At 59.2% G+C, this 115,343-nt stretch carries 94 protein-coding genes and 1 pseudogene (2 of these 95 running past the window's edge); 36 read left to right on the top strand and 59 right to left on the bottom strand.

Translation table 11 applies throughout. The annotated features are described in order from the left end of the window. Nucleotides 1-313, bottom strand: the beginning of a protein-coding gene (gene metR, locus LOY56_RS20860) for a transcriptional regulator MetR (protein WP_258616935.1). The gene continues 605 nt to the left of window position 1, outside the view; the window shows 313 of its 918 coding nt (coding positions 1-313); its start codon is at nucleotides 311-313; its stop codon lies beyond the left edge, outside the window. A 120-nt stretch (nucleotides 314-433) separates the two neighbouring features. Here metR and metE point away from each other — a divergent pair, with 120 nt between their 5' ends. Continuing rightward, a complete protein-coding gene (gene metE / locus LOY56_RS20855) occupies nucleotides 434-2,746 on the top strand; it encodes a 5-methyltetrahydropteroyltriglutamate--homocysteine S-methyltransferase (RefSeq protein ID WP_258616934.1) in 2,313 nt (770 codons plus the stop codon). A 45-nt stretch (nucleotides 2,747-2,791) separates the two neighbouring features. On the opposite strand, the gene LOY56_RS20850 is transcribed toward metE, so the two are convergent. Next, nucleotides 2,792-8,362: a dermonecrotic toxin domain-containing protein gene (locus LOY56_RS20850; RefSeq protein ID WP_258616933.1), complete on the bottom strand. Its 5,571-nt coding sequence runs from the start codon at nucleotides 8,360-8,362 to the stop codon at nucleotides 2,792-2,794. A gap of 285 nt (nucleotides 8,363-8,647) precedes the next feature. Here LOY56_RS20850 and LOY56_RS20845 point away from each other — a divergent pair, with 285 nt between their 5' ends. Continuing rightward, nucleotides 8,648-9,682, top strand: a complete 1,035-nt coding sequence (locus tag LOY56_RS20845) for an alpha/beta fold hydrolase (RefSeq protein WP_258616932.1) — start codon at nucleotides 8,648-8,650, stop codon at nucleotides 9,680-9,682. An 89-nt stretch (nucleotides 9,683-9,771) separates the two neighbouring features. On the opposite strand, the gene LOY56_RS20840 is transcribed toward LOY56_RS20845, so the two are convergent. The 17 genes from LOY56_RS20840 to LOY56_RS20760 all read right to left on the bottom strand — a co-directional run bounded on the left by LOY56_RS20840 (nucleotide 9,772) and on the right by LOY56_RS20760 (nucleotide 30,586). After that, nucleotides 9,772-10,128 carry a DUF6124 family protein gene (locus LOY56_RS20840; RefSeq protein WP_258616931.1) on the bottom strand — a complete coding sequence of 119 codons (357 nt, stop codon included), beginning with the start codon at nucleotides 10,126-10,128 and terminating at the stop codon, nucleotides 9,772-9,774. Between the two features lie 522 nt (nucleotides 10,129-10,650). Then, nucleotides 10,651-12,837: a lipase family protein gene (locus tag LOY56_RS20835; RefSeq protein ID WP_258616930.1), complete on the bottom strand. Its 2,187-nt coding sequence runs from the start codon at nucleotides 12,835-12,837 to the stop codon at nucleotides 10,651-10,653. Between the two features lie 12 nt (nucleotides 12,838-12,849). Continuing rightward, nucleotides 12,850-13,623 carry a hypothetical protein gene (locus LOY56_RS20830; RefSeq protein ID WP_408980394.1) on the bottom strand — a complete coding sequence of 258 codons (774 nt, stop codon included), beginning with the start codon at nucleotides 13,621-13,623 and terminating at the stop codon, nucleotides 12,850-12,852. A 34-nt stretch (nucleotides 13,624-13,657) separates the two neighbouring features. Next, a complete protein-coding gene (locus LOY56_RS20825) occupies nucleotides 13,658-14,431 on the bottom strand; it encodes a hypothetical protein (protein WP_258616928.1) in 774 nt (257 codons plus the stop codon). Between the two features lie 34 nt (nucleotides 14,432-14,465). Further along, nucleotides 14,466-15,239: a hypothetical protein gene (locus LOY56_RS20820; RefSeq protein WP_258616927.1), complete on the bottom strand. Its 774-nt coding sequence runs from the start codon at nucleotides 15,237-15,239 to the stop codon at nucleotides 14,466-14,468. After that, a complete protein-coding gene (locus tag LOY56_RS20815) occupies nucleotides 15,236-16,090 on the bottom strand; it encodes a DUF4123 domain-containing protein (RefSeq protein ID WP_258616926.1) in 855 nt (284 codons plus the stop codon). Before LOY56_RS20815 ends, LOY56_RS20820 begins: the two co-directional genes overlap by 4 nt. Next, a complete protein-coding gene (locus tag LOY56_RS20810; protein ID WP_258616925.1) occupies nucleotides 16,087-18,156 on the bottom strand; it encodes a type VI secretion system tip protein VgrG in 2,070 nt (689 codons plus the stop codon). The genes LOY56_RS20815 and LOY56_RS20810 overlap by 4 nt, the downstream gene beginning before the upstream one ends. A gap of 286 nt (nucleotides 18,157-18,442) precedes the next feature. Continuing rightward, entirely contained in the window at nucleotides 18,443-19,771 is a 1,329-nt protein-coding gene (locus LOY56_RS20805) for a sigma-54 dependent transcriptional regulator (protein ID WP_258616924.1), read from the bottom strand. After that, complete coding sequence (locus tag LOY56_RS20800; RefSeq protein ID WP_258616923.1) at nucleotides 19,768-21,669, bottom strand: sensor histidine kinase; 1,902 nt, start codon at nucleotides 21,667-21,669, stop codon at nucleotides 19,768-19,770. The genes LOY56_RS20805 and LOY56_RS20800 overlap by 4 nt, the downstream gene beginning before the upstream one ends. A 222-nt stretch (nucleotides 21,670-21,891) precedes the next feature. Continuing rightward, on the bottom strand, nucleotides 21,892-22,626 hold the full coding sequence (locus LOY56_RS20795) for an amino acid ABC transporter ATP-binding protein (RefSeq protein ID WP_038981857.1): 735 nt from the start codon (nucleotides 22,624-22,626) through the stop codon (nucleotides 21,892-21,894). Beyond that, nucleotides 22,623-23,294: an amino acid ABC transporter permease gene (locus tag LOY56_RS20790; protein ID WP_258622810.1), complete on the bottom strand. Its 672-nt coding sequence runs from the start codon at nucleotides 23,292-23,294 to the stop codon at nucleotides 22,623-22,625. Before LOY56_RS20790 ends, LOY56_RS20795 begins: the two co-directional genes overlap by 4 nt. Next, nucleotides 23,294-24,040, bottom strand: coding sequence for an amino acid ABC transporter permease (locus LOY56_RS20785; RefSeq protein WP_030128211.1), 747 nt, complete (start codon nucleotides 24,038-24,040; stop codon nucleotides 23,294-23,296). Before LOY56_RS20785 ends, LOY56_RS20790 begins: the two co-directional genes overlap by 1 nt. Before the next feature lie 194 nt (nucleotides 24,041-24,234). Further along, complete coding sequence (locus LOY56_RS20780; RefSeq protein WP_123500663.1) at nucleotides 24,235-25,149, bottom strand: glutamate/aspartate ABC transporter substrate-binding protein; 915 nt, start codon at nucleotides 25,147-25,149, stop codon at nucleotides 24,235-24,237. 332 nt (nucleotides 25,150-25,481) lie between these two features. Next, the gene (glpD, locus tag LOY56_RS20775; RefSeq protein ID WP_258616918.1) at nucleotides 25,482-27,020 is read right to left on the bottom strand and encodes a glycerol-3-phosphate dehydrogenase; all 1,539 of its coding nucleotides are present in this window, start codon (nucleotides 27,018-27,020) and stop codon (nucleotides 25,482-25,484) included. 281 nt (nucleotides 27,021-27,301) lie between these two features. Further along, complete coding sequence (locus LOY56_RS20770) at nucleotides 27,302-28,057, bottom strand: DeoR/GlpR family transcriptional regulator (protein ID WP_258616917.1); 756 nt, start codon at nucleotides 28,055-28,057, stop codon at nucleotides 27,302-27,304. Nucleotides 28,058-28,152: 95 nt separating this feature from the next. After that, nucleotides 28,153-29,658, bottom strand: coding sequence for a glycerol kinase GlpK (glpK, locus tag LOY56_RS20765; RefSeq protein WP_258616916.1), 1,506 nt, complete (start codon nucleotides 29,656-29,658; stop codon nucleotides 28,153-28,155). Nucleotides 29,659-29,734: 76 nt separating this feature from the next. Then, nucleotides 29,735-30,586, bottom strand: a complete 852-nt coding sequence (locus LOY56_RS20760; RefSeq protein ID WP_258622808.1) for an MIP/aquaporin family protein — start codon at nucleotides 30,584-30,586, stop codon at nucleotides 29,735-29,737. A 371-nt stretch (nucleotides 30,587-30,957) separates the two neighbouring features. On the opposite strand from LOY56_RS20760, the gene ybaK reads away from it, so the two are divergent. Beyond that, nucleotides 30,958-31,428, top strand: a complete 471-nt coding sequence (ybaK, locus tag LOY56_RS20755; protein ID WP_258616915.1) for a Cys-tRNA(Pro) deacylase — start codon at nucleotides 30,958-30,960, stop codon at nucleotides 31,426-31,428. 115 nt (nucleotides 31,429-31,543) lie between these two features. After that, nucleotides 31,544-32,326 carry a PhzF family phenazine biosynthesis protein gene (locus LOY56_RS20750; protein ID WP_258616913.1) on the top strand — a complete coding sequence of 261 codons (783 nt, stop codon included), beginning with the start codon at nucleotides 31,544-31,546 and terminating at the stop codon, nucleotides 32,324-32,326. A gap of 47 nt (nucleotides 32,327-32,373) precedes the next feature. Here LOY56_RS20750 and LOY56_RS20745 read toward each other — a convergent pair whose 3' ends face one another. Together LOY56_RS20745 and argF are read right to left on the bottom strand one after the other, a co-directional pair. Further along, the gene (locus LOY56_RS20745) at nucleotides 32,374-33,483 is read right to left on the bottom strand and encodes an ABC transporter ATP-binding protein (RefSeq protein ID WP_258616912.1); all 1,110 of its coding nucleotides are present in this window, start codon (nucleotides 33,481-33,483) and stop codon (nucleotides 32,374-32,376) included. Next, nucleotides 33,480-34,400, bottom strand: coding sequence for an ornithine carbamoyltransferase (gene argF / locus LOY56_RS20740; protein WP_258622800.1), 921 nt, complete (start codon nucleotides 34,398-34,400; stop codon nucleotides 33,480-33,482). The genes LOY56_RS20745 and argF overlap by 4 nt, the downstream gene beginning before the upstream one ends. 405 nt (nucleotides 34,401-34,805) lie before the next feature. Between argF and LOY56_RS20735 the strand changes: the two genes are divergently transcribed. The 3 genes from LOY56_RS20735 to grxD all read left to right on the top strand — a co-directional run bounded on the left by LOY56_RS20735 (nucleotide 34,806) and on the right by grxD (nucleotide 37,778). Then, nucleotides 34,806-35,096, top strand: coding sequence for a hypothetical protein (locus tag LOY56_RS20735; protein ID WP_258616910.1), 291 nt, complete (start codon nucleotides 34,806-34,808; stop codon nucleotides 35,094-35,096). A gap of 134 nt (nucleotides 35,097-35,230) precedes the next feature. Next, entirely contained in the window at nucleotides 35,231-37,339 is a 2,109-nt protein-coding gene (locus tag LOY56_RS20730; protein ID WP_258616909.1) for a molybdopterin oxidoreductase family protein, read from the top strand. A gap of 97 nt (nucleotides 37,340-37,436) precedes the next feature. After that, nucleotides 37,437-37,778 (top strand): Grx4 family monothiol glutaredoxin, encoded by a 342-nt coding sequence (gene grxD, locus LOY56_RS20725; RefSeq protein ID WP_007898513.1) that lies wholly within the window; start codon nucleotides 37,437-37,439, stop codon nucleotides 37,776-37,778. A 156-nt stretch (nucleotides 37,779-37,934) separates the two neighbouring features. Here the strand turns inward: grxD and bfr are convergent, their stop codons facing one another. Both bfr and LOY56_RS20715 read right to left on the bottom strand, forming a co-directional pair. After that, nucleotides 37,935-38,408 carry a bacterioferritin gene (gene bfr / locus LOY56_RS20720; protein ID WP_019651359.1) on the bottom strand — a complete coding sequence of 158 codons (474 nt, stop codon included), beginning with the start codon at nucleotides 38,406-38,408 and terminating at the stop codon, nucleotides 37,935-37,937. Between the two features lie 199 nt (nucleotides 38,409-38,607). Continuing rightward, the gene (locus tag LOY56_RS20715; RefSeq protein WP_258616907.1) at nucleotides 38,608-38,826 is read right to left on the bottom strand and encodes a bacterioferritin-associated ferredoxin; all 219 of its coding nucleotides are present in this window, start codon (nucleotides 38,824-38,826) and stop codon (nucleotides 38,608-38,610) included. A gap of 282 nt (nucleotides 38,827-39,108) precedes the next feature. Here LOY56_RS20715 and LOY56_RS20710 point away from each other — a divergent pair, with 282 nt between their 5' ends. Next, a complete protein-coding gene (locus LOY56_RS20710) occupies nucleotides 39,109-39,711 on the top strand; it encodes a peroxiredoxin (RefSeq protein WP_007898510.1) in 603 nt (200 codons plus the stop codon). 119 nt (nucleotides 39,712-39,830) lie between these two features. Here the strand turns inward: LOY56_RS20710 and rnt are convergent, their stop codons facing one another. Then, nucleotides 39,831-40,508, bottom strand: coding sequence for a ribonuclease T (rnt, locus tag LOY56_RS20705; RefSeq protein WP_258616906.1), 678 nt, complete (start codon nucleotides 40,506-40,508; stop codon nucleotides 39,831-39,833). Further along, nucleotides 40,505-41,551, bottom strand: a complete 1,047-nt coding sequence (gene pyrC / locus LOY56_RS20700; protein WP_258616905.1) for a dihydroorotase — start codon at nucleotides 41,549-41,551, stop codon at nucleotides 40,505-40,507. Before pyrC ends, rnt begins: the two co-directional genes overlap by 4 nt. Before the next feature lie 157 nt (nucleotides 41,552-41,708). Between pyrC and LOY56_RS20695 the strand changes: the two genes are divergently transcribed. Then, complete coding sequence (locus tag LOY56_RS20695; RefSeq protein WP_258616903.1) at nucleotides 41,709-42,617, top strand: OmpA family protein; 909 nt, start codon at nucleotides 41,709-41,711, stop codon at nucleotides 42,615-42,617. A gap of 129 nt (nucleotides 42,618-42,746) precedes the next feature. Next, nucleotides 42,747-43,964, top strand: coding sequence for an argininosuccinate synthase (locus tag LOY56_RS20690; RefSeq protein ID WP_008032151.1), 1,218 nt, complete (start codon nucleotides 42,747-42,749; stop codon nucleotides 43,962-43,964). Nucleotides 43,965-44,106: 142 nt separating this feature from the next. Here the strand turns inward: LOY56_RS20690 and LOY56_RS20685 are convergent, their stop codons facing one another. Further along, nucleotides 44,107-44,721, bottom strand: coding sequence for a hypothetical protein (locus LOY56_RS20685; RefSeq protein ID WP_258616902.1), 615 nt, complete (start codon nucleotides 44,719-44,721; stop codon nucleotides 44,107-44,109). 568 nt (nucleotides 44,722-45,289) lie between these two features. On the opposite strand from LOY56_RS20685, the gene LOY56_RS20680 reads away from it, so the two are divergent. Then, complete coding sequence (locus LOY56_RS20680) at nucleotides 45,290-45,916, top strand: response regulator transcription factor (RefSeq protein ID WP_258616901.1); 627 nt, start codon at nucleotides 45,290-45,292, stop codon at nucleotides 45,914-45,916. Between the two features lie 91 nt (nucleotides 45,917-46,007). On the opposite strand, the gene LOY56_RS20675 is transcribed toward LOY56_RS20680, so the two are convergent. From LOY56_RS20675 to metG, 8 genes are all read right to left on the bottom strand, one after another. Continuing rightward, nucleotides 46,008-46,187, bottom strand: a complete 180-nt coding sequence (locus tag LOY56_RS20675) for a PA3496 family putative envelope integrity protein (protein WP_007898493.1) — start codon at nucleotides 46,185-46,187, stop codon at nucleotides 46,008-46,010. Nucleotides 46,188-46,294: 107 nt separating this feature from the next. Continuing rightward, nucleotides 46,295-46,933 (bottom strand): endonuclease III, encoded by a 639-nt coding sequence (nth, locus tag LOY56_RS20670; protein WP_007938911.1) that lies wholly within the window; start codon nucleotides 46,931-46,933, stop codon nucleotides 46,295-46,297. Between the two features lie 24 nt (nucleotides 46,934-46,957). Beyond that, on the bottom strand, nucleotides 46,958-47,548 hold the full coding sequence (locus LOY56_RS20665) for an Rnf-Nqr domain containing protein (RefSeq protein ID WP_258616900.1): 591 nt from the start codon (nucleotides 47,546-47,548) through the stop codon (nucleotides 46,958-46,960). Next, nucleotides 47,541-48,152, bottom strand: coding sequence for an RnfABCDGE type electron transport complex subunit G (locus LOY56_RS20660; protein ID WP_258616898.1), 612 nt, complete (start codon nucleotides 48,150-48,152; stop codon nucleotides 47,541-47,543). Before LOY56_RS20660 ends, LOY56_RS20665 begins: the two co-directional genes overlap by 8 nt. Further along, on the bottom strand, nucleotides 48,149-49,141 hold the full coding sequence (locus tag LOY56_RS20655) for an RnfABCDGE type electron transport complex subunit D (RefSeq protein ID WP_258616897.1): 993 nt from the start codon (nucleotides 49,139-49,141) through the stop codon (nucleotides 48,149-48,151). Before LOY56_RS20655 ends, LOY56_RS20660 begins: the two co-directional genes overlap by 4 nt. Further along, the gene (gene rsxB, locus LOY56_RS20650; protein ID WP_258616896.1) at nucleotides 49,128-50,135 is read right to left on the bottom strand and encodes an electron transport complex subunit RsxB; all 1,008 of its coding nucleotides are present in this window, start codon (nucleotides 50,133-50,135) and stop codon (nucleotides 49,128-49,130) included. The genes LOY56_RS20655 and rsxB overlap by 14 nt, the downstream gene beginning before the upstream one ends. Then, on the bottom strand, nucleotides 50,132-50,701 hold the full coding sequence (locus LOY56_RS20645; RefSeq protein ID WP_258616895.1) for an Rnf-Nqr domain containing protein: 570 nt from the start codon (nucleotides 50,699-50,701) through the stop codon (nucleotides 50,132-50,134). The genes rsxB and LOY56_RS20645 overlap by 4 nt, the downstream gene beginning before the upstream one ends. A 129-nt stretch (nucleotides 50,702-50,830) precedes the next feature. Further along, nucleotides 50,831-52,882: a methionine--tRNA ligase gene (gene metG / locus LOY56_RS20640; RefSeq protein ID WP_258616893.1), complete on the bottom strand. Its 2,052-nt coding sequence runs from the start codon at nucleotides 52,880-52,882 to the stop codon at nucleotides 50,831-50,833. 207 nt (nucleotides 52,883-53,089) lie between these two features. Between metG and apbC the strand changes: the two genes are divergently transcribed. Then, nucleotides 53,090-54,184 carry an iron-sulfur cluster carrier protein ApbC gene (gene apbC / locus LOY56_RS20635; protein WP_019581546.1) on the top strand — a complete coding sequence of 365 codons (1,095 nt, stop codon included), beginning with the start codon at nucleotides 53,090-53,092 and terminating at the stop codon, nucleotides 54,182-54,184. A gap of 198 nt (nucleotides 54,185-54,382) precedes the next feature. On the opposite strand, the gene LOY56_RS20630 is transcribed toward apbC, so the two are convergent. After that, nucleotides 54,383-55,141 carry an SDR family oxidoreductase gene (locus tag LOY56_RS20630; protein ID WP_258616886.1) on the bottom strand — a complete coding sequence of 253 codons (759 nt, stop codon included), beginning with the start codon at nucleotides 55,139-55,141 and terminating at the stop codon, nucleotides 54,383-54,385. 163 nt (nucleotides 55,142-55,304) lie between these two features. On the opposite strand from LOY56_RS20630, the gene LOY56_RS20625 reads away from it, so the two are divergent. From LOY56_RS20625 to groL, 4 genes are all read left to right on the top strand, one after another. Next, nucleotides 55,305-56,036, top strand: a complete 732-nt coding sequence (locus tag LOY56_RS20625) for a HugZ family protein (protein WP_258616884.1) — start codon at nucleotides 55,305-55,307, stop codon at nucleotides 56,034-56,036. Between the two features lie 66 nt (nucleotides 56,037-56,102). Beyond that, nucleotides 56,103-56,579 (top strand): FxsA family protein, encoded by a 477-nt coding sequence (locus LOY56_RS20620; protein WP_258616883.1) that lies wholly within the window; start codon nucleotides 56,103-56,105, stop codon nucleotides 56,577-56,579. Between the two features lie 246 nt (nucleotides 56,580-56,825). Next, nucleotides 56,826-57,119 carry a co-chaperone GroES gene (locus LOY56_RS20615; RefSeq protein WP_030128183.1) on the top strand — a complete coding sequence of 98 codons (294 nt, stop codon included), beginning with the start codon at nucleotides 56,826-56,828 and terminating at the stop codon, nucleotides 57,117-57,119. A 49-nt stretch (nucleotides 57,120-57,168) separates the two neighbouring features. Then, nucleotides 57,169-58,812 (top strand): chaperonin GroEL, encoded by a 1,644-nt coding sequence (gene groL / locus LOY56_RS20610; RefSeq protein ID WP_258616882.1) that lies wholly within the window; start codon nucleotides 57,169-57,171, stop codon nucleotides 58,810-58,812. A gap of 105 nt (nucleotides 58,813-58,917) precedes the next feature. Here the strand turns inward: groL and LOY56_RS20605 are convergent, their stop codons facing one another. Continuing rightward, the gene (locus tag LOY56_RS20605; RefSeq protein WP_258616881.1) at nucleotides 58,918-59,661 is read right to left on the bottom strand and encodes a phosphatase PAP2 family protein; all 744 of its coding nucleotides are present in this window, start codon (nucleotides 59,659-59,661) and stop codon (nucleotides 58,918-58,920) included. 213 nt (nucleotides 59,662-59,874) lie between these two features. On the opposite strand from LOY56_RS20605, the gene colR reads away from it, so the two are divergent. The 5 genes from colR (at nucleotide 59,875) to LOY56_RS20580 (ending at nucleotide 63,624) form a co-directional block, all read left to right on the top strand. Next, nucleotides 59,875-60,558 carry a two-component system response regulator ColR gene (gene colR / locus LOY56_RS20600; protein ID WP_258616880.1) on the top strand — a complete coding sequence of 228 codons (684 nt, stop codon included), beginning with the start codon at nucleotides 59,875-59,877 and terminating at the stop codon, nucleotides 60,556-60,558. Continuing rightward, nucleotides 60,548-61,828, top strand: coding sequence for a HAMP domain-containing sensor histidine kinase (locus LOY56_RS20595; RefSeq protein WP_258616879.1), 1,281 nt, complete (start codon nucleotides 60,548-60,550; stop codon nucleotides 61,826-61,828). The genes colR and LOY56_RS20595 overlap by 11 nt, the downstream gene beginning before the upstream one ends. A gap of 179 nt (nucleotides 61,829-62,007) precedes the next feature. Then, a complete protein-coding gene (locus LOY56_RS20590; protein WP_258616877.1) occupies nucleotides 62,008-62,676 on the top strand; it encodes a class I SAM-dependent methyltransferase in 669 nt (222 codons plus the stop codon). Nucleotides 62,677-62,680: 4 nt separating this feature from the next. Then, nucleotides 62,681-63,394 (top strand): lipopolysaccharide kinase InaA family protein, encoded by a 714-nt coding sequence (locus LOY56_RS20585; RefSeq protein ID WP_258616875.1) that lies wholly within the window; start codon nucleotides 62,681-62,683, stop codon nucleotides 63,392-63,394. A gap of 2 nt (nucleotides 63,395-63,396) precedes the next feature. After that, the gene (locus tag LOY56_RS20580; RefSeq protein WP_258616874.1) at nucleotides 63,397-63,624 is read left to right on the top strand and encodes a hypothetical protein; all 228 of its coding nucleotides are present in this window, start codon (nucleotides 63,397-63,399) and stop codon (nucleotides 63,622-63,624) included. A 114-nt stretch (nucleotides 63,625-63,738) separates the two neighbouring features. Here the strand turns inward: LOY56_RS20580 and LOY56_RS20575 are convergent, their stop codons facing one another. The 9 genes from LOY56_RS20575 to LOY56_RS20535 all read right to left on the bottom strand — a co-directional run bounded on the left by LOY56_RS20575 (nucleotide 63,739) and on the right by LOY56_RS20535 (nucleotide 77,416). After that, a complete protein-coding gene (locus LOY56_RS20575) occupies nucleotides 63,739-66,777 on the bottom strand; it encodes a multidrug efflux RND transporter permease subunit (RefSeq protein ID WP_258616873.1) in 3,039 nt (1,012 codons plus the stop codon). A 13-nt stretch (nucleotides 66,778-66,790) separates the two neighbouring features. Further along, the gene (locus LOY56_RS20570) at nucleotides 66,791-67,939 is read right to left on the bottom strand and encodes an efflux RND transporter periplasmic adaptor subunit (protein ID WP_258616872.1); all 1,149 of its coding nucleotides are present in this window, start codon (nucleotides 67,937-67,939) and stop codon (nucleotides 66,791-66,793) included. A 205-nt stretch (nucleotides 67,940-68,144) separates the two neighbouring features. Beyond that, a complete protein-coding gene (locus LOY56_RS20565) occupies nucleotides 68,145-69,242 on the bottom strand; it encodes a DUF1513 domain-containing protein (RefSeq protein WP_258616871.1) in 1,098 nt (365 codons plus the stop codon). A gap of 14 nt (nucleotides 69,243-69,256) precedes the next feature. Next, nucleotides 69,257-70,321, bottom strand: coding sequence for an imelysin family protein (locus tag LOY56_RS20560; RefSeq protein WP_258616869.1), 1,065 nt, complete (start codon nucleotides 70,319-70,321; stop codon nucleotides 69,257-69,259). A 27-nt stretch (nucleotides 70,322-70,348) separates the two neighbouring features. After that, complete coding sequence (locus tag LOY56_RS20555) at nucleotides 70,349-71,776, bottom strand: di-heme oxidoredictase family protein (RefSeq protein WP_258616868.1); 1,428 nt, start codon at nucleotides 71,774-71,776, stop codon at nucleotides 70,349-70,351. Nucleotides 71,777-72,024: 248 nt separating this feature from the next. Next, nucleotides 72,025-73,368, bottom strand: a complete 1,344-nt coding sequence (locus LOY56_RS20550; RefSeq protein ID WP_258616865.1) for an imelysin family protein — start codon at nucleotides 73,366-73,368, stop codon at nucleotides 72,025-72,027. Nucleotides 73,369-73,591: 223 nt separating this feature from the next. Next, nucleotides 73,592-75,640 (bottom strand): bifunctional diguanylate cyclase/phosphodiesterase, encoded by a 2,049-nt coding sequence (locus LOY56_RS20545; RefSeq protein WP_258616863.1) that lies wholly within the window; start codon nucleotides 75,638-75,640, stop codon nucleotides 73,592-73,594. Between the two features lie 400 nt (nucleotides 75,641-76,040). Continuing rightward, on the bottom strand, nucleotides 76,041-76,637 hold the full coding sequence (locus tag LOY56_RS20540) for a superoxide dismutase (protein WP_007898423.1): 597 nt from the start codon (nucleotides 76,635-76,637) through the stop codon (nucleotides 76,041-76,043). Nucleotides 76,638-76,813: 176 nt separating this feature from the next. Beyond that, nucleotides 76,814-77,416 carry a LysE/ArgO family amino acid transporter gene (locus LOY56_RS20535; RefSeq protein WP_258616861.1) on the bottom strand — a complete coding sequence of 201 codons (603 nt, stop codon included), beginning with the start codon at nucleotides 77,414-77,416 and terminating at the stop codon, nucleotides 76,814-76,816. A gap of 162 nt (nucleotides 77,417-77,578) precedes the next feature. On the opposite strand from LOY56_RS20535, the gene LOY56_RS20530 reads away from it, so the two are divergent. The 3 genes from LOY56_RS20530 to LOY56_RS20520 all read left to right on the top strand — a co-directional run bounded on the left by LOY56_RS20530 (nucleotide 77,579) and on the right by LOY56_RS20520 (nucleotide 80,547). Continuing rightward, a complete protein-coding gene (locus tag LOY56_RS20530; protein ID WP_258616859.1) occupies nucleotides 77,579-78,478 on the top strand; it encodes a LysR family transcriptional regulator ArgP in 900 nt (299 codons plus the stop codon). 96 nt (nucleotides 78,479-78,574) lie between these two features. Then, nucleotides 78,575-79,567 carry an NAD(P)-dependent oxidoreductase gene (locus LOY56_RS20525; RefSeq protein WP_258616858.1) on the top strand — a complete coding sequence of 331 codons (993 nt, stop codon included), beginning with the start codon at nucleotides 78,575-78,577 and terminating at the stop codon, nucleotides 79,565-79,567. A gap of 116 nt (nucleotides 79,568-79,683) precedes the next feature. After that, nucleotides 79,684-80,547 carry an ATPase gene (locus LOY56_RS20520; RefSeq protein ID WP_258616857.1) on the top strand — a complete coding sequence of 288 codons (864 nt, stop codon included), beginning with the start codon at nucleotides 79,684-79,686 and terminating at the stop codon, nucleotides 80,545-80,547. Nucleotides 80,548-80,690: 143 nt separating this feature from the next. On the opposite strand, the gene LOY56_RS20515 is transcribed toward LOY56_RS20520, so the two are convergent. Both LOY56_RS20515 and pobA read right to left on the bottom strand, forming a co-directional pair. Further along, nucleotides 80,691-82,208, bottom strand: a complete 1,518-nt coding sequence (locus LOY56_RS20515; RefSeq protein WP_258616856.1) for an MDR family MFS transporter — start codon at nucleotides 82,206-82,208, stop codon at nucleotides 80,691-80,693. Nucleotides 82,209-82,284: 76 nt separating this feature from the next. Beyond that, nucleotides 82,285-83,478: a 4-hydroxybenzoate 3-monooxygenase gene (gene pobA / locus LOY56_RS20510; RefSeq protein WP_258616855.1), complete on the bottom strand. Its 1,194-nt coding sequence runs from the start codon at nucleotides 83,476-83,478 to the stop codon at nucleotides 82,285-82,287. Nucleotides 83,479-83,657: 179 nt separating this feature from the next. Here pobA and LOY56_RS20505 point away from each other — a divergent pair, with 179 nt between their 5' ends. Continuing rightward, nucleotides 83,658-84,554, top strand: a complete 897-nt coding sequence (locus tag LOY56_RS20505; RefSeq protein ID WP_258616854.1) for a helix-turn-helix domain-containing protein — start codon at nucleotides 83,658-83,660, stop codon at nucleotides 84,552-84,554. 60 nt (nucleotides 84,555-84,614) lie between these two features. On the opposite strand, the gene LOY56_RS20500 is transcribed toward LOY56_RS20505, so the two are convergent. Together LOY56_RS20500 and LOY56_RS20495 are read right to left on the bottom strand one after the other, a co-directional pair. Then, nucleotides 84,615-84,791, bottom strand: a complete 177-nt coding sequence (locus tag LOY56_RS20500) for a hypothetical protein (RefSeq protein ID WP_258616853.1) — start codon at nucleotides 84,789-84,791, stop codon at nucleotides 84,615-84,617. Between the two features lie 100 nt (nucleotides 84,792-84,891). After that, nucleotides 84,892-85,797: a LysR family transcriptional regulator gene (locus LOY56_RS20495; RefSeq protein ID WP_258616852.1), complete on the bottom strand. Its 906-nt coding sequence runs from the start codon at nucleotides 85,795-85,797 to the stop codon at nucleotides 84,892-84,894. 114 nt (nucleotides 85,798-85,911) lie between these two features. On the opposite strand from LOY56_RS20495, the gene LOY56_RS20490 reads away from it, so the two are divergent. After that, nucleotides 85,912-86,793 (top strand): MBL fold metallo-hydrolase, encoded by an 882-nt coding sequence (locus LOY56_RS20490; protein ID WP_258616851.1) that lies wholly within the window; start codon nucleotides 85,912-85,914, stop codon nucleotides 86,791-86,793. Nucleotides 86,794-86,927: 134 nt separating this feature from the next. Here the strand turns inward: LOY56_RS20490 and LOY56_RS20485 are convergent, their stop codons facing one another. Next, a complete protein-coding gene (locus LOY56_RS20485; RefSeq protein ID WP_258616850.1) occupies nucleotides 86,928-87,809 on the bottom strand; it encodes a LysR substrate-binding domain-containing protein in 882 nt (293 codons plus the stop codon). A 159-nt stretch (nucleotides 87,810-87,968) separates the two neighbouring features. Here LOY56_RS20485 and LOY56_RS20480 point away from each other — a divergent pair, with 159 nt between their 5' ends. From LOY56_RS20480 to LOY56_RS20455, 6 genes are all read left to right on the top strand, one after another. After that, a complete protein-coding gene (locus tag LOY56_RS20480) occupies nucleotides 87,969-89,606 on the top strand; it encodes a 5-guanidino-2-oxopentanoate decarboxylase (protein ID WP_258616849.1) in 1,638 nt (545 codons plus the stop codon). Beyond that, entirely contained in the window at nucleotides 89,603-91,051 is a 1,449-nt protein-coding gene (locus LOY56_RS20475) for an aldehyde dehydrogenase family protein (protein ID WP_258616848.1), read from the top strand. The genes LOY56_RS20480 and LOY56_RS20475 overlap by 4 nt, the downstream gene beginning before the upstream one ends. Before the next feature lie 218 nt (nucleotides 91,052-91,269). Beyond that, nucleotides 91,270-92,373 (top strand): ABC transporter substrate-binding protein, encoded by a 1,104-nt coding sequence (locus LOY56_RS20470; protein ID WP_008069577.1) that lies wholly within the window; start codon nucleotides 91,270-91,272, stop codon nucleotides 92,371-92,373. Between the two features lie 103 nt (nucleotides 92,374-92,476). Further along, on the top strand, nucleotides 92,477-93,385 hold the full coding sequence (locus LOY56_RS20465) for an ABC transporter permease (protein WP_052967302.1): 909 nt from the start codon (nucleotides 92,477-92,479) through the stop codon (nucleotides 93,383-93,385). Further along, a complete protein-coding gene (locus LOY56_RS20460; RefSeq protein WP_258616847.1) occupies nucleotides 93,382-94,230 on the top strand; it encodes an ABC transporter permease in 849 nt (282 codons plus the stop codon). Before LOY56_RS20465 ends, LOY56_RS20460 begins: the two co-directional genes overlap by 4 nt. A 13-nt stretch (nucleotides 94,231-94,243) precedes the next feature. Then, the gene (locus tag LOY56_RS20455) at nucleotides 94,244-95,299 is read left to right on the top strand and encodes an ABC transporter ATP-binding protein (protein ID WP_258616846.1); all 1,056 of its coding nucleotides are present in this window, start codon (nucleotides 94,244-94,246) and stop codon (nucleotides 95,297-95,299) included. Nucleotides 95,300-95,412: 113 nt separating this feature from the next. Here LOY56_RS20455 and LOY56_RS20450 read toward each other — a convergent pair whose 3' ends face one another. Further along, nucleotides 95,413-96,342 (bottom strand): AraC family transcriptional regulator, encoded by a 930-nt coding sequence (locus LOY56_RS20450; RefSeq protein ID WP_258616845.1) that lies wholly within the window; start codon nucleotides 96,340-96,342, stop codon nucleotides 95,413-95,415. 335 nt (nucleotides 96,343-96,677) lie between these two features. On the opposite strand from LOY56_RS20450, the gene LOY56_RS20445 reads away from it, so the two are divergent. Both LOY56_RS20445 and LOY56_RS20440 read left to right on the top strand, forming a co-directional pair. Further along, the gene (locus LOY56_RS20445) at nucleotides 96,678-97,031 is read left to right on the top strand and encodes a putative quinol monooxygenase (RefSeq protein ID WP_258616844.1); all 354 of its coding nucleotides are present in this window, start codon (nucleotides 96,678-96,680) and stop codon (nucleotides 97,029-97,031) included. 41 nt (nucleotides 97,032-97,072) lie between these two features. Further along, the gene (locus LOY56_RS20440; protein WP_258616843.1) at nucleotides 97,073-97,303 is read left to right on the top strand and encodes a hypothetical protein; all 231 of its coding nucleotides are present in this window, start codon (nucleotides 97,073-97,075) and stop codon (nucleotides 97,301-97,303) included. Here the strand turns inward: LOY56_RS20440 and LOY56_RS20435 are convergent, their stop codons facing one another. From LOY56_RS20435 to LOY56_RS20405, 7 genes and pseudogenes are all read right to left on the bottom strand, one after another. Beyond that, nucleotides 97,304-97,933 carry a flavin reductase family protein gene (locus tag LOY56_RS20435; protein WP_258616841.1) on the bottom strand — a complete coding sequence of 210 codons (630 nt, stop codon included), beginning with the start codon at nucleotides 97,931-97,933 and terminating at the stop codon, nucleotides 97,304-97,306. A gap of 188 nt (nucleotides 97,934-98,121) precedes the next feature. Beyond that, the gene (locus LOY56_RS20430; RefSeq protein WP_258616840.1) at nucleotides 98,122-99,441 is read right to left on the bottom strand and encodes an MFS transporter; all 1,320 of its coding nucleotides are present in this window, start codon (nucleotides 99,439-99,441) and stop codon (nucleotides 98,122-98,124) included. 301 nt (nucleotides 99,442-99,742) lie between these two features. Next, the gene (locus LOY56_RS20425; RefSeq protein ID WP_258622792.1) at nucleotides 99,743-101,074 is read right to left on the bottom strand and encodes a sigma-54 dependent transcriptional regulator; all 1,332 of its coding nucleotides are present in this window, start codon (nucleotides 101,072-101,074) and stop codon (nucleotides 99,743-99,745) included. Then, the gene (locus tag LOY56_RS20420) at nucleotides 101,074-102,834 is read right to left on the bottom strand and encodes an ATP-binding protein (protein ID WP_258616839.1); all 1,761 of its coding nucleotides are present in this window, start codon (nucleotides 102,832-102,834) and stop codon (nucleotides 101,074-101,076) included. Before LOY56_RS20420 ends, LOY56_RS20425 begins: the two co-directional genes overlap by 1 nt. Before the next feature lie 68 nt (nucleotides 102,835-102,902). Next, entirely contained in the window at nucleotides 102,903-105,668 is a 2,766-nt protein-coding gene (locus LOY56_RS20415) for an RHS repeat domain-containing protein (protein WP_258616838.1), read from the bottom strand. A 1,469-nt stretch (nucleotides 105,669-107,137) separates the two neighbouring features. Further along, a pseudogene (locus LOY56_RS20410) lies at nucleotides 107,138-110,173 on the bottom strand (SpvB/TcaC N-terminal domain-containing protein); the annotation flags it as partial. Nucleotides 110,174-110,389: 216 nt separating this feature from the next. Continuing rightward, complete coding sequence (locus tag LOY56_RS20405; RefSeq protein WP_052964313.1) at nucleotides 110,390-111,913, bottom strand: fumarate hydratase; 1,524 nt, start codon at nucleotides 111,911-111,913, stop codon at nucleotides 110,390-110,392. Nucleotides 111,914-112,248: 335 nt separating this feature from the next. On the opposite strand from LOY56_RS20405, the gene LOY56_RS20400 reads away from it, so the two are divergent. Further along, entirely contained in the window at nucleotides 112,249-113,355 is a 1,107-nt protein-coding gene (locus LOY56_RS20400; RefSeq protein WP_258616835.1) for a diguanylate cyclase, read from the top strand. Continuing rightward, on the top strand, nucleotides 113,348-114,283 hold the full coding sequence (locus LOY56_RS20395) for an iron-sulfur-binding ferredoxin reductase (RefSeq protein WP_258616834.1): 936 nt from the start codon (nucleotides 113,348-113,350) through the stop codon (nucleotides 114,281-114,283). Before LOY56_RS20400 ends, LOY56_RS20395 begins: the two co-directional genes overlap by 8 nt. Before the next feature lie 93 nt (nucleotides 114,284-114,376). On the opposite strand, the gene pyk is transcribed toward LOY56_RS20395, so the two are convergent. Further along, nucleotides 114,377-115,343: the 3' portion of a pyruvate kinase gene (gene pyk, locus LOY56_RS20390; protein ID WP_258616831.1), read on the bottom strand. 485 nt of this gene lie beyond the right edge of the window; only the last 967 of its 1,452 coding nucleotides appear in the window; its start codon lies beyond the right edge, outside the window; the stop codon is at nucleotides 114,377-114,379.

Below are 115,343 nucleotides of genomic sequence, written 5' to 3'. Positions count from 1 at the left end.
GAAAGCAACTGTGGCACTCGATCGCCATGTGCAAACGCCCCGCCGTGCCGCCGGCCAGCCGCGCAATGTCACGCTCGGCGCCGCGCAGCAACGGCAGGGTGGCGTCGGCCAGTTGCAGCAGCCGCAGACCGGCACTGGTGAAACGCACCGGTTTGGTCTTACGCACGAACAGCGGCATGCCCATGCGTTCTTCCAGCTCCTTGAACTGGTGGGACAGCGCCGACTGGGTCAGGTGCAAGCGGTCGGCCGCATCCACCAGGCTATCGGCCTCGCGCAAGGCGTGCAGGGTTTTCAGGTGACGGATTTCAAGCACTGATGACTCCATGAGTAAAATTTGTGATCAACACGAAAAAGTTGAGTTTGTCTCATGTTGGGTGAGCTGTCGACAATAGCACCATGTTTTGTAGCGTCCTTTATAGAGAGAACTCTTACCATGGCCTTGGCCCACACACTTGGTTTCCCGCGCATTGGCGCAGACCGCGAACTGAAAAAAGCCCTCGAATCCTACTGGAAGGGCGACCTCGATCAGGACGCATTGAAAAGCGTCGGCCGCCAATTGCGCGCCACTCACTGGCAATTGCAGAAAGATGCAGGCATCGACCTGCTGCCGGTGGGCGACTTCGCCTGGTACGACCAAGTACTGACTCATTCTCTGACCTTCGGTGTCATCCCCGAGCGTTTCGACAGTGCCAAAGATTCCCGTGGCCTGCCGACACTCGACACCTTGTTCGCCATGGCCCGTGGCGCTACCGCGGCTTGCTGCGGCGGTGAACACACGAAGGCGCAATACGCACAAGAACTGACCAAATGGTTCGACACCAACTACCACTATCTGGTCCCGGAATTCAGCGCGGATCAACAGTTCAAACTGAGCTGGGAACAGCTGTTCGATGAGGTCGAAGAAGCCAAAGCCCTGGGCCACAACGTCAAACCGGTAATCATCGGCCCACTGACTTACCTATGGCTGGGCAAGGCGAAAGGCAACGACTTCGACAGGCTGGATCTGCTGGAGCGCCTGCTGCCGATCTACGGCGAAATCCTCGGTCGCCTCGCGGCCCAAGGCGTGGAGTGGGTGCAGATCGACGAACCGATCCTCACCCTGGACCTGCCACAAGCCTGGAAAAACGCCTTCGAACGCGCCTATCACATCCTTCAATACTCGCCGCTGAAAAAACTTGTGGCGACCTACTTCAGTGGCTTGGAAGACAACCTCGGCCTGGCGGTCGGCCTACCGGTGCAAGGCTTGCACATTGACGCGGTGCGCGCACCGGATCAGCTTGGCCAGATTCTGGATCGTCTGCCGACCTACAAGATTCTTTCGGTGGGCCTGGTTAACGGCCGCAATGTCTGGCGCTGCGAACTGGAGCAAGCGCTCGCGCAGCTGCAACCAGCCCAGGAGCGTTTTGGCGATAACTTGTGGGTCAGCAGCTCCTGCTCGCTGCTGCACAGCCCGGTGGACCTGGCCCGTGAAGACAAACTCGACCCGGAACTAAAAAGCTGGCTGGCGTTTGCCGTGCAGAAGTGCGGTGAAATCGCCGTGCTGCGTGATGCCCTCAACGATCCGCAATCGCCCAAGGTGCAAACCGCACTGGCTGAAAGCCGTGCGATTCAGGCCGGTCGCGCCCAATCGCCGCGTATCCACAAAGCCGAGGTGCAAGCGCGGATAGAAGCGATCAGTGCTAAAGACAGCCAGCGTCACTCGCCGTTTGCCAAACGCATCGAACAACAACAGGCACGGCTGAAACTGCCGGCGTTCCCGACCACCACCATCGGCTCATTCCCGCAGACCGCCTCGATCCGTCTGGCGCGTCAGGCCTTCAAACAAGGCAAGCTGTCGGCCAACGATTACACCGATGCCATGCACAGCGAAATCCGCCACGCCGTGCAAATCCAGGAACGCCTGGGCCTGGACGTGCTGGTGCACGGTGAGGCCGAACGCAACGACATGGTCGAGTACTTCGCCGAACAGCTTGAGGGGTATGCCTTCACCCGGTTTGGCTGGGTCCAGAGCTACGGTTCGCGCTGCGTCAAACCGGCGATCATTTATGGCGACCTGAGCCGTCCGCAGCCGATGACGGTCAACTGGATCAGCTATGCCCAGAGCCTCACCGACAAGGTCATGAAAGGCATGCTCACCGGTCCCGTGACCATGCTGATGTGGTCGTTCCCGCGCGAAGATGTCTCGCGCAAAATTCAGGCGCAGCAACTGGCCCTGGCCTTGCGCGATGAAGTGGTGGACCTGGAAAACGCCGGGATCAAAATTGTGCAGATCGACGAAGCCGCATTCCGCGAAGGGCTGCCGCTACGCCGGGCGCAATGGCAGGAATACCTCGATTGGGCGGTGGAAGCCTTCCGCCTGAGTGCATCGGGCGTGCGCGACGAAACCCAGATTCACACCCATATGTGCTACAGCGAATTCAACGATGTGATCCAGTCCATCGCCGCCATGGACGCCGACGTGATCACCATCGAAACCTCGCGCTCGGACATGGAACTGCTGGAGGCTTTCGAAGCCTTTGACTACCCGAATGATATTGGGCCGGGTGTCTACGACATTCACTCACCACGGGTGCCCGACACCGCCGAGATGGTGAAGTTGATGAGCAAAGCAGTGAAGCGGATTCCGGCCGAGCGATTGTGGGTCAATCCCGATTGCGGGTTGAAGACCCGTGCCTGGCCGGAAACAGAAGCCGCACTGGTGAACATGGTCGCGGCGGCACGCCTGCTGCGTAGTCAACTGGCCTGACATCTGACTGACAACGGAGCGCTTCGGGCGCTCCGTTGTCGTTCTTCACAGCAACGGAAAATGTTTGAGCGCCAGCGGTTTGCCGATGTCGCCCCGCCAGATCGACTCCACCTGAGCGCCGCTGCTGGCTTGGGCCTGTTGCCATTGCAGGCCCAGGTTACGTTGTTCAGGCAATTTCAGATGACCTTTGACGAATTCGTTGAACGGCGACTTCGCCGAGGGGTAATGAAAGTGCGCATACCATAGCGGTTGTGACGGCTGGCGGGTCAAATCGCGAACTTCATATTCCTGCAGAAAATCCCGTCGACCGTCCGGGCGCTTGCCCAGGTCCCGCAATCCGCCTTCCTTGCGAATGTCCACTACCCGTTGCTCCAGCAGGTAGTCCAGATAACCCTCGGTGGGGGTTTTGCTGTTCATGGACTGTTCAATGCGCAAGGTGCGTCCGGCACGCGCCAGATCCCGGGCTTGATCGGACAATTGCAGCACCAGCGGATCATGGGGCGAGAGACGTTCGATGGCTTGGGCGCGTATCGACAATTCGGTGGCCTCGAAGCTCATCATGTGCTCCAGATCCACTGGCAGCATGTCTTGCCGGGCATAACCTTCGACTTTGCTTTTATAGGCGGGCACCGCCGCGAGTCTTTTTCTGGCTTCGGCCAGCAACGGTTGAACATCCGAGGACAGAGGCGGTTGTACCGTCGCGACAGGCTCACTGAGGTGGTATTTGCCGCTGGAGCGCGGTAGCCAGGTTTCCGTGCGACCGTCGATACCGTCGATGGTGAAGCGCTTTTGTCGTGTGGCAGTGTCCGTGTGCTCGACACCGATCAGCAATCGATTGTCTTCGGTCTCAAAAAGTTTCTTGCCGGTTTTTCCCTCCGTTGGTGTGATCGAGGCTCGATGCCTGAGGGCGTTACGCGCGTACTCTTCGATCTTCGCCAGACTGTCCAGAAAGGGTGCGAGTTGCTCCAGATCCAGGTGTTGCGGGTAGGTCAGTGTCCAGGCATTCAGGTTGCGACGGAACTCGGCGTAGGTCGCCAGGCAGTTCTCGAATATACGGTGACGCTGGGTCAGGCTGGCGCGCACTTCCGGCAGGTTGTGTTGGGTGAAGAGTGCACGCCCGACCTCGGTGCGGGCCTGTTTCAATTGCACGTGAAAATAGACCCAGGTGGTGTCATCGACGGCATCGACGCGACTGATGATCTCCAGAAGATGAGCGGCTTTCAGGTAGCGATAGTTGGTCTCGCTTAACGTCTCGTTCACTGTCGCCACGTCAGCCGCCATCCTGGCTTTGTGTTCCCGGTGGGTGATTCGACGATTCCAGAGATTGACCTGCTCCACCGCGGCATGCATTTGATCAAATTCCTGGAGGAAGGCTTTGCGCACGTTCTTACGTTGTTCCATCAGGCGCAAGTGGGTGCCGATATCGCTGCCGGGGGTGGTGTCTGAACGGGCGAGCAGTTCATCGATGCGGTCGAGGTGCTCCAGCAGGCGTTCTTTGCCGAACTGTATCCGGTGCACCGTCCGATCGACTACCACCCAGGCACTGCGGCTTTGCAAATCTTCGATCCGAGTGCGTTTTCTGCCATGGCTCAAGGGCAACAAATCAGCCAGGTTCCGGTAGCTGTTTTGGGCGATATCGATGTCAGTTACACAAGCGCTTTCCAGAGGCGCGCGCAAGGTCTGACGCTGGTTCGGTGCGCTGGCGTAGTAGCGTTCCATGGCAACATTGGTGCTGCGGGTCTGGGTATCGAGGCGCCGGGTGTAGGCGTCGGCGGTATGGGTCAGGGTCAGTTGGCGGCGCACGTTGCGATCAGTCCACCAGCGGGGCAGCCAACGCCTGATGGCGGCTGGCCAGAGCGGCTCCATGCCGTCGGCCAGATGCCCGAGCGCCGCGCCGCCGCCCACGCCGCCGCCCTCCATCAACGTGCCGTATACCGCATAGTGAGTGTTCCAGTTACCGGCCTCATCGAGGGCGATTGGCTGTTTATAGGCGCGAGCCCAGGTGCCGTGCAAGCGCCAGCCACGAGGGGCATCGCTCAGCTCGATCCGGTAGATGCGCCCCTGGCTGATCATGAAATCGCCCTCGGCATGCCGGTAGACATTACGGTAGATGCCGTGTGTGGCGGGTTGCAGTCCCGCCAGAGAAATTTCGTGTTCATATTCGTAGCCGTGGAAGTAATCAAGGACGCGGCGAGCCTGTCGACGCGAGGTCATCTGCAAGGCGCCCGCTTTTCTGGCCATTGTTTGTAACTGACGATGGCGCGTTATCGCACGGGCAGCAGCGGGAGCCGCGTGGGCACCCGGAAGAGTGTCCATGGCTGCGTCGATCAACGACAACAACACCGCCTCCACTTCGGCCAGACCATGACCGGCATCGCCACGCAGGAAAGCAGCGACCGCCAGATTGGCGCTGCCCCAGGCGTCATACAAGGCAATGGCCGTGCCCACGAATGGCACCATGCCCAGGGCCATTTTCAGATAGTTGAACATCGCGCCGGACTTCAGTGCGCAGTGCTCCAGGTACAAGGCGTCATTGGAGCGTGAGGTACTTCGATGGGCTTCCAGCAAACGCCCCATATGTACATTGAGCAGCTGCGCCGCCAGAGACGTGCTGGCCGGCCACGCCATGCCGACCCCGATCAGCGCATTGAAGTTTCGCAGCAAGGCCTGATTGATCCGACTGACGTGAAGGGCGAAGTCGCCATGCAACGCACGTCCGGCCAGATAGTTGACCATGTTGGTGTGCAGGCACAGGTTGAACAGGTTTTGGCGCGCCCGTTCAAGGGTGTCGTACTGGCGCAGATAGATACCGTCCGGGCTGTCCGGTAGATAGAGCAGTGTCAGGCCGCTGATCTGTTCCACGATGAAGGTGACACCGGACAAGGTGCTCGGGCCCTGATGCGGTGTATCCGCACCGCCGACTGTCAGGTGGGCCGGCAGCAGCACGATTCGCTTGCCTTGGGCAGCAAAGGCTTGCGGGGTATTGGCGTCAATGGCGATATCCAGCACTTGCTGTCCAAGGGCATCGATCTGTTGTTGCAACAGGGCAAACTCGCCTTGCAGTTTCAACATAAGGCGCCATGGCTCGGTGAGGCTTTCACGGCGATATTCAAGGTCGAAAGCCGAGGCGGTGGGGGCACCGAGAAAAGCGTGGCGGATCTGTGTCTCATAATGTCCGGCCAGATCAAGCTCGGTGATCAGCCTGCGCAGATAGGGTTGTGTGAGGCCGGTTTTCAGCGTCTTGCGTTCTGTTTCGTCATCTGTAGAGATCTCGACCCGCATGAGCGACAGTCGCCACCACAGCGCCTGATCGATATTGGTTTGGGCCAGTTCGACGAGGGACAGCTGGCTGCGGTTTTTACTGGCTACCAGCACATTCTCCTGGGGCGTTCCCGGTGCCGCGCCATCGGTCACAACCTTCTGCCAGGTGGTTGAATCGGGCAGATCCAGCATGACCTCAAAGCCTTGCTTGAGGGCGAAGTCCTGACGCAGGCGCGTGTCGATGCGTTTTTTGCTGAAATCATCCCGTGGCGGCAGATCCCGTTCGAGTAACTCATGGGAGCGCTTCATGGCCGCAATGTAAGCCTTGAACAGACGCTTGAACTGCACTCGCCGAGCATCGGACAACGTGCCGAGCCACTGCGGCAGCACTTTAGCCAGGGTGCTGCTGTGGTTTTGCTCGAGGCGTTGGGCGAAGGCCAGTTCCCGGGCGGCAGGCATCGGCACGGTCAGACAGGCGAGGGTGTGTTCCCGCAGTTTTTCCAGCGCCACGGTACGTTGCTGGAGCTGGGCTGGCACGGAGTTATCGGCAATCAATCGCGCAGCCTGCTGTTCGCAGCGGTAGAGCTGATTTTGCAGGGCATATTCGAATGGGTCGCCGCCCAGCTCGCTCAGATGCAAGGCCAACACGTCATCGTTGGTACTCAGTTTGAACAGTGCTTGTTCCAGTGTTCGCCGAGAGGCGAAACGCTGCAAACCACCGAACCGGCCGGGCCAGTACAACAATAGACTGTGGGACGCGACACCGCGCAGCACGGAGGGGTGCGTGATCAGCAGTACGCCGTCCAGTGCCTCGGTTTGAGCGCTGCCGTCGCCTTCGGTGGCCGACAGGGTCAGCTGCGCGACCGCAACGTCTGCATTGCGCGGCGCAGCTGGCGTATCGAGAACCGCTAGAACCCAGCGGTGTTCTTCAGGGCTGAGCTGATTCAGGGTCAATTGAATCTCTGCCTCGCTGCGCAACCCCGCTAGCCGTGCCTGATACAGCGCGGTGTATTGCGGGTTCGATGTATGGCGCAGTTCCAGCATCTTCAGCGCGTTGCGGGTGTCCAGCAAGGCGGATGCGGCGGTGTGGCTGGCCTGTTCGGCTATCGCCAGGGCATCGAGGTGTTTTTTCAGGTTCTGCAGGCGCGAGTCATGATCACCCGCGAAGTCTTTGCCAAGCAGGGTTTCGAGGGCTGCGCGGTGATACGCCAGGGCACTCTGGCGGGTGTCCAGCGCAATATCGGGGGTGAGCAAGCCGAACTGCGGAACGCTGTCACCGGTCTCTCCCTCGCTGATGATATCCGCTGGCAATTGGGCAGGCTCGGCAAAAGCAGCTTCCTGGCGGTATTGCCGATCCAGTCGGTCGGCGGCGTCCAGCGCAGTGGCGCCGTGCTCGGCGATATCACTGCCGTTGCCCTGACGGATACTGTTCATCCAGGCCACCGATACACGTGAAATCAGCTGTTCGGCGGCTACCTCCAGCGGCGTGGTTTGGAGGCGGGTGTATTCGAGGCTGACGTCGTCGAGCCGAGACATCCCGATAGCGTTTTGCGGGTGTGCGATCAGCCAGTTTTCCATTTGATGACGGTGCTGGAAGTGCCTCCATGCCGGTTGCTGCTCTGGCAGGTACAGTAACTGTGCGGCCGGTTGTTCGGTGCTGATGAGTAAAACCCCGGGCAACTCGACACGGTAACTGTCAGTCCTGAGCGCCAGTTGCTTGATAGTCATCAGGGGGGCGCCGACAGCCGCGTTAGCGCTGGGGGCATCGATCAGCGTCAGCAGGGACTTCATCTGTTCGGCCGTCAAGGTGCGCTGGGCATGGGCCACTTGGCTGGAGGCTTCGAAGTGCTGGCGATACAGCTGGATAGCCAGTGCTCTGTGCGACACCGCCGTCCCGGGTGCCCGGGCTTTCCACCAACGCTCCCATTCGTGATTGAGCAGGCGCTCCGGGTTCAGGGTTTTCAGCTGTTCGAGCAGTTCGAAAGGGGACTTGCCGTAGAGGCGGTGTTCCCGTGCAAGACCGATCACCACGCAATGCGTGTTGAGTGAAACCTCAATCGTGGGCTGTTGCAGCACAAAGGCGCAGGCATGGGTCAGGCTGACAAAGTGTTCTGGCCGGGTGCTGGTGGTGAAGACTCCCAGACCGACCCGATTTCCGTCCAGATCCCAGTGGTCCTTGAGCAAGCGGGTAATCGAGGCGCGCGCCTGCGGGCTTTGCTCCATGAGTTCGAGCCACTGTCGGCGACAGTCGCGCCAGCGTTCGGAGGCTGTCAGCAACAGGCTCTGATCGGGGTTGGGTGCAAGCGGGTAGGTAAAGCCGAAATCGGCCAGTAGGGGCTTGGTGGCGTCGGGCATGGCGACTGATCTCCAAAGGACAAGAGGGCTGGGTTGTACCGGCGTGGCCATTAGAGGTCAGTTGAGAAGGGGGATGGTGGTACATAGTTATAGGGTTGTGTGGTTTATCAAACGCCAGGTTACGGGCCATTTTTATAGCGATGATCGACGGTCGAACGCGCTCGAACGTGCGGGTTGATGACCGCTCGGCAATCTTCATCAAACTGTCACGTAACTGTGGCAGCGCGCTTGAACAAACTTCATCAGACTCGCGCTCTACTGGAGTTCTGCGTTTCGGTGTTTTTCATGCGTGCTTTATTTTTATCGGCGGCCACTTTTCTGGCCGCTTTATTGTTCAGCCTGTCGTCCCTGGCGGCTACGCGGTGCGATGTCAATGTTCCGACCGAGCGGGTCGATCTGAAGCAGGTGAGCCTGGCGTACCAGAGCATTGGCCGTGCCTCGGACCCTGCGTTGTTGTTGGTGATGGGCCTGGGTGGGCAGCTGATTCACTGGCCGGACGAGGTGGTGGTTGCGCTGTGTCAGCAGGGTTTTCGGGTGATCCGCTATGACAATCGCGATGTGGGCCTCTCCACTTGGCGGCAGACGCCTGTCGACGCCAACCTGACCTTTGAAGTGCTGCGCTACAAACTCGGTTTGCCGGTATCGGCGCCGTACACCCTGACCGACATGGCCGACGATGCCTTTGGACTGATGGATGCCTTGCACGTCGAGCAATTCCACGTACTGGGCGCGAGCATGGGCGGGATGATCGCCCAGCATATGGCGGCCATGGCTCCGCAACGGGTCGAGAGCCTGACGTTGCTGATGACCAGCTCGGGTGCCGAAGGTTTGCCGGCACCGAGTGCGGCGCTGGTGCAGTTACTCGCGCGACGCAGCGCGCCGAATCGCGAGGTGGCGCTGGAGCAACAGGCCGATTTGCTCGCGGCGCTGGGCAGTCCCTCGGTCACTGATGATCGGCAGGCGCTGCTGCATCAAGCGGCGCTGTCTTATGACCGGGCGTTCAACCCTGAAGGCGTCAAGCGCCAGATCATGGCGATCCTCGCCGAGCGCAGTCGTGTGGACCTGCTCAACCAACTGCGGGTGCCGACGCTGGTGGTGCACGGCACTGCCGATCCGCTGTTGCCGGTGATGCACGGCGTGCATCTGGCGGCGCATATCCGTGGCAGTCAGTTGAAGCTGATCCCGGGGTTGGCGCATCGTTTTCAAGAGGCGTTCAAGGCGCCGTTGTTGGCGGCGGTGTTGCCGTACTTGCAGGCCCATCGCGAAGACACTTCACACTGGGCGCAGATCGATCCAGTGGCCGAACACAATCTTCTGTAACCCCCCAATCCAATTGTGAGAGCGGGCTCTTGTGGCGAGGGAGCAAGCTCCCTCGCCACAAGAGCGCCTCAATTACAGTAGAGGCTGTTTTACGTTGGAACGAAGTTATCAAGCATCCGGTTCACCGCCAGTTCACCCAACATGATGGAGTGCTGGATGCCGAGCAGGGTGTTGCGCTGCGGGCCGTTCAGCAGCCCCGCGAAATCACTCAACATCACGCTCGCCGCCGCCAGCGATTCGCAGGCATTGACCAGCAGGGTTTCGTTATCGGCGTCGGGGGCGACGAAGTAAAGGGTGCTGGGTTTGCGTGGGGTGTCTTTGGGAATGATCGGTTTGAGGTAGTAATCGAGGGCGCGGTCGGCGGCTTCGTTGAGCTTTTTGGAGCCTGGGGTTTCGTACGGGGAAACGTCGTCTGTTTCCGGTGGGTTTGGAGTGATTTTGAACATTGAGGGATATACCTTTTAGTAGAGCTACAACCCGTCTCGCTACTAAACGGATGGGTGGCAGCTGTGCGCAAGTTAGTAGACCGGAGTTACCCCTCAAACCCGGCGCACCCGAGGGTGCCATGCGCACAGCCACCATCAAGTACAGGTGAAAACCTGACTAAATGACGCTTGTGCAACCGTCTTGAGGGGTAATCCAGGCTACTAAACCCGATCACTGGGAATCAGTGACACGAACCAAGTTACCGACGGGCCTCCAGGCGCACAAGCCGGCGGATTCTGACGTGGTTGTAGGCGACGGCGCAAGGCGCTGTAGCTTTCAGGAAGTAACGCTAAACAGAACTAAACACACCCTCTCATACACCCCAAAATCCAGTGTGTGCGAGCCTGCTCGCGATAGCGGTCTGTCAGCCACACCAATGCCGATTGTGCCGACATCATCGCGAGCAGGCTCGCTCCCCACACGGGCGGCGCCTTCCGCCCCATATTACTGGGGCTTCTCGGGCAAAGCCCGGTTGTGTTTGTTCAAGTAATCGAATCGATGTCGAGGGTATGCGGCGCCCCTATGGTATGCCCGTAGATCGACGTCAATAGCGCGTCTTCGTTTACGCCCTTCGGCGCCATGGCCCACTGCTCAACGACTTGATTTTCTGCATGGGCAAGCCAGCGTTGCAGGTTTTCTGCCAGCCGCTCAGGCTGAGTCGACAGCGATCCGTAGACCTTTTTTTCGGTGACGCGCTCGTACCGCAATTTTTTCAGTCGATCGAGCGTCACGTGTATTTTGTCGATCTCAAGAATGAAGGCGTTGATTTGCGCTTCGTGAGTTTGTTGATATTTCAGGGTTTGGTTCGATAAATGACCTCGCCTGGCTCGCAACTGAGCGGTAATTCTTTGGAGTGCCTGCTCGACCCATGCAAACTCCAGGTCGGTGACGAGGGAGCGTTTTGCCCCCAGTGCTTCCTGCGAACGCTTGAGTGAGGCCCAACAGGCAGGAATGTAGCTGCCGACCATCGAGTGGTTACCGGCATTAAACAGTTGGGTCAGCAGCGAAGGTCGATCCGGGAGGCCATTTTTTTGCTGGATGGCCACCGAGCAGGCGGCATGCTGGGCAATGGTGTCGCAGCCGGGCTCCCACAGGATCATGGACATTTCCTTGCGGCTGAACTGCACCGGCATCGCGTGATGCAGGGTGCCGTGGTGTTCGTAGGGTTCGCCGTTCCAGTTAGTGATGCCGGCGACAAATACCGAGAGGCCAACGGGTACGTTGACGAAGGTCAGCGCCGCCCCGGTCCCGAAAACGTCAACCTTGGTGTCCATCCAGGTGCCGGGCACGCTCGGCACCGGGTCGTTGTGGGCGACCATGCGGTAATGCACCAGACCCTTGGCACCTTTTACGAAATTGGCATCGCCGGCGCGGGGGGCGCCGTAGGTGTAGAGCTGGATGTTGTAGGCTTCCGGCCTGCGACGCAGCATTTCTGAGAGCAGTAACGCCACTGCGCCCCCCAGGCTGTGGCCGCAGATCAGTAGTTTTTGACCAGCGTAAAATCTGTCGAGGTATTCCACGACGAAGTTATAAGCACTCTGCGCTGCCTGGTAAAAACCACGGTGCACCTTGCTGTCTGTGTCTTCAAACGGCGCTTGAAATGCATCGACGTCGCGCAGGCCATCCGCGACGATTTCATAGGTGCCACGTACCGAAATCAGGATCAGCTCGTCGTGATGGGCGATGAAGGCCTGGGTATCGGTGGATTCCGAGCCAAGTTTCCTGTCGTCTAAGAAGTGAATTTTGGCGGGATGTTCCTGGTCACCTTCGAGCTCTGGCTTGTTTACTGGATAGAGATCTGGGTCGAAGGGCACGATCTCCAGTCGCTTGGAATACGGCACATCCTCGTACAGTGGGTAGTACGCTTTTGTTTGCGCTGCATCGACTTTCCAAAGTTCATCAGATTTGGCCAGTGCATCCCCGAACCAGTTACCGACGCTTGGTTGCAGGGGGAAGCTCACGGTCCTGGTTCTGACGGGTTGATTATCGGGCTGCTGACCAAAGGGGCAATAGCTCAAGGTGGCCATTAGCGCCAGTTGGTACAGGTTGAGCGCACAGAATTCAGGGTCGGTCGAGAGCATGGGCCGCAAGGCCCGCAGCGGGCGCACTTCCAGCACGGTGTGTTGCAACGGCAACAGGGCAATGCCAAGTGCGCCATGTTTACCCATGAGTTTCTCCCGCCCCGTACCGTGTGGGTAATGGCGATAGACCTCAGGAGGCAGGTGCGAGACATGCTTGACCAGATGGCGCACTTCCACCTGGAAATACTCATCCGCGCAGACTTGTGCAGGGTTTTCTTTGGTGCGGGTGGAGTTTTGGTTCAGGTAGCGGGTTTGTTCGGCTCGGACCTGGAGTTCAGTGATTTTTAGGGGGTAATGAGGTCTTTCGATCGCACGCACATAAACCATCTCCTCCCCTTGGTAATTCTGATCAAAGATGAGTGCGATGGGGCCTGCGAAGTGATTAGTAATCTTGCCGGTGCCGGTAGCATCCAGACTACCTTCGTAGGTTTTTCCTTCCGAATCGGTTACGATGTAGGCCAATCCGGCATAGGGTTCGCCTGAACCAAACTCGTCAACCAACTGAAAACTGCTCCACTTACCTTGCACGGGACAGGCGAGTACGCGACTGCTTAACCGTGATTGCAGCTCTTTCTCCAATGACGTCATTTTGAACGCTCCTTATTCGGTACAGCCGGGATAAATGGTGCAAACACGCCCATCCACCATTGTGAAAGTGCTGAACTCTGTGTAATTGCCATTGCAGTAAGCATCTTGGTCCTCAAAGCTTTTGCCCATGCAGCGCTTCCAGCCGTTCGGCACTTTGACCCAGGTGTCTCCCCAGCCAGGCCGTTCCTCATCGGCGAGCTTGATGTGCATCTTCACGGTTTTTCCCGGCAATTGGTCCGGGGTGTACGCCGCGAAGGGCTGGCCACGTCCGCGCTCGCCCTGTGCGTTGATTGTTTTGCAATTGAGGAGTTTTCTGAGGATGCGAGGCTTACCTGAGGTGCGAAATAGCTGTTGGCATTCACCATAGAAGGTGCTTTCGCCGGCTTCGTTGACGACGCTTTTGTACTGATCTTCCACCTCTTCACGAATGAACACGCTGGCGATATCCGCACCAAAGTCTCCCCGGGCTTTACCGTAAGTCCCATAGATTTCCAGCTCGATACGGCTAATGACCAGTGGGCACCCACTGACCGTTCGGCGCAGGGCGATCTCAGCGTTTGGCTGGTAGTTTCCACGCCATTTCATGTTGTATCCGACTGCGGTATTGCGCCCGCCGGGCACGGTGCAGGTTTCGCCTTTGGCGGGCACATACACGGCAATGGCCTGGTAGGTGAAGTCGGGCGGTAAATCGGCGGTGAAGGTGAATGTGTTCGGCTGGCTGGTGGCACAGCCTGCGGTTAATACGAGACAACAGCCTAAAACGGGGCTTTTAAACAGCGACTTCACCAGTGGATACGACGTTTTCATGGGGGAGATGTCCTTATTCAGTGCAGCCTGGGTAAATGGTGCATTGCTTTCCATCGGGCATCTGAAAACCACTGAAGTCCTTGTAGTTGCCAAAGCAATACGCATCCTGATCTTCAAAGCCCTTGCCCATGCAACGCTTCCAGCCATTCGGCACTTTGACCCACGTGTCTCCCCAACCAGGCCTTTCCTCATCCGCCAACTTGATGCGCATCCTCACGGTTTTCCCCGGCAGTTGGTCCGGGGTGTACGCAGCGAAGGGCTGGCCACGTCCGCGCTCGCCCTGTGCGTTGATTGTTTTGCAGTTGAGGAGTTTTACGATGCGTCGTTGTGGCCCGACGGTGCGGAATAGCCGTTGGCATTCACCATCGAAGGTGCTTTCGCCGGCGTCGTTAACGACACTTTTGTACTGATTTTCCACCTCGTCGCGAATGAACACGCTGGCGATATCCGCGCCAAAATCTCCCCGGGCTTTACCGTAAGTCCCATAGATTTTCAGCTCGATGCGGCTAATGACCAACGGGCACCCACTGACCGTTCGGCGCAGGGCGATTTCAGCGGTTGGCTGGTAGTTTTCACGCCATTTCATGTTGTACCCGACTTCTGTATTTCTCCCGCCGGGCACGGTGCAGGTTTCGCCTTTGGCGGGCACATACACGGCAATGGCCTGGTAGGCGAAGTCGGGCGGTAAATCGGCGGTGAAGGTGAATGTGTTCGGCTGGCTGGTGGCACAGCCTGCGGTTAACGCGAGACAACAGCCTAAAACGGGGCTTTTAAACAGCGACTTCACCAGTGGATATGACGTTGTCATGGGGGAGATGTCCTTATTCAGTGCAGCCTGGGTAAATGGTGCATTGCCGTCCGTCGGGCATTAGAAAACCGCTGAAGTCTTTGTAGTTGCCAAAGCAATACGCATCCTGATCTTCAAAGCCCTTGCCCATGCAACGCTTCCAGCCATTCGGCACTTTGACCCACGTGTCTCCCCAACCAGGCCTTTCCTCATCCGCCAACTTGATGCGCATCCTCACGGTTTTACCCGGCAGTTGATCGAGGGTGTATGCCGAAAACGGACGACCCCGCCCCGGTTCGCCCTGCGCATCGGTTTTTTTGCAATCAAGGATTTTTCTGAGGATGCGTGGTTTGCCTGAAGTGCGAAACAGCCATTGGCATTCACCGAAGAAGGTACTTTCACCTGCCTCGTTGAAGGCACGTTTGTACTGTTGGTCCAATTCATCGCGAATGACGACCCCTGCAGAATCCCCGCCAAAATCTCTCCGGGTTTTGCCGTAGGTCGCATTGATATCCAGCTTGATACGGCTAATGACCAACGGGCACCCACTGACCGTTCGGCGCAGGGCAATCTCAGCGTTTGGCTGGTAGTTTTCACGCCATTTCATGTTGTACCCGACTTCAGTATTTCGCCCGCCGGGCACGGTGCAGGTTTCGCCTTTGGCGGGCACATACACGGCAATGGCCTGGTAGGTGAAGTCGGGCGGTAAATCGGCGGTGAAGGTGAATGTGTTCGGCTGGCTGGTGGCGCAGCCTGCGGTTAACGCGAGACAACAACCCAAGCTAGCGGTTCGTAATGCGCGTTTCATAGCGGGGCTTCTCCTTGCAAAAACTCCGTTACCTGATGCACCCGCTCGAAATGCTCAATGGGCGTTTCATCAGGACGCGCCTGCCAGTGCGGCGCCAGCGTGTACGCGGGCGCCTGCAAACTCTGGGTCAGCAGAAACGCCAATTGCTCCGGCTCCAGCCAGCCCCATGCCTGCGCCAAGGCCAGTCGGTCGCGTAACCAGGTGTCTGGGTCATGCAGTTCGGCGAGTCTGACGTAGGCTTTCAGATGCTCTGCCAACAAAAAACGGTGGGCATTGAGCCGGCGAATCTCCTTGGCCTGCGGATGGGGGATCGGTGAGCGTAACCAGAGTGGTTCATCAGGCACTGGATAGGTGCCGGGGGCAGGGCTGAAGGCGGTTTTCCAGCCTGTACCGTTCCAGTAGCACACACTGATCGACGGCCCGAGGTAGGCCGGGTAGGCGTCGACGGGCAACTGTTCAAGCGCGCGGGCCAATACTCGATTGTCGTGAAAGCGATACAGCGCCCGATGGGGACGCGTGCCGATGATCAGGCGCTCCTGCCAGTGACTCACCAGTTTGCGCAGTTCGCCTTTTGGCAGGCTGACCAGCCAGCCCCAGTTTCGCTGCGGGTGCTCGAGCAATTCGTCAATACGGCGGTCGCCGGGTTGGTCCAAGGTGAAAATGAACGGACCGGCGTCAGCCAGGTCAGTGATGTGGGTGCCGCTGTAGACGCCCAAGTACTGTTCAAATTGGCTGGAGTTCAGCAATAACTGGCGCGTTTCGCGCTCATTCTCCGAGCCCAGCACCAGACATACTTCATGGCCAAAGCGCCGCTGTTCGGTCATCCACTGGCGGGGGAGTGTATCCATCATGCGGCAGCTCCTTCAGTCGGGCAGAGGCCAGCCCGGCAGGCTTCGCAGAGGGGGCAGAAATCCGCCTCCAGCGCGTGACTGACCGCCATTAGCTCATTCTGGGAAGGCGCGATGATCGGGGGCAATTCGGGGGGCGCAGACAAGGCATCAATGGATCCCGGCATCGCTAGCGATGCGTCCGGGGCCGGCACGGGCGTACCGCCAATCTGGATTTGGCTGCTGCTGAAAATTCCACCGGGGCCCATCACAAAGTGTTCGCTGCCGGTGCTGATACTGACACCCAGGCGCGCTTTCAGAACCAGGTAATCAGCCTCGAGGACAATTTCCCGGCCCGCTTTGGTCACCAGCATCCCATCGACCAGGGTGTGGCTGTTGCCGGCGACGTGCAGGTAGTCACTGGCCTGGAGCTGGACTTGCCGGTCCCCGGTAATGGTTCGATGTTCTTTGGCTTTCAGTACGGTGAAGCTGTCGCCGTTAACGGTTTCCCGACGTTCGTTGCCCACTTCCAGGCGGCTGTCGTTTTCAACCTTCTGCTCCATATCTCGCTGGGCACGCAGGTAAATCAACTCCTGGCCGGTACGGTCTTCCAGGTGCAGTTCATTGAAACCCGTGCTGTCGGGCGAACTGCGGGAGCGAAACACGCTGCGGGTCTTGTGCTTGGGCAATTCATAAGGCGTTGAATTCTTGCTGTTCACAAAACATCCGCTGATCACTGGTTGATCCGGGTCGCCTTCGAGAAAGCTGACCAGTACTTCCATGCCCACTCGCGGGAGTGTGCTACTGCCATACGCATTGCCGGCCCAACCGGTGGCCACCCGCACCCAAAAACTGCTTTTGTCGTCGTAACGGCCTTCGCGATCCCAGAAAAACTGCACCTTCACCCGACCATATTGGTCGCAGTGGATCTCTTCATTCTCGGGGCCGGTGACCACGGCCGTTTGATTGCCGGACATTCTCGGTTTGTCGTGGATCTGTGGCGGGCGGTAGAACACCTCCCAGGGCGTGGCGACGAATTGGTTGCGATAGCCTTGAAAACCCTGTTCGATATCGGCGGCGTTACTCACCGCACTCTCTTCGAGGACTTGCGGCATCCGGCCTTCGTGCTGAACCTCAGTCAGCAACCACAGCTGGTTCCATTCATCAATGGGATGCTCGGACAGTTGCAAAAAGTGCCCGGCGGCCAGTGAGGCCTGATCGCTTTTCCCCTGCGCTTCCTCGCAATCGGCACGATGGCGTTCCAGCTCACGCAGACTCAGGCGCTTACCCCGCTCACGCTGGGTAAAGTGGCCCGGGTAATCGTAAATCTCCAGATCCGGCTGGGCAGTGTCGAGGGTGGGGCGATAGCTGGACTCGAGCTGAATACGGGCTTTCTCAAAGTCGTAGGCGCGGCGAGCGCTTCGGTTGGGGCGGGTTTGCTCCCACACATCAAAGAAATTGACTACCGGCTTTTGCGCGACCATGCCGCTGTCCTGCTTGAAAGGCGTCGCACCGTCGAGCAGGGGAAACACGGTCTGGTCGTCACCGAACACCAGCACATGCTGATCGCGGCGATGGCGAAAGTGGTAATGCAGACCCTCTTCCTCGCACAGTCGCTGTATGAAACCCAGATCGGACTCATGGTATTGAACGCAAAAGTCACGTGGAGGGTAAGTCGAGCCGAGCTGGAACAGGCAGGTGTCTTCGAGGATCCCGTGTTCCGCGAGTAGCCGCTGGATGATCTGCGGGACCGACAGGTTTTGAAAAATCCGCTGGTTGGTGCGATGCGCCAGATAGGCCAGCTGAGGAACCAAGGTCATGCGGTAGCGGGTCAGGCGTTTACCTGGGCTGCCTCGGGCAAAATCGTACACCTGCCCGTGAATGCCAGCGCCGCTGTCGTTGAAGGCCAAAAAGGCGCGTTTGTGCAGCAGGATTTTCGCGGTGAGGTCCCGTCGTTCGCTGACCAGTTCGAGATCAAAGGCGTAAGGCTGGCTGATGAATTCCTTGCCGCTGAATGAAAGCACCTGAAGGTCGTGCATTAAATCGTCGACAGTCAGGCTGAAACGGGCGTGTGGGTTGGCGTCGAACATCCATGACTCCTTGTCCTATGCGTGGAATAGGCTTCGGGACGTTGATGCACCGGTGCAAAAGACCTTCCATGGTCAGTCACAACTGAACGTCCTGAAGCCGGGTTCAATGCCACGCTAACAAGGGTTTACACGAATTGATGTCAGACGCTTCCCAAAATGCTGTTACTCATCACAGTACTCGCGACGGTTGGTGGTCAGGTCTGGAGGCGAACCCAGACAGTCACAAGCACCGTCGCCATCAACCAAGCCACCGCCGCGCCCAGAGTGGCTTTGAACATCAGATCCATCAGTGGCTCAGCCCGTATTTCTTCACTTTGTCGAACAGCGTGGTCTTGGCCATCCCCAGTTCCAGGCTGGCTTGGGTCAGGTTGCCGCCGCTGCGCTGCAAGGCGTCGCTGAGCAAGTTGCGCTCAAAGGCTTCCACCGCTTCGGCGAAGGCCAGGCCCTGATTGCTGCCATTGGTGCCGGATTTTTTGAAGGCCGGCAGGCCCAGTGCGAAACGCTCGGCGACGTTGCGCAGTTCGCGCACGTTACCCGGCCAGTCGTGGCTCATCAGGGTCGACAGAGTCTGATTGTCCAGTTCCGGCACTGCGCGGTCGAAGCGCAGGGATGACTGCTGCAAATAGTGCTCGAACAATTGCAGGATGTCTTCGCGGCGTTCGCGTAGCGGTGGCAATTCCAGGGTCACCACGTTCAGGCGGTAATACAGGTCGCTGCGAAATTCGCCAGCCTTGCTCGATTGATCCAGATCGGATTTGGTCGCGGCGATCACCCGGCAATCCACCGCCACGCTCTGGTTCGAGCCGAGGCGTTCGAGGGTGCGTTCCTGCAACACTCGCAGCAGTTTGATCTGCAACGGCAGCGGCATGCTTTCCACTTCATCGAGGAACAGCGTGCCGCCATCGGCGTGTTCGATCTTGCCGATCCGCCGCTTGCCGGCACCGGTGAAGGCGTTGGCCTCATGGCCGAATATTTCACTTTCGAACAGGTTCTCCGGCAGGCCACCGCAGTTCAGCGCGACGAACTGTTTGGTGTGCCGACGGCTGAAATCGTGCAGGCAGCGCGCGACCAATTCCTTGCCGGTGCCGGTCTCCCCTTCGATCAGCACGTTGGCCGAGGTGTCGGCAACGTTAGCGATCAGTTCCCGCAGGTTCTGCATGGCCGGCGAGCGTCCGATGATCCGGCCTTCGAGGGAATCGCGCTCGGCCAGTTGCCGGCGCAACGAAGAAACCTCCCGTGCCAGGCTACGTTGCTCTAGCGCGCGGCGGGCGACGTCCACCAGACGTTCTGGGGAGAAGGGTTTTTCCATGAAATCGTAGGCGCCTTTCTGCATCGCACCGACGGCCATGGAGATGTCGCCGTGGCCGGTAATCAGCACCACTGGCAGGCTGCGATCGCGGGCCTTGAGCCGGGTCAGCAGTTCCAGGCCATCGATGCCCGGCAGGCGGATGTCGCTGATGACGATGCCGGCGAAGTTATCGCCGACCCGCTCCAGCGCTTCTTCGGCGCTGCCGACGCCCACGCAGGGAATGTCTTCCAGGGTCAGCGCCTGTTGGCAACCGAGCAATACATGGGGGTCGTCTTCGACAATCAGTACACTTAGGTCGTTGTTCATATTGGCTCGGCGGGAGTGGGGCTTACCAACGGTAAACTGAGGACGAAGGTGGTGCCACCGCTGGCCGGGTGCTCGACACCCAGATGCCCGCCGGTGGCGGCGGCCAGGCTCGCCGATAAAGTCAGGCCGAGGCCCAGGCCTTGTTCGCCGGGTTTGGTGGTGAAGAACGGCTCGAACAGATGCTTGCGCGCTTCGGCATCGATGCCGTGGCCGTTGTCGCGCACCCGCAGGCGATATTTACCGTCGAACTCCTCGCCTTCGAGCCACAACGCCGGTTGGGGCTGCGACTGCATGGCGTCGAGCGCATTGCCGATCAGGTTGACCAGAATCTGCTCCAGCCGGGTCTGGTCGATCTGCACCTGCACGTCTTCGAGGTCGCGATGTAAGTGCAGATGTGCGCTTTCCATCCGGCTACCGAGCAATTGCAGGGCGGCATCCACGGCTTTACCAAAGCTGGCCTGGCCCTTGTCATCGCCACGCCGGGCAAAGGAACGCAGGCTGGCGGTGATCCGGCCCATGCGGTCGATCAGTTCATTGATGGTCTTGAGGTTGGTGCTGGCCACGTCCAGCTGACCGCGTTCCAGAAAGCGCACGGTATTACCGGACAAGGTCCGCAAGGCGGCCAGCGGCTGGTTCAATTCATGGGCGATGCTGGTGGACATCTGGCCGATGGCGGCCAGTTTACCGGCCTGGACCAGTTCATCCTGGGCGCGGCGCAATGTCTCTTCGGCCTGCCGCCGTTCGCGGATCTGGCCCTTGAGCTGTTCGTTGCTGGCGCGCAGATCGGTGGTGCGTTCGGTAATCCGACGCTCCAGTTGATTGTTGGCTTCCTGCAAGGCTTCCCGCGCCGCGAGGCGGGTGGCAATGACCTTGCGCCGTTCGTTCCAGGCAATCAGCAGAAACGCCACCAGGGCAAACGCCACCGCCACCAGAATCCCCTGATTGATCGCTTCACGCCGCAAGTCTTGCAAAGGCGTGAGCAGGGTGAAATTCCAGGGTGTATCGCTTAGAGGACGGGTTTGCGAGAGGTAGCTGATGTTCTCTTCATCGGACATCAATTCGCTGTTGGCGGGGAAGGTCAGTTTTTCCTCGCCTTCAGCCAGTCGTTCACGTGCCAGCGGTTGCAGTTCGTTCAGTGGAAACCAGTAGTACTGCAGACTACGAGCCAGTTTTTCCTTGGTTTCTTCGCTCAATGGCACAACCGATTTAAGCCGCCGCGCCGGATCGCTGGAGAGGATGATGATGCCATTCTCGTCGCTGACGAAGGCTTCCAGGCGCGCACGCTGCCAGCGTTCTTCCATGGCTTCGAGGCGGACCTTGACCACGGCGACGCCGATGATCTTGCCGTGCTCTTCCAAGCCATGAGCCAGGTAATAGCCGGGTTCGCCACTGGTGCTGCCGATGCCGTAGAAACGCCCCGGCTGACCGCGCACGGCATTCTGGAAATAAGCGCGGAAGGACAGGTCTTCACCGAGGTAACTGTCGACATCCCGCCAGTTACTGGTCGCCACCACCCGACCGGTGGTATCCATCACATAGATAGCCCGACTGCGGCTGCGCCGGTTCAGGCCTTCGAGGTATTCGTTGACCGTCTGCCGGTGTTCCGGCGATGTGTCGCTCAACAGCTTTGAAACACTGGATTCGAGTTCCAGCAGGCTGGGCAGGTAGGTGTATTTGCTGATTTCGCTCTCGACGGCGCGGGCGTGCAGTTCCAGCTGACGCTGGCCGTTCTCGCTGAGGCCGCGAATTCCGTAGTGTTCACTGACCCAGAAGCCGATGTAACCCAATCCGACCATCAATGCGATGACCAGCGGCGGCAGGAACAGATGGCGAATCAAACGGGGTTTCACGGCGAGTGATGGCGGCGTGGCGCGATAGAGGGTGGAGTCGCATTTCATCACAGATGCCTTGGGTCAACCACAACACAAATATCCATATACCCACGGGCCCCCTGTGGGAGCGGCCTGTGGCGAGGGGGCTTGCCCCCGTTGGGTCGCGAAGCGGCCCCGGCATTTAGAAGTCAAACCGCATGCAACGGGTTTACGACTGCTTCGCAGCCGAACGGGGGCAAGCCCCCTCGCCACACAAGCCCGCTCCCACATTGGGGAGCGGTGTATTGCTTAGTGCTGCAAAATTTTCGCGAGGAAGTGCTGCGTACGCTCGGCACGGGCGTTGATGTCGCCGAAGAACTCTTCTTTCTTGCAGTCTTCGATGATCTTGCCCTGGTCCATGAAAATCACCCGGTCCGCCACTTTACGGGCGAAGCCCATTTCGTGGGTTACGCACATCATGGTCATGCCTTCGTGGGCCAGTTGCACCATCACGTCGAGTACTTCGTTGACCATTTCCGGGTCCAGTGCCGAGGTCGGTTCGTCGAACAGCATGACGATCGGGTCCATCGCCAGCGCACGGGCAATCGCCACACGCTGTTGCTGACCACCAGAAAGCTGGCCCGGGTGCTTTTTGGCGTGGGCGGAGAGGCCTACGCGCTCAAGCAGTTGCAGGGCTTTTTTGCTGGCTTCTTCCTTGCTGCGGCCCAGCACCTTGATTTGCGCGATGGTCAGGTTATCCATGATGCTCAGGTGCGGGAACAGTTCGAAATGCTGGAACACCATGCCGACGCGCGAACGCAGTTTCGGCAGGTTGGTTTTCGGGTCGGCGATGGACGTGCCATCGACGATCACGTCGCCTTTCTGGAACGGTTCCAGCGCGTTGACGCATTTGATCAGGGTGGATTTGCCGGAACCGGATGGCCCGCACACCACGATCACTTCGCCTTTTTTGACCTCGGTGCTGCAGTCAGTCAGTACCTGGAAGTCGCCATACCACTTGTTGACATTCTTGATAGAGATCATACGGCAAACCTTTTTTGCAGACGCTTGACCAGCTGCGAGGCGGCAAAGCTGATGATGAAGTATGTGAAACCGGCGAAGATCAAAAACTCATTGGAGCGGCCGATGATGTCGCCACTGGCGCGCGAGGCATTGAGGAAGTCCACCAGACCCACCGCGTAAACCAGCGAGGTGTCCTGAAACAGGATAATGCTCTGTTGCAGCAGCAGCGGGGTCATCTTGCGGAACGCTTGCGGCAGGATGATCAAACGCATCATCTGGCCGTAAGTCATGCCCATGGCCTGGGCAGCCGCCATCTGGCCCTTGGGAATCGACTGCACGCCGGCCCGGACGATTTCGCAGAAGTACGCCGCTTCGAACATCATGAAGGCCACGATGCACGAGGCGAACGCGCCGATCGGGGTGTCTTCGCCGGTGATCCAGCGCAGTACGAACGGCACCGCCAGGTAGAACCAGGTGATGACCAGCAGCAGCGGGATCGAGCGGAAGTAGTTAACGTACGCGCCGGCCAGGTTCGACAGCAGTTTGCTGTGGGACAGACGGCACAGCGCCAGGATGGTACCGAGGATGATCCCGCCGATCACGCCCAGCGCCATCAGTTGCAGGGTCATGACCATGCCGTTCCACAAGCCCGGCAGGGAAGGGATGATGCCCGAGAAGTCGAATTCCATCATTTACCCCCTACGGAGATCAGGCCTGGTACGGCAACTTTCTTCTCGACACCGCGCATCAGCAACATCAGGCCCATGTTCAGCGTGAAGTAGATCAGCGTTGCCAAGGTGAAGGCTTCGAACAGGTTGGCGGAGAACTCGGCGGTCTGTTTGGTTTGCGCGAGCAACTCCATCAGGCCGATCAGCGACGCTACGGAGGAGTTCTTGAACACGTTCAGGAATTCCGAGGTAAGCGGCGGAATGATGATGCGGTAAGCTTGGGGCAGCAGCACGTTCCAGTAGATCTGCGGCAGCTTGAAACCCATGGCGCGGGCAGCGGATTCCTGACCGCGAGGCAGCGCCTGAATACCGGTGCGAACTTGTTCGCAAACCCGAGCGGTGGTGAACAGACCCAGGCACACGACGACGCTGAGGAAGGCCGAGGTGGTCGGGTTGAGATCCTGCTTGTACCACTCCTGGATGTCCGCAGGCAGCAGGTCGGGCACCAGGAAGTACCAGATGAACAGCTGAACCAGCAGCGGCACGTTACGGAAGAGTTCGACGTAGCAGGTCGCGATGCCCGATACGATGCGATTCGGCACCGTACGCATGACGCCCAGAATCGAGCCCAGCAGCAGCGCGATGATCCAGGCGGCGACGGCGATGGCAATGGTCCAGCCCAAACCGGAGAGGTACCAGTCGAAATAAATCTCGCTGCCCACGCCGGTGGACTTGAAGAACACGCCCCAGTCCCAGTTGTAATTCATTAGGGTCTCCCCTCGGATTCGTTCGATGTGCAAATGCCCGCCTGGGGAAGCTCCGTTCCCGCCCGAACCTTGAAGTTCAGGCACACACGAGCGGCTCGATAGCCACCGGTTCGAGTGTTTCCAGAAATGCCAGCAGGGAGTGACAAATCCCTGAAAGGGCGCAGGCCCTCTCAGGGGATAAGGTTAGTCAGAAATCAGGATTTCTTTTCGTCAGCCGCTTTGTCGGTCGGATTGGCGATCAGGGCCTTGAGCTCTTCGCTCATCGGGAACATCAGGTTCAGGCCTTTTGGCGGAATTGGCTGCATGAACCATTTTTCGTAGATCTTGTTGATCTCGCCGGACTTGTAGGTCGCGATGATGGCGTCGTCGACAGCTTTCTTGAACGGTGCGTCGCCTTTGCGAACCATGCAACCGTAAATTTCATTGGACTGCGCAGTCCCGGTTACGGCCCAGTCAGTCGGCTTCTTGGCCTTGGCCATTTCACCGGCCAGCAAGGCGTCGTCCATCATGAAAGCCACGGCACGGCCGGTTTCCAGCATCTGGAAGGACTCGCCATGGTCTTTGGCGGAGATCACGTTCATGCCCATTTGCTTATCGGCGTTCATCGACTTGAGGATGCGCTCGGACGTGGTGCCGGCGGTGGTCACGACGTTCTTGCCTTTAAGGTCGGCGAAGTCTTTGTAAGGGGAATCTTTCTTGGCCAGCAGCTTGGTGCCGATTTCGAAGATGCCGACGGAGAAGTCAACTTGCTGCTGACGTTCGACGTTGTTGGTGGTGGAGCCGCATTCGACGTCCACGGTGCCGTTCTGCACCAGCGGGATACGGGTTTGCGAGGTTACCAGGTTGTATTTGACCTGGAGGTTGGGCATGTCCAGGTCTTTCTTGATGGCTTCAACGATTTTCAGCTGGATATCGTGGGAGTAGCCAACCGGTTTGCCGGAAGCGTCCGCGATGTAGGAAAACGGAATGGAAGCGTCACGATGCCCGAGGGTGATGGTGCCGGACTCTTTGATCTTCTTCAGTGTGCCGGTGAGTTCGGCTGCGAAAACTGGAGTGCTAATCAGAGCGGCAGCAATGGCTGCGCCCAGGAGATGGGGAACGATGCGCATCAAATTTTCCTCGACATTGTTTTTTTTATGGAGCCAGTTCATCGGCCCTTCGGTGCTGCGAATGCCTGATGACCCTGACGTGTTGGCGCAACAGGTATTCGTTCAAGAGTGTAGAGCATGAGTCGTGCCAGGCCAGGCGATACAGATCAAGTTATTGATTTATAAGGATATTAAATATTCATGGCGTGATTTTTTTGCACTGGACAATCCGGTTAACCGAATCGACCGGCAAGTCGCGTTCGGAAAACCGAATGAATCACCCTCGCTCCTACGGGAGGAAAAAAGCCCCTGAATCGTGAGATTCAGGGGCTTCGTTTTAACCGGATTGCCGATCAGGCCGCTTCGATCTTGCGGCGGTTCTGTTCGACCTTGTTCAAGTATTCCTTAAGTTTTTGCTGTTCTGCCGACGTCGTGAACAACCCAAGCTTGGTGCGGCGCCATAGGATGTCCTCGGCAGTGGTCGCCCATTCTTCGCTGCACAGGTAATCGACTTCGCGGGTGTAGAGGCCGCCGCCGAGGTGTTCGCCCAGGTCACTGAGTTTTTCCACGCGTTCGAGCATGCGCCAGGTGCGGCTGCCGTAACTGGTGGCCCAGCGACGGGCGATCTCGGTGGGCAGCCAGTCGAATTGGTCGCGAATCCGCGAGCTCAAGGCTTGCGGGGTGGTCATGTCTTCGCCGCCAGGCAGGGTAGCGCTGGCGGTCCAGCTTGGCTGGATGTGCGTGAAGTAGGGGGCCAGTTGCGCCAGCGCCGATTCGGCCAGTTTGCGGTAAGTCGTCAGTTTGCCGCCGAACACTGACAGCAGCGGCGCTTCTTCGGCACTGCCCGACAACGCCAGGGTGTAGTCGCGGGTGACGGCCGACGGGTTGTCGGATTCGTCGTTGCACAGCGGACGAACACCGGAATAGCTGTGCAGGATATCGTCGCGGCTGAGTTGCTTCTTGAAGTGGGCGTTGACCACTTTGAGTAGGTAATTGGTTTCGCCTTCGGTGATTGCAACTTTCGCCGGGTCGCCGGTGTACTCGCGGTCGGTGGTGCCGATCAGGGTGAAGTGGTTCAGGTACGGAATGGTGAAGACGATGCGTTGATCTTCATTCTGCAGAATGTGCGCGTGTTCGCCTTCATACAGTTTCGGCACGATCAAATGGCTGCCTTGTATCAGTCGAATGCCATAGGGCGATTCCATCTTCAGGTCGTCGCGGATGAACTTGGCGACCCACGGGCCGGCTGCATTCACCAGCGCTTTGGTGCGGATCGAAAACAGGCTGCCATCGGCGCGTTCCAGGTGCAGATGCCACAGGCCTTTGGTGCGACGAGCACCGACGCAACGGGTTTGGGTGTGGACATGAGCGCTTTTCTCGCGGGCGGCCATGGCGTTCAGTACGACCAGGCGTGCGTCATCAACCCAGCAATCGGAATATTCGAAGCCTTGGGTGATTTCGCTTTTCAGTACGCTGTCCGGACCGAACTTCAGGCTTTTCGAGCCTTTGAGTTTTTCCCGTTTGCCGAGGTGATCATAAAGGAACAGGCCGGCGCGGATCATCCAGGCGGGCCGCAAGTGCGGACGGTGTGGCAACACGAAGCGCATTTGTTTGACGATGTGCGGCGCCTTCGCCAGCAGCACTTCGCGTTCGGCGAGGGCTTCGCGCACCAGGCGGAATTCGTAATGTTCGAGGTAGCGCAGGCCGCCGTGGATCAGCTTGCTGCTGGCAGACGAGGTGTGGCTGGCCAGATCATCCTTTTCGCAAAGGAATACCGAAAGACCGCGACCGGCGGCATCCGCTGCGATCCCCACGCCATTGATCCCACCACCGATGACGGCGATATCGTAAACCTCGGCGAGAGGGGGCGTAGGCAAGGTAGAAGTGGGCATCGGCTGGCCTCGGGCTTTTGAATTTCTATATTGTAATTCGAACATCAATGTTCATTTACGAAAATATTAGCCCATAAAGACGCGCGCAACCAGCCACCTTCGATTGAAAATACTGATCGAAGGGCAGTTAAAGGAAAATTTTCGAACATTTGCGCACAGATCGTTCCCACGCTCTGCGTGGGAATGCATCAATAGACGCTCTGCGTCAGCGCTTGAGGTGGGACGCGGAGCGTCCCAGGCGGCATTCCCACGCAGAGCGTGGGAACGAGAGTCGGGGGGGGTTAAACCACTTCCAACCGAATCTTGTGCTGGCTCAACAACTGCGTCAGGGCCGGCGAAGGCTGCTGATCAGTGACCAGGCAATCGATCAGGCTGATCGGGCCCAGGCGAATCATGGCGTTGCGTCCGAATTTGCTGGAGTCCGCCGCGAGGATTACTTGACGGGCGTTGGCGATGATCGCCTGGGATACCCGTACTTCCTGATAATCGAAATCCAGCAGGCTGCCGTCTTCATCGATACCGCTGATGCCGACCAGGGCAAAGTCGACCTTGAACTGGTTGATGAAATCGACGCTGGCCTGCCCGACCAGACCGCCGTCACGCCGTACGTTGCCGCCTGTCAGCAGCACGTCGAAATCGTCTTTGGCGCTGAGCATCGAAGCGACGTGCAGGTTGTTAGTGATGATCTTCAGGTGGTTGTGGTTGAGCAGCGCTCGAGCGATGGATTCGGTGGTGGTGCCGATGTTGATGAACAGCGAGGCGTGATCGGGAATCTGCGCGGCAATGGCTTCGCCAATACGTTGCTTTTCATCACGCATCTGATCGGCGCGCATGGCGTAGGCGGTGTTTTCGACACTGGAATCATAGGCTGCGCCGCCGTGGTAGCGACGCAACAGATTGACTTCTGCCAGTTGATTGATATCGCGGCGGATGGTTTGCGGTGTAACGACGAACAGCTGAGCCATTTCCTCAATGCTGACATAGCCGCGTTCGCGGACCAGTTCGAGGATTTGCTGCTGACGGGGAGGCAGATTCATGGGGCTTCCTTTGGGCTGCCATGCAAAATTTGCCCATGATGCCGCAGGAATCCGCTCCCTACCAGTTACAACCGGATACGAACTCCGGCCTTGGTTTATTCAGCGCCTTCGTGCGGTTCCCAGTCCCGCGTGCGGCTGACGGCTTTTTTCCAGCCGGCGTAGAGTTTTTCCTTCGCGGTTTCGTCCAGCGTCGGCTCGAACTCGCGCTCGATCACGGCCTTGTCGCGCAACTCCTCCAGGCTGCCCCAGAAGCCGCACGCCAGGCCCGCCAGGTAAGCCGCGCCCAACGCGGTGGTTTCGCGCATTTGCGGGCGCTCGACCTGAGTGCCGAGAATGTCGGCCTGGAATTGCATCAGGAAATTGTTCGCCACCGCGCCGCCGTCCACGCGCAAAGCTTTCAGGCGTTCGCCACAATCCTGCTGCATGGCGTCCAGAACGTCACGGGTCTGGTAGGCAATCGACTCCAGGGCTGCGCGAATGATGTGATCCACGCGTACGCCGCGAGTCAGGCCGAACAGCGCGCCACGGGCATACGGGTCCCAGTACGGAGCGCCCAGACCGGTGAAGGCCGGTACCAGGTACACGCCGTTGCTGTCCTTGACCTTGTTGGCGAAGTATTCGGTGTCGTGGGCATCGTTGATGATCTTCAGTTCGTCACGCAGCCACTGCACGGTGGAACCACCATTGAACACCGCGCCTTCCAGCGCATAGGCCACTTCGCCGCGCGGGCCGCAAGCGATGGTGGTCAGCAGGCCGTGCCTGGATTTCACGGCTTTGTCGCCGGTGTTCATCAGCAGGAAGCAGCCGGTGCCGTAGGTGTTTTTCGCCTGGCCTGGTTCGACGCACATCTGGCCGAAGAGGGCGGCTTGCTGGTCGCCGGCAATACCGCCAATGGCGATGCCACTTTTAGTGTGGCCGTAGATTTCGGACGAGGACTTAACTTGCGGCAGCATCTCGCGCGGGATGTCGAGGACTTGCAGCATTTTCGCGTCCCACTCCAGCGTGTGGATGTTGAAGAGCAGGGTGCGTGAGGCGTTGGTGTAGTCGGTGACGTGCACCTTGCCGCCGGTGAATTTCCAGATCAACCAGCTGTCGACGGTGCCGAACAGCAGTTCACCCTTGCGGGCACGCTCACGGCTGCCTTCGACGTTGTCGAGGATCCACTTGAGTTTGGTGCCGGAGAAGTACGGGTCGGTGACCAGGCCAGTGGTGTCGCTGATGTATTGCTCGTGGCCATCGCGCTTGAGCTGCTGGCAGATTTCGGTGCTGCGGCGGCACTGCCAGACGATCGCGTTGTAGATCGGGCGGCCAGTGATCTTGTCCCAGACCACGGTGGTTTCGCGCTGGTTGGTGATGCCGATGGCCGCGACTTGATCGTGATGCAGGCCGGCTTGAGCCAAAGCCTCGACCATCACGGCGCTTTGGGTGGCGAAGATTTCCATGGGGTCATGTTCGACCCAACCGGCCTGTGGGTAGTGCTGTGCGAATTCGCGCTGGGCGGTGCAGACCACGTTCGCGTCGCGGTCGAAAATGATCGCGCGGGAGCTGGTCGTGCCCTGATCGAGGGCAATGATGTAGTTCTTATTCTGTGTGTCGGTCATGTCGATTGCCTTGGACGAAAATTAGGAAGTGAGATCAGGCGCGGGGCCACAGCGGCAGGATCACGCGCCAACGGTTTCAAGACGTTCTGGGTTTGCCGTCAATGGCCGGTGCTGCATCCTTTGTAGCAGGTATGGCGCCGGGCAGATGACGGGCAATCAGCCCGCGATAAGCTGCGGCACCGAGGCAGGCACCGACAATCGGTGCAAAAATCGGGATCAGGAAGTACGGGATATCGCGCCCGCCAGTGAAGGAAATTTCACCCCAGCCTGCGAAGAAAGTCATTAGTTTAGGACCGAAGTCACGGGCCGGGTTCATCGCGAAACCGGTCAGCGGCCCCATCGAACTGCCAATCACGGCAATCAGCAGGCCGATCAGCAGCGGTGCCAGCGGCCCTTTGGGCAGGCCATTGTTGTCATCGGTCAGCGACATGATCACGCCCATCAGGAGGGCGGTGATGATCACTTCCACCAAAAAGGCCTGAGCGGTGGACAGGGCAGGATTGGGAAAGGTTGAGAACACCGAGGCCAATTCAAGGCTGGCCTGGGTGCCACGAACCATTTGCTGGGCTTGTTCGAAATCGAAGAAAAGGTTGCTGTACAGCGTGTAAACCAATAGTGCCCCGCAGAAGGCGCCGGCCACTTGGGAGAAGATATAGAAAGGCAGTTTGCGCTTTTCGAAGTCAGCGAAAATGCTCAGCGCGATGCTCACGGCAGGGTTGAGGTGCGCGCCGGAAACGCCGGCGGTGAGGTAGATCGCCATGCTGACGCCAATCCCCCAGATGATGCTGATTTCCCACAGTCCGAAGCTGGCACCCGCCACCTTGAGGGCGGCAACGCAGCCTGTACCGAAAAAAATCAGCAGCGCAGTCCCCATGAACTCGGCCATGCATTGGCTCGAGAGCGACGGTTGTTGTAAAGCAGTTGTCATTGAAAACCTCGTTTTTGTTGTTGTCTGGCGCTTTTTCGTCAAGGTCAAAGCGCGATTTTCACCGAGAGGCAGGATCCCCATCCTGTGCGCGGCTTGCTGCTGGGTGTTGCTGTGAGACATTCGTGCCATATTCAAATTCGAAAAAATATAGACAAGAAACGCTGCTGTCAAAGGTCGAAAGTGAATCATCAGTCACATTTCAACTATTAGTCGCATGAATGACCGTGTCGATCACTTGGCGATGGAAAATGAACGTGCGGCCGAATACCAGGGCAGTCCTCTGAAAAGACGCCGCAATAGAGCCTTTTATCGATCAATGACCTAGAATCCTGCGCAGTATTTTTTCTGCTGCCGCCACGCCTGGAGCTGCCATGACCCCTGCATTGGATTTGTTGAAAAAAGTTCGTGCCGAACATCGTGTGCACAGTTACGAACATGATCCGAAGGCTGCGTCCTACGGTCTGGAGGCTGCGGAAAAGCTGGGGCTGGATCCCGCGCAGGTGTTCAAGACATTGCTGGCGGCCAGTGAAAAGGGGGAATTGTTGGTGGTCGTGGTGCCGGTCGCCGGAAGTCTGGACCTGAAGGCGCTGGCGCAGGCCGCTGGCGTGAAAAAAGTCGAAATGGCCGATCCTGCGGCTGCACAACGATCGACGGGGTATCTATTAGGCGGTATCAGCCCGCTCGGGCAGAAGAAGCGCCTGCGCACCTTTATTGACCGTTCAGCTCAGCCTTTTTCCAGCATCTTCGTCAGCGCCGGGCGGCGCGGTCTGGAAGTTGAACTGGCGCCCACCGTATTGGCCGAGCACACCCAGGCGAAATTCGCCGATATCGGTCGCGCCTGAGCAGAGGGCCTCGGGCGTTCAGCCCGGCCCTGTATGGTGGAAATTGATTCGTTCTGTATATGGTTAAGGGCTCTTCGTGGCTTCATGCTCGTCGACTTGAAAAAGGAGAAGTGGCATGCAGCTAGCGTTTCATCAGGTCGACGCGTTCAGTGATCGGCCGTTCAGTGGCAACCCGGCGATGGTGTACCGGCTCGATACCTGGCTCGACGATGAGTTGATGCAAAAAATCGCCGCCGAACACAACCTCGCCGAAACTGCATTTTTGGTGCGTGAGGGGGCCGTCTGGCACATCCGCTGGTTTACCCCGACCACCGAAGTCCCGCTGTGCGGCCATGCGACCTTGGCCAGCGCTTATGTTCTGTTTGAAATCTATAAGGAACCGGTCGAACGGCTGGACTTCATCTGCAAGGCCGGCCCGCTGAGTGTCGGCCGTGAGGGCAAGCGCTTGTGGCTGGATTTCCCGGCCGTCGTGCCGACAGAAGTGGATGTGATCCTGGAAGTCGAGCGCGCCTTGGGTGTGAAAACAGTCGAAGTGCTGGGTTCGAAAGAATTGTTCGTGGTACTGGAGTCCGAGCAAGCGGTGCTCGATTGTCAGCCGGACATGATTGCGCTGGCAAAACTGCCGTGGCCGGGTGCCATTGTGACGGCCAGGGGTAACAAGCATGATTTTGTGTCGCGATACTTTGCTCCGGCGATCGGCATCGACGAAGACCCGGTGACCGGTTCGACCCATTGCAGCCTGATTCCGTATTGGTCGGAACGCTTGAGCAAGTCGAGTCTGACGGCTTATCAGTGTTCGGCACGGGGTGGGGAGTTGTTCTGCCGGCTGGAAGGGGATCGAGTGAGTATTGGTGGGAATGCGACGCTGATCGCAAGCGGAAAATTAATGCTCGGATGATTTTTTGTAGGCGCGAGCGGTGCGGCGATCTTACGCAGATTCTGGTGTCAACTGGCGGTGCTGTACCGCCGAACACCGGATTCGATCACCGGAATCTGCGCCGCCGTGCTGCCGTTCGCCTGGAACAGCACCAGGTGTTCAGCCGCCACCCGAATGCCGACTTCAGCACCGACCAGATGATCGGCATGACTCGGGAAAATCGACTCCAGCTGTGCGCCCGTAGGCAACTGCAAGCGGTACAGGGTTGATGCCCCCTGGAAGCTCTTGCCAACAATCTGCGCCCTCAGTGGGCTGTCCGGCGCATAGACGATATCGTCCGGACGCAGCAACACATCCACGGCACAACCGATTGGCCAAGTGTAGGCACGGTTACCGCGCAATTCACCCAACTCGGTCTGCACCGACTCCGGGCTGCTCAACTGACCGCGAATGAAGTAACCCTGGCCAATGAAACTGGCCACGAATGGCGTCAATGGTTCGTGATAGAGGTTGTAGGGCGTGTCCCACTGCTCCAGGCAACCTTCCTTGAAAACGCCCACGTGGTCGCTGACCGCGAAGGCTTCTTCCTGATCGTGGGTCACCAGAATCGCACTGGTGCCGCGAGCCTTGAGAATGGCGCGTACTTCATGGCTGAGCTTGCGTCGCAATTCGCCGTCGAGGTTGGAGAACGGTTCATCGAGCAACAGCAGCTGCGGTTCCGGCGCCAGGGCGCGGGCGAGGGCGACACGTTGCTGCTGGCCGCCGGACAGCTCATGGGGAAAGCGCTTGCCGAGGTTTTTCAGATTGACCAGTTCAAGCAGCTCTTCAATCACGCGATCTTTTTGTGGATGCTTACGGATCCCGAAGGCGATGTTCTCGGCCACGCTCAAATGCGGAAACAGCGCGTAATCCTGGAACACCATGCCGATCCGGCGCTTCTCCGGGGCGAGGGTGAAACCGGCGCTGGAGATGGTTTCGCCCGCCAACTGGATTTCACCTTCGTGTACCGGTTCAAAACCGGCAATCGCGCGAAGAGTGGTGGTTTTGCCGCAACCTGAAGACCCCAGCAGGCAACCGATATCGCCGGCATTCAAATGCAGGTTGAGGTTCTGCACAACCCGCTGGTTTTGGTAACCGCAGGCCAGGTTGCGCAGGTTCAGCAGTAATGGCTGGCTCATGCGTGGTGATACGAAGGCGGGACGAGAAATTCGAGCAGGGCCTTTTGTGCGTGAAGACGGTTTTCGGCTTGATCCCAGGCTACTGAGCGCGAGTCGTCGAGCAGGTCAAGGCTGATTTCCTCGCCACGGTGGGCCGGCAGGCAATGCATGAACAGCACGTCCGGCGCGGCCAGGTCGAGCAGGGCACGGTTGACCTGGAACGGTGCGAACAACTTCAGGCGCTTGGCGGTTTCCTCTTCCTGGCCCATGGAGGTCCAGACGTCGGTACTCACCAGATGCGCGCCGCGCACGGCTTCCTGCGGATCGCGGACGATGGTCACCCGATCGCCGGCTTTAGCCACGAACTCAGGGTTAGGCTCGTAACCTTCCGGGCAGGCGATGCGCAACTGGAAGTCGAACTGGATCGCCGCTTCTATATAGCTGTTGCACATGTTGTTGCCATCGCCGATCCAGGCCACGGTCTTGCCTTGAATCGAACCACGATGTTCGAGGAAGGTTTGCATGTCGGCCAGCAGCTGGCACGGGTGCAGGTCATCGGACAGGCCGTTGATCACCGGCACACGGGAGTTGGCGGCGAACTCGGTCAGGGTGCTATGGGCAAAGGTACGGATCATCACCGCGTCGAGCATGCTCGACATGACAATGGCGCCGTCGCCGATTGGCTCGCCACGGCCCAATTGGGTATCGCGTGGCGACAGGAAGATCGCCTGGCCACCGAGCTGGATCATGCCGGCTTCAAACGAGATACGGGTGCGGGTCGAGGATTTCTCGAAAATCATCCCCAGGACGCGGTTCTTCAAAGGCTCGAACAGTACGCCGCGGTTACGCAGGTCTTTGAGCTCAACGCCTCGACGGATCACGCTGACCAGCTCTTCGGGCGTGCAATCCATCAGGGAGAGAAAGTGCCTTGCGCTCATCATTGACTACCTTTTTGCAACAGACCGCAGATACTCAAAGCCTTGTTTAACTGAAAAACGGGCGAGACCTGCGGCGTAAGCCGCACGGGGCGACGAAATAGGGGTGGGCGCGATATTGACATTAAATGTCGCGTTACGCCAATAGGCTACGGTGTTTAGGGGATTTCAGAGGGGCTACGGGGTGACCGCGATAGCGCTTTTGAAGCCTGTTTCCTGACAGCAGCTGACCATTTGTACACCGGGCTCATCGGGCTTGGCAATCAAACAGGGCGCGGGCGTTATGCTGGCGGTCGGTTTTTGACCTGTCATTCGAGCTTTTGGCGGGCAATGTGTCTTGCTCGAAACATTTGCTAATGCAAAGTGCTGGGTTATAACTAGGATTAGAGCGATGCAGGAGCCTCTGGAATGGAATCGAAAGAACAGCTGTTAATGGAACTCCTCGGCCTCACGGCACGTTCCTTGACCCACCTCACCGCTTCCATGACCTCAATGTCTTTCGAGTTGTTGCGCAGTGAAGACGAAGTCACGAAAGTGGCCGGCCGGCGGATGATTGATCGCATGGCCACCATCAGCGCCGGGCTCGACGAGCATTGGCGCCTGATCGGCGAGCTCACCGGCGTGCATGTTGCCCACGAGCAGATCGAAACCATCGAGGAGATTCAGCTGCAGGCGCCGCCGAGTCTGCCGTCGAACTGATCCCTTGCCGCCATCGGCTGGCCTGATGGTCGCCAATTCACAAGACGAACGTCGCTGGCAAAGGGGTGAGTCGCGCGCCATAGTTTTGTTCCCGCGGCCGACATTGCCCGCCCAGAACAAAACAGAGACTGGCCATGACCAAGACTCTCCATCACCGTGCGTGCCACCTGTGTGAAGCCATCTGCGGCCTGACCATCGAAACCACTGAGGTCGAAGGCAGCGGCGTACAAATCACCTCGATCAAGGGTGACCCACAAGATACCTTCAGCCGTGGGCATATCTGTCCCAAAGCGGTTGCCCTGCAAGACATTCAGAACGATCCGGATCGCCTGCGTCAGCCGATGCTGCGAGTAGGCAGCGAATGGCAGTCTATCGAGTGGGAAGATGCTTTCAACCTTGTGGCCGAACGCCTAGCGGTGATTCAGGAACGTCATGGGCAGAACGCGGTGGCGGTTTATCAGGGCAACCCCAGCGTGCACAACTACGGGTTGATGACCCATAGCAATTACTTCCTCGGCCTGCTGAAAACCCCCAACCGGTTTTCCGCGACGTCGGTCGATCAGTTGCCCCATCACCTGACCAGTCACTTGATGTACGGCCACGGCTTGCTGTTGCCGATCCCGGACATCGATCACACCGATTTCATGCTGATCCTGGGCGGCAATCCACTGGCCTCCAACGGCAGCATCATGACCGTGCCGGATGTAGAGAAGCGCCTGAAGGCGATTCAGGCCCGGGGCGGCAAAGTGGTGGTGGTCGATCCGCGTCGCAGCGAAACGGCGGCGATCGCCGATCAGCATCTGTTCGTGCGCCCCGGTGGCGATGCGGCGCTGTTGTTCGGGCTGCTCAATGCCTTGTTCGCCGAAGGTCTGACCCGCGACAGTCATTTGCCGGTCGATGGCCTGGATGAGGTGCGGGAGGCGATCGCAGGCTTCACTGCCGAGGCCATGAGCCCGCTGTGCGCGGTGCCCGCCGAGCAGATCCGCCAACTGGCACGGGACTTCGCGGCAGCGCCGACAGCGATCTGCTACGGCCGCATGGGCATTTCGACCCAGGCGTTCGGCACCCTGTGCCATTGGCTGGTGCAACTGATCAATCTGGTCACCGGGAACCTCGACCGGGTGGGCGGTGCGTTGTGCACGGAGCCTGCGGTGGATCTGGTGGCGTCGACCTCGGGCGGGCATTTCAACCGATGGCAGAGCCGGGTGTCCGGGCGTCCGGAATACGCTGGAGAATTGCCGGTATCGGCGCTGGCCGAAGAGATGCTCACCGAAGGGGAAGGGCAGGTCCGCGCGCTGATTACCGTGGCGGGTAATCCGGTGCTGTCCACGCCCAATGGCCGACAATTGGAGCAGGCACTGGATGGATTGGAGTTCATGGTCAGCGTTGACCTGTACATCAATGAAACCACGCGTTATGCCGACCTGATCCTGCCGTCGACTTCGGCGCTGGAAAACGATCATTACGACACCACGTTCAACCTGTTCGCGGTGCGCAACGTCACCCGCTTCAACCGGGCGATCCTCGCCAAGCCCGAAGGTGCGCTGCATGACTGGGAAATCTTCGTGGGGCTGGCCAAAGCCTTTGCGACCAAGACCGGCAAGGAACTGAAACCGACCATCGCGCCGGCGCAGATGATCGACCGAGGGCTGCGGATGGGCCTGTATGGCGACGTTTCGGAACACAAGTTGTCGCTGGCGACCTTGTTCGATCATCCTCACGGTATCGATCTCGGGGCGCTCAAACCCAACCTGGCGCCACGCCTGAAGACGGCCAATCAGCGAGTCCAGGCAGCGCCTGTCGAGATCCTCGCCGACCTGGCGCGCTTCGCGGCACTGCAAGCACCGGCCGCCGATGAGCTGCTGATGATTGGCCGCCGTCATGTGCGCAGCAACAACTCATGGATGCACAACTATCACCGATTGGTGAAGGGCAAGCCGCGCCATCAACTGTTGATGAACCCGGATGATTTGGCCAGCCGCGGGCTCAGCGATGGGCAACGGGTACGTGTCAGTTCGCGGGTCGGCGTGATCGAGGTTGAAGTGGTCGCCAGCCTGGATATGATGAAAGGTGTGGTCAGCCTTCCTCACGGTTGGGGTCATGCGCGACCGGGTGTGCAGATGACGATTGCCTGCGGTCAACCCGGTTCCAGCGCCAATGATCTGACTGACGAATGTCAGCTCGATGAGTTGTCGGGCAATGCGGCGTTGAACGGCGTACCGGTGACCGTGGCGGCGGCGTGAACATGACTGTCGGGGAGGCCGAGCATGGCGCTCGGGTTTCCGTTACAATGCGCCACCGTGCCGACCACTGAGTCGGAAAGTTCAGCCGAGGTGCTCCATGGATATCATCGAAACGATTAAAGAGCAGATTGCCAACAACACCATTCTGCTTTACATGAAAGGCTCGCCGAATGCCCCACAGTGTGGCTTCTCCGCGAAAGCCGCTCAGGCTGTCATGGCCTGTGGCGAAAAGTTTGCCTATGTGGACATCCTGCAGAACCCGGAAATCCGCGCCAACCTGCCAAAGTACGCCAACTGGCCAACTTTCCCGCAACTGTGGGTCGGCGGCGAACTGGTCGGCGGTAGCGACATCATGACTGAAATGGCGGCCGACGGTTCGTTGCAAGCGACGATCAAAGCCGCTGTTGAAGCAGCTGCTGCCAACAAGACCGACGCCTGATTCACTCCTCGTAGGAGCTGCCGCAGGCTGCGATCTTTTTGATCTTCAGCACGTAAAAAGCCCCGCCTCTGTAAAAGAGCGGGGCTTTTTATTATGTTTAAAAAGTTGCTGCAATATTGCCGTCGCCAACGCCAAGATCGCAGCCTGCGGCAGCTCCTACTCTTCGCCCATCTGCGATTGCAGATAGTTCTCAAGACCGACTTTATCGATCAGGCCCAGTTGGGTTTCCAGCCAGTCGATATGTTCTTCTTCAGATTCAAGAATGTCTTCGAGCAGTTCACGGCTACCGAAGTCGCCGACAGTTTCGCAGTGAGCGATAGCGACTTTCAGATCGGCATGGCCGTCGCGCTCGATTTTCAAGTCACACTCAAGCATTTCCTTGGTGTGTTCACCGATGTGCAGCTTGCCCAGGTCCTGGACGTTCGGCAGACCTTCAAGGAACAGGATGCGCTTGATCAGCTTGTCGGCGTGCTTCATCTCATCGATGGATTCATGGTACTCGTGCTTACCGAGCTTGTTCAGGCCCCAATCTTCGTACATGCGGGCATGCAAAAAGTATTGATTGATCGCGACCAGCTCATTGGCAAGGATCTTGTTGAGATGCTGGATGACTGTAATGTCGCCTTTCATGATGGGGTCCTGCCCTGTATTCGCTGTCTATAAGGCAGAGTTTGAGCCGCGTAATTAAGGGTGTCAAACCTAAGTTATTGAAACTTAAATGAAAATTAATCGGAATAAGAATGTTTGTGTTCCGCGTCTCGCCTCTAAGCGGTTGATTTCAAGACATAAAAAAACCGGACATCAAGTCCGGTTCTTTGAAATACGGTAGTTACGCGGCGGTAAATTCTGCGGGGTAGGGGATCGCCGCCTGAGCCGTTTGCAATTTGCCCAGGGTCTCGCGGACCACTTCCTTGGCAAGGCAGGCGCATTTACCGCATTGGCTGGCTACGCCGGTAGCCTGACGGACTTCCTTATAGCTGCAGCAACCTTCATAGATTGCATCGCGGATTTGACCGTCGGTGACGCCAGTGCAGAGGCAGACATACATAAGTGAGAACCGTCGCTGGTTGTGACTCAATTGCGATGGATCTTAATGTTAACGAGAATGATTGTCAAAGTTGTTTCTGAAGGTTTTCTTCATAAGGGCGTATGACTGACGAACGGTTTCTTCTAACACCTTCGATGAGAAAAAACCGCTAAGGACAGGCGAAAAACGCGGTGTATGATGGTCGGCCTTTTGCAAAGAGGGTTCATGTCACAGGGCTGTCGCCTGAGGGTGGCAGGCTGGCGCGAACCCTGTTCTTCACGTTATTACATCAGGAGATATTCAATGAGCGTACTCGTAGGCAAACAAGCCCCTGACTTCACCGTACCGGCCGTACTCGGCAATGGCGAAATCGTAGACAGCTTCACCCTGTCCTCGGCCATCAAAGGCAAATACGGCCTGGTGTTCTTCTACCCACTGGACTTCACCTTCGTGTGCCCGTCCGAGCTGATCGCTCTGGACAACCGCATGTCTGATTTCAAGGCACGCAACGTGGAAGTGGTCGCCGTTTCGATCGACTCGCACTTCACCCACAACGCCTGGCGCAACACCCCGGTCAACAATGGTGGCATCGGCGAAGTCCGCTACACCATGGCGGCCGACCTGAAGCACGAAATTGCCAAGGCCTACGACGTTGAGTCCGAAGGCGGCGTGGCTTTCCGTGGCGCGTTCCTGATCGACGATAAAGGCGTTGTCCGCTCGCAGATCATCAACGACCTGCCGTTGGGCCGTAACATCGAAGAGCTGATCCGTCTGGTTGACGCGCTGCAATTCCACGAAGAGCACGGCGAAGTTTGCCCTGCCAACTGGAAAAAAGGCGACAAAGGCATGACCGCTTCCACCGAAGGTGTTGCGGCTTACCTGACCGAAAACGCTGCTGCGCTGTAAGGCACGTTCGAGGCATAAAAAAACCGGCTGATAAGGCCGGTTTTTTTATGAGCGGGATAAACCCATGCTGTTCATGTGTGGTGAGAGAGCTTGCTCCCTCGCCACACATCAGTGACGGATCAGTCGTTGTAGTCTTCCCAGCCGCCCATTTGTTTCCAGCGATTGACGATGCCGCAGAACAGGTCAGCCGTCTTCTCGGTGTCGTAGCGGGCCGAGTGGGCCTCGCGACCGTCGAAGTCGATATCTGCTGCCTGGCAGGCTTTGGCCAATACGGTTTGACCGTAGGCCAGACCGGCGAGGGTCGCCGTATCGAAACTGGAGAATGGGTGAAACGGGTTGCGTTTCATGTCCAGGCGCGCGACAGCGGCATTGAGGAAACCCAGGTCGAAGCTGCTGTTGTGCCCGACCAGAATCGCCCGTTTGCAACCATTGGCTTTCAGGGCCTTGCGCACACCGCGGAAGATATCGTTCAGGGCCGCTTCTTCACTCACGGCCATGCGCAGCGGATGATCGAGCTTGATCCCGGTGAACTCCAGGGCAGCCGCTTCGATGTTCGCGCCTTCGAATGGTTCGACCCGGAAGAAGTAGGTGTGCTCAGGGAACACAAAACCTTTTTCATCCATGCCAATCACGGTGGCGGCGATTTCCAGCAGGGCGTCGGTGGCCGAGTTGAAACCACCGGTTTCTACGTCGACGACGACTGGCAGGTAACCACGGAACCTGGCAGCCATTGGATGACGGGAACCGCCTCCGCCGCCATGACCGTCCTGTTCGTCGTCGAAATGGTCTTCACTCACGCGTGTTCCTCCAGCAGGCGCCAGCGCAGTTTTTCACCGGCGCGCAGCGGGATTACGGTCAGCTCGCCAAACGGCAGGCTGGTTGGGGCGGTCCACTCTTCGCGAACCAGGGTGATGCGATCGGTGTTCACTGGCAGGCCGTAGAAACGCGGGCCGTTGAGGCTGGCGAAGGCTTCGAGCTTGTCCAGCGCGTTGCGCTGTTCAAAGGCTTCGGCATACATCTCGATCGCGGCATAAGCGGTGTAGCAACCGGCACAGCCGCAAGCCGCTTCCTTGGCGTGCTGGGCATGGGGGGCCGAGTCGGTGCCGAGGAAGAACTTGTCGCTGCCGCTGGTAGCGGCGTCGAGCAGGGCTTCCTGGTGGGTATTGCGCTTGAGGATCGGCAGGCAATAGAAGTGCGGCCGAATCCCGCCCACCAGCATGTGGTTGCGGTTGTACAGCAGGTGATGCGCGGTGATGGTTGCGCCGACGTTGGCCGAAGCTTCGTTGACGAACTGCACGGCGTCAGCGGTGGTGATGTGTTCGAACACCACTTTGAGGGTCGGGAAACGCTCGACTACCCGGCGCAGGTGCTCATCGATGAAGATTTTTTCGCGATCGAAAACGTCGACATCGCCACGGGTGACTTCACCGTGAACCAACAAGGGCATCCCGACGTCGGCCATGGCCTCCAGTGCAGGGAAAATCTTGTCGATGCTGGTGACGCCAGAGTCCGAGTTGGTGGTCGCGCCGGCCGGGTACAACTTGGCGGCGTGAACGAAACCGCTGGCCTTGGCTTCACGAATTTCTTCGGGCTGGGTGCGATCGGTCAGGTACAGAACCATCAGCGGTTCGAAACGGCTGCCGGCCGGGCGTGCGGCGAGAATCCGCTGGCGATAGCCATTGGCTTCAGCCGCATTGCGCACCGGTGGTACCAGGTTGGGCATGATAATGGCGCGACCAAAGGTGCGCGCGACATCCGCGACGGTATTGGTCAATACAGCACCATCGCGAAGATGAATATGCCAGTCGTCGGGACGCAGCAGGGTCAGGCGGTCGGACATGAGGGGATTCCAGGCGGGTCAAACTCAGGGGAATGCTACCGGAAAAGAGTCCTCCAGGCACTCGCTATCAAGTTTTGCGGCAAGCTTCCGATATCCAACAGGTATGCCGTAAATATGTGTGTCGGTCTTTTTGTTGCAGAAGCCAGTGGAGCCTCCCGTGCGCCAGCGTTATTTAGCCTTGCTCAGTGTGTTTGCCTGCCTTCCTGCGATGGCGCTCACTTTCCAGACGCGTCTGGAGAGCATTGAGTGGACGGTCGAGGGTGACAAGTTCGAATGCCGCCTGAGTCAACCGATCGCCGATTTCGGTTCGGGAGAGTTCGTACGTCGCGCCGGCGAGCAGGCGACATTTCGATTGAAGGCCTACAACTCGATGATCGGCGGTGGCTCGGCGACTTTGCTGGCGGCCGCTGCGCCATGGCAGCCGGGGCGTGGCGACATCAATCTGGGCTCGGTGAGAATCGGCAGTGGCAACGTGCTGTTCAATAGCTCGCAAGTTCAGGCCGGACGCTTGATCAGCGGTTTGATGGACGGTCGTAGCCCGGTCATTCGACACTCATCGGGCGACGGTCGGGTATCTGAAGTCCGTTTGCTGCCGGTCAAATTCAGCAAGGCCTACAGTAACTATCAGGGGTGCGTGGCGAAGTTGCTGCCGCAGAATTTCGAACAGGTGAAGCAGTCCGAAATCGGCTTTCCGGGGGAGGGCGTCGATCTCGACGCCCGGGCCAAGGCGCATCTGCAGGTCATGCTGGAATTCATGAAGGCCGATCCGACGGTCAATCACATTGAACTCGACGGCCATTCCGACAACAGTGGCAACCGCCTGACCAACCGCGAACTGTCACGACGCAGGGCGTTGGCGGTAATGGACTTCTTCAAGGCCAACGGTATCCAGGAATCGCAGGTCACCCTGCGTTTTCACGGCGAACGTTATCCACTGGCGCCGAACAACAATGCCGCCAACCGGGCGAAGAACCGCCGGGTTGCCGTACGCCTCGAACGGGGAGCACCCATCGAGAAACCGGCGCCTCAAGCCACCGCTTCCGCGGGTAGCGCTACAACCTCCTGAACCTGCTGAAATCGTCGCTCGCTCGACATAATCTGTCGCTTCGTCGTCATAAGCTGTCGCGCCTCTGTAATTTATTCTGCATGAGCGGTAGACTTGACGGCTTTCCGTAGAACCCCGTGGAGTGATGGCATGGCGGACGTAAACAAGGTCGTTCTGGCGTATTCCGGCGGCCTGGACACTTCGGTGATCCTCAAGTGGCTGCAGGATACTTATAACTGTGAAGTAGTGACCTTCACCGCTGACCTGGGTCAGGGCGAAGAGGTCGAACCGGCCCGCGCCAAGGCACAGGCCATGGGCGTAAAAGAAATCTACATCGACGATCTGCGCGAAGAATTCGTGCGCGATTTCGTGTTCCCGATGTTCCGCGCCAACACCGTTTATGAGGGTGAGTACCTGTTGGGTACTTCCATCGCTCGTCCGTTGATCGCCAAACGCCTGATCGAAATCGCCAACGAAACCGGCGCTGATGCCATTTCCCACGGCGCGACCGGCAAGGGCAACGACCAGGTTCGTTTCGAACTGGGCGCCTACGCCTTGAAACCAGGTGTGAAAGTGATCGCTCCGTGGCGCGAATGGGACCTGCTGTCCCGTGAGAAGCTGATGGATTACGCCGAGAAGCACGCGATCCCTATCGAGCGTCACGGCAAGAAAAAATCCCCGTACTCGATGGATGCCAACCTGCTGCACATCTCCTATGAAGGCGGCGTGCTGGAAGACACCTGGACCGAGCACGAAGAAGACATGTGGAAATGGACCGTCTCCCCGGAGAAGGCTCCTGACAAGGCGCAGTACCTGGAGCTGACCTACCGCAACGGCGATATCGTCGCCCTGGACGGCGTCGAAATGACCCCGGCCACCGTGCTGGCGACCTTGAACCGTATCGGTGGCGAACACGGTATCGGCCGTCTGGACATCGTCGAAAACCGCTACGTCGGCATGAAGTCCCGCGGCTGCTACGAGACCCCGGGCGGCACCATCATGCTGCGCGCTCACCGTGCGATCGAATCGATCACCCTGGACCGCGAAGTGGCTCACCTCAAAGACGAGTTGATGCCTAAATACGCCAGCCTGATCTACACCGGGTACTGGTGGAGCCCTGAGCGTCTGATGCTGCAACAGATGATTGACGCTTCCCAGGCCCACGTGAACGGCGTAGTGCGTCTGAAGCTGTACAAGGGCAATGTGATCGTCACTGGCCGCAAGTCCGACGAGTCGTTGTTCGACGCCAACATCGCGACCTTCGAGGAAGATGGCGGCGCCTACAACCAGGCCGATGCGGCAGGCTTCATCAAGCTCAACGCCTTGCGCATGCGCATTGCGGCGAACAAAGGCCGGAAGCTTTTCTGAGACCTTTGAGTCGGTAATGGATATGTGGCCTCGTTGATGAGGCCACACATCTGAAAGAGGGGTACCCTGTCGTACACTGCGTGTTCAGCTTTGGTTCTTGTCTCTGTTAATTCCCTTCTTCGCTTCTTTCCCCCATGGCTCTTCAAGAGCTGGCTGTTGTGTGCCTGAAAAGATTTTGATCAATCATCGTCAGGCCGTATGAATTCAAATTGTAAGCAATGCAGAACGTTGCGCCGTTGCGTTTCCTGGGGTGCTTTGAAAACCGCAGCGCACTTTCCCTAAGCAGCGTCTCCGACTCGGCGCAGGTGAGAAATACGATCACTTGCGCAGGGTTTTCCTGTGCTTGCTGAATTTTCTCCATCAGGGCGCTGAATGCCATTTTGTTGTTCATCCAGCGTGTATCAATGATATGCAGGTCTTTTAAGTGTTCGGGCAGACGTACGTGGTGCTGGGTCGAGCTTTCTGGCGGTACCCAGGAAGGGTCGTTTCCTGACCGGTTGGCGTTGTCCATGACTTTCATGAAGTGCTTCCCTTTCTCAAAGTCGGAGGGTGCATAAAGCGATCGATAGTTGAAGTTGAGTGTGACGAAAAAAAGAAAAAGCAAATAAAAGGGAAAACTAATCAGAAACCAGACATAGAGTTCTTTCTCCTTGTTGTCGAGGAAGGGGAGGGATACGGCAGCCGATGTTTCAGACAGTAGTGCAAATATCGCAATGATTGTCATGGGGTTGGTGATTCTTTTTTTGAGTTTTATCATGTCTTCTGCTCATGAGATATTATTTCTTCTCGATTTGTTTGTGGGGGTGGATCTCGGGGTGATAATTAATTAATGAGGTTTTTAGGGTGTTATGTTGAGTTCCTTTTTTTTTGCTGAAGATGGTCGTCATAGTAACTGTGTTGCTCCTGGTTCAGGTATGACTGTTTATTTATTTTGAATTTATATGGGGTTGTTCCGCTGGTTAAATGTTGCTGTGTGTGCGCTCATAAGTCGTTCAAGTCGAGTTGCACTGAAGCTGGAAAAATACTCGTTATTTTTAAGGGTAGCTTAATGGTCGAAGTCTGTCGGATTACTAGTGCCAAATCCTGTCATTGTGTGTTTTTTGGTTGTAAGTCGATACAAAAAATTGACGAAGTGCTGAGCTGCGTTCGGCTAATAGCAATCTCTCGATTCATGATGTGCAATGATTTTTTGTAGGAATAATCCGTGTTGTTTGTAGGCCATGTCTCTCGCTGCGAGTGGCCGGGGGTGACAGCGTGCCATGGGTGAAACGACTAGGCTATGGTGCGGGCTCTAAAAATTCGAACAGCGAAAATTGGACTTGCCCATGAATAAAGTGCTGATCGTGGATGATCACCCCGTCATTCGTCTTGCGGTGCGTATGCTAATGGAGCGTCATGGCTACGAAGTCATTGCAGAAACAGATAATGGTGTGGATGCATTGCAACTTGCTCGTGAACTAATGCCGGATATTGTCATACTGGATATTGGGATACCGAAACTGGACGGGCTGGAAGTCATTGCGCGCCTGACATCGACCGCGATGCCTCTTAAAGTACTGATATTGACCTCTCAGGCGCCAGGGCATTTTTCCATGCGTTGTATGCAAACGGGCGCCGCCGGATATGTCTGTAAACAACAGGATCTCACTGAATTACTCAGTGCAATAAAGGCCGTGCTGTCAGGCTACAGTTACTTTCCTAATCAGGCGCTGCATACCGTGCGTTCCAGTCTTGGGAATGCCAGTGAAGCCGACATGGTGGATCGTTTGTCGGGACGGGAAATGATGGTCCTGCAGCAGTTGGCCCGAGGAAAGACAAACAAGGAGATCGCCGATGGAATGTTCCTTAGCAATAAAACCGTCAGTACTTACAAAACGCGTTTGCTGCTAAAGCTCAATGCTCGTTCACTGGTGGACCTGATCGAATTGGCTCAACGCAATGGCCTGGTATAAAGCTGCCAGCGTTTGACGAGGCGCGATGAGCGGGCGCTTATCAGGGGGCGGCACTTAGTAAAAAGCCTCCGTTTCGGGAGGCTTTTAAGTGTCATAAATCAAAATCGTAATCGGCCAGTTGCTTCTGCAGTCGGCGCTCCTCCAGCAGATTGTCGATGGTACGGCGTTTGCTCAGGTTGGTCTTTGCCACTTCCACTACCGGCTCTGCGTCATCGGCCTCAACGGGGGTGAAGTCGTCTTCTACGTCCAATTGCTCTTTGCCAGTACTCATAAGGTTAACTCCAGGCTAAGGCTGCCTTTGGCGCTCCTTATATCGACAATTTACCGGCGGGTAAAAAAGATTTTTTCAATCGATCAATCAAAAAAATCAATAGCGCCTCAATCGTCCGAAGTCTTTTGCTTGTATTCGCACAAATCCTCTATCCGGCAACTGCCACAACGCGGCTTGCGGGCCAGGCAAACGTAGCGCCCATGGAGAATCAGCCAGTGATGGGCATCGAGCAGATATTCCTTCGGCACGAATTTCATCAGTTTCTGCTCCACCTCGACCACGTTCTTGCCCGGAGCAATGCCGGTACGGTTGCTGACCCGGAAAATGTGGGTGTCTACAGCCATGGTCAGCTGACGAAAGGCGGTATTGAGCACCACGTTGGCGGTCTTGCGACCGACGCCGGGCAATGCTTCCAGTGCCTCGCGGGTCTGCGGCACTTCACCTCCATGACGCTCCACCAGCAAGCGACAGGTTTCGATCACGTTTTTCGCTTTGCTGTTGAACAGGCCGATGGTCTTGATGTACTCCGACAGCCCTTCGACGCCCAAGGCATGGATCGCCGCTGGCGTATTGGCCACCGGGAACAGTTTGGCGGTGGCCTTGTTCACGCCGACATCGGTCGACTGCGCCGAGAGAATCACGGCGATCAGCAATTCGAACGGTGAGGAATAGGCCAGTTCGGTCTTCGGCTCAGGATTGTCTTCGTGAAACCTGCGGAAAATTTCAAGACGTTTTGCGGCATTCATGGCGATGCGGTTCCTCGAAGGCGGTCAATGTGGGGCCGCCGGACGGTGGGTCCAGGCTTGATAGGCGGCGATCAGCAGTCCGAACAGAATAAACCCGCCAGGGGCCAGTGTGGCCAGATGCAGGCCACCGTCGGCGATCAGCGTCCAGCCTTGCCAGTCCGCTTGCGTGGCACCGGCCATCCAGGACAAATGGCTAGCGAGTGTCCCGTTGCCGATGAACTCGCGCAGCAGCCCCAAGCCCACCATCAAGGCGCCGAACAGGCTACACAGGCGCAGTCGATCACGCCGTGGGGTCTGGAAAAAACCGTTGTGTTCCAGCACAACGCATTGCAGGGCGATCAATCCTGCGTAGAAACTCAGATGCTGGTGCCATTGAAGCGACCAGGCTTGCATGGAAAATTCCGCGCAACTGGTCAGCGTGGCGGCCAGCAAGAGGCAGGCGAGCAAATGTGTTGCCGGAGTCATTCGCGAGCGCAAGACGCCCATGCTCACACCGTAAGCACTGAGTACCAGAGTAAACATCAGCCACAGGCCCAGGGCCGTTATCAATGAATCAGTGACGCCGATCAACGGCGTCAGCATCAGCGAGTTCTGCAGGGTCGATGACTTATTCATGAGCGCTGCTCCCGATCAGCTGTTGCCGGTGTTCATCGAAGTAGCGCAGCGCGTCATGGGTGGCATTGATCACCGCTCTTGAGGTGATGGTCGCGCCCACGATCTGATCGAATTGCCCTTGGTCCTTTTTCAAGGCCCAGCCATTGTCATCGGGGTCGATTAGCGACTTGCCGGTAAACACCTGAAGCCAGGCATTGGGCCAGTCGGCGAGCTTGCCGCCCAGCCCCGGGGTTTCCGATTGCTTGAGGGTTTTGACCCCCACTAGCTTGCCTTGGGGGTCGATGGCGATCAGCAACTCAATGGCGCCGGCGTAGCCCAGTGTCTGACTGCGCATCAATACGGCGCTCGGTTTGCCGGCCTTGGACGCCAGGTAGCCACCCAGTAGCGTGCTGTTGGCCAGGCGAGTGCTTTCGAGGCTGAGGGGGTGTTCCAGTGGCTGATTGTCGTAGCTGTCGGGCGGTAGCAGATCCAGTAACTGATGGCTGTCGATCAAACGTTGTTCGGCGGCAATGCGCGCGGCACTGGTGTGCTGCACGAAGTAAGTCGTGCCCATCCCCAAGCCTGCCAGCCCTACCAGGATCACAACGCTCATCGCTCGGTTCATGGGGCTGCTTGCTCCTGTCTGGACGCGGCAAACCGCTCCAGCGCCGGTACACAGAGGTTCATCAGCAAAACCGCAAAGGCCAGCCCGTCCGGATACCCGCCCCACGTCCGAATCAGGTATGTCAGTAACCCCACGCCTGCGCCGAACAGTAATCGGGCAATGGGGCTTTTCGCGCCGGATATCGGTTCCGTCACGATGAAGAAAGCACCGAGCATGCTCGCGCCGGTAAGCAGATGAAACAATGGCGAGCCATTTGAATCGGAGCCCGTGCCGTTCCAGCACAACAGGCTGATGCTGAACAGGCTGGCGAGCATGCCGACCGGCGCATGCCAGCTGAATACCCGCCGCTGCAGCAGAAACGCACCGCCGGCCAGAAACGCCAGGTTGACCCATTCCACGCCTCGACCGCCAAAACGGCCGAATGCCGGATGGCCGGCGAACAGTTCTTCCATGGTCAGGCTTTTGTTGATTCGCAGACTGTCCAGCGCCGTGGCCTGGGCCCATGCGTCGGGTGCCTGGCCGACGCTGAAGCCGAACACCTGTTGCAGCCCGGCGAACAAATCCATGCCATGGGATGACGGCCAATGGGTCATTTGCTGGGGAAACATCACCAGGACCAGCGCGAAACCGAGCATCGCCGGATTGAACGGATTTTTACCGACGCCGCCATACAAGTGCTTGCCGAAAAACAGTCCGAACGCCGCAGCACTGACTGTCAGCCACCACGGGCAATAAGGCGGCAAGGCCAGTGCCAACAGGGTTGCACTGACGAGGGCGCTGCCATCGCTCAACGTCGGTTTTACAGGTTGCTTGCGCAGCTGCAATACCACCGCTTCAACGGCAAGAGCGGTGGCCGCCGCCAGAATCAGGTTGATCAATACGCCCCAGCCGTACAGCCAGAACAACACCAGCACTCCCGGCACAGTGGCCAGCAATACCAGCTTCATGGCCTGCTGAAGGCGTTCGTCCACCGATTCAAGGGGCAGCATAAGCCTCCACCTGACGCTCGGCTTCGCTGAGCGCACGTTGCAACACTTCGATCTGTTCGGCCGGCGCTTCGTTTGTTTGAGCTTTCTTGAGTTCGGCACGACGCATGGCCAACTGGATCTTCGCCCGTTTCAGCTCGGCATCTTTGGCCGGAACAGGAGGCGCAGGCAGCACAGGTGCGTTGCTTTCCAGTTGCGCCAGCGCCTGTTCGGCGGCTTCGAATTGCTGTTGCAGCACGATCAATTGCGATTGCTGTTCGAAGGTTGGCGGATGCCCGAAAGCTTTCAGCGATTTGTTCAATTGCGCCCGACTCATCGCCAGATCGACCTTGGCCTTTTTCAGTGCCGCATCGGCATTGGCGGCTTTCTGTGCGCGGACGCGCTCGAGTGCGGCCTGAACCGGGTCGAGCGTCACTTCGCTGGGCTGCTCGGCGCGTTGGGCACGGGCCTGGCGTTCGGCGAGTTTCTGTTCTTCTTCGCGCTGCAAACGGGCATTGCGCTGTTCGAAACGGCGTCGCGCGTGATTGCGCTTGGCGGCCCGGGCCTGTTGCTCCTCCTGGTTGAATGCCAGCCCGCCGACAATCGGCAACACCGTGGCCAGCGGTAACGGATGCATCTCGATGCAATCCACCGGGCAGGGCGCCACGCAGAGGTCGCATCCGGTGCATTCGTCGACGATGACCGTGTGCATGAATTTCGCCGCGCCGACAATGGCGTCGACCGGGCAGGCTTGAATGCACTTGGTGCAGCCGATGCATTCGGCTTCGCGGATGTAAGCGATCTGTGCCGGTGCCGAACCGCGACTGACGTCCAGTTCCAGTACTGGCACTTTCAGCAGGTCGGCCAGGGCCGCGATGGTTTCGCTGCCGCCCGGCGGGCACTTGTTGATCGGCTCGCCGCTGGCGATGCCTTCGGCGTAGGGTTTGCATCCGGGATGGCCACACTTGCCGCATTGGGTCTGGGGCAAGAGGGCGTCGATGCGTTGAATCAGACTCATGTTTTGATCAGCCCGCTGAATCCGAGAAAAACCACCGCGATCAATCCGGCGCCGATCAATTCGATCGGCAGGCCACGAAAGGGCAGGGGGATATCGTTATCGAGTGTGCGCTGGCGCAAGTCGCTGAACAGACTCAGCACCAGCCAGAAACCCAGCCCGGCGCCAAGGCTCAGGGCTGTGGCGTGGAAAATTCCCTTGTCGTCTTGAGCGTTGAGCAACGTCAGCCCAAGCACCCCGGCATTCCCCAGCAGCAGGGGCCAGAGGCCATCGAATGACAGCTTCGCCAATAACTGTGAAAGCAGCTTCAGCAGAGGGCCGATCAGCAGAACGCTCAACGGCAGGAATACGAACAGACGCAGCGACGTCAGCCCCAATGGCACCAGTAGCCAGTGATAGAGCGCATAGCCGAGTGTGCCGACGATCAGCATCAGGCACGTCGTCGCGAGGCCCAGCGCGTGGACCTGGGGCCGCTCGCTGCCCAGCACCGGATCTACGCCCAGCGGCCAGTGCAACACGAGGTTGTTGATCAGGGTAGCGCTGATAAGCGTAAGAAGCAGTTCGGTCATGATCGTGCCGGCAAAAGGAGGCCTGTCTAACAAGGTTAGGCATTATCCGGCAAGGAAGGAGGGTGGGCCAGACATGAAAATCCCACAGTCGCGCCGGGCACGACTGTGGGATCGGTTTACCGCAGACCTTTACTTGATGCGCTGACCCGGCTTGGCGCCGCTGTCGGGGCTCAGCAGGTAGATTTCTTCACCGCCAGGGCCGGCCGCCATCACCATGCCTTCGGAGATCCCGAATTTCATTTTGCGGGGCTTGAGGTTGGCGATCATCATGGTCAGGCGACCATCGAGCTTGGACGGGTCCGGGTAAGCGCTCTTGATCCCGGAGAACACGTTGCGTTGTTCGTCACCGATGTCCAGGGTCAGGCGCAGCAGCTTGTCGGCACCTTCCACGGCTTCGGCCTTGACGATCAGCGCCACGCGCAGGTCTACGGCAGCGAAGGTATCGAACTCGATCTCTGGCGACAGCGGATCCTTGGCCAGTTCACCGTTGCCCGCAGGTGCAGTTTCGCCGGTGTCGGTTGCGCTGGCGGTCAGGTCTTCTTTCGAGGCGTCGGTCATGGCTTGTACTTTTACCGGGTCGATGCGAGTCATCAACGGTTTGAATTCGTTCAGCTGATGATTGCTGAGCAAGGTGGCATGGTCGTTCCAGGTCAGCGGTGCGACGTTCAGGAATGCCTCGGCATCGGCGGCCAGCAGCGGCAGTACCGGTTTGAGGAAAATCACCAGTTGGCGGAACAGGTTGATGCCCAAGGCGCAAATGGCCTGCACTTCATCCTGCTTGCCTTCCTGTTTGTTCAGCGACCACGGCGCCTTGTCGGCGATCCAGGCGTTGGCGCGGTCGGCCAGGCCCATGATTTCGCGCATGGCGCGGGCAAAGTCGCGAGCTTCATAAGCTTCGGCAATGCTTGGCGCTGCGGCCAGGAAGGCATCGGTCAGTTCCGGCGCGGCGTTACCGGCCACCAGCACGCCGGCGTTGCCTTTATGGATGAAACCGGCGCAACGGCTGGCGATGTTGACGACTTTTCCGACCAGGTCGGAATTGACCTTCTGCACGAAGTCTTCGAGGTTCAGGTCCAGGTCGTCGACGCCACGGCTCAGCTTGGCGGCGTAGTAGTAGCGCAGGTATTCCGGCGACAGGTGATCCAGGTAAGTCCGCGCCTTGACGAACGTGCCGCGGGACTTGGACATTTTCTGGCCGTTGACGGTCAGGTAGCCGTGTACGTTGATGCCGGTCGGTTTGCGGAAACCGGCGCCTTCAAGCATGGCTGGCCAGAACAGGGCGTGGAAGTTGACGATGTCCTTGCCGATGAAATGGTACAGCTCGGCGGTGGAATCCTTGCCCCAGAACGCGTCGAAGTCCAGTTCCGGCGTGCGGTTGCAAAGGTTTCTGAAGCTGGCCATGTAGCCGATTGGCGCATCCAGCCACACGTAGAAATATTTGCCTGGCTCGTCGGGAATCTCGAAGCCGAAATACGGCGCATCGCGGGAAATGTCCCACTGTTGCAGGCCGGCATCCAGCCATTCGGCGATCTTGTTGGCCACGGCCTCTTGCAACGTGCCGCTGCGAGTCCAGGCTTGCAGCATTTCCTGGAAGTCCGGCAGCTTGAAGAAAAAGTGCTGGGAATCCTTGAGCACCGGTGTGGCGCCGGAGATCGCCGACTTCGGATCCTTCAGATCGGTGGGAGCGTAGGTCGCACCGCATTTTTCGCAGTTGTCGCCGTACTGGTCTTCGGTGCCGCATTTCGGGCAGGTGCCCTTGATGAAGCGGTCGGCCAGGAACATTTTCTTTTCCGGGTCGAAGTACTGGGTGATCGAGCGCGTGGCGATGTGCCCGGCGTCGCGCAGCTTCAGGTAGATCTGGCTCGACAGCTCACGGTTTTCTTCAGCGTGAGTGGAGTGGAAGTTGTCGAAGTCCACCAGGAACTCGGCAAAGTCGGCGCTGTGTTCAGCCTGGACGTTGGCGATCAGTTGTTCCGGGGTGATGCCTTCCTTTTCCGCGCGCAGCATGATGGCCGAACCGTGGGCGTCGTCGGCGCAGACATAAATGCATTGGTTACCGCGATGCTTCTGGAAGCGCACCCACATATCGGTCTGGATGTATTCCAGCATATGGCCGAGGTGAATCGAACCATTGGCATAGGGCAGGGCGCTGGTGACGAGGATCTTGCGTGGCTCGGACATGGGGCTCGGCTACTTGATGAAACGGAGGTCGGCCACTATAAAGCGCTGGCGCATATTTTTCACCCCTGCGACCTGAAGGCTTATTGTTGCAAAAGAGCTTTTGTGGCGAGCAGGTAAACCTGCTCGCCACGGTATTCTGTTCGCCACAAATGTGTGTCCGGCGTAGGATACCTGCCTGATTTTCCAGTCTTGCTATCGGAGTTGCCCATGAGCGCCGTCAATCGCGCAGCGGTGGAAGCCGTCCTTCGCCAATACACCGACCCTTACCTGAACCAGGACCCTGTCAGCGCCGGGTGTGTGCGCAGCATCGATATCCAGGGTGATCGCGTCAGCGTCCAGCTGGAACTGGGTTACGCCGCCGGTCTGTTCAAGAGCGGCTGGGCGCAGTTGCTGCAACTGGCCATTGAAGGCCTGGACGGCGTTGTCACCGCGCGCGTCGAGATCACCAGCGTAATCGCCGCGCACAAGGCTCAGGCACAGATTCCGGGCCTGGCCAACGTCAAGAACGTCGTGGCCGTGGCGTCCGGCAAGGGCGGTGTGGGCAAGTCCACTACCGCTGCCAATCTCGCGTTGGCCCTGGCCCGTGAAGGTGCCAAGGTCGGGATTCTCGACGCGGACATCTATGGCCCGAGCCAAGGCATCATGTTCGGCATCCCCGAAGGTACCCGACCACAGGTCAAGGATCAGAAGTGGTTCATTCCGATTGAGTCCCATGGTGTTGAAGTGATGTCCATGGCGTTCCTGACCGACGACAACACGCCGATGGTCTGGCGTGGGCCGATGGTTTCCGGCGCTTTGTTGCAGTTGGTCACGCAAACGGCCTGGGGCGACCTGGATTACCTGGTTATCGACATGCCGCCAGGCACCGGTGATATCCAGCTGACCCTGGCGCAGAAAGTCCCGGTGGCCGGTGCGGTGATCGTGACCACTCCGCAGGATCTGGCCTTGCTGGACGCGCGCAAGGGCGTGGAGATGTTCCGTAAGGTCAACATACCGGTGCTGGGCGTGGTGGAAAACATGGCCGTGCACATCTGCTCCAACTGCGGGCATGCCGAGCATCTGTTCGGTGAGGGCGGCGGTGTGAAGCTGGCCAACCAGTACGGTGTCGAACTGTTGGCATCGCTGCCACTGTCGATGCTGATTCGCGAACAGGCCGATGGCGGCAAGCCAACGGTGATCGCCGAGCCCGACAGCCAGATTGCGATGGTTTACCAGGAGCTGGCCCGCCATGTCGGCGCGCGGATTGTGTTGCAGGAAGCAGCAACGCCGGCGATGCCGAACATCACCGTCAGCGACGATTGATTGGGCAAGGGGCAAGCTTCGCTTTTGTGGCGAGGGAGCTTGCTCCCGCTGGGTGGCGAAGCCGCCCTAAAATCAGCAACCGCGGTTTATCAGGTGAAACTCGGTTGACGGTTTTTACGACTGCTGCGCAGCCGAGCGGGAGCAAGCTCCCTCGCCACAGAGAGCATGCTCATGCTAGCCACAGGTTCGGTGCCAACCTTAAATCCGCAACCCGCCATCCAGTTCCAGAATCCGACCGGTGTAGTAGTCGTTCTCGAAAATGTAAGCCGCCGACTGGGCGATCTCTTCGGGTTTGCCCATGCGCTTGAGCGGAATCCCCGACGTCATTTTCTCCAGCGCTTCGGGCTTCATGCTCAGCGTCATCTCGGTTTCGATGAAACCCGGCGCAATGCCCGCCACGCGAATGCCGTAACGTGCCAGTTCCTTGGCCCAGGTCACGGTCGCCGCAGCGACACCGGCCTTGGCGGCGGAGTAGTTGGTCTGACCAACGTTGCCGGCGCGCGAAATCGACGAGATATTGATGATCGCGCCGATGTTTTGCAGCTCGACCATTTTTGCCGCGACTTCACGGGTGCACAGGAACACGCCGGTCAGATTGACGTCGATCACCGCCTGCCATTGGGCCAGGCTCATCTTGGTCATTTCGCCGTCCTTGACCTTCAGCAGCAGGCCGTCGCGCAGAATGCCGGCATTGTTGATCAGGCCATGGATCGCGCCGAAATCGTCGGCCACCTGGGCGACCATGTGGGTCACTTGTTCTTCATCGGCGACGTTGCACAAGTAGGCGCGGGCCTCGACACCCTTGGCCTTGCAAGCCGCGACGGCGGCGTCGAGTTTTTCCTGGTTCAGGTCCACCAGCGCCAGCTTCGCGCCTTTGCCGGCGAGATACTCGGCCATGGAACGGCCTAAACCCTGGCAACCGCCGGTGATAATGATTACTTTGTCAGTGAGTTGCATTCGCATAGCTCCATAGCAGATCGCAGTGGTTTTCCTTCTAGAGGGCCTCTCGATCTGAGCCGGATGGTGGCCTGGCTGCACATGAGAACTGCCCTATGGTGTACTGAAACTTTTACCAAGGCGCCTGTCCGTTTTTGACGGATTCTAAATAAGGAGTCATAAATTGAGCGTTGTAGTGGCTAAGCATGCCCGAGAATTGCTTCTCAAGGAATACCGTGGAGTGCTCTCGACGCACTCTAAAGCGATGCCCGGTTTCCCGTTTGGCTCCGTGGTGCCGTACTGTCTGGATGAACAGGGTCGGCCGCTGATCCTTATCAGCCGCATCGCTCAGCACACTCATAACCTGCAGAAGGATCCGAAATGCTCGCTGCTGGTGGGTGAGCGCGAGGCTGAAGACATACAAGCCGTTGGTCGCCTGACTTACCTCGCCGAAGCGGAAAAGCTTCAAGACACCGCTGCCATCGAAGCGGCTGCCGAGCGTTACTACCGCTATTTCCCGGATTCGCAGAATTATCACAAGGCCCATGATTTCGATTTCTGGGTGCTCAACGAGGTACGTCACCGCTACATTGGCGGCTTCGGCGCGATCCACTGGGTCGATCACCTGACCCTCGCCAACCCGTTCGCCGGCAAGGCCGAAGCAAGCATGGTCGAGCACATGAATGCCGATCACGCCAAAGCCATCGCTCATTATGTCGAGCTGGCGGGTCTGCCGAAAACCGCGCCGGCGCAATTGGCTGGTATCGACACCGAAGGCATGCACTTGCGCATCGGTCAGGGGCTCTACTGGCTACCGTTTCAAACGCCTTGTAATACGCCGACACAAGTCCGGGAAGCCTTGGTTTTCCTGGCTCACGCCGAGCATTGGCCGAAAAATGAAGTGGTCGACGCTTGAATTCACGAAACGGCGACGTCATCTAGGGAAGACTGGCAAGGCATTCTTGCGTTGAGGAACCATTTGATGCGCCCTTTTTTGTTGCTCTTTGTGCTGTTCCCGGTGTTGGAGCTGTTCGTATTCGTCAAGGTTAGCGGGGCGATCGGGTTTTTCCCGGCCCTGCTGCTGATCATTCTCGGCTCGATGCTCGGCGTGTTCGTGCTGCGCATCGCCGGTCTGGCCACTGCGCTGCGCGCCCGTGAAAGCCTGAACCGCGGCGAGCTGCCGGCTCAGACCATGCTAGAAGGCCTGATGCTGGCCCTGGCGGGCGGTCTGTTGATTTTGCCGGGCTTCGTCACCGACGTGCTGGGGTTGATCATGCTGCTGCCGATCTCTCGTCGACTGCTGGCCGACAAAATGCGCCAGCGCGCCGAGGAACAAGCGATGCGTCAGCGCGCGTTCGCCGATGACCTTCGGCCACGGGGCGGTCCTGCTCCGCAGCAACCACTGGGCCGTGAGCCCAATGTGATCGAAGGCGAGTTCGAACACCGCGATTCCAGGTAACACTTCCATCAACACAGCACCTTCGGGTGCTGTGTTGATTTTAAGGGCCTGGATGTAAAAATTTTTGCTTCCTACCCTTGAAATAAGCTTGTGCGCCCTTATGTAACGGTCACCGCAAGGTTTCTGGCAATTGCGCCAGACAGACTTCCGCGGTTCGCTTGACGAACCGCACCCGGCACCGCCGGATTTGTTAAACCCGCCGGGACTACACCGGCCGATGAAAATCACAATTAGGAGAGATCGACAATGAAGCTTCGTCCTCTGCATGACCGCGTCGTCGTCCGTCGCAGCGAAGAAGAAAAGAAAACCGCTGGCGGTATCGTCCTGCCAGGTTCGGCCGCTGAAAAGCCAAACCAGGGTGAAGTCCTCGCTGTAGGCCCAGGCAAAGCACTGGACAGCGGTGAAGTGCGTGCGCTGGCCGTGAAAGTGGGTGACAAGGTTGTGTTCGGCCCTTACTCCGGCAGCAACACTGTGAAAGTTGATGGCGAAGACCTGCTGGTTATTGGCGAGAGCGAAATCCTCGCGGTTATCGAAGGCTGATTCCCCGCTCATTTTCCCGTTACTACAAAGTATTTAAGGAATATCGATCATGGCTGCTAAAGAAGTTAAATTCGGCGATTCCGCCCGCAAGAAAATGCTCGCCGGTGTCAACGTCCTGGCTGACGCAGTAAAAGCGACCCTGGGCCCTAAAGGCCGTAACGTGATCATCGAGAAGAGCTTCGGCGCTCCGACCATCACCAAGGACGGCGTTTCCGTTGCCAAAGAAATCGAGCTGAAAGATCGCTTCGAAAACATGGGCGCGCAGCTGGTCAAAGACGTTGCCTCCCGTGCCAACGATGACGCAGGCGACGGCACCACCACCGCTACCGTTCTGGCTCAATCGATCGTCAACGAAGGCCTGAAAGCCGTCGCTGCCGGCATGAACCCGATGGACCTGAAGCGCGGTATCGACAAAGCGACCATCGCCATCGTCAAAGAGCTGAAAGCCCTGTCCAAGCCTTGCGCTGACACCAAGGCCATCGCTCAGGTCGGCACCATCTCGGCCAACTCCGACAGCTCCATCGGCGACATCATTGCCGAAGCCATGGAAAAAGTCGGTAAAGAAGGCGTGATCACCGTTGAAGAAGGCTCGGGCCTGGAAAACGAACTGTCGGTTGTTGAAGGCATGCAGTTCGACCGTGGCTACCTGTCCCCGTACTTCGTCAACAAGCCAGAGACCATGACTGCCGAGCTGGACGGTCCGCTGATCCTGCTGGTCGACAAAAAAATCTCGAACATCCGCGAAATGCTGCCAGTACTGGAAGCCGTTGCCAAAGCCGGTCGTCCACTGCTGATCATTGCCGAAGACGTTGAAGGCGAAGCCCTGGCGACGCTGGTTGTGAACAACATGCGTGGCATCGTTAAAGTCGCAGCCGTCAAGGCTCCAGGCTTCGGCGACCGTCGCAAGGCCATGCTGCAGGACATCGCTGTTCTGACTGGCGGTACCGTTATCTCCGAAGAGATCGGTCTGAGCCTGGAAAGCACTACCCTGGAACACCTGGGTAATGCCAAGCGCGTGATCCTGTCCAAAGAAAACACCACCGTGATCGACGGTGCCGGCGTTGAGGCTGACATCCAGGCTCGCGTTCTGCAGATCCGTCAGCAAGTGGCTGATACTTCGTCCGACTACGACCGTGAAAAACTGCAAGAGCGTCTGGCCAAACTGTCCGGCGGCGTTGCAGTGATCAAGGTTGGCGCTGGTTCCGAAGTTGAAATGAAAGAGAAGAAAGCCCGCGTTGAAGACGCCCTGCACGCTACCCGTGCAGCCGTTGAAGAAGGCGTGGTACCTGGCGGCGGCGTGGCACTGGTTCGCGCTCTGCAGGCGATCTCCGAGCTGAAAGGCGACAACGATGACCAGAACGTTGGCATCCAGTTGCTGCGTCGTGCTGTTGAAGCGCCGCTGCGTCAGATCGTTGCCAACTCCGGCGACGAGCCAAGCGTAGTCGTCGACAAGGTCAAGCAGGGCTCGGGTAACTACGGTTACAACGCTGCGACCGGCGAATACGGCGACATGATCGAAATGGGGATCCTGGACCCGGCCAAAGTGACTCGTTCGGCTCTGCAAGCGGCTTCGTCGATTGCCAGCCTGATGATCACCACCGAAGCCATGATCGCCGAGATCAAGGACGACGCACCAGCTGGCGGCGGCATGCCAGACATGGGCGGTATGGGCGGCATGGGCGGCATGATGTAAGCCAGCCTTACCCCGTACATAAAAACCCCGCCTGCGTTAAGCCGGCGGGGTTTTTTATTACCTGTCAGAAAGTTGTGTTGTTCATGAGGGCTCCTTCGCGTCAGCTCAGACGCTGACAGGTTCCGCGTTGGTGACTAGCTCAGCTTTGGAGGCCGGCCGATAAAGAATGTAGTAATACGCTCCCAGACAAATCAACCAGCAGAAAATCGCCGTCCACACGTTATGCGAAAAGAAATGCGCACCCTGCATCATCCGGCTGATGGAAAACACCGTGCCCAATGCGAAGGCAAAGACAAACGCCTTGCGCGCCAGACGCGGACGACGGTCGCGCAGGACGAAGAACAGCGCAAACAAGGTGAAACCAGTCGCCGCATGACCACCTGGCCAGCAGCGTCCCGGCTTGTCGGTGTGCGGGCGAGGGCTGAGCAGTTCACTGTAGGTTTCGTGTCCGCCGAATTGCTCCAGGCTCCACGGGCATTGCACCGCCGTCACTGCTTTGACCGGGGTGACAAATGATGTCGCCAGCGCCAGGGACAACACCAGGCAACCCAGTTCCCGTTTGAACGGTTTGAGCCTGTCCACGAAAAAGGTACCGATGAAGCCCAGAATGGCGAACACCGAAAAGGCGATGACCACTTGCTTGGCCCGGTCATGCAGGATGTTTTCCAGAAAGTAACTGTGTCGCCCGATGAACTCGCCGGCGACCGGGTCATAGAGCAGTCTGGCAAGGTCCATGTCCAGGGACGTCAGTTCGAGCAGCAGCAGGGTGATCGCCGCAAGGGCGGGCACTCCCAGGCATAACCAGGCATTCAGTGGTCTGGAAGCGGGGCGGGCAGCGGTCGAAGCCATGGCAATTCCTTGGTGAGTGAAATGTTCTGAAGAGCGCAACCGCGGGAGTCTGAACACACCACTGTCGTCAGCCTGTGAATCGATAGTGAAAAAGTTGTTAAGGCCGTTTCCGGTTTTTTTGTCGGATTTACCCCAGCATGTCACCCTAGCCCTGAGCCCCACTTGGCCTTAAGCTGCGCGCCAAGACAGCCGTTGTGTACGGAGGAGGTGCCGATGCGAATTCTATTGGTTGAAGACAACCGCGATATCCTGGCCAATCTGGCCGATTATCTTGGGCTCAAAGGGTACACCGTGGATTGCGCGCAGGACGGTTTGTCGGGCCTGCACCTGGCGGCCACCGAGCATTACGATTTGATTGTGCTCGACATCATGCTGCCCGGCATCGACGGCTATACCCTGTGCAAACGTCTGCGCGAAGATGCTCGCCGCGATACGCCGGTGATCATGCTCACCGCCCGCGATCAACTGGACGACCGCCTGCAGGGCTTCAAGTCCGGCGCCGACGACTATCTGATCAAACCCTTTGCCCTGTCCGAACTGGCGGCACGCATCGAGGCGGTCATGCGCCGTGCCCAGGGTGGCGGTCGTCGTGCCCTGCAGGTCGGCGATCTGAGTTACGACCTCGATACGCTGGAAGTGACGCGCGAAGGCCGTTTGTTGAAACTCAACCCGGTGGGCCTGAAATTGCTGGCCGTGTTGATGCAGAGAAGCCCCCATGTATTACGCCGGGAAATTCTCGAAGAGGCCCTGTGGGGCGATGATTGCCCGGACAGCGACAGCCTGCGCAGCCACGTCCATCAACTGCGTCAGGTGATCGACAAGCCGTTCGACAAGCCCTTGCTGCACACGGTACACGGCGTCGGTTATCGCTTGGCCGAGGGCCGTGATGGAGTTTAAGCAGAGCCTTGCTCAACGGATCATCATCGCCTTTGCGTTGATGAGCGCACTGGTGGCGGGAGCCTTTGCCATCGGCATTATAGCGACCGTGCATCTGGTGGAAGAGAAACTGATTTCGGCAGGTTTAGGCGGCGATTTGCAACGTCTGTTGTTGATGGATAGCGTCTCGGACTGGAGCCACCGCCCCGAGCCAGACCAGTTGTTCTATTTTAGCGGCGGGCCGGGCGACTTCGAGTTGCCCAAGGATCTGCGGCACCTGGATTCGGGCTTTCATGAAGTTTTTCGCGAGCAGCTGTCGTATCACGCGATGGTCGAAGTCGTCGACGGTCGGCGTTACGTGCTGTTGCAGGACCAGAGCGATTTCGAAGAGCGTGAACGGGTGCTGTTTGCTGTAGTACTGGTGGGCTTCGTGCTGAGTCTGACGCTGGCGGTGTTTCTCGGCTGGGTGCTGGCGCGCAAGGTGATGGCACCGGTGGTGCGCCTGGCCCGTCAGGTGCGTCATCGGGATCAGTTGTTGGGCCTGGCACCGCCACTGGCGCCGGATTATGCCGCCGATGAAGTGGGCGAGCTGGCCGTGGCCTTCGACGCCACCCTGGGGCGCTTGCGTCAGGCATTGACCCGTGAGCGATTGTTCACCAGTGATGTCAGCCATGAGCTGCGCACACCGCTGATGGTGTTGGCCAGCTCCTGTGAATTGTTACTGGAAAACCCCGGTATCGATCAGCGCGGGCGTGCCCAGGTCGAGCGAATCGCCCGGGCGTGTGCGGAGATGCGCGAGCTGGTGCAAACCTTCCTGATGCTGGCTCGCGCTCAACATGAAGACGCCAGCATGGCCCCCCAGCAGACCCTGAGCCAGGTGGCCGACGGATTGCTCAGCCAATGGCGCGAGCCGATCGAGGCCAAGGGCCTGACGCTGAACGTTGAATCGGGCAATCCACCAGACACCCGCTATAACGTGACCCTTTTGCACGCCGTAATGGGCAACCTGTTGCGCAATGCGCTGCATTACACCGAACACGGGTTTATCCGCCTGACGCTGACAGAGACGGGGTTTGTGGTCGAAGACAGCGGCGTGGGCATTCCCGAGGAAAAACGCGAGGCGATGTTCGAGCCTTTCGTGCGCGGCAACGAGAAACGCGGCGAAGGCCTGGGGCTGGGGTTGTCGCTGGTGCAGCGGATCTGCGAGAACCAGGGCTGGAGCGTCAGCCTGACGAACATGGAACCCAATGGCTGCCGTTTTCAGGTGGAATTGAGTCCATCCCGGGGTTGATTTGACTGAAAAGCAAAAAAATCGTCTGATCGCGACCCTTAGGGCTCAATGAATTCGTCCATGTAAAACCTCGAAATAACTCCGGGTTTTACATGACGATTTTTTCACAAAGGCATGACCCGACGCTGACATTGCGCTACCTAATGTGGTTGTCATCAGACGTTCAGGAGACTGCAGTCATGGCGGGTCCGATCAAACTCGATTTTTCCGAAAAGTACGACGATCAACATGCCCAGAAATATTTGCGCAAACATCAGGCAAGTATCGGCCGTCGACTGTCCCACTGGCGTGACGAGCAACTGGCACGCAAAGCGCTGACGCTGGCCGGTGATCCTGGACTGGTCCTCGATTTGCCTTGCGGCGCGGGGCGTTTCTGGCCACTACTGGCGGAAAAACACAACCGTGTCATCATTGGGGCCGACAACTCGGAGTCCATGTTGAAGACTGCCATGCAGGCACAACCGGCCGACGTGGTAAAACGGGTACAACCCTTGCACACTTCTGCATTCGACATTGCCTTGCCCGATAACGCCGTCGATAGCATTTTCTGCATGCGCTTGCTTCATCACATTGGTGAAGCCGAGCATCGACTGGCCATTCTGCGCGAATTTGAACGCGTTACCCGCGACAGCGTGATTGTTTCGTTGTGGGTGGACGGCAATTTCAAGGCCTGGAAACGCAAGCGCGCCGAGAAAAAGCGTGGGCAGGAGGGTTATCAGAATCGATTTGTGTTACCGGCTGCCACGGTTGAAAAAGAATTCGAGCAGGCGGGTTTCCATGTCCAGGAACAACTGGACTTTTTACCGCTCTACGCCATGTGGCGGGTCTACGTATTACGCAAGAGGTAACAGGATGGCAGTGCAAGGTGCAGCAGAAATGGAAGTCGCTCCCCAAGATCGCTTCGACCACTTCTGGAACCTGCGCGGTGAATGGGTAGAAGAGCCCAACGTCCGTCGCGGTGGAGAAAGTGGTGTGCAGCGCGTCATGGGCAGCGATGGACAGCTGCTCTATGCCAAGCGCCAAACCGGGCACATCTATCGCAGCGGGTTACACCCGTTCGGCCGGCCGACTGTATTGCGCGAGCGCGATGCGCTGATTGGCCTGCGTCTGCTCGATGTGCGTGTCCCGGAAATCGTTTTCTGCGGTGCACAGCGCGATCCCGTGCATAAATGGCGCGCATTGCTGGTGACCAAGTCCCTGGATGGCTTTGAGGAAATCGAACACTGGTACGCCGGTGGTGGTCGCGAGCGCTACGGTGAGGCGGTGCATGATCGCGTGTTGAAGGACCTGGCCGATAACCTGACCCGTATGCACAAAGGCCGCTGGCAACACAGTTGCATCTACATCAAGCACGTATTCGTGCGGGTCACTGGCGAAGGCGAGTCAGCCAAGGTCGAAATTGCCTTGATCGATCTGGAAAAATGTCGGCGGCGTTGGACCGCCCGTCAAGCGGCGGCCCATGACCTGAAACAACTGCGTCGCCACTCGTCGTTCAGCGATACGGACTGGAAAAAACTCGTCTACTTTTATGAGACGGCGTTTGGCAGCGCTATCAAAGGCTTATGACAATGAAACTCGAAATTGCACGAGGTGTGTTTTTAGCCGGAGCCTTGGCAGTTGCTTCATTGGCGGTGGCGGCCTGGGAGCAGCCCCGCACACAAGTCCTCAGCTCCGAGCACGGTGACGCGCATTGTCTGTTGCCCCGGGTTGCCAAGGCACCCGTGGGCACTCAACCCGATCATGACTTGTTACTGTTCATGTTCGGACTTTCTCAGGGACTGAGGCCACAGAGTTGAACAGATTGAAGCCCAAATAAAAGGCCTCGCAGATGCGAGGCCTTTTTTGTGTCGATCGTTCCCACGCAGAGCGTGGGAACGATCATTCAAGGCTACATAGAATTTCCCACAGGTTTATGGGTGTTTTACCGGTTTGTCGGGTTTAGCCAGCAACGTGTAGATGCACGGCAACACGAACAAGGTGAACAGCGTCCCGATCGACATTCCCGTCGCGATCACCGTGCCGATATCGAACCGGCTGACGGCACCCGCGCCGGTGGCGATGATCAACGGCACCATGCCGAACACCATCGCCGCCGTGGTCATCAATACCGGACGCAGGCGAATGGCTGCTGCTTCCTCTACCGCTTCGCGAGGCGTCAGCCCCTTCTCCTTGCGTAACTGGTTGGCGAACTGGACGATCAGAATCCCGTGCTTGCTGATCAGTCCGATCAACGTCACCAATCCCACCTGGGTATAGATGTTCATGCTCGACCAGCCGAGGAACAACGGGATTAACGCGCCACAGATCGACAGCGGCACGGTCACCAGAATCACCAGCGGATCGCGGAAACTTTCGAACTGGGCCGCCAGCACCAGGAAGATGATCGCCAACGCCAGGGCAAAGGTGACCCACAGCGCGCTGCCTTCCTGAACGTATTGCCGTGACGCACCGGCAAAGTCGACGGCGAATCCCGCCGGCGCTTCTTCACGAGCGATCTGGCGCACGGTGTCGATGGCTTCACCCATGCTGACCAGCGGGACCCCGGAAAGAATGGCCGAATTGAGTTGCTGGAACTGGTTCAACTGGCGCGGCCGCGCCCGGTCGGTCACGGTGATCAGGGTCGACAGGGGCAGCAATTCGCCCTTGGTGTTCTTGACGTAATAATGGTTCAGCCAGTCGGGGTTATCCCGGAAGGGGCGTTCTACCTGCGCAATGACTTTGTAGCTGCGACCTTCGATGGTGAAACGGTTGATCTCCGCTTCACCCAGCAACGTCGCGAGGGTGCCGCCCAGGTCCTGCATCGACACACCCATCTGTGCGGCCTTGGCGCGATCGATATCCACCACGACTTCGGGTTTGTCGAAGGCCAGGTCGACGTCGACAAAGGCAAACTTGCCGGACTCCATCGCTCTTTTTTTCACCCGGTCCGTCACTTCCAGCAATGACTCATAGCTGTTGGCCGAGTTGATCACGAATTGAAACGGCAAGCCTTCACCAGTGCCCGGCAGGGAAGGCAGGTTGAAGCCGAAGATCTGCAAGCCCGGAATGCTCTCCAGTTTGCCCTGGACCTCGGGCAGGATCTGCATTTGGGTCCGGTCGCGTTCATTCCAGGGTTTGAGCAGGAAGCCGCCGATCCCCGATTGTACGCCATTGAAGCCGTTAATCTGGAACGAGGAGTAGTACTCGGGAAACTCCTTGAAAATCGCGAGGAACTCGTCGGTGTAGGTGTTCAGGTAGTCGAGGTTGGCCGGTTGCGGGGCATTGGCCATCATGAAGATGACGCCTTGGTCCTCGTCCGGCGCCAGTTCCGACTGGGTGAATTTGAGCAGCACCGGAATCAGGCAGAGCACGATTACCGCGAACACCAGCACCACCGGCCGGGTGTTGAGGGTGCCATGAAGCACACTCTGGTAACGGCGCTTGAGGCCTTCAAAGATCACGTCCAGGCGATGGGCCAGGCCGCTAGGGTTTTCATCATGGCGCAGCAGCAGGGCACACATCATCGGCGACAGTGTCAGGGCTACGACGCCGGAAATCACCACCGCCCCGGCCAGGGTCAGGGCGAATTCCTTGAACAGTGCCCCCGTCAGGCCGGTCAGGAATCCGATCGGCGCATAGACCGCCGCCAGGGTAATGGTCATCGACACCACCGGCATGGCGATTTCCGCCGCGCCTTCAAGCGCGGCATCCAGCGGCGTCTTGCCTTCTTCGATGTGCCGGTGAATGTTTTCCACCACCACGATGGCGTCGTCCACCACCAGCCCGATGGCCAATACCATCGCCAGCAAGGTCAGCAGATTGATCGAGTAGCCCATCATCTGCATGAAGAACATCACGCCGATCATCGACAGCGGAATGGTGACCACCGGGATCACCACCGAGCGCAGGGCGCCGAGGAACAGGAACACCACCACAATCACGATCAGCACCGCTTCGAACAGGGTTTTCACCACTTCGTCGATGGAGGCCTGAATGAACAGGGTGGCGTCGTAGGCGATTTCACCTTTCAGGTTCGGCGGCAGCTGAGCTTCCAGCTCCGGCATGATCTTGCGCACTTCCCTGATCACGTCCAGCGGGTTGGCGCCGGGCGTGGCCTTGATGCCGATGTACACCGAGGGCGTGCCGCCGAAGGAACTGACGGAGTTGTAGTTCTCCGCGCCCATCTCGACCCGCGCCACGTCCCGCAGCAGTACGCGACTGTCGCCCTCGACCTTGAGCGGAATCGTCCCAAAGGCTTCGGCGGATTTGAGCTCGGTGTTGGCGTTGATGCTGGTGACCACGTACTCGCCTTTCACTTCGCCGGCGGCGGAGAGGAAGTTGTACTGGCGCACGGCGTTGGTCACGTCGCTGGCGCTGAGGCCGAAACCGGCGAGTTTCACCGGGTCCAGCCATAGGCGCATGGCAAACACCTGGTTGCCGAGAATCTCGGCTTCGGCCATGCCCGGCAGGGTCGCCAGTTTCGGCTGGATAACCCGTGACAGGTAATCGGTGATCTGCGGATTGCTCAGCTCCTTGCTGAAGAAACTGATGTACATCAGCGCCGAAGCGTCGGCGGCTTCCTTGCTCAGCACCGGGTCTTCGGCGTCCTGGGGCAGCTGGTTTTTGACCTCGTTGGCCTTGGCCAGCAGCTCGGTGAACAGGCGGTCGCTGTTGGAACCGATGCGCGCGTAGATCGAGATCACCGAGAAGTTCTGGCGACTGACCGAGGTCATGTAGTCGATGCCCTCGGCGCTGGCCAGGCTCTGCTGCATCGGTTGGGTGATGTAACCCTGGATGGTTTCGGCGTTGGCCCCGGGGTAAGCGGTGGTCACCGTGATCAGGGCGTTTTCCATTTGCGGGTATTGGCGCAACGGCAACTTGCTCCAGGCCTGGAAGCCCAGCAGCACAATCAACAGGCTGACCACGGTGGCGAGCACTGGGCGGCGGATGAACGGGTCGGTAAAAGCCATGGGGATTCCTTGATCAGTCAGCGCGCGGCTGACTGCTCTTCTCGGCTAGGGTCTTGTCGTCGCTGATGGCAATGTGCGCGCCGTTGTCCAGTTTCAGCTGGCCGGCCGTCACCACTTTTTCGCCGTTCTGCACGCCTTTGATGATCATGACCATCCCCTCGCGGCGCTCGCCGGTTTCGATAAAGCGCCGTTCGGCGATCAGAATCGGCTCGCCCTTGTCGTCTTTTTCGAGGCTGCCGTCTTCGGCCTTTTTCTGCGCGACGACGTACAGCGAGTTGCCATAAAGGGTGTAGGTGATCGCGCTTTCCGGCACGACTATGCGTGGCTGCGGATCAGGCAATATCACCTGCAGACTGGCGAACATCCCCGGCAGCAGTTTGTCATCGGGGTTGGCCAGGGTTGCGCGTACCAGCACGTTGCGAGTGCTGCTCTCGACCTTCGGGTTGATCGCACTGATGGTCCCGGGGAAACTCTGTGTCGGGTAGGCCGAGACAATGATCTGTACCGGTTGGCCGAGGGCGATTTTCGGCACCGACTGTTCGGGCACAAAGAAGTCGACGTAGAGGCTGCTGATGTCTTGCAGGGTGGCGATCATCGTGCCGCTGGCCACGTAGTCGCCGACGTCTACCTGACGGATGCCGATGGTCCCGTTGAACGGGGCGAGGATGCGTTTTCTCTCCAGCGCCGCCTTCAGCTGATTGACCGTGGCCCGGCTCTTTTGCAACACCGCCGTGAGTCGGTCGAACTCGCCTTTGGAAATAGCCTGGCTGCCCACCAGTTGACTGCCGCGACCGTAATCCAGTTGTGCCAGTCCCAGGTCGGCTTGAGCGGTTGCCAGCAGGGCAGTTTCAACGGCGGTGTCGAGTTGCAGGATCGGCTGACCGGCCTTGACCTTCTGTCCCGACTCGAACTGCACTTCCTTGACGGTGCCGGCGGTCTCCAGGCTCAGGTCGACCCCTTGCAGCGCCGTGAGGGTGCCAACCGTGGGCAAACGGCTTTGCCACGGACGTTCGGTGGCGGTGGCCACGGCAACACTTATCGGCGGTTTCGGCGCGGAGAAGCCCTGCATCATCGTGTAGATGGAGAAGGCTTTGTAACCGGCCAGGACCAGCACGATTAGCAGAACAACACCCAACATGATCAGCATGCGGCGGCGCAGCATATTTCCATTTCCTTGGAGAAAAATCAGATGAGACAGGCGGGAACATTACTCCCACCGCGAGGGGGATTCCAACTGGCAGTTATTACAGAATGGCGCAAACCCTGCAGGAGCGAAGCTTGCTCGCGAAAGCGGTGTATCGGTCAGTACATTAGTTGGCTGACACACCGCTTTCACGAGCAAGCTTCGCTCCTACAAGGGGGATGAGTCAGATCAGATGGAGATGGTTGTCCCAGAGCCCCGCGGGCAATTCCAGAGGTTTTGCAACAAGGGGGGGCTGGCGGCAATCGTAGTATCGGCATCGTCCCTGGCCGGAGGTCACGACAAAACCATCGGCCACGGCTCCAACACCGGCGCAGTCGGGCAGCGGCGCGTCCAGGCGTACTTCACCGCTGTCCAGGTCCCAGATAAAAAAGCGGTTGCCCCGCGGTGCGGTCAGGGCGACCAGACGCAGTTCGCTGTGCACGGCGACGCTGGCGGTGTAATGCCCCATGACCTGCAACTGATGCTCGGGCACCGGGAACGCCACGAACGGTTGGCCGGGCCGCTTGATCGCCAGCAGCTCCGATGACTCGTGGGCAGCGCCCATGAACTGCTGGCCGGCGACGATGGTGCCGTCGCTGGCGACGCCCAAGTGCCGCACGCTGTTCATCTGCTGGGCCAGTGTTTCCTTGCTCAACAACGTGCCATCGCGCTGCATCAACACCAGGCTCGGCTCCATCGCGTTGAGGTTCATCTCGACCCGGCTTTCGGCCTCGGTGCGAATGCCGCCGTTGGCGACAATCAGCGTCTCGCCATCGGGCATCCACGACACCTGATGCGGGCCGACACCGTGGGTGGAAAGCTCGCCGCTGTGCACCAGCCGCTCACCTTCGAACTTATACACACCGAGCAGGCCACGGCCCGGGTCGGAGGTGTCGTTCTCGGTGGCGTATAACCAGTCGCCGCTCTGGTGAATCACTGCGTGACCGTAGAAGTGCCGGTTCGGTTGCGAGACCACGGTTTGCAGCAGCGTGCCGTCGCGCAGGTCGATCAGGTAGCTTTCGGTGCCCGGACGCCGGGCGACGAATAGCGCTATCGGCAGCGTCGGGTGGTTGATGATGTCATGGCAACGCTGGCCGACCTGGGTGGCAAACACCCGGGTGCCATCCAGCCGATAACCGACGGCGTAGTGCTTGCCGTCACCATCGTCGCGTGCCGAGAGCAGCAGCGGGCTTTTGTCTTTTTGCTTGAACAGCGTCCAGCCGCCCAGTGTCACCGCACCCAGCAGCAAACTCCCTAACGTCAGAGCCTGGCGTCGCAGCATGGCACTTGCCCTCATCAGTCACCGTCGTTGGCGTTGAAGCCCAGTTGGATGCCCAGTGCCTTGGCCAGCTCGCCTTCGTGCAGGCGATGGACAACGTTGAGGCTTTCATAGATAGCGTTGAGCTGCTGGCGACCGGCATCGTCAGTGAGCATGTCGGTCAGCGAGCGCTGGTTGCTGGCGAGCAGTTTCAGGGACGCTGCGTAGGCTGCGTCGATCTTGTCAGCCAAGGGTTTCTGCTCGCTCGGCAACAGACCGCGCAGGCCTTTGTTGTCGACACCCACCCAGACGGTTTGCGCCGCGCTCAGGCTCGTTTGCAGGCCTTGCAGCGAAGATTGGCTGCGCCAGGCATCCGCCTGGAACGGCTGTGGCGTGCCCTTGCTCTGGCGACCCATCGGCGTGCCGAGTTTTTTCTTCAGGGTGTCCAGTGCGGTCACTTGCACGCGCAGCAGATCGGCGATGGCTTCGTGGGAGTCGGCGTAGCGCTGGTTCGGGAATTTGCTCAGCTGCGCGAGCATGCCGTCATTGGTGTTCCAGCGCGACAGGATCTCTTCGGCCAGTTGCTTCTGGCGTTCGCCGATGGCGGTCAGCAGTGGGCAGTATTTGGCTTTCTGCGCGCTGTCGACCATGTCGATCTTGCTGTCGAACAGGATGTACTCATACGCCGAGAGGCCTTGCACCACGACGCTGGATTTGGTCAGGGCGGCGGCATCGATCTGCGGTTGCGCGGTCACCAATTGCTCGACCTGACGACCGACGAGGTTTTTCTTGTCCGGCCAGAACTGCACCTGCCACGAACGGTTGCCTTCTGCCAGCGGCCCGATCAGCAGCGGTTGCAACTCGGCCCAGGCTTTCTGCGCGTGCAGGAAATCGGCGCGGGCGGTGTCCAGGGTTTCCTTGCCTTGGCAGAACGCCAAGGCGCTGACCGCCAATTGACGGTCGGCTTCGACCCAGCGGCTGTAGGTCGGCAGGATGACTTGCTTGGCGATGGCCGCCGACGTGACCGCTTGCGGATCCTGGGGCGAACAGGCGCCTAGGGCGAGGGCGGCAAGGCTGGTGAACAACAATTTGGGACGGAACATGTCGGGCTCCCACTGAAGGAATGCGTATTAAAGGGAATTCAAAAACGCCAGCAACGCCGCGCGCTGCTCGGCATTGAAAGACAAAACCTGTTGCTGCGCCGCCGTTGCCTCGCCGCCATGCCAGAGCACGGCCTCGAGCAGGTTACGGGCGCGGCCGTCATGCAAAAACTGGGTGTGGCCGCTGACCGCTTGTGTCAGGCCGATGCCCCATAACGGCGGCGTGCGCCAGTCGCGGCCGCTGGCCTGGAACTCGCTGCGGTTGTCGGCCAGGCCGTCGCCCATGTCGTGCAGCAGCAGGTCGCTGTAAGGGCGAATCACTTGATTGGCCAATTCAGGTTCCGCGGCGTTGGCGGCGGTGGTGTATTTCGGAGTGTGACAAGACTGGCATCCCGCCTGGAAAAACAGATTCTTGCCGGCCAACACCTCAGGCGCGCTGACATCGCGACGGGCCGGCACCGCCAGGTTACGGCTGTAGAACAGCACCAGACGCAGGATGTTATCGCTGACTTCCGGCTCACCATCCGGGCCATTGCCGTTGGGTGCCTGCTGGCAAGCGGTTTGCGCGTCGGTGCAGTCATCAACGGTTCTCAGGCTGGTCGTGAGGCCCATATCACCAGAGAACGCGTGAACGTTTTGTTGATTGAGGTTCGGTTGCCCGGCCTTCCAGCCAAATCGCCCGAGGACGGTTTTCTGCTGCGCGTCGTCCCAGACCCGGTTCGGCCGTCCGGCGATGCCGTTTTTCTCCCGGGACTGGGCTTCGGCATTAGCCAGAATGGCCTCGTCGGGGATTGCTTCAAGCAAGCCCAGGCCAATCATCGGCGGTGCGATGCGCGCCGAGAAACGCGTGTCGGGGTGCATCGGGCCATAGCCGAGTTGGGTGATCTGCAGGGTCGGCTTACGCAACTCTATTTCGCTGCCGTCCTTGAAACGCACCGGGACCGTTGTGTAATCGACGCGCACCTTGCCTTCCGGGATAACGCCGGGCACCGACATGTCCTGCAACTGCCCACCGTAGACCGGCTCCGGCACCACGCCCAGTTGTTCGATGACCTTAGCGTAGGCCGGCGCATCAGGGATCGACAGACGCACCAGCATCGACACCGAATTCGGCGCATCGGGCGCGGGCGGATGACCGCGCCCGTCCTTGATGTGGCAGTTCTGGCAGGCGTTGGTATTGAACAGCGGGCCGAGGCCATCGCGGGCGGTGGTGGTCGACGGCGCAATCACCCAAGGGCTGCGAAAGAAACTGTTGCCGACACTGAAATCGACGCGCCGTGACGGCGGCAGATTGGCGGACGGCAGGGAGAATGCGTTCTGATCGCTCTTGCGCACCGTCGCACTGCCGCCGGAGCGGGCTTCACCGGGTTCGGCCTGGGTAAAACGCGGGGCGTCATCGCAGGCACTCAGGCCCAGGGCCAGCAACAGAGCGGACAAGCGAAGAGGCAGCGAGGGCATCGGACATCCTGCAAGGCGAGCAAAACAAGGGCGCAAAGTCTAACAGGGCAGGGGAGTTTGAATAAGAGGAATTATCGTTTGGTTGATTTGAGGCAACTGATCGTTCCCACGCTCTGCGTGGAAATGCAGCCCGTGACGCTCTGCGTCACATCAACAGCCGAACGCGGAGCGTCCGTTGAGGCATTCCCACGCAGAGCGTGGGAACGATCGGCGACCCAAGGTCGCCTCTTTCACTCAGTCAACGTTGATCAGAACTCGTGATCAGCGTTGTCCGGGTTCAGGTCGCTGATGCCCAGTTTGCCAGCGGCCGCTTCGATCGAACCGGTCTGCTTGACCAGCGAAGCGATGGCGTCGCGCACGATCTGGTTGCCGGCAGTGTTGCCCGCAGCGATCAGTTGGTCGTAGTGCTCACCCTTGTTGGCGTGATCGACCATGACCTGAAGCTTGGCTTCGGTGGCGGCCAGGTCGGCTTTCAGCGCGGTGTCGGCTGCCGGGTCGGCTTTGGCGACCAGCGACGACAGGCTGGCGCCGGTCATTTTGGTGCCGTCGACGCGGGTGTATTCGCCCAGGTAAACGTTACGCACGCCCTTGGCGTCGTAGAAGTGCGAGTTGTGGGTATTGTCGCTGAAGCAGTCCTGTTCGTCTTCAGGGGAGTTGGCTTCCAGGGAAACCTTCATGCGCTCGCCCGCCAATTCGCCCAAGGACAGGCTACCCATGCCGAACAGCATTTTGCGCAGGCCGGTTTCAGCCGGTTCCGCTTCCAGGGTGGCGCGGTAGTTGTCGGCCACGTTCGGCTTCCAGTTACCGACCATTTCTTGCAGGTCGTTGACCAGCAGTTGGGTCACGGATTTCAGGTAAGCGCGACGACGATCGTTGTGACCGCCGGTAGCGCCTTTGCCTTCCAGGAAATCGGTAGCCGGACGGTTGCCGGCGCCAGGGCCGGTGCCGTTCAGGTCCTGGCCCCAGAGCAGGAATTCGATGGCGTGGTAGCCGGTGGCGACGTTGGCTTCGGAACCGCCCAGCTCGTTCAGGCTGGCGAGTTTTTCCGGGGTGATATCTTTCACATCGACCTTGTCTTCGCCGACCTGAACTTTAGTGTTGGCGATGATGTTGGCGGTGGCGCCCGGGTTACCCAGTGCGTGTTCGTAGGATTTGTCGACGTAGTCGATCAAGCCTTCGTCCAGTGGCCAGGCGTTCACCTGGCCTTCCCAGTCGTCGATGATGGTGTTGCCGAAGCGGAACACTTCGCTCTGCAAGTAAGGCACGCGGGCCGCAACCCAGGCAGCCTTGGCGGCTTTCAGGGTGTCGGCGTTCGGCTTGGCGAGGAATGCGTCGACGGCGGTTTGCAGGGTTTTCGCGGTGGATTCGGCATCGCTGTAAACGGCAAAGACGATGTCGGCGTAGTGCGCGACCACAGCCTTGGCGGCGGCTTCATCGACTTTGCCGGTAGCGGCAGGCGCAGCCGGGGCAGCGGTGCTAGCAGCCGGGGTCGGCGCTTGTGGAGCGGCAGCCTTGTCTTTGCCTTCGCCGCAACCGGCGAGGGAAATAGCGATGGCCAGCAGACTGGCGGTGGCCAGAGGCATACGAATCATGGCGAACATCCTGCTTCGGTGATTGATGGACGCGCGTGGAGGGCGCGCAAAACTGCGACATAATGCAAATCTTTCGCATTATGTGTAAAGGGTTGTGCTTGTAAATATTTCTTATTCGCGCGGCTGAATGCCAGGCACATGATTTATAGCAGCTGACGCAACCCTGTGGGGAGGGAGCAAGCTCTCTCGCTACAGGGCTTCGCCAGCGCCTTCAAAGGCTGTTTCAGTGGATGACCGCGTTACTGCGCTGAGCCTGTTTCAGATACGCGCTCAATTCCCGCGCCGGCAGTGGTTTGCTGTAGTGATAGCCCTGACCTTCGTGGCAGCCTTCGGAAATGATGTAGGCCTCTTGCTCGGCGGTTTCCACACCTTCGGCAATCACTTGCATGCCCAGGCTCTTGCCCAGCTGGATGATGGCGCGAACGATGGTCGCATCGTCATCGTCATCGAGCAGGTCCTGAACAAAACTCTTGTCGATCTTGATCTTGTCCAGCGGCAGGCTTTTCAGATAACTCAGTGATGAATAACCGGTGCCGAAATCATCGATGGCGATCAGCGCGCCGGAGCGACGCAGGCTCAGCAGATGCTGGGCGGCGGTGCTGATGTCTTCCATCAGGCCGGTTTCGGTGACTTCCAGTTCCAGGCTGCGCGGTGGCAGGCGATACATCTGCAGCAGGTTATTGACCACCCGTGGCAACTCGGCATGGTGCAATTGCACGGTGGACAGGTTCACCGCCATGCGCAGGTCGAAACCCTGGTCGTGCCATTCGCGCAGTTGTTTGCAGGCCTGATCCAGCACCCATTCGCCGATGGCGATGATGGTGCCGTTCTGCTCGGCCAGCGGGATAAACAGATCCGGCGGCACCAGCCCGTGTTCGGGATGCTGCCAGCGAATCAACGCCTCGACGCCCACCACGCGATGATCGCGGTAGCTGATCTGCGGTTGATACACGAGGTAGAACTGGTCGCGGATCAAGGCATCGCGCAGGTCTTTTTCCAACTCGCGGCGCCGCCGCATTTCCGTGTCGACGCTGGCGATATAGAACTGATAGCGGTTGCGCGAGCGAGTCTTGGCCAGGGTCATGGTCTGCTCGGCTTTTTGCAGCAACTTCTCGGTGCTGTCACCGTCTTCGGGGAACAGGGTGATGCCGATGGTGGCGCGCAGGCGGATTTCCTGATGGTCGAGGGCGAACGCCGCTTCCAGATCATCGAGAATGCTTTGGGCCAGTTCGGCCGCTTCATAGGGTTGTTCGATATCGGCCTGGACCAGTGCGAACTGGTCGCCACCCAAGCGGGCGAGGGCGCCGAGGCGACCGCTGTGAGCCCGTAGGCGATCGGCCAGGGCCAGCAACAACTGGTCGCCGGTCTGATAACTGAACTGTTCGTTGATGCCTTTGAAATCATCAAGCCCGACACACAGCACCGCGACCCGACGCTGCAATTTGCCGGCGTCGACGAGGATCTTGTCCAATTGTTGCTGAAATTGCTGGCGGTTCGGCAAACCGGTAAGGAAGTCGTACTGGGCCATGCGCAGCAAGCTGTTTTCCGCTTCGTGGCGTAGGTGCGTGTTGCGTTCGATCGATTCGAGCAACTGGTTGGCGGTGTTGATCCACACTCCCAGCTCGTTTTTCTCATGACCCTTGAGTGGCGGAATCTTGTGGGCGCTGGGCCGGTCCGGGTTGATTTCAGTCAGGTGTTCGATGATCCGCGACAGTGGTTTGGTCAGCAACCAGTGATAAACCAGATACAACACCAGAGCCATCGCCAGGGCGCGCAATACGCCAGAGATAAATATGATCACCGAGCTGACGATGAAGCCCTCACCGTAGGTCGCGGTATCGAGCGTGATGCTCAGGTCGCCGTAGTACTCGCTGTAAGGGCCGCGGCCCACCAGTTGAGTGGTGAAGGTGCGTTCCTTGTCGAGGATCAGGTCGGTCAGCCAGCGGCTGTTGGAATGCTTCAGCTCGCGAGATTTTTGCGCGAGCATGGCTTCGTGAGGGTGACCGATAGAGGCCATGCGCACGGCATCGTCCTGAAACAGGCCTTCGATCACCTGCATGCCCATTTCCCGGTCCAGGCTGTAGACAGCCTGGGTCGAAGGGTCGCGAAACATATCGAGGATGCGCTGGGCATCACTGGCCACGGCCTGGCGTGTTTTATAGGCATCGAAAACGATCTGCGCGCAGCTCAAGACCACGCCGACGACCAATGCCGACAGGAGCACGACCCGGAGCAACTTCACCGACAAGCTGTTCTTGAGTTCCAGCTTCAAAGGGTTATTCCTTGTTCCGTGCGGGTAGCATCAAGTTGCCATGAGTATTGGCAATCTCGCGGTATCAGTCAAAAAAGACAATCCACTCCAAGGGATTTTGCCAGTAGCTTGGCCGATATGCTGCTGTTTGGAATATTTATCCTATTAACACTGTGTCGGTTGCCGGGGCGCTCAACTTGAGGAGACCGGGACAATTTTTCCTTGTGCTTGATATTAGACTGCTGTGGTGTGGCGGCAAGAAGGCGAATGCCACTCGTGTTGTGGGAATGTTCCCGGAATGGGAGCCCCCCAATCCAACTATAAAATGGTATGGCCCGCGAAGACGGCTGTAGGAATGTACCCATTTCTCCAGCCCATAAAAAAACCCGGCAAAAGCCGGGTTTCTTGACTGGCGCGAAGCTTAAGCGGTGAAGGTTTTGCCTTCGAACTGCTCAGCCACGAACTTCCAGTTGACCAGGTTCCAGAACGCTTCGACGTACTTCGGACGCAGGTTGCGGTAGTCGATGTAGTAAGCGTGTTCCCAGACGTCGCAAGTCAGCAGCGGGGTGTCGCCGCTGGTCAGCGGGTTGCCGGCGCCGATGGTGCTGGCCAGGGCCAGGGAACCGTCAGCCTTTTTCACCAGCCAGCCCCAACCGGAACCGAAGGTGCCGATGGAGGTTTTGCTGAATTCTTCTTTGAACTTGTCGAACGAACCGAAGGCTGCGTTGATGGCATCAGCCAGCGCGCCGGTGGGTTGACCGCCGGCATTTGGCGCCAGGCAGTTCCAGTAGAACGTGTGGTTCCAGACCTGAGCGGCGTTGTTGAAGATACCGCCCGAGGAAGTCTTGACGATTTCTTCCAGGGTCTTGCCTTCGAACTCGGTGCCTGGCACCAGGTTGTTCAGGTTCACGACATAGGTGTTGTGGTGCTTGTCGTGGTGGTATTGCAGAGTTTCCTCTGAAATGTGCGGCTGCAGGGCATCGTGTGCGTAAGGCAGCGGCGGCAATTCGAAAGCCATGATGATTCTCCTAATCAGGTCAGTTGCGGTGAGCGCAAGGCCGATCACGGGCGGCCAGACATACGCCGGGGAGTTTGTACTCTTTGCGGCGCAGGGATCGGATCATAGCACCGGGGGTGCGGCATAACCACGCAACAACTGTGTGGAATAGAGGTTCCAGAGCCTTTTGGAATAAATCATGAAGCGATGATTAACTGGAACGCTACGGTGAACATCATGACGGCGACCAACAGGTCCAGGATTCGCCAGGTACTCGGCCGTGCCAGCCACGGCGCCAGCCATGCAGCGCCTAGCGCCAACGTGAAAAACCACAGCAGTGACGCACTGGCCGCGCCCACTACATAAGCACCGGGTTCGGTTTGTTGTGCGCCGAGAGAACCGATCAGCAACACGGTGTCCAGATAAACGTGCGGGTTGAGCAGCGTTACCGCCAATGCACTGAGCAGCACCGCCCGCAGTGATCGCACCGTCTGGTTTTCACCCTGTTGCAGGCTTTGCTTCGAGCAGGCCCGACACAACGCCAGGCTGCCATACCACAGCAAAAATGCCGCGCCACCCCAACGGGCGATAGCCAGCAGGGTCGGGTTTTGCGCCAGCACCGTCGCCAGGCCGAATACCCCGGCGGCCACCAGCAACGCATCGCAGGTGACGCAGAGTGCGGCCACCGGCAGATGATGTTCACGCCGCAGGCTCTGGGCCAACACAAACGCATTCTGGGTGCCGATTGCCATGATCAGCCCCGCGGCCACTAACAGGCCGTTCACATAACTTTGCCACATAAGGTTTTTACTCCGCGTCGGCCGCCAGATTCGTCGCTGGATGGTCAGTGAAGTTTCGCCACCCGCATCGACGATCCTTGTTCAAAAGTACTTGCTGGCCATTCTCCGGTTGAAAGCTGTATAAGAAAAACAAATAGTACTGATCGCCCATTAGGAAAACTGATGTTCGACTATAAATTACTGTCCGCGCTCGCCGCCGTCATCGAACAGGCGGGGTTCGAACGCGCCGCGCAGGTATTGGGTTTGTCCCAATCGGCCATCTCCCAGCGGATCAAACTGCTGGAAGCACGGGTTGGCCAACCGGTTCTGGTGCGCATCACACCCCCGGCGCCGACGGAGATTGGCCGGCGATTGCTCAACCATGTGCAGCAGGTGCGATTGCTTGAGCGCGATCTACAGACATTGGTCCCGGCGCTGGATGAAGAAGGGCTGCCGGAACGCCTGCGTATCGCACTAAACGCGGACAGCCTGGCAACCTGGTGGGCTGGGGCGGTGGGGGATTTTTGCGCGGAACAACATCTGTTGCTCGACTTGGTGGTGGAAGACCAGACCGTCGGCCTTAAACGCATGCGCGCAGGCGAAGTGGCAGGGTGTGTCTGCGCCAGTGAGCGGCCGGTGGCCGGTGCGCGCAGCGTTCTGTTGGGGGCGATGCGCTACCGTGCGATGGCGAGCCCGGCGTTCATTGCCCGGCATTTTCCCGAAGGTGTGCGCGCCGAACAGTTAGCCAAAACCCCGGCCCTGGTGTTTGGCCCGGACGATTTCCTACAGCATCGCTACCTCGCGTCCCTCGGTGTGGACGGCGGTTTCGAACACCATTTATGCCCATCGTCCGAAGGGTTTCTTCGTCTCACCGAAGCAGGGCTTGGCTGGGGCCTGGTGCCTGAATTGCAGGTGCGCGAGCAACTTGAGCGCGGCCAATTGCAGGAGCTTTTGCCAGATAAGCCGATCGATGTGCCGCTGTACTGGCATCATTGGCGCAATGGCGGTCAGCTGTTGGGGTTACTCACCGATCAATTGGTGCGCTCCTCGAAGCAATGTCTCGTGCCCTTCGGGCAGCTTTAAGCGTCTAGCTGCAAGCTGCAAGTGAAGAGCCTGCGCATCATTTTTAACTTGCAGCTTGAAGCTTGACGCTTGCAGCTGTATCCGAAGGAATACTTCATGAAGATTCTGGTCACCGGCGCAAGCGGCTTCATTGGCGGACGCTTTGCGCGTTTTGCCTTGGAGCAGGGCCTGGACGTGCGGGTCAACGGTCGCCGGGCCGAGAGCGTCGAGCATCTTGTGCGCCGTGGCGCCGAGTTCATTCAGGGCGACTTGAGCGACCCGCAACTGGCGCGCGACCTGTGTTCAGAGGTCGAAGCCGTGGTGCATTGCGCCGGTGCGGTGGGTTTGTGGGGACGGTATCAGGACTTTCATCAAGGCAACGTCGAAGTCACCGAGAACGTGGTCGAGGCCTGCCTGAAACAGCGGGTTCGGCGCCTGGTGCATTTGTCGTCGCCTTCGATTTACTTCGATGGCCGCGATCATCTGGGGTTGACCGAAGAGCAGGTGCCCAAGCGCTTCAAACATCCCTACGCCGCGACCAAATACCTGGCCGAGCAAAAAGTCTTCGGTGCGCAGGAGTTCGGCCTCGAAACCCTGGCCCTGCGCCCGCGTTTCGTGACGGGCGCCGGCGACATGAGCATTTTCCCCAGACTGCTGAAGATGCAGCGCAAAGGGCGGTTGGCGATTATCGGCAATGGTCTGAACAAGGTCGATTTCACCAGCGTGCAAAACCTCAATGAAGCGTTACTCAGCAGCTTGCTCGCCAGTGGATCGGCCTTGGGCAAGGCCTACAACATCAGCAACGGCGCGCCGGTTCCGTTGTGGGATGTGGTCAATTACGTGATGCGCCAAATGGATGTCCCACAGGTTACCCGCTACCGTTCCTACGGTTTGGCCTACAGCCTTGCCGCACTCAACGAGTGCGTGTGCAAGCTGTGGCCAGGTCGTCCCGAGCCGACCCTGTCGCGGCTGGGTATGCAAGTCATGAACAAAAACTTCACCCTGGACATCAGTCGCGCGCGGCGTTATCTGGACTACGATCCGAAAGTCAGCCTCTGGACCGCCCTCGATGAATTCTGCGGCTGGTGGAAGGCTCAGGACATTCGCTGACACACAAGGGCGACCCTGACTGAACCGAGTTTGGGGTTCAGGGTCAACCGGTGCGGCAGCGGGGGTTATACTTCGCCGCATCAAGCCATCACCGCGTTCCACAAAGGTTGACCCTAATGCCCATGCGTAACGATGCCAACGACGACTTCGATGTCCCGAGCCTGCGCGCCGACAGCCTCGATGACGATGATTTTCCGACCACCACTCGCACTTCCGTGCATTCGCGCACCCTACCGGTGGTCAAGGTCAAAGGCCCGAGCACTGGCCCGCTGTGGGCATTGGTCGGCGCGTTGTTCTTTGCCTTTGCCGGTCTTGCCTGGTGGAGTTTTCAGCAGATTTCGCTGATGGAACAGCAACTGGTGGCGACCCAGGAAAGTTTCGCGCGCATCAGTGAGGAAGCGGCGGGGCGCTTGCAGGACATTTCCGGCAAGGTTGTAGCCAGCCAGTCCAACGTCAACACTGGCAGTGAAGCGTTGAAGCTGCAAATCAAACAACTGGAAGGCAAACTCCAGGACCAGAGCAAACAGCTGGAAAGCAAGCTTCAGGACCAGAGCAAACAGCAGCAAGGCGTACTCGGCCAGACCTCCGAGCTGGACAAACGCCTGGCGCAAATGACCGCGCAAGCCACCGAACAACAAACCGCCAATGCTCAGTTGCAAGCCCAGGTTAAAGCCTTGAGCAGCGAACTGGCCGCGTTGAAGAGCGCGCCGGACGATACCAGCAAATTCGACGCCCAACTCAAAAGCCTGGGCGCTGACATCGTCGCGCTGAAGAAACAAGGCAACCCGAGCGCCGCCATCGATCGCCTGGAGCAAGACATGATCGTGCTCAAAAGCCAACAGGACAACCGCCCGGCCGCTGCACCAAGTGGCTCCAACACCGCCGAGTTCGACGCCTTCCGCGGCCAGGTCACCCGCAACATCAACACCCTGCAGGCACAGATTCAGAATCTGCAGCAACAACTGCGCGCCCGGCCTTAATAGGGGCCTGTTGATCGTTCCCAAGCTCTGCGTGGGAATGCCTCAAGGGACGCTCCGCGTTCCAATGGGACGCAGAGCGTCCCGGGCTGCATTCCCACGCAGAGCGTGGGAACGATCGGTCGGAAGGCCGCTTCTCGGTATTACTACCGAACCGTGTCCTCCCGTCCCCGCAACACCCTGTTCGGCATGGCAATCGCCGCCGCCAGCCCCAGCAGCGACACCGCTGCACTGACCATCAGCAAATGCCGGAAAGTCAGCAGCAGCTCAGCGCGCAAGGCGTTTTGCGCATCACCCGGCGCGGCGTTCAAACCGTCGAGCAAGACATTCCCCGAACGCCCCTCGGCAATCAACGACGAGCCGGCCAGGTGCGCGAAACTCGATTCCTGTAACAACGCCAGCAGCAGCGCCGACATCAATGCCACACCCACTGCGCCACCCAAGGAACGGAACAAGTTGGTGGTGCTGGTGGCGACGCCGATGTCCCGTTGCTCCACCGAGTTTTGCGTACCCACCAACGAAGTCGGGAACTGCATGCCGCTGGCGATGCCGCTGAGCAACATGAACAGGCTGCTCAGCACAAACGCCTGAGGCGCACTGAACGCCATGCCGAGAATCGAGAACGGCATGAGCAGGGCGCCGGTCAGGATCATCGGTTTGTAACGACCGGTCACCGAGGTCTGGCGTCCAGCAAAGTACGCGCCTATCGGCAAACCCATGGCCAGCGGCAACAGATGCAGCGCAGCGCTGTCGGCCCCGGCGCCGGTGACGCTCTGGAAACGCAGCGGCATCAGCACGATCAAGGAAATCGCCTGGAAACTGGTGAAGAAAATCGTGCACCAGCAAAGAATCGCATTACGGTTGGCGAACAAGTGCATCGGCAGCAACGGTTCCCGCGCCCGCCGTTCATGCCAGACGAACACGGCCAGCACCATCACCGCACAACCGAGCAAACCCGACACTTGGGTGCTGCGCCACGAATAGCCCTGGCCAACCTGAGTAATGCCCAGCAGTAACGCCGTCAGGCCGATGATCATCAACAAGGTGCCGAAGTAGTCGATGATCGGCTTGCGCTGTGGCACCGGCAGCCCCACCAGTGTGCGATGGGCCACCAGCCAGGCGCCCAGGCCCAATGGCAGGTTGATCAGAAACACCCAGCGCCAGGACAGGTATTCGGTCATGTAGCCACCGAGAACCGGGCCGGCCACACTGGCCACCGCGTACATGCTGCTGAAGTAACCCTGATAGCGACCGCGCTCGCGGGGTGGAACGATGTCGCCGATAATCGCCTGGCTCACCGAAATCATCCCGCCGGCGCCGATGCCCTGAAGGATCCGCGCCAGCACCAGTTGCTCCATGCTTTGCGCCATGCCGCAGAATAATGACGCGAGGGTGAACACCCCCATGCCGAACAGCATCAGCTTGCGGCGGCCATACAGATCGCCGAGTTTGCCGTAGATCGGCACCGCCACGGTCATCGCCACCATGTACCCGGAAATCACCCAGGCCAGCAGGCTGACGTCCTTGAATTGCGCGGAAATGGCCGGCATCGACACGGCGACGATGGTCTGGTCCAGCGCACCCAGAAAGATCGCCAGCATCAGGGCAATCAGTACGCTGCGAATGGCCGGTTTTGGCGTTTCAGGCTGATTCAGATTGGTCACGGGTAAACCTGCGGACAGTGATAGACCCGCAGTGGCAAGGCGAGCCGGAATGCTCGCAGTGTAAGTCGATAGCAGGCTATTCGATAGCCTCATATGGAAGCCCGACGTAATTTTCGGCAATGGTTTTTCGACCTGCCTCGGAGTCCACGAAATAGGCCAGCTCCGATTCGCTGATGCGCTGGCTGAACGCGTCGTGCTCGTCAAAGCGATGCAACATCGAGGTCATCCACCAGGAAAACCGCTCGGCTTTCCACACCCGCCGCAAGCAGACCTCGGAATACTTCTCCAGCAAATCCACACGGCCTTCGCGGTAAACCTTCAGCAGAATATTGAACAACGTACTGACGTCGCTGGCCGCCAGGTTCAAACCCTTGGCGCCGGTGGGCGGGACGATATGCGCGGCGTCGCCGACGAGGAACATCCGCCCGTACTGCATCGGCTCGACCACGAAACTGCGCAACGGCGCGATGCTTTTTTCGATCGACGGGCCGGTCACCAAAGAGGCGGCGAGGTCGGTTGGCAGACGGGATTTCAACTCATCCCAGAAACGCTGGTCAGACCAATCCTCGGCACTGTCCTGGGCCGGGACCTGGAGGTAATAACGGGTGCGTGTCGTTGAACGCATGCTGCACAGCGCAAAACCTCGTTCATGCCGTGCGTAGACCAACTCTTCATGCACCGGCGGCGTGTCGGCGAGAATCCCCAGCCAGCCGAACGGATACACCCGCTCAAACACTTTCAGGCAGTCAGCAGGAATAGACTGCCGCGCCACACCATGAAAACCATCGCAACCGGCGATGTAGTCACAATCGAGTCGATATGTTTCGCCGTCCTTGTCAAAGATGACAAAGGGTTCGGCGGTTTTCATGCCATGGGGGACGACGTTACTAGCTTGATAAATCGTCTGCGCACCGGCGTCCCGACGGGCGGCCATCAGATCGCGGGTGACCTCGGTCTGGCCATAGATCGTTACGGTTTTGCCGCCAGTCAGCGCGTGCAAGTCGATATGTACCCGGCGTCCGTCGAGGGCCAGTTCGAAGCCTGCATGGACCAGCCCTTCGGCGTCCATGCGCTGACCCACCCCGGCCTGACGCAACAGCTCTACCATGCCTTGTTCGAGGACACCGGCGCGGATGCGTCCGAGCACGTAGTCCGGGGTCTGGCGTTCGAGGATAAGGGTGTCGATGCCGGCGTTATGCAGCAATTGGCCGAGTAGCAAACCAGAGGGGCCGGCACCGATGATCGCGACTTGGGTTTTCAGTGTTTTCATTGTTTTTATGACTCGCAAGCTCCACGCGACCAAGGCCGGTGAATGATTTTTATGGCTCGAGTACTTGCATTTTTCACTTGCGAGTCTGTCAATTGAAGGGGAAAACTGAGCCGATACCTGTACATTCTGCCAATCGGTGCGATTATCGCCCCGTTACCCTCGAGGCCTGGATTGAAGTGATGAACAAGCCTGACCTGCCATTGATTCCGGTGTTCAAACTCTACGGTGAAAGCCTGGACTGGCCGACCCCTGACTTGTTGCACTGTGAAACCATTTCCAAACGCAGCCGCGAACATCAATGGGAAATCAAACCCCACCGCCACGCCGATTTGTGTCAGTTACTCTTCGTTTTCAAAGGTCAGGCAGAGCTTGAAATCGAAGGCAAACGCTCACAATTGACCGAGCCGGCCATCCTGATTCTGCCGCCGTTATCGGTGCATGGTTATCGGTTTTCCGAGGACGTCGAGGGTTTCGTCGTTACGCTGGCCGCGCCGCTGATCGCTCATCTTCAGGCGCAACTGGGCCATTCGGTAAGCGCTCTGGCACAGGCCGAAAGCTACCCGGCTGGAAAGGACAGCGAGTACCTCAACAGCCTGTTTTCAGCGCTGCAAAGCGAGTACACCGGCCATCAACCGGCGCGGGAAATGCTTATGCATTCGCTGGTCAACGTGATCATGGTGTGGGTCAGCCGTCAGGTGATTCAGCGCCAAACCACCAGTCAGCGTCCGCAGCGGGCTCGCGAATACCTCAACGGTTTTATTCAGCTGGTGGAGGAGACCTATCGCCAGCACGTCAAGGTCGAGGACCTGGCTCATCGGCTGGGAATTTCCGTGTCCCACCTCAACGGCACGTGCCGTGAGCTGGCGGGGCAACCGGCGTTGCAGATCATGCATGAGCGTCAATTGCTGGAGGCCAAGCGCTTGCTGACCTACACCAGCATGACCATTTATGAAATGTCCGACGTGTTGGGTTTTTCCGATCCGACCAACTTCACGCGCCTGTTCAGGCGTCGCGTGGGGATATCTCCCAAGGCTTTTCGCGACCGCTTGAAGGCCGATCAGGACAGAGAGGCCTGAACCCTGTGGCGAGGGAGCCCGGTCCAACGGGAGCAAGCTCCCTCGCCACAGGTGTGATCGTTACCGGAGGGCGTTGAGGGTCGCGTTATGGGGAATGCAGCGCTCGAAGTAGCAGCTCGCATGGTCATGGGGCACTTTTCGCAACTGTTCGACACGCCAGGCGGCCGCGCCATACAGCGCCAGTGTCGCCGTGCAAGTGATGAAAATGGCGAGGTATCTTCTTGTTTTTATGTTCATGGCGTTGACCTCTGAACGAATACCTTTCGGTACTGTTTTGAGCATAGGTCAGCGCGGGTGAGTTGTGTAGGAGCTGGCGAAGGCTGCGATCTTTTGATTTTTAAAGACCCACATCCCACGCCGGCTCTTCCGGAAACCTCAACACCAGAAAATCCAGCAGGCTGCGCAACGCCGTCGGCATGTGCTTGCGTGAGGCATACACCGCGTAGATGTTCATCTGCCGGGGCTCGGCGTGGGGCAGCAAGCGGATCAATTCGCCGCTGTGGATATGCACACCCGCCTGATAGCTCGGCAGCATCGCCACGCCGGCCCCGGCCATCGTCGCGCGCAACAGCGTGCTGGCTTCGTTGGCGCTGATGTTGCCTTGCACCGGCACCGAGACTTGCTCGCCGTCCTGTTCGAAATGCCAGAGGCTCTTGCCGAAGTAGGAGTGGGTCAGGCAGTTATGCAGGCTCAGGTCCTCGACCCGTTGCGGCGTGGGGTGCTCGCGCAAGTAAGCGGGGGAGGCGCAGATCACCGAGCGGCAGACCGTCAGGCGCCGGGCGATCAGGTTCGGGTCCAGGTCGTTGCTGGTGCGGATGGCCAGGTCGATGCGTTCATCCACCAGGTTCACCGTGCGGTCGAGCATTTGCATATCGATGCTGACGCCGGGGTAACGCTTTACGTAAGCCGCCATGGCATCCGCCAGTTGCGCCTGACCGAACGAGGTGCTGACGCTGATCCGCAGCAGGCCTCGCGGTGCGTCGTCCGGTTCGCTGACGGCGGCCTGCATGTCGGTGGACAAATCGAGCATCTGCCGACAGCGAGGCAAAATTTCCGTCCCGGCGGCGGTCAGGCTCAATTTGCGCGTGGTGCGGTGCATCAGGCGCGCGCCGACCCAATCCTCCAGCTCCGCCAGATAGCGTGAAACCACCGGCCGTGACAGGTCCAGGTGATCGGCGGCGGCCGATTGGCTGCCCAGGTCCACCACCGTGACGAACACCCGCATTGCTTGTAGACGATCCATGATTTGCCCGCTTTCAGAAACAAACTATGTTCAAGCATCGCATTTTTTGTATCGAACCAGGCAACTAAGCTCTGTTCCATCGCCAAGCATGGCATTCGGACAACGGAGCAACAGATGATCGGCTTCACTTCAATCAAACGCATTCTTCTGGCAACCGCCACGCTCGGCTTCGCGGCCCATGCCGCTGCGGCGTCCACCCTGACGCTGGACGTTTACAACCCTGGCACCAACGCGATCTTCCCGGTGACCTCGGTGCTGGTCACCGGCGAGAAAGAAGCGATTCTGGTGGACGCGCAATTCGGCAAAGCCCAGGCCGAACAGGTGGTGGAAAAAATCCGCGCCAGCGGCAAGCAACTGACCACCATCTACATCAGCCACGGTGACCCGGATTACTACTTCGGCCTCGACACCGTGACCAAAGCGTTCCCGAAAGCCAAAGTGCTGGCCTCGCAACCGACGGTTGATCACATCAAAAAAACCGTCGACGGCAAGCTGGCGTTCTGGGGCCCGAAAATGGGCGCCGACGTACCGGGCAAAACCATCGTGCCGCAGGTGCTCAAGGGCGACAGCCTGATGCTGGAAGGGCAGAAATTGCAGGTGATCGGCCTGGACAGCAAGCAGCCGGATCGCAGCTTTGTGTGGATCCCGTCGATCAAGGCTGTGGTCGGTGGCGTGGTGGTCGCGGAAAACATTCACGTGTGGATGGCCGATACCCAGACCCCGCAATCCCATGCCGATTGGCTGACGACGTTGCAGGCGATCGAAGCGCTGAAGCCGAAAACCATCGTACCGGGTCACTACCTTGGTGAGAGCGCTCGCTCTCTGGCGGCGGTGCAGTTCACTGCCGGTTACATCAAGGCTTTCGACGAAGAAACCGCCAAGGCGAAAGACGCTGCCGAACTGATCGGCGCAATGAAAAAACGCTACCCGACCCTGGGCGAAGAAAGCTCGCTGGAGCTGAGCGCCAAAGTCGCCAAGGGCGAGATGAAGTGGTAATCCGCCGCACTCAACTTCACTGATCGTTCCCACGCTCTGCGTGGGAATGGCTCAACGGACGCTCCGCGTTCGGCTTTGGAAGGGACGCGGAGCGTCCCGGGCTGCATTCCTTTGCTGCGCGTGGGAACGATCTCTTAGCGGCTTTGAGCCTGCGCCACCAACCACCCCATCAATTCGCGCAGCTTCGGCGAAGGCGCCGGTTTCTCGGGGAACACCAGGTAATACGCCAACCCGGTTCTCACCTTCAAATCAAAAGGCATGACCAGCCGTCCGGCACTCAGGTCATCGCCGATCAACGACCAATCGCCAATCGCCACGCCCGTCCCTTGGGACGCCATCGACATCGCCAGGTCCAGGGTTTCGAAATGCTGCCCCTTGCCGACATTGCTCAGCCGAATATCCGCAGCCTTCAGCCAGGCGTTCCAGTCCCGTTCATCGCGGGTGGGGTGCAGCAACAAGTGCTGTTGCAGATCGGTCGGGGTCTGCAAGGCCATGGGCCCTTCAAGCATCGGTCGGGAACACACGGGCGTCAGTTGCTCATCGAACAGATGCTGGGAGGCCAGTGAACTGTCCGGCGGCGGGCCATACATCACCGCCGCATCGAACTGCTCGCGATGAAAGTCCACGCCGTGCTTCACCGTGGTGGTCAATTGCACCGGCACGTCCGGGCGTTCCTTTTGCCACTGCAACAGACGCGGCAACAGCCAGCGCATCACGCAGGTCGGGGCTTTCAGTTGCAGGGTTTCGCGCTTCTCGCCGATCTGCTCCACCGCCTCGTCGATCAGGCCGAAAATCTGCTGTACCCGTGGCAACCATTCCCGTCCTTCGGCGGTCAGGCTCAAGCCCCGCGCCTGGCGAATGAACAGCTCATAACCCAGATGATCTTCCAGCCCGGCGATCTGCCGGCTCACCGCGCCTTGGGTGATGTGCAGCTGTTCGGCGGCCCGGGTGAAGTTGCAGCACTGCGCGGTGATCAGAAAAGTGTGCAGCGCCGGCAGGGGAGGCAATCGTTTCATGGGGACCCAAGGTATGACGTGAGGACATGGCTAGCATGACTTTTTATCCATTGTTGCGGCGGCGTGTCGCCCGTTCCAATGAGGCCATCCCTGGACCTGCCAACCCATCATAAACACTGCGCAGGCCCGGCGTCTCAAACGAACAAAAAGGGCAAAGACATGGCGACGTGCGGCGAAGTATTGGTCAAGTTACTCGAAGATTACGGGGTCGAGCAGGTGTTCGGCATTCCCGGGGTGCACACCGTGGAGCTGTATCGCGGGCTGGCCCGTTCGAGCATCAACCACATCACTCCGCGTCACGAACAGGGCGCCGGTTTCATGGCCGACGGGTATGCGCGCACCAGTGGCAAACCGGGCGTGTGCTTCATCATCACCGGCCCCGGCATGACCAACATCACCACCGCCATGGGCCAGGCTTACGCCGACTCGATCCCGATGCTGGTGATTTCCAGCGTGCAATCGCGCAGCCAATTGGGCGGCGGTCGCGGCAAGTTGCATGAACTGCCGAACCAAAGCGCACTGGTCGGCGGCGTGGCAGCGTTCTCCCACACCTTGATGTCGGCGGCTGAATTGCCGGGCGTGTTGGCCCGCGCCTTCGCGCTGTTCCAGGCTGGCCGTCCGCGTCCGGTGCACATCGAAATCCCGTTGGACGTATTGGTCGAAGAGGCCGATGACTTGCTCGCCAGCGTGCCAGTGAACATCGACCGCGCCGGTGCTTCGCCAAGCGCGATCAGCCGCATGACTGACTTGCTGGCCGGTGCCAAGCGCCCGTTGATTCTCGCCGGTGGCGGCGCCATCGATGCGGCGGCCGAGCTGACTGAACTGGCCGAACTGTTGGACGCGCCGGTGGCCCTGACCATCAATGCCAAGGGCATGCTCGAATCCAGCCACCCGCTGCTGATCGGTTCGACCCAAAGCCTGGTAGCCACGCGCGCGCTGGTCGCCGAGGCCGACGTGGTGCTGGCCATCGGTACCGAACTGGCCGAAACCGATTACGACGTCACCTTCGCCGGCGGCTTCGACATTCCCGGCGTGTTGCTGCGCGTGGACATTGACCCCGACCAGACCGTGCGTAATTACCCGCCGAAAGTTGCGTTGGTGGCCGACTCACGCAACGCCGCTCAGGCCTTGCTGAGTGCGCTGTCCCACCAGTCGCTGGCCGAGCGTCGCAACGATTGGGGCCAGGTGCGTGCCGCGCGTTTGCGCGATGAACTGGCCGCGACCTGGGACGCCCCGACGCTGGCCCAGACCCGTTTCCTGGAAACCGTTTTGCATGAATTGCCGAACGCGGTGTTCGTCGGCGATTCGACCCAACCGGTGTACACCGGCAACCTCACATTCAACCCGGAACGCCCGCGCCGCTGGTTCAACTCGTCCACCGGTTACGGCACCCTCGGTTACGCCTTGCCGGCGGCGATTGGCGCCTGGCTCGGTGGCAGCGTCGAAGGCGGTGCACGCCCTCCGGTGGTGTGCCTGATCGGCGACGGCGGTCTGCAATTCACCCTGCCGGAACTCGCCAGTGCAGTGGAAGCACGCACGCCGGTGATCGTCCTGCTGTGGAATAACCAGGGTTACGAAGAGATCAAGAAATACATGGTCAACCGCGCCATCGAGCCGGTTGGCGTGGACATCTACACCCCGGACTTCATCGGTGTGGCCAAGGCGCTGGGCTGCGCGGCCGAGGCGGTCAGCGGTGTCGAAGAGCTGCGCGGTGCATTGCGTCTCGCCACTGATCGCCAGGGCCCGACCCTGATTGAAATCGATCAGACCCAGTGGATGAAGGCGGTGTTGAAATGAGTTTTCCTACCACACTCGATGGTGTGTACATCAATGGCGAATGGTCCGCTGGCAACGAACATCTGCGCGTGATCAACCCGGCGACCGAAGCGCTGCTGACCACCGTGAACGGTGGCGATGAACACGCTGTCGATCAGGCCGTCACGGCGGCGACCAATGCTTTCAAAGCGTGGTCGAAAACCACCGGCGCCGAGCGCGGGGCGATCCTGCGCAGAATCGCCGCGGGCGTGCAGGCCGGTCGCGAACAGTTGATGAAGTTGCAGTCGAGCAACAACGGCAAACCGCTGTTCGAAGCGGCCATCGATATCGACGACGTGATCGCCACCTTCGAGTATTACGCCGGGCTGGCTGAAGGCCTGGACGCGAAGCAAGACAGCGCCGTGGCGTTGCCGAGCGATGATTTCAGCGCCCGTTTGCGCCGCGAGCCGTGCGGTGTGGTGGGGCTGATCGTGCCGTGGAATTTCCCGATGGTCACCACCGCCTGGAAACTTGCCCCGGCCCTGGCCGCCGGTTGCTGCGTGGTGCTCAAACCGTCGGAAGTGACACCGCTGCCGGAATTGGAACTGGCGACGATCATTGCCGAGGCCGGTCTGCCAAACGGTGTGTTCAATCTGGTCTGCGGCACCGGCCTGGCTGTTGGCGCGCCGCTGTCGGCTGACCCACGCATCGCCAAGATTTCCTTCACCGGCAGCAACGCGGTGGGCGTGCAGGTGATGCAGCGGGCAGCGGAAACCGTGAAGGGGGTGAGCCTCGAACTGGGCGGCAAATCTTCGCTGCTGGTACTCGCCGATGCCGACATCGAGCTGGCCGTGGAAGTGGCCTGTGGCGGTGGTTTCTTCAACGCCGGGCAGATGTGTTCCGCCACCAGCCGCGTGCTGGTTGCCGATGAACTGGCGGAAAAATTTGTAACGCGATTGAAGGCGCGCGCCGAAGCCATTCGCGTGGCCGACCCGTTCGACCCGAACGTGGAAATGGGCGCACTGGTCAATCAGGCGCAATACCAACGTGTGCTGGGGCACATCGATCGCGGTTTGAGCGCTGGGGCGAAGTTGATCTGCGGCGGTAATCGTCCGGCGGACCTGTCACGCGGCTATTTTTTGCAGCCGACCATTTTCGTCGACGTGCCCCTCGACAGTGCGCTGTGGTGCGAAGAGATTTTCGGCCCGGTGATCTGCGTGCGCAGTTTCAGCTCTGAAGCCGAGGCGATTGCCCTGGCCAACGACAGCCAATTCGGCCTGGTGGCCAGCGTGGTCACGCGCGACGCCGAAGCGGCTGATCGGGTCGCCAACGCTTTGCAGGCGGGGCTTGTGTGGATCAACGCGCCGCAAGTGATCTTCCCGCAGACCGCCTGGGGTGGCTACAAACAGAGCAGCATCGGCCGCGAATTGGGGCCGTGGGGTTTGCAGGCGTTCCAGGAAATCAAACACGTGATTCGGGCCGTCTGAAGGCACGAAAAAAGGCCGCGCATGCCTCGTGATGAGGCATGCGCCAGCGTCATGGCTTCAATGAGTTTTTATCGATAGTCAGGTGTTTTGCACGACCTCAGGATGAAGCTGTCGGCGCCGCTCTTGCCCTTTGAAACCGGGGGCTTGGAGCTGATCTGACCGCGCGGATGCAACGGTTGCGACCAACCTCATACTTAAAAAAACAAAGGGAGTCCTTCATGGGCGAGCACGATCTGAACAGACGTCAATTCATCAAAACCGTGGGCGTGGCGTCCGTGGCTGCGGCGGCCATGAGCATGCCGTTCATCAAGGCCAATGCCAGCGACACACGTTTCCAGGGCAAGACCCTGCGCCTGTTGACCTGGTCCGATGACACCGGCCTTGCAGCATTGCGCAACATCGCCGCGACGTTCGAAGCCAAGTACGGCTGCAAGGTGATTGCCGACCGCACCGGCAGCACCTCGGAAATGGTCGCTAAACTCAAGGCCGGCGGTGATCGTCCGCAGTACGACATCATCACTCTGGCCGGCGTCGGCGCCGAAGGTCTGGCCGCCGCCAACCTGCTGGAAAAACCCGACCTCAACCGCATCCCTAACCTGATCGATGTGCCGGAGAAATACCGCACCGGCGCCAACGGTCACGGTATCGGTTACCTGCTGTGGTGCAACAGCCTGGTCTACAGCACCCGCACCATCAAAGAAGCGCCGGACAGCTATGCCGCCCTGTGGGACGCGGAGCTGTCGCCGAACATCTTCCTGCCGCCGCCGAACTGGACCGAGGCCATGGACCTGATCATCATCGCCGCCAAACTGGCCGGTGGTGACGAACACAACATCGAGCCAGGCTTCAAGAAACTCGCCGAGCTGAAAGATCGTGTCGTGACCCTGGGCGAAAACCCGAACCAGATCGCCGAGCTGTTCCGCACCGGTTCCCTGGACATGGGCGGCTTGTACGCGCCGGCGTTTTTCCCGAAACAGATTCGCGATCCGGCCTACGGCCTGGGCGCCACGTTCGGCATGAAGGAAGGCTTCTACACCGACCTGATGTTGTCGGTGATGCCGAAGAATCGCCCGGGCGATATCGACCTGGCCTACGCCTTCATCAACCACTCTCTGGACCCGCTGGTGCAGGGCAAGATGGCCGAAGACATCTACAACGGCCCGGTCAACGCCAAGGCAATCATCTCCGCTGAAGCGCGCAAAAGCCCGTACATCCTCACGCCGGAGCAGATTGCCGAGAAGGCGATCATGCACGACAACGCCTTCCTGGCCACCGTGCATGACCAATGGATTCGTCGTTACACGGAAATCTTTTCTTCCTGATTTCTGCGGTTTGAAAATTCATTGTGGCGAGGGAGCAAGCTCCCTCGCCACAGGTTTTGCCAAATCCAAGTCTTGCTGCTTTCCATTGACGAGACCCTTTGCTATGGAACACCAACCTCTGACCCATCCGGTAAGCGCCGCACCCGTGCGCATCAATCGGGGTGTCTCACCGACGGCGCGTGCGTGGTTTTTCCTCTCGCCGTCGATGCTGTTTCTCGGCGTGCTGATTGCCGCGAGCCTCTTGGTGCTGCGCATGAGCGTCGGCACCAAAGGCGCGGAGTGGACCGGGTTCAGCCTGGCCAGTTACGCCCAATTGCTGGAACCCTATTACCTCAAATCGTTGCTGCTGACGTTGCGCCTGGCACTGATCAGCGCGGTGATTGCGGTGCTGCTGGCGATCCCGGTGGCTTACACCATGTCACGGCTGACCTCGCCGTTTGTGCGGCGGATCTTCCTCGCGGCGGTGCTGCTGCCATTGCTGGTCAACCTGCTGCTGCAAAGCTACGGCTGGCTGGTGATTCTCGGCCCCGGCGGCATGCTCAATCAGGCGCTGATGGGCCTGGGTTTGATCAAGCGGCCGATCATGCTGCTCTACAACCAGAACGGCGTATTGATGGGCCTGGTGCAAACCGCGTTCCCGTTGGCCGTGCTGCCGATTGCCAGCGCCATGCGCGGCGTCGCCCGCACTTACGAAGAGGCCGCTGCCACCCTCGGCGCCAGTCGCTTGCAGGTGTTTCGCCAAGTGGTGTTGCCGATGAGTTTGCCGGGGATCATCACCGGCGCGACGTTGGTGTTCGCCTACAACGCCAGCAGTTTTGTGGTGCCGCTGCTGCTCGGTGGCCGACGCGTGCCGATGCTGGCAGTGATGGTGCATGACCAGATCGCTCCGTTGATGAACTGGCCCGCCGCGTCCGCTGCCGGTGTGGTGCTGATTGTCACCACCCTGGCGATCATGACCTTGTCCGAATACATCACTGGCCGTCGTCGGCGCATGCTGGAGGCTTCCCAATGAGCACCCTGATCAAGAAGCGCCACTCGCTGTTGCCGGGCGATACCGGCAAGTTCGCCGGCATCCTGTCGGGCTTCATTTTGCTGCTGGCGGTGCTGCCGATTCTGACCATGATCGTCATGTCGTTCAGCGGCGCGTCGAACCTCGACTTCCCGCCCAGCAGCTATAGCCTGCAATGGTACAAGGCTGCCTGGAACACCTTCGTGTCGCCAGACGCCAGCGATGTGCTGAGCCTCGGCAAAGCCATGAGCACCAGTTTGATGGTGGCCTGTCTGACCATGGTTTTCGCCACGATCATCGCGGTGCCTGCAGCCTACGCCCTGACCCGTTGCGAGTTCCGCGGCAAGGCCGTGGCGCTGCAATTGATGTCGCTGCCGCTGGTGTTCCCGATGGTGGTGTTGGGTCTGGCTTTGCTGCTGGTGTTCGACAGCCTGCCGTTCCAGATCACCACCTCGCGGCTGGTGATTGCCCACGTGATTCTGGCGCTGCCGTTTGTGGTGAAAAACTGTACCGCGGCGATGCTTTCCATCGGCAGCGAAGTCGAAGAGGCCGCGCAAATGCTCGGCGCTTCACCGACTCGGGCGATTGTCGATGTGGTGGTGCCGTTGATGAAATCAGGGATTCTGGCGGGCATGCTGCTGGCGTTCATCGTCTCGTTCAACGAATTCACCGTGACCTATTTCCTCTACACCATCGACGTCATGACCGTGCCGATCTGGATGTACAGCCGCACCGTGTCTTCGCTCGACCCTACCGTTTTCTCGTTTGCCGTGCTGATCGTGCTGATCGACTTCGTCCTCATTTGGGCGTTGGAGAAGCTAGTCGGTGAAGGTGGCGTTTCCTTTTGATTTGAGGTGCAACATGACTGGTCTGATTCTGGAAAACGTCGAGAAACATTACGGCTCGGCCTGCGCGGTAAAAGATGTGAACCTGCATTTGCCGGAGGGCAAACTGGTGTGTTTCCTCGGCCCTTCGGGCTGCGGCAAAACCACCTTGCTGCGGATGATTGCCGGGCTTGAAACCCTGACCGGTGGCGAGATTCGCCTGGACGGTGAAGACATCGGCCATACGCCTGCGCATCAGCGAAATTTCGGTATGGTGTTTCAATCGCTGGCGCTGTTTCCGCACATGACGGTGGGGGAGAACATTGCTTATCCGCTGAAACTGCGTGGGGTCAGCAAGGCTGATCAACAGGCGCGGGTGGTGGAGTTGCTGGCGCTGATTCAGCTGCAGGAAATGATTGATCGCCCAGTGGCGAAACTCTCCGGCGGGCAACGTCAGCGCGTGGCGATTGCCCGGGCGATTGCCTCGCGGCCGAAAATCCTTCTGCTCGACGAACCGCTGTCGGCGCTGGACGCCAAGTTGCGCGAATCGATGCAGGTGGAAATCCGTCAGCTGCAACAGCGTTTGAACATCACCACCATCATGGTCACCCACGACCAGCGCGAAGCCATGACCATGGCTGACATCGTGGTGGTACTGGGTGAGCATCGGGTGCAGCAGGTGGGCACGCCGATTGAAATCTATCGGCATCCGGCCAATGAATTCGTCGCGGACTTTATCGGTTCGGGGAACATTTTTCCGGCCACGGCGCTGGGCAACGGCAAGGTCAGCTTGCCCGGTGGCGATGCGCTGCAAGTGCCGATCTGCAGCAGCATTGTGGTGGGGGAGAAGGTGAAAATGCTGATCCGCCCGGAAGACCTGCAACTGTCGCAACCCCAGGCCACGGCGGGGAATCGCTTGCTCGGGAAGGTGACGTTTGTTCGGGATATCGGTGCGACGATTGAAACGACTGTTGAGTGTTCCGGGGTGTCGTTTACCGCGTTGAGCACGCCGTGTCAGGGGGTAGGGTTGAGCATTGGCAATCCGGTGTCGGTGACATTGCCGGCTGAGGCTTGCCGAGTACTAAGCGCCTGACTTACTGCTGGCCCCATCGCGAGCAAGCTCGCTCCCACAGGGGCTGGCGTACACCAATCCAATGTGTGCGAGCCTGCTCGCGATGAGGCCGGAACAATCAACATCAAACTCGGCTAAACACTCAACCGCAACCGCGCCAAATCCCTTAACGGCGGCGCCCCGAACAATCGGCTGTACTCCCGGCTGAACTGGGAGGGGCTTTCATACCCCACCCGATAACCCGCCGCCGAAGCTTCCAGCCCTTCGGCCAGCATCAACCGCCGCGCCTCTTGCAGGCGCAACTGCTTCTGATACTGCAGCGGGCTCATCGCCGTCATCGCCTTGAAACGGTGATGCAATGTCGACACGCTCAGGTTCACTTCCCGCGCCAGATCATCGATGCGCAGCGGTTGCTCATAATTACCGTTGAGCCATTTGATCGCCTGGCTGATGCGATGGCTCTGACTGTTGGCGATGGCAATTTCATACAGCCGATGACCCTGCTGGCTGCGCAATAACCGATACAGAATCTCTCGACGAATCAGCGGCGCCAGCATGGCGATGTCTTTCGGCGCGTCGAGCAAACGTGCCAGCCGCAGCACGGCATCGAGCATTGCCGTGTCGATCTGCTCGACATACAGGCCACGACCCGTAGGCCGTGTGGGGACGCCGAGGGGGCCGGCGTCGGCAATCAGTGCGGTGATTTGTGCCGGGTCGATGTCCAGCCGCACGGCGAGGATCGGTTCCTCGGGCGAGACATTCACCACCCGCCCGCTCAAGGGCATAGAGACCGACACCACCAGGTAATTCAGCGGGTCGTAATTGAAGTATTCATCCGCCAGCCGTACTTCCTTGCGCCCCTGGGCCATGATGCACAGGGCCGGCTGCGCCAGCACCGGGGCGAAGTCATGGTTTTGACTGTGGCGCGACATGAACAGCGAACCGACGGCGGTGGCATACGTGCCATCCTCCATCGTGTTACGGCGGATGAGGGCGGCCAGTTCCGCGCGCTGTTTTTCCATGTCGGCATCCAGCGGGGCTTGAAAATGATCGAGCGACGACATGCTGGGCATCCTCGGTGACGCGTTGGTAATGGGCTGAGCTTAAATTTGTGCAAGGAACAGCGGTAGACACATCCTGCCAAAAGCTTGCCTGATTCTGCACGAGGTGAATGCGCGGGGCTGATATGGCAGGTCAGCGCCGGGAAAACTTGCTTGAAAGTCGTGTTGCAGCGATGTGACAGTGGTTTGCATGCTATTACAGAGGTTTTTCGCAGCCGCGCAGGATTGTGCAACAACCCGGCAGGAATCGACTAACGACGACCAGGGCGCGCCGCCTAATCTTGGATCCTGTCGCAGCCCGTCCCCGGCTGCCACTGGATGACCTGGGAGGGTTGAACATGTCTACGCAGATCCCCGTCAGTCATATGGCCTTCGTCCGCGCCCGCGCCGGGCGTTCGGCGGAACTCGGTGCGCGCCTGAGCGCCCTGATCGAGCCGTCGCGCAACGCGCCGGGTTGCCTGAGCTTTGCCCTGCAGCACTCGCAATGCGATCCAGAGCTGTGGCTGGTGTCCGGTTTCTGGACCAACCAACAGGCGATGACCGCTTACTTCGGCAGCCCGTCGATGCAAATTTTTGCCGAACTGGTGCAGGAGTTGGTGGTCAACAGCCTGGATTTCCATACCTTCAAGGATGTCTCGGCGACCCAGGCCCTTGGCCAATCCAAGGCAGCGGTACACAAACTCGCCGGTTGAGGGTTTAATGGCGCCATTCTCCATTAGCCAGGATCCGTGACATGGCACGCAAAGCCTTTGAACACTTCGAAGCCGTTTCAGCCGTAGTACCGGGCGAGGGCGGTTACCACGCCGCGATTGCCGTCAAAGCCCTCGGGGGTTCCGGTGCCCCGCGTTTTCACAAAGTGCTGGAAAGCCAGACCTTCAAGACTGCTCATGAAGCCGACGAGGCCGCGGCCAAAGAGCTGACCCACCTCAAAGACGTTAAAGAAGACGCCGACCTGCTCTGGTAGTTACTTGGCCGCTCCCGGGCGGAACATCTTGAACAATGCCTCTGGCCCCAGCTGAAAGTAATCCGCCGGCCCGCCGCCGCGCAGAATCGGTTCTGCCGCGGCGGTGTCGTACACCCCATCCTTCAACAGCCATTTGGCGATGTGCACGGCGACCACTTCGCCGAGAATCAGCCAGCTCGGCACCACTTCCTTGTTGGCGCGCTGCAACTGAATGATCTGCGTGACCTTGCACTCGAAGGACACCGGGCTTTCGGCGACCCGTGGCACCTGAATGATTTTCGACGCCGTGGTGGTCAGCCCGGAGAGTTCGAACTCATCGACTTCAGGCCCGACCATGGCGCAGCTCTGATTCATCTGCTCGGCCAGTGGTCGGGTCGCCAGGTTCCAGGCGAATTCGCCGGTCTGCTCGATGTTATTCAGGCTGTCTTTGCGCCCGACGCTGGAAAACCCAATGATCGGCGGAATGTAGTTGAAGGCGTTGAAGAAGCTGTAGGGCGCCAGGTTCAGGCGACCGTTGGCGTCCTGAGAGGAAATCCAGCCGATAGGGCGCGGGCCGACGATGGCGTTGAACGGGTCATGCGGCAGGCCATGGCCGTTGGCGGGTTCGTAGAAGTGGATGTCGTCGGGCATACAGTGAATTCCTGGAGCGTTCGGGAGGTGCTCATGGTGCAAGGGCCTGCGGCATATTTCCAGCCCATCCTCGATCACTGTGGGAGGGGGCTTGTGTGGCGATCCGACTTGACCGTGAAGAATGCCCCACGGTGAATCTGACAAAAACGCGCAAAGATTTTGCACCTTTGCGCGTTTTTTATTGGCTGTCAGTCCGTCTCGATCCGCGAATGCTTGCGGGTATCTTTCATGGTCACGTACACCAGCAACGACACCGCGATGCACGCCGTGACATACCAGTAGTAACCGGTTTCCATGCCGATGCTCTTGAACCACAGCGCGATGTATTCAGCGGTGCCGCCGAAGATCGACACGGTCAGCGCGTACGGCAGGCCAACACCCAGTGCACGGATTTCGGTCGGGAACAGTTCGGCTTTAACCACCGCGTTGATCGAGGTGTAGCCGCTGACGATGATCAGCGCCGCCATGATCAGGAAGAACGCGCCCCACCAGGTCTGGACAGTATGCAGGGTGGTCAGGATCGGCACGGTGAACAGTGTTCCGAGAATACCGAAGGCGATCAGGATCGGCCGACGACCGACTTTATCCGACAGCCCGCCGATGATCGGTTGCAGGCACATGAACAGGAACAGCGTGGCCGCGGAAATGGTGGTGGAGTCGGAAATGCTCATGCCGACGGTGTTCACCAGGTATTTCTGCATGTACGTGGTGTAGGTGTAGAACGCCAGCGTGCCGCCCATGGTCAGGCCGACCACAGTCATCAGTTCTTTCGGATGGCGCATCAAGGTGCGCATCGCGCTTTCCTTGGCTTTCTCTTTCTTGGTGAACGACTCGGTTTCTTCCATGCCACGACGCAGGTAGAGCGCGACTACGGCACACAGTGCGCCGATAGCGAACGGAATGCGCCAGCCCCAGGCATACAGCTTCTCGGTGGTCAGGGTCTGTTGCAGCACGATCAACACTGCCAAGGCGATGAGCTGGCCGGAGATCAGGGTCACGTACTGGAAGCTGGAGTAGAAGCCGCGACGTTCCTTGGTCGCCATCTCACTGAGGTAAGTGGCCGAGGTGCCGTACTCACCACCCACCGACAAACCTTGCAGCAGGCGGGCGAACACCAGCAGGATCGGCGCGCCGATACCGATGGTTTCATAACCCGGGCTCAGGGCGATCAGCAGCGAGCCGAAGCACATCAGGTAAACCGAAGCCATCAACGCACGTTTGCGACCGGCCTTGTCGGCGTAGAGACCCATCAACCAGCCACCGATCGGGCGCATCAGGAAGCCCACGGCGAAGATCGCGGCGGTGTTGAGCAGTTGTGCGGTGGTGTCGCCTTTAGGAAAAAAGGCTTTGGCGAAGTACAGGGAGAAGGCGGCGTAGACGTACCAGTCGTACCACTCGACCATGTTGCCGACAGAGCCGCTGAAGATCGATTTGATCCGGCTGGCGGTGGTTCTTTCTTTAGCCGGCGCGGCAGCCGACCCAAGAGGCAGGGCGTTAGAGTTATCCATTGAAGGATCCTTCGTTTAATTGTTTTTGTGGAGCGCGTTAAAACGCAGCCTGCTGGGGCTATAGCAGGAGCTGTGCCAAGGAGAGGAGGGCCGGTTTAGAGGGGTTTTGAAACTTGAGTGAGCGGAAATCCGCTTATGGTGCGCAGGGTGACAAGCGGATTTTCGCCGAACCTGATCGTTCCCACGCTCTGCGTTGATCGTTCCCACGCTCCGCGTGGGAATGCCTCAACGGACGCTCCGCGTTCGGCTTTTGGGACGCAGAGCGTCCCGGGCTGCATTCCCACGCGGAGCGTGGGAACGATCATTCGCCGAGGAACATCTCGCGCGTCAGTCCATGCCGCTGCATCTTTTCATTAAAGGTACGACGCGGCAGTAGCAGTTCTTCAAGCACCGCTTTCACATCACCTTTATGCCGGGTCAATGCCGCGCGTAAACAATGCGCTTCGAAGGCTTCTTGCTGCGCCGCCAGTGACTGGCCAGGATCGATCCTCGCCGGTTCCGGCTCGCCGAGGCCCAGCACTTGTCGCTCGGCGACGTTCGCCAGTTCGCGCACATTGCCCGGCCAGTCGTGGCTCAACAGATGGCTCAGTTGCGGTCCGCTCAAGGGCGCAAAGGTGCGCCCCAAACGCTCGGCGGCACTCTGTGCGAAGAACTCGAACAGCAGTGGAATGTCTTCACGCCGGTCACGCAACGGCGGCAGACGCAACTCGGCGACGTTCAATCGATAGGCCAAATCTTCGCGAAAGCGTCCGGCCCGGGCTTCATCCAGCAAGTCGGGTTTGGTCGCGGCGATGATCCGCAAGTCCACGTGGATGCTCTGGTTGGAACCCAATCGCTCAAGCTTCTGCTCCTGCAACACCCGCAGCAGTTTCACCTGCTGGGCCAACGGCATGCTTTCGATTTCATCGAGAAACAGCGTGCCGCCGTCGGCGTATTCGAGCTTGCCGATGCGTTTACCCTGGGCGCCCGTGAACGCGCCGCTCTCATGGCCGAACAGTTCGGCCTCGAACAACTGCTCGGGAATCGCCGCGCAGTTCAGCGCCACGAAGGGTTTATCTGCGCGGGGACCGAAGTCGTGCAAGCAACGGGCAACCAATTCCTTGCCGCTGCCAGTTTCGCCACGGATCAGCACATTGACCGGCAGCGTTGCCAGGTCCAGCACTTGCCGGCGCAGTGTCTGCAAGCCACGGGATACCCCCAGCAGCGTCGCATCGAGTTTGGCGCGATTGTCCGCCTGTTCATGCAGGGCGCGGTTTTCCAGCACCAGCCGGCGCTTGTCCAAGGCGCGGCGCAGGCTGCTCAGAAGGGTTTCCGGGCTGAAGGGTTTCTCAAGGAAATCGTAGGCGCCGTCGCGCATCGCTTCGACGGCCATCGGCACATCACCGTGACCGGTCAGCAGGATCACCGGCAAATCGGCATCGCGGCGCTGGACTTCGGCCAGTAGCTCCAGCCCCGTCATGCCGGGCATGCGCACGTCGCTGAGGATCACCCCGGGGAAATGCTTCGGCAGTTGCGCCAGGCACTCGTCGGCGCGACTGAACAGCTGCACCTCGAACCCTGACAGGCTCAGCCATTGTTCGACGGCGCTGCGGATGCTGCTTTCGTCATCGACCACCATCACCGAATTGAGCATCAAGCAGGCACCTCCAGATCAATGGGCAACGTCAGGGTGAGCACCGCGCCGTTTTCGCCATTGTCGGCACTTAGTCGTCCGCCTGCTTCGTGAGCGATAGCGAACGAGACGGCCAGCCCGAGGCCCAGGCCATCACCCACCGGTTTGGTGGTGAAGAATGGATCGAACACCTTGCCCAGATTCTCTTCGGCAATGCCGCCACCGTTATCGGCGACGCTCAGGCGCCACAATTGTTCATCGGCTTCGAGGCGGATTTCCAGACGTTTGCAGGGTTTGTCGTGCATCGCATCCAGCGCATTGCGCAGCAGGTTGATCAGCACCTGTTCCAGACGAATCGCATCGCCACGCACCCAAGCCGGGCGAGTCAGATGTAGCACGGTGCTGATGTGCTCGTCACGCAGGCGCGCATCCAGCAACTGCAAGGATTGATCGACCACCGCCGCCAGGTCCAGCCGTTCACGCAGACCGCTGGGGCTTTTGCGGGCGAAGGTTTTCAGGTGGCCGGTGAGGGAGGCCATGCGCGTGAGCATGTCGTCCACCGGTTTGAGCGCCTTGTAGGCGTCCTCGACCCGGCCGTGATCGAGCAGCAGCCTCAGCGTAGCAAGCTGCATGCGCTGGGCGGTCAGTGGTTGATTGATTTCATGGGCCAGTGCCGCAGACATCTGACCGAGAGCGGCGAGTTTGGCCGATTGCACTAGCCCGTCCTGGGCGGTGCGCAAATCCCGGGTGCGTTCTTCCACCAGTCGCTCGAGTTCTTCACGGCTGCGCTGACGCAGTTTGGCCAGGCGCCAGCGTTGGTTAAGGAATAGCAACAGAAACACCAGCGTCAGCCACGCCCCGGCGGCGGCGAGCCCGGCGTTGCGGCGGTCTTCGAACGCGACTTGCGGGCGACGCAATAGATGCAGCGTCCAGCCTTCGGCGGCCAGCGGCAGCGATTCCCAGAGGTAATCCGCTGTCCCGTCGGGGCCATCGACCCGGGTCAGCGCACTGTTGTTGTCGAAGCGTCGCACCGATTGATATTCGAGCGGGGTTAGCGGCTGTTTGTCGTATTGGCGGGTGGTTTTGAGCTCGGCGCGGTCGCTGTCGCTCAGCGGTTTCAATTGGCGATAACGCCAGCCCGGCTGGTTGGCGATGAAGATAATCCCGCGCGCATCGCTGACCAGCAACGTATCGCTGCCCTGACGCCATTCGCGCTCCAGTTCCGGGAATTCGAGTTTCACCACCATGGCGCCGAGGAACTCACCGCTGTCGCTGGTCACCGCGCTGGACAGAAAGTACCCGGGAATACCGCTGGTCACACCCACCGCATAAAAGCGCCCGGTGCCTTGCGTGCGGGTCTGGCTGAAGTAAGGGCGAAAACCGTAATTGTGGCCGACGTAACTGCTGGGCAAGCGCCAGTTGCTGGCGGCCACGGCCAGGCCGGTGCGGTCGAGCAGTTCCAGGGTCGAGGACTGCGCGGCGCCGTTGATTTTTTCCAGTTTGCGGTTCAACGCAAGCTGCTCTTCGGGGCTGACTTCATCGTTTAGCGCGGCGCGCAGTTCCGGGTCCAGCGCCAATACGGCGGGCAGGGCGCGGTAGCGGTCGATCAGGGTGTGCAGGGAGTTGGCGTACAGCGCCAGTTGCTGATTGGCTCGCGCGGCGTCTTCCTCCAGCGCCTGGCGTTCGGTGTGACGGATGGCCAAGGTGGCGGCAAGGGCCGCCCCGGTGATGATCAGCAGGCTATACAACGACAAACGCACGGTACGGGAAGTCGGCAGCATCTTAGTGCAAACAGGTAGAAAGTCGGGCGGGCACCATAGCATGGTGCCCGCCCGAACAGACAAGAACGTCAGACGTAATGGCTCGCCCGAGAAGCTGACGAAGAGCTTCTGTTGAGCCTGCGCGTGATTTGGCTTGACGCACTGGCAAAGCTGCTATGAGAACCTTGAGAGAATGTGGATCCTCGACGTGACGCTGCATCGCTTTGGTTGATATCTTCTGGTCTCAAACGGGTAATTTTCTCCAGCATTCCCATCGTTTGCCAGGTGATGCCTATCAATCCCTCGACTTCCAACACCTGGTCACGCAGCGAGGTCTGTGCCTTCACTGACACCTCATCCGCCAGGCGTTGCTTGGCAATCAACTTGTCGATTGTGTCCATCCACTTGATCGCCTGGGCTTTTTTGTCTGCTTTGGCTTTTGTGCCTCTGAACTCGTCGACGTGTCCCCCCACTATCGGACCCAGCACGGCCCCGGCAACAGTTCCGGCCATGGTTACGCTGACGTTGATCGTTTGAAACAGACGGTTGGCATTTTGCGTGACGTCTGCGGGTGGTAGTGCGCCACCGCCCGCTGGATCCCAGGTGCCCGGTGGAGACCAGCTCGGGTTGAACAAAGTGGCGTGTACTATGAGCTGCACGCTGGCGGTCAGTATCGTTGAAACAACTGCTGCGTTAGCAGGCGCTGATGTCGCGACCGGAAGCAACGCTAACCCGACTCGAGAGTTGACGGCCGCCAAAGCCATTCCCTTGCTCCATTCACGCCACGACTGCTCAGGCTTGGGTGGCAATTGGCCGGGAGGGTTTGCTTTAGGATTGTCCACCCGCGCAGGTGTGTTAGAGCCTTGCGACGTACTGCTTGCGACGGAGCTTCTGCGTGACGACGATGGGGATGTCGTACTAGACGATGGGGATGACACATCAATTGTTGTTTGTGCAGGCGTTAAAGGAGGGGACGCTATCATGGCCCCTTGCGCATCAATAAAGTTGATCGGGTTGTTTCCGGTCATCCGGTACAGATTCAATCCATCCACGGTTCCGGATTTATCCGGCTGCGTCCAGCGACCCAGCCACGGTGCGTAATAACGCATGCCGTAGTAATACAGCCCGCTGACATCCATCTCCTTGCCCGAATAGCGCGCAGTCTTGTAATCGACCTCCACCGACGAACGCGCTGTCATCCATGCGGTGGCGCCGAACGGGTAGTAGCCTTCGTGGCTGATCAGTTGTGCCTGCTGATCCGTTTCCATCACGCAGGAGCCTAGGTGATCATCCAGGGTGTAGCGCAACTGGTCGGCGTTGATGTCGGCCGGTTTGCCTGCCTTCCAGTGCAGGCAACGCACGCTGCCGAAACCGGCGGCGAGGGTAATGACATGCAGTTCTTCGCCGTCGTCCCTGGTGCGGATTTCCAGGCCGGGCAGATAGTGCACTTCGTGAAAATGGCGGATCGTCGAGGTGTGGGTGTCGTGGCGTTTGTAGACCCGGACGCCCTGGCTGTAGCGGTAGTGCTCCTCGTCGTCGGGACCGTTGTCGCGATGTACCAGCGTCACCGAAGCCAATTGATCCCGGGCGTTCCATTGCATGGGTTGGCCGGGTTGCAGGGCTTGCAGATTGCCGTGGCTATCGAACAGTTTGTCGAGCGCCGGCTCGGGATCTCCCGGGGCCCAGCGCACGCCTCGGTTGCTGGTCGGGTCGATGAACATCTCGCGGGTATGACTGGTACCGTCACGCACATGGCGTAGCCCGATCAGGTTGCCGCCGTGATCGTAAGTGTAAGTCTGGATGTAGTTGCGTCGATCATCGGTGGCGGTCGGCACGGGCCGGCCCGGAAGGTCTGACGGTGGGGCGTCGTCGTAACCGGTCGCGGTGATCAGTTGGTAAAGGGAGTCGTAGCTGAATTCACGATGGCCATCCACTCGCTGATTGGCGAAGTGGCTGGGGATGAACGCATGGTCGAGGATGCGGGTGATATTGCCTATCGGATCGTATTCGTATTCGAAATCCTGAAGGGGCGACTGCTGGTTGTTCTGTGCCGATTGCCGATGCAGACGGGCATTGGCCGGGTCATAGACCCAAGTGCTGATGATGCCGTTGCCCGCCTTTTGCTCGACGATCTGCCCGGCCGCGTTGTACTGCGCGTCCAGCAAAACCGGCTGCCAATCCGTGTGCCCCTTGAGCTGCAACTGTACGTGCCTGAGCTGCCCGGCGAGGTCATAGCGCGACTGTTGCCGGTGTTCGCCGGCATCGGTCTGTTCCAGCATGGCACCCAGCGGGCTGTAGGTGCGGCGGCTGACATAGGCCTTGGCATCGTGGAAGGTGCGGGTTTCGCGCAGCGACTGACCGAGCAGGCCGTAGCTGTCGAGACGCAAGGTGCCCGATGGATCCACCTGTTCGACTAGCTGGCCGCGCAGGTTGTGCCCGGTGTCGGCCGAGGCATCGGCGTAGGTGAAGGTGTCGACGTCCGGTTGGGCGTTTTCCTCGAGGGCCACCACGCGCAACTGGTCATCGTAGGTTGTGCGCCAATGATTGCCGCGCTCGTCCCAGCGTTCCAGCGCTTCGCCGGCCAGCCCCGGCAGGCTCAGGCGCCAGCCGGCGTCCACGCTGTCGATTTTCAGCGGCTCGCCGGACAGGCTGTAGGCGGTGACGATGTTGGGTTTGGACAGACGCGGATCCCATTGCGCCACCAGGCGTCCGGCCACATCGTATTGCTGGCGGGTTACCAGAGCGGTAGCCGTTTCACCGGCGACGGTGCGCAAATAAGCGATCTGGCGAATCGGCAGGCCACGACCGTCACTCACCGAGAGCGACGGCGTGCGCTGATGGGCATTGGCTGTCATCAGTGCAATGTCCGTGATTGTGTCGGCGGTGGCGGCTCAGCGGTGTCATTGAAGTCTTCGCTGATGTGGTACCACGGGTGATACGTCTCGCGGGAGAAATCTCCTTTGGCGTTGATCAATTTGATCGGGCGGCCCAGCACGTCATAAAACAGTTGATCGAAGTAGCCAAGCTCGCGCAGGGATTGGTCGTTGACGTAGTGATGGGTGTTGGCGAAAAACGGCCGGAACTGCCGAACCGCCAAGCCCTTGTTGTTGTACTCGACCCGTTCGCTGATGCGCCAGCGCGGGTCGGCGAACACTTGGAGAAACTGGCCATTCTCGATGATCAGCTTGCCGTCGGCATCCACCGCATAGGCCATGCCGGGCTCGACCAGTTGCTGGGTTTGCAGGGGCCGGCCGAAGCCGTCCACACAGGTTTTGATGATCTGGATCAGTGCCGAGACAAGATCGTAGGGATAACGGTCGGCGCTGAGGATGACGCTGTGCACAGGCTCGCGGTGAACCATAGCGATGAGCTCTTTCAACGCTTGCTCCGCCATGGTCAGGAAGTTGTTTTGTTGCAACCTTTGGCGAGCGCTGGCGCGAATGTACCCGCTGGGCAGGACATAGCCGTTTGCGATCCATTCGGTGAGTTGTTCGGGGCTGACAGTAAGCGGCAGCTGCCCCATCCAGCTGAACAAGTCTTTGCGCAATGTGCTGGCGGCTTTTTGTACGGCGGCCGGCGGATTTTCGATGGCCGGATCCGGGCGATGATCCACCGGGCGCTTGAATTCGCTGAGCGGCTTGAAGCCTGCGGCGATGCCGTTTTCGGTGCCGTAAAAGCTGATGGCCAGCGGCTGTCCGGAGGGTTCGTAAATGGCTTCCTGAATATTGTCGTTGGCATCGATGATGCGCACCGGTTGCAACGCGTGATAGTCGTATTCGACTCGGGTCGTGCAGCCATCTGGCAGTTCGACGCTGATGATTGCCAAGCAGTAGGGATCGTATTCGGCCTTGGTCACTCCGTGGCTGGGGGTCTCGTGGAATTCGCGCACGTTGTAAAAACCGTCGAGGCTGTCGTACTTGGCGAAACCGTAGCGGGCGGACCACAAGTCGTCTGTCGAGGACGGAGTTTCGAACAGCAATGGCATTAACGCGTAGCCGATTTTTGTAAGTTCGGCCCGGATGTCGAAGGGCGGTGGCAGATCGCTGTAAGCATCCAGCGCAGTCTTGTCCATCTGCGCCTGTTCCAGCGGGCCGGCCAGGGTTTCGAATTCAGCCTCGCCATCGGGCAGTGGCGACTGGTCGACAGTTTTGAGATAGCGCTGCACCGATTGCCCGGTCAGCACGCGCAGGGTATTCCACTGCGTGGAATTCTGATGTTGTGTCAGTAATTCATACGAAACCTGATCCGGCGCCAGGCCTGTCGGCAGCATGCCCTTGGGCAATACCAGCGCATTGTTGCGCTGCTGCCAGGGCAGCCCCAGCCGCCAGTGCTGCAGATCCTCATCCAAATCAATGAGCCGGGCGCGGGTTTCGCTCAGGTAGTAAGACTGCTGAGCCTCGTCATGGGCGTCTCGCCACCACTGTTGTTCATCGGGGTCGGTAAACGGCGGCGCGTCCGACTCGGTTCGGCGGCGCGCATAGTTGACGGTGATGGCATGGACAGGCTGGCCATATGGGCTCCAGCACAATGTAATGTCATGCGCGCACATCGGGTCGTCGATCAAGCGTTCGTATTGATAGCCGATCTTCTCCAGCGCCAAGGGCAACAACACCGCAGCGGCATATATCCCCTTGGGCCGTACTTCGCGAACCAGGTAACGGTGTTCTGCCACCGAATAAGGCACCGCCGTGGCCGGATCGTCCTCGGCGGCCCAGGTTTCGACTCTGACGATCGAACCGACCAGTGCCTGGGCGATTTCATACTCGCTGGCAGCGTCGGGAGGCGTAACGGGTTCATCGCATTCGTCAGCGGCGTGATAGCGGCTGAACAGTGTTTTGCCCCGCGGAAAGGCTCCGGGGTCCCGATTGAAATAGCCGTCCCGTGGCCTGTCCATGGCCTGCCCGGTATGGAACCAGGTGCAGACTCGTACCGGCGCGGTGAAGCCGACATCGTCGTCGCCCATGGCGGATTCACTGTCGGTTTGTTGCAACTGGCCGAAGCCGCGGAACTCGCGTTCCTGGCCGTCGTAAACGCCTTGGCGATAGTTGAACGATTGGGTCAGACGGTTGCCCGTCACTTCGTCCAACTGGAGCTGTTTGCTGACGACCTGAACGGGAAACGGCAAGCGGCAAATCGGGAAGCGTTTGAGCTTGAGTATCCGATCCTTTTCATCCAGCCATTCTTGCGCGGAACTGCGGTAGATCACCTCGGCGCTGCAACCCATGTTGTTGTTACTGGCAGTGAGCAGGTAGGGCTTGGCGGGTACAAAGTCATAGCGCCAGTGCTCGGGCTTTATGTGCGGCACGGTCAGGATCAGACTGGCACAGCCCAGGCCTTGCAGGTCGGCGAGGGTAACCTGGCACAGCCGGTCATAACGCACGTCTTCAGGCCAAGGCACGATGATCGGCGTTTGCTCCAGCCCGTTGCCGCCACGGTTCAGGTAAATCTCGAACGCATCGGATTTCAGATAGATCAACGCCGGTGCGCCGGATCCGTCGAGGTCGGCGATCCGCACTCGTGTTGAATCGAATTCGTCGTACTCGAACGGCAGAGCGCTAATCACCTGTCCCTCACCGAACTTGCCGTGCCCCAGGTTCGGCCAGCATTTGATTTCGTTATGCCGAATGCGGCACAACTCGGTCATGTCGCTGCCCAGCAGGTTGCCCAGCAACACCAGTTCGCTGGGGGAATCGCTGAACAGGGGCAGCCGATCGTCATCATGGGCGACTTCTTCGGCCCCGGCGAAACCTTTCTCGCGGCGATTGGCGTACAGGCGCACGGAATGCGGGCCGATCATCGCCAGCGAACTGAGCCCATCGCCAGACAGGTCGCCCAATTGCGAAAGGGTGTGGAAAAATTCCAGCGGGAACGCGGTAAACGGTATGAACGCTGCCCAACTGCGATCGGCGTTCAACGTGCGAAAACCGCTCATGCCCGGTTGGGCGGTGATCCAGTCCAGACGCCCGTCACCGGTCAGATCGGTCAGCACCTGATGCACGGGTTTGTTACGGTTCGCGGCCGGTATTTTATCCATCGCGGTCCAGGGCCCGTAGCCGATATCATCAGGCCCCGACGTGGCGCGCAGCGGTTCGCGGTAATACCAGCACTGGTCATGGCGGCAGAAGAAGCCCGGCACACCTTCGCCGCACAGGTCGACACACTGGTAAAACTGGCCGTCCTCGATGCCTGGCATGGTGTCGAACTCGAGCAACCGTGCGGGCGTTTTATTGATCTCGAAGGGCGAATAGTCGAACTCCACCGGCGGTGTGTGTTCCACGAAGCCGCTGGCGTCCCAGGCCTGGTAGTGTGCCGCTGAGATCTGGCTGAAGCTCCACTCGGGCGTGCGATCGGTGTATTCCAGCAACAGCCGTCGAACCAGCACCGGTTCGGCGTCGGGTTCGTCAGGAAAGTAATGGAACATCAACATCTGCCGGCACAGGTGACGCGTACCGACTTCAAAACCCTGGCCATAGGTTGAAAAGGGATCCTGGCGGGGCTTCGGGAATGGCAGGGTGTTGTCGCCATAGGCGGGTTTTTCCGTGAGCGATGTGGTGCGCTCGCCATAGTCGAACAGCAGATGAAAATGCCAGTCCAGATCGGCCGGGTTTTCCACCGTCCAGGCGTACAGATTCTCGCTGGCCGTGAAGTTGCCGTAGAACACTGCGCGCAGGTAACGCTGAGCGCGGTAGTCATGAATGGGGTCGGGGTCTTGATCATCGGCCTTGTAATCGAAACAAATGTGTTCGCCATGGGCATTCATGCTCTCGCAGAGCCGCCAGGTACTCACGTGTAGCTCGTTGTCGGGATCCGCTCGGCGCGAAGCCGTGGTTTTGCCATATAGGTGCAATGAGCCATCGGCGCCGTGCACCAGCCAGAACGTTGGCTGTTCCTCCTCCGATGGTTGAGTCACCGGTTGCCAGCGTTCTCTGAGGGCAAAGTCGTTTTCGACCCGTGGCCAGTAACGCACCACGGTGTGCGGGCCGACGTTCACGCCGTTGTAGGTGCTTTCGGTGCGAGCCTTGATCGTCGTACCGTCGTCCTCAAGTTCGGGCATCCACACCTCGCCGTCATGCCCGACAATCTCGTCATGATCGGTGTAACGCGGCACGCCCTTGTTGGTGCGGCGGCTGATCTGGCTGAGCGCCAGGCTCCAACCGATGCCGTACGGCCCGTTACCGGCCTGACTGCTGTAAGTCAGTGACAGTTGCGGGTCCCAGCCCCGCCCGGGAGAAGCCGGAATTGGCAGCTCGAATGACGCCGCCCCTGTCGGCCCCACGGCGCCCCAACTCTTGCCGATCGTGGCGATCGATGAGCTTTTCGCGATGGACGGCGTTGTGATGCTGAGGTCTTGATCTGCCATGGTTTCATCCAGTGCGCACGCGGTGGGGCGTGGGTGGATTAACGCTATCAAGATGGGCGCGAGACGTAACCTGTCAGATCTGACAGGAGCGGGTGGTTTTTTAAGATTAAATTGGCTGAACGCCGTATTTTTCTATCGCGAACGGTTTGAACGCCGGATAAAAAAACGGCCGGGTCATCCATAACGATGAACCGGCCGTTCGGGCAGGAGAAGCGCTTACTGCACTTCCACCGCCAGGCTTTCACTGATCTTTTTCTGCCAGATCGCAGGACCGGTGATGTGTACCGACTCGCCCTTGCTGTCGACCGCAACGGTCACAGGCATGTCTTTGACGTCGAACTCGTAGATCGCTTCCATGCCCAGTTCGGCGAAAGCCACCACGCGGGATTTCTTGATGGCTTGCGCCACCAGGTAAGCCGCGCCGCCGACAGCCATCAGGTAAACGGCTTTGTGGTCCTTGATCGCTTCGATCGCGGTAGGGCCGCGCTCGGATTTGCCGATCATGCCCAACAGGCCGGTTTGCTCGAGGATCTGACGGGTGAACTTGTCCATCCGCGTCGCGGTGGTAGGACCAGCAGGGCCGACCACTTCGTCACCGACCGGATCGACCGGGCCGACGTAGTAGATGAAGCGACCTTTCAGATCCACCGGCAGGGTTTCACCCTTGTTCAGCATCTCGACCATGCGCTTGTGCGCCGCGTCGCGACCGGTGAGCATCTTGCCGTTGAGCAGGACGGTTTCGCCCGGCTTCCAGCTCTGCACTTCTTCCGGGGTCAGGGTGTCGAGGTTGACGCGACGGGCTGACGGGCCGGCTTCCCAGACGATTTCGGGGTAGGCGTCCAGCGGTGGCGCTTCCAGCGAGGCCGGGCCGGAACCGTCGAGCACGAAGTGCGCGTGACGGGTGGCGGCGCAGTTGGGGATCATGCACACCGGCAGGGACGCGGCGTGGGTCGGGTAATCCATGATCTTCACGTCGAGCACGGTGGTCAGGCCACCCAGGCCCTGGGCGCCGATGCCCAGTTGGTTGACCTTCTCGAACAGTTCCAGACGCATCTCTTCGATACGGTTGGACGGGCCGCGCTTCTTCAGCTCGTGAATGTCGATGGACTCCATCAACACTTCCTTGGCCATCACGGCGGCTTTCTCGGCGGTACCGCCGATGCCGATGCCGAGCATGCCCGGTGGGCACCAGCCGGCGCCCATCTCCGGAACGGTCTTCAGCACCCAGTCGACGATCGAGTCGGATGGGTTGAGCATCGCCATCTTCGACTTGTTCTCGGAACCACCGCCCTTGGCCGCCACGTCCACTTCCACGGTGTTACCCGGAACGATGGAGTAATGGATAACGGCCGGGGTGTTGTCCTTGGTGTTTTTACGAGCGCCCGCCGGGTCGGCGAGGATCGAGGCACGCAAGACGTTTTCCGGCAGGTTGTAAGCCCGGCGCACGCCTTCGTTGATCATGTCGTCCAGGCCCATGGTGGCGCCATCCCAACGCACGTCCATGCCCACGCGCACGAACACGGTCACGATACCGGTGTCCTGGCAGATCGGGCGGTGGCCGGTGGCGCACATGCGCGAGTTGATCAGGATCTGCGCCATGGAATCGCGAGCTGCCGGCGATTCTTCACGCAGGTAGGCCTCGTGCATCGCCTGGATGAAATCCACGGGGTGGTAGTAGGAAATGAATTGCAGGGCGTCGGCAACGCTCTGAATCAGGTCGTCTTGCTTGATCACGGTCATGAGTCGCGCTCCTCTAAAAGACGGGAACATTCAATAAGGTGCTTGCAGTTTGGGTGCATCGGTCGGCTGCAAGCACCTTTCAAGGCACGCCGGGCATGCTGGCGCGACGCTAAAAAGGCGCGGCAGTATACCGCGCCTCGATGACCTGTACACGCGCCGGATTTTGTGACGACGGAGCTTGCTGTTTGGACCTGGACATGGTTTACACCTGTTCTTTGACGCCAGTTTTCTGCCCCTAAAATTGAATGGTCATTTATCGGACTCGCCACTAAAGTGGCATCCGGCCTGTAGAGTAGGACACTCCGACAGCCTCCTTTCCCACGGTGAATCAACGATTGACCCATAACGCCATCCAGCGGCTTTTGCTCAAACGCTTTGCCCTCGCAGCTGGCACCTACGCCTTGGCTTTGCTGCTGCTGTGGTTGGCGTTTTTCACCGGTCATTGTCTAGAGTCCGTGACCGGCATGGCCATTGGCAGTGCATTGCTGGTGCTCAGCCAGGCGGTGTTGTTCGCGGTGTTCTCCAGCGGGCGCAACCTGCGTTTTTCCGATCCCAGCCTGACCGAAATACAAATACTGATGGGCCTGGGTTGGCAGACCTGGCTAATTGCTCATCTGGATGGGGCTCGCGGCGTGTTTCTGGTGTTTTACCTGCTGATTCTGCTGTTCGGGTTGTTTCATCTTTCGCGCATGGCGTTCGTGCGGTGCGCGTCGCTGGTATTTTTCAGTTTCAGCGCGATCACGTTGTGGGAGGGCTATCACTTCCAGCTGCCCGACCCGACGTTGGCGCTGTTGCAAATGTGCGTGCTGTTTGTGGTACTGGTCTGGCTGGTGCTCTATGCCGGTTATGTGCGCACCTCGCGCCAGCGTATGCGTCAGCGGCGGTTTGCCTTGCAGGCGCATCAGGACACCCTGCGCGGGATGATGCGCCAGCTCGAAGACCTGGTGGCGACCGACGAGCTCACCGGGCTGTTCAATCGCCGACATTTCATGCATCTGGCCGCCCGCGAATTGAAGGCGATGGAAATCGATGTGGTGCATGGCCTGGCGTTGATCGACCTCGACTACTTCAAACGCATCAACGATGTCCATGGCCATGCCGCCGGCGATCAGGTGCTTCAAGCGTTTGCCGGGGTGGCCACCGCGTGCCTGCGTGATGGCGATATTCTGGCCCGCTATGGCGGTGAAGAGTTCGTGGTGCTATTGCCCGATTGTGATCCTGAACGCCTGACCGCGTGTTGCGAGCGGTTGCGCATGGCTTTTATGGATGTCGAGTTGATCGGCCTGGATGTATCCAATCTCAGCCTGTCGGCGGGCATGACGTTGTTGGAGCTGGGCGATGATCTGGATGACGCCTTGCAGAGGGCCGATCAGGCGCTGTACCGCGCCAAGCGTGATGGCCGCAACCGTTGCGCGGCGGCCTGGGAGAATGTCGATGCCTGAATTACGCGTCGGCGAACGCCAATGGACGGTGGCGGCGGGCAGCAACCTGCTCGATGCCTTGAATCAGAACGGCGTGTCGGTGCCCTACAGCTGTCGCGCCGGCAGTTGCCATGCGTGCCTGGTTAAATGTGTTGAAGGTTTGCCCGGCGACAGTCGTCCCGATGCCTTGAGTCATGAACAGCGTCAGCAGGGTTGGCGTCTGGCCTGTCAGTGTCAGGTGGTTGAGAATCTGCAGGTGGAAACCTTTGATCCGATGCGCGATGGCCAGGCCGCAACCGTAACCGCCAGCGATTGGCTGAGCCCCGGCGTTTTGCGTTTGCGCCTGATGAGCGAACATCCGTTGCGCTATCAAGCGGGGCAGCATCTGGTGTTGTGGGCGGGTCGGATTGCGCGGCCTTACTCCTTGGCCAGCCTGCCGGAAGAAGACCGTTTTCTGGAATTCCACCTCGATTGTCGCCAACCGGGGGAATTCAGTGATGCGGCACGACAGCTGCAAATCGGTGATCCGATCCGCCTTGGCGAATTGCGCGGCGGGGCGTTGCATTACGACCCGGACTGGCACGCCCGACCGCTGTGGTTATTGGCGGCCGGCACCGGGCTGGGGCCGTTGTTCGGTATCTTGCGCGAAGCATTGCGTCAGGATCACCAAGGCGCCATCCGCGTGATCCACCTGGCCCATGACGCCGATGAGCACTATCTGGCCAACCCCCTGCAAGCCATGGCCAACGGTCGTGAAAACCTGACGCTCGAGTTGTGGACCGCGGCCGAGTTGCCAGCGGCGTTGGCGCAGCTACAGCTTGATTCGCGGCAAACCCTGGCCTTGGTCTGCGGGGCTCCCGACAGCGTCGACGCCTTTGCCCGGCGCTTGTACCTGGCCGGTTTGCCGCGCAATCAACTGCTGGCGGATGTCTTTGTACCCCATGGTTAAGCGCAACTGATGGCAACACAACTTACGAAGTAAAAACCAAAAAGCCCCGCCATTCACATGGCGGGGCTTTTTGGTTTTTCAGCGGTCCGGTACTCAGACCATCTTGTCGCCCACGTGCAGGATTTTCATCCCGTTGGTGCCGCCGATGGTGTGGTAGCTGTCGCCCTTGGTCAGGATGACCCAGTCGCCTTTCTCGACCACGCCCAATTTGAGCAACTCGTCGATCGCGGCCTGGCTGACTTGCTCAGGCGGCAGCGATGCCGGGTCGAACGGTACGGTATAGACGCCACGGAACATGGCCGCGCGGGCCTGGGTTTCGCGGTGTGGGGAGAACGCGTAGATCGGCACCGAGGAACGGATGCGCGACATGATCAACGGCGTGTAGCCACTTTCGGTCAAAGCGATAATCGCCTTCACGCCCGGGAAGTGGTTGGCGGTGTACATGGCCGCCAGCGCGATGCTCTGGTCGCAGCTTTCGAAGACCGTGCCGATACGGTGGCTGGAGGTCTTGCTGGTCGGGTGCTTTTCAGCGCCGATGCAGATGCGCGCCATGGCTTGCACTGCTTCCAGCGGGTACAAACCGGCAGCACTTTCGGCCGAGAGCATCACGGCGTCGGTGTAGTCGAGCACGGCGTTGGCTACGTCGGACACTTCGGCGCGGGTTGGCATCGGGTTCTGGATCATCGACTCCATCATCTGGGTCGCAACGATCACAGCCTTGTTGTGGCGGCGTGCGTGCAGAATGATTTTCTTCTGAATGCCCACCAGCTCGGCGTCGCCGATTTCCACACCCAAGTCACCACGGGCCACCATCACCGCGTCGGAGGCCTTGATCAGGCCGTCGAGGGTTTCGTCGTCGGCCACGGCTTCGGCGCGTTCGATCTTCGCCACCAGCCAGGCAGTACCGCCGGCTTCGTCGCGCAGTTGACGGGCGTACTCCATGTCGGCGGCGTCACGCGGGAAGGACACCGCGAGGTAGTCGACTTCCATTTCCGCAGCGAGCTTGATGTCGGCCTTGTCTTTCTCGGTCAGGGCCGGTGCGGTCAGGCCGCCACCGCGA

The organism is Pseudomonas sp. B21-048 (assembly GCF_024748615.1).
Lineage (GTDB): Bacteria > Pseudomonadota > Gammaproteobacteria > Pseudomonadales > Pseudomonadaceae > Aquipseudomonas.
The sequence above is the reverse complement of the archived record's forward strand: the minus strand, read 5'-3'. Positions and strand labels throughout refer to the sequence as shown.

Bases quoted from the DNA above. Each gene is read 5' to 3' on its own strand.
- ybaK (WP_258616915.1), top strand. From the start codon at position 30,958: ATGACCCCTGCATTGGATTTGTTGAAAAAAGTTCGTGCCGAACATCGT.
- LOY56_RS20395 (WP_258616834.1), top strand. From the start codon at position 113,348: ATGCCTGAATTACGCGTCGGCGAACGCCAATGGACGGTGGCGGCGGGC.
- LOY56_RS20435 (WP_258616841.1), bottom strand. From the start codon at position 97,933: ATGCCCGACGACATCCACTTCTACGAACCCGCCAACGGCCATGGCCTG.
- LOY56_RS20470 (WP_008069577.1), top strand. From the start codon at position 91,270: ATGGGCGAGCACGATCTGAACAGACGTCAATTCATCAAAACCGTGGGC.
- LOY56_RS20790 (WP_258622810.1), bottom strand. From the start codon at position 23,294: ATGGAATTCGACTTCTCGGGCATCATCCCTTCCCTGCCGGGCTTGTGG.
- LOY56_RS20845 (WP_258616932.1), top strand. From the start codon at position 8,648: ATGCGTGCTTTATTTTTATCGGCGGCCACTTTTCTGGCCGCTTTATTG.
- LOY56_RS20745 (WP_258616912.1), bottom strand. From the start codon at position 33,483: ATGAGCCAGCCATTACTGCTGAACCTGCGCAACCTGGCCTGCGGTTAC.
- grxD (WP_007898513.1), top strand. From the start codon at position 37,437: ATGGATATCATCGAAACGATTAAAGAGCAGATTGCCAACAACACCATT.
- LOY56_RS20795 (WP_038981857.1), bottom strand. From the start codon at position 22,626: ATGATCTCTATCAAGAATGTCAACAAGTGGTATGGCGACTTCCAGGTA.
- LOY56_RS20605 (WP_258616881.1), bottom strand. From the start codon at position 59,661: ATGGCTTCGACCGCTGCCCGCCCCGCTTCCAGACCACTGAATGCCTGG.
- bfr (WP_019651359.1), bottom strand. From the start codon at position 38,408: ATGAAAGGCGACATTACAGTCATCCAGCATCTCAACAAGATCCTTGCC.
- LOY56_RS20810 (WP_258616925.1), bottom strand. From the start codon at position 18,156: ATGTTCGACGCCAACCCACACGCCCGTTTCAGCCTGACTGTCGACGAT.
- LOY56_RS20750 (WP_258616913.1), top strand. From the start codon at position 31,544: ATGCAGCTAGCGTTTCATCAGGTCGACGCGTTCAGTGATCGGCCGTTC.
- LOY56_RS20645 (WP_258616895.1), bottom strand. From the start codon at position 50,701: ATGACCGAACTGCTTCTTACGCTTATCAGCGCTACCCTGATCAACAAC.
- argF (WP_258622800.1), bottom strand. From the start codon at position 34,400: ATGAGCGCAAGGCACTTTCTCTCCCTGATGGATTGCACGCCCGAAGAG.
- glpK (WP_258616916.1), bottom strand. From the start codon at position 29,658: ATGACCGACACACAGAATAAGAACTACATCATTGCCCTCGATCAGGGC.
- LOY56_RS20840 (WP_258616931.1), bottom strand. From the start codon at position 10,128: ATGTTCAAAATCACTCCAAACCCACCGGAAACAGACGACGTTTCCCCG.
- LOY56_RS20590 (WP_258616877.1), top strand. From the start codon at position 62,008: ATGGCGGGTCCGATCAAACTCGATTTTTCCGAAAAGTACGACGATCAA.
- apbC (WP_019581546.1), top strand. From the start codon at position 53,090: ATGAGCGCCGTCAATCGCGCAGCGGTGGAAGCCGTCCTTCGCCAATAC.
- LOY56_RS20570 (WP_258616872.1), bottom strand. From the start codon at position 67,939: ATGCTGCGCCGCCGCATGCTGATCATGTTGGGTGTTGTTCTGCTAATC.
- glpD (WP_258616918.1), bottom strand. From the start codon at position 27,020: ATGCCCACTTCTACCTTGCCTACGCCCCCTCTCGCCGAGGTTTACGAT.
- LOY56_RS20630 (WP_258616886.1), bottom strand. From the start codon at position 55,141: ATGCAACTCACTGACAAAGTAATCATTATCACCGGCGGTTGCCAGGGT.
- LOY56_RS20780 (WP_123500663.1), bottom strand. From the start codon at position 25,149: ATGCGCATCGTTCCCCATCTCCTGGGCGCAGCCATTGCTGCCGCTCTG.
- LOY56_RS20800 (WP_258616923.1), bottom strand. From the start codon at position 21,669: ATGAAATGCGACTCCACCCTCTATCGCGCCACGCCGCCATCACTCGCC.
- LOY56_RS20715 (WP_258616907.1), bottom strand. From the start codon at position 38,826: ATGTATGTCTGCCTCTGCACTGGCGTCACCGACGGTCAAATCCGCGAT.
- LOY56_RS20710 (WP_007898510.1), top strand. From the start codon at position 39,109: ATGAGCGTACTCGTAGGCAAACAAGCCCCTGACTTCACCGTACCGGCC.
- LOY56_RS20460 (WP_258616847.1), top strand. From the start codon at position 93,382: ATGAGCACCCTGATCAAGAAGCGCCACTCGCTGTTGCCGGGCGATACC.
- LOY56_RS20665 (WP_258616900.1), bottom strand. From the start codon at position 47,548: ATGAATAAGTCATCGACCCTGCAGAACTCGCTGATGCTGACGCCGTTG.
- LOY56_RS20785 (WP_030128211.1), bottom strand. From the start codon at position 24,040: ATGAATTACAACTGGGACTGGGGCGTGTTCTTCAAGTCCACCGGCGTG.
- LOY56_RS20835 (WP_258616930.1), bottom strand. From the start codon at position 12,837: ATGACGTCATTGGAGAAAGAGCTGCAATCACGGTTAAGCAGTCGCGTA.
- LOY56_RS20620 (WP_258616883.1), top strand. From the start codon at position 56,103: ATGCGCCCTTTTTTGTTGCTCTTTGTGCTGTTCCCGGTGTTGGAGCTG.
- LOY56_RS20675 (WP_007898493.1), bottom strand. From the start codon at position 46,187: ATGAGTACTGGCAAAGAGCAATTGGACGTAGAAGACGACTTCACCCCC.
- LOY56_RS20735 (WP_258616910.1), top strand. From the start codon at position 34,806: ATGGAATCGAAAGAACAGCTGTTAATGGAACTCCTCGGCCTCACGGCA.
- LOY56_RS20525 (WP_258616858.1), top strand. From the start codon at position 78,575: ATGAAGATTCTGGTCACCGGCGCAAGCGGCTTCATTGGCGGACGCTTT.
- LOY56_RS20595 (WP_258616879.1), top strand. From the start codon at position 60,548: ATGGAGTTTAAGCAGAGCCTTGCTCAACGGATCATCATCGCCTTTGCG.
- LOY56_RS20505 (WP_258616854.1), top strand. From the start codon at position 83,658: ATGAACAAGCCTGACCTGCCATTGATTCCGGTGTTCAAACTCTACGGT.
- LOY56_RS20455 (WP_258616846.1), top strand. From the start codon at position 94,244: ATGACTGGTCTGATTCTGGAAAACGTCGAGAAACATTACGGCTCGGCC.
- LOY56_RS20405 (WP_052964313.1), bottom strand. From the start codon at position 111,913: ATGACCGTGATCAAGCAAGACGACCTGATTCAGAGCGTTGCCGACGCC.
- LOY56_RS20820 (WP_258616927.1), bottom strand. From the start codon at position 15,239: ATGAAACGCGCATTACGAACCGCTAGCTTGGGTTGTTGTCTCGCGTTA.
- LOY56_RS20850 (WP_258616933.1), bottom strand. From the start codon at position 8,362: ATGCCCGACGCCACCAAGCCCCTACTGGCCGATTTCGGCTTTACCTAC.
- LOY56_RS20420 (WP_258616839.1), bottom strand. From the start codon at position 102,834: ATGCTGCCGACTTCCCGTACCGTGCGTTTGTCGTTGTATAGCCTGCTG.
- metE (WP_258616934.1), top strand. From the start codon at position 434: ATGGCCTTGGCCCACACACTTGGTTTCCCGCGCATTGGCGCAGACCGC.
- LOY56_RS20615 (WP_030128183.1), top strand. From the start codon at position 56,826: ATGAAGCTTCGTCCTCTGCATGACCGCGTCGTCGTCCGTCGCAGCGAA.
- LOY56_RS20485 (WP_258616850.1), bottom strand. From the start codon at position 87,809: ATGAAACGATTGCCTCCCCTGCCGGCGCTGCACACTTTTCTGATCACC.
- LOY56_RS20585 (WP_258616875.1), top strand. From the start codon at position 62,681: ATGGCAGTGCAAGGTGCAGCAGAAATGGAAGTCGCTCCCCAAGATCGC.
- LOY56_RS20430 (WP_258616840.1), bottom strand. From the start codon at position 99,441: ATGGATAACTCTAACGCCCTGCCTCTTGGGTCGGCTGCCGCGCCGGCT.
- LOY56_RS20805 (WP_258616924.1), bottom strand. From the start codon at position 19,771: ATGAACAACGACCTAAGTGTACTGATTGTCGAAGACGACCCCCATGTA.
- LOY56_RS20770 (WP_258616917.1), bottom strand. From the start codon at position 28,057: ATGAATCTGCCTCCCCGTCAGCAGCAAATCCTCGAACTGGTCCGCGAA.
- LOY56_RS20550 (WP_258616865.1), bottom strand. From the start codon at position 73,368: ATGATTCGTATGCCTCTGGCCACCGCCAGTCTGCTGGCCATCGCTATT.
- LOY56_RS20495 (WP_258616852.1), bottom strand. From the start codon at position 85,797: ATGGATCGTCTACAAGCAATGCGGGTGTTCGTCACGGTGGTGGACCTG.
- LOY56_RS20425 (WP_258622792.1), bottom strand. From the start codon at position 101,074: ATGCTCAATTCGGTGATGGTGGTCGATGACGAAAGCAGCATCCGCAGC.
- LOY56_RS20540 (WP_007898423.1), bottom strand. From the start codon at position 76,637: ATGGCTTTCGAATTGCCGCCGCTGCCTTACGCACACGATGCCCTGCAG.
- LOY56_RS20530 (WP_258616859.1), top strand. From the start codon at position 77,579: ATGTTCGACTATAAATTACTGTCCGCGCTCGCCGCCGTCATCGAACAG.
- LOY56_RS20680 (WP_258616901.1), top strand. From the start codon at position 45,290: ATGAATAAAGTGCTGATCGTGGATGATCACCCCGTCATTCGTCTTGCG.
- LOY56_RS20815 (WP_258616926.1), bottom strand. From the start codon at position 16,090: ATGATGGATACACTCCCCCGCCAGTGGATGACCGAACAGCGGCGCTTT.
- LOY56_RS20560 (WP_258616869.1), bottom strand. From the start codon at position 70,321: ATGTTCCGTCCCAAATTGTTGTTCACCAGCCTTGCCGCCCTCGCCCTA.
- LOY56_RS20475 (WP_258616848.1), top strand. From the start codon at position 89,603: ATGAGTTTTCCTACCACACTCGATGGTGTGTACATCAATGGCGAATGG.
- nth (WP_007938911.1), bottom strand. From the start codon at position 46,933: ATGAATGCCGCAAAACGTCTTGAAATTTTCCGCAGGTTTCACGAAGAC.
- colR (WP_258616880.1), top strand. From the start codon at position 59,875: ATGCGAATTCTATTGGTTGAAGACAACCGCGATATCCTGGCCAATCTG.
- metG (WP_258616893.1), bottom strand. From the start codon at position 52,882: ATGTCCGAGCCACGCAAGATCCTCGTCACCAGCGCCCTGCCCTATGCC.
- LOY56_RS20660 (WP_258616898.1), bottom strand. From the start codon at position 48,152: ATGAACCGAGCGATGAGCGTTGTGATCCTGGTAGGGCTGGCAGGCTTG.
- LOY56_RS20490 (WP_258616851.1), top strand. From the start codon at position 85,912: ATGATCGGCTTCACTTCAATCAAACGCATTCTTCTGGCAACCGCCACG.
- LOY56_RS20655 (WP_258616897.1), bottom strand. From the start codon at position 49,141: ATGCTGCCCCTTGAATCGGTGGACGAACGCCTTCAGCAGGCCATGAAG.
- LOY56_RS20565 (WP_258616871.1), bottom strand. From the start codon at position 69,242: ATGCTGCGACGCCAGGCTCTGACGTTAGGGAGTTTGCTGCTGGGTGCG.
- rsxB (WP_258616896.1), bottom strand. From the start codon at position 50,135: ATGAGTCTGATTCAACGCATCGACGCCCTCTTGCCCCAGACCCAATGC.
- LOY56_RS20415 (WP_258616838.1), bottom strand. From the start codon at position 105,668: ATGACAGCCAATGCCCATCAGCGCACGCCGTCGCTCTCGGTGAGTGAC.
- LOY56_RS20465 (WP_052967302.1), top strand. From the start codon at position 92,477: ATGGAACACCAACCTCTGACCCATCCGGTAAGCGCCGCACCCGTGCGC.
- LOY56_RS20730 (WP_258616909.1), top strand. From the start codon at position 35,231: ATGACCAAGACTCTCCATCACCGTGCGTGCCACCTGTGTGAAGCCATC.
- pobA (WP_258616855.1), bottom strand. From the start codon at position 83,478: ATGAAAACACTGAAAACCCAAGTCGCGATCATCGGTGCCGGCCCCTCT.
- LOY56_RS20555 (WP_258616868.1), bottom strand. From the start codon at position 71,776: ATGCCCTCGCTGCCTCTTCGCTTGTCCGCTCTGTTGCTGGCCCTGGGC.
- LOY56_RS20520 (WP_258616857.1), top strand. From the start codon at position 79,684: ATGCCCATGCGTAACGATGCCAACGACGACTTCGATGTCCCGAGCCTG.
- LOY56_RS20580 (WP_258616874.1), top strand. From the start codon at position 63,397: ATGAAACTCGAAATTGCACGAGGTGTGTTTTTAGCCGGAGCCTTGGCA.
- LOY56_RS20760 (WP_258622808.1), bottom strand. From the start codon at position 30,586: ATGACAACTGCTTTACAACAACCGTCGCTCTCGAGCCAATGCATGGCC.
- LOY56_RS20685 (WP_258616902.1), bottom strand. From the start codon at position 44,721: ATGATAAAACTCAAAAAAAGAATCACCAACCCCATGACAATCATTGCG.
- LOY56_RS20500 (WP_258616853.1), bottom strand. From the start codon at position 84,791: ATGAACATAAAAACAAGAAGATACCTCGCCATTTTCATCACTTGCACG.
- LOY56_RS20690 (WP_008032151.1), top strand. From the start codon at position 42,747: ATGGCGGACGTAAACAAGGTCGTTCTGGCGTATTCCGGCGGCCTGGAC.
- LOY56_RS20445 (WP_258616844.1), top strand. From the start codon at position 96,678: ATGTCTACGCAGATCCCCGTCAGTCATATGGCCTTCGTCCGCGCCCGC.
- pyrC (WP_258616905.1), bottom strand. From the start codon at position 41,551: ATGTCCGACCGCCTGACCCTGCTGCGTCCCGACGACTGGCATATTCAT.
- LOY56_RS20450 (WP_258616845.1), bottom strand. From the start codon at position 96,342: ATGTCGTCGCTCGATCATTTTCAAGCCCCGCTGGATGCCGACATGGAA.
- groL (WP_258616882.1), top strand. From the start codon at position 57,169: ATGGCTGCTAAAGAAGTTAAATTCGGCGATTCCGCCCGCAAGAAAATG.
- LOY56_RS20440 (WP_258616843.1), top strand. From the start codon at position 97,073: ATGGCACGCAAAGCCTTTGAACACTTCGAAGCCGTTTCAGCCGTAGTA.
- LOY56_RS20575 (WP_258616873.1), bottom strand. From the start codon at position 66,777: ATGGCTTTTACCGACCCGTTCATCCGCCGCCCAGTGCTCGCCACCGTG.
- LOY56_RS20480 (WP_258616849.1), top strand. From the start codon at position 87,969: ATGGCGACGTGCGGCGAAGTATTGGTCAAGTTACTCGAAGATTACGGG.
- LOY56_RS20535 (WP_258616861.1), bottom strand. From the start codon at position 77,416: ATGTGGCAAAGTTATGTGAACGGCCTGTTAGTGGCCGCGGGGCTGATC.